76 protein-coding genes, 1 tRNA gene and 49 pseudogenes (2 of these 126 only partly in view) are annotated in these 115,017 nt (G+C 61.2%); 78 read left to right on the top strand and 48 right to left on the bottom strand.

Features of this window, described 5'->3' with window-relative positions:
• Together ACW4PC_RS01995 and alr are read left to right on the top strand one after the other, a co-directional pair.
• Nucleotides 1-1,406, top strand: the 3' portion of a protein-coding gene (locus ACW4PC_RS01995) for a replicative DNA helicase (RefSeq protein WP_074060728.1). Its footprint begins 91 nt before the window's first position; only the last 1,406 of its 1,497 coding nucleotides appear in the window; its start codon lies off the left edge, out of view; its stop codon occupies nucleotides 1,404-1,406.
• Nucleotides 1,407-1,512: 106 nt separating this feature from the next.
• Nucleotides 1,513-2,673, top strand: coding sequence for an alanine racemase (alr, locus tag ACW4PC_RS01990; RefSeq protein ID WP_455872676.1), 1,161 nt, complete (start codon nucleotides 1,513-1,515; stop codon nucleotides 2,671-2,673).
• 8 nt (nucleotides 2,674-2,681) lie between these two features.
• Here alr and ACW4PC_RS01985 read toward each other — a convergent pair whose 3' ends face one another.
• Nucleotides 2,682-3,311 (bottom strand): LysE family translocator, encoded by a 630-nt coding sequence (locus tag ACW4PC_RS01985; RefSeq protein ID WP_455872675.1) that lies wholly within the window; start codon nucleotides 3,309-3,311, stop codon nucleotides 2,682-2,684.
• A gap of 142 nt (nucleotides 3,312-3,453) precedes the next feature.
• On the opposite strand from ACW4PC_RS01985, the pseudogene radA reads away from it, so the two are divergent.
• The 4 pseudogenes from radA (at nucleotide 3,454) to ACW4PC_RS01965 (ending at nucleotide 8,101) form a co-directional block, all read left to right on the top strand.
• Nucleotides 3,454-4,877: pseudogene (radA, locus tag ACW4PC_RS01980) on the top strand (DNA repair protein RadA).
• Between the two features lie 80 nt (nucleotides 4,878-4,957).
• Nucleotides 4,958-5,597, top strand: a pseudogene (locus ACW4PC_RS01975) (CvpA family protein).
• A 173-nt stretch (nucleotides 5,598-5,770) separates the two neighbouring features.
• A pseudogene (gene purF, locus ACW4PC_RS01970) lies at nucleotides 5,771-7,265 on the top strand (amidophosphoribosyltransferase).
• Between the two features lie 93 nt (nucleotides 7,266-7,358).
• Nucleotides 7,359-8,101 (top strand): annotated as a pseudogene (locus ACW4PC_RS01965) (SDR family NAD(P)-dependent oxidoreductase).
• Between the two features lie 19 nt (nucleotides 8,102-8,120).
• On the opposite strand, the gene ACW4PC_RS01960 reads toward ACW4PC_RS01965, so the two are convergent.
• Entirely contained in the window at nucleotides 8,121-8,855 is a 735-nt protein-coding gene (locus tag ACW4PC_RS01960) for a glycoside hydrolase family 25 protein (protein WP_455872674.1), read from the bottom strand.
• A 2-nt stretch (nucleotides 8,856-8,857) separates the two neighbouring features.
• Here ACW4PC_RS01960 and ACW4PC_RS01955 point away from each other — a divergent pair.
• The 8 genes and pseudogenes from ACW4PC_RS01955 to cimA all read left to right on the top strand — a co-directional run.
• Nucleotides 8,858-9,289: pseudogene (locus ACW4PC_RS01955) on the top strand (hypothetical protein); the annotation flags it as partial.
• A gap of 116 nt (nucleotides 9,290-9,405) precedes the next feature.
• Nucleotides 9,406-9,585 (top strand): annotated as a pseudogene (locus tag ACW4PC_RS01950) (cysteine--tRNA ligase); the annotation flags it as partial.
• A 92-nt stretch (nucleotides 9,586-9,677) separates the two neighbouring features.
• A complete protein-coding gene (locus ACW4PC_RS01945; protein ID WP_455872935.1) occupies nucleotides 9,678-10,577 on the top strand; it encodes a hypothetical protein in 900 nt (299 codons plus the stop codon).
• A 205-nt stretch (nucleotides 10,578-10,782) separates the two neighbouring features.
• Nucleotides 10,783-11,243, top strand: a pseudogene (locus ACW4PC_RS01940) (GFA family protein); the annotation flags it as partial.
• A gap of 12 nt (nucleotides 11,244-11,255) precedes the next feature.
• A pseudogene (locus ACW4PC_RS01935) lies at nucleotides 11,256-11,748 on the top strand (GFA family protein).
• On the top strand, nucleotides 11,745-12,221 hold the full coding sequence (locus ACW4PC_RS01930; protein ID WP_455872673.1) for a GFA family protein: 477 nt from the start codon (nucleotides 11,745-11,747) through the stop codon (nucleotides 12,219-12,221). Before ACW4PC_RS01935 ends, ACW4PC_RS01930 begins: the two are co-directional and overlap by 4 nt.
• Nucleotides 12,218-13,177: pseudogene (gene pip, locus ACW4PC_RS01925) on the top strand (prolyl aminopeptidase). The gene ACW4PC_RS01930 and the pseudogene pip overlap by 4 nt, the downstream one beginning before the upstream one ends.
• A gap of 221 nt (nucleotides 13,178-13,398) precedes the next feature.
• Nucleotides 13,399-15,017: pseudogene (cimA, locus tag ACW4PC_RS01920) on the top strand (citramalate synthase).
• Nucleotides 15,018-15,522: 505 nt separating this feature from the next.
• On the opposite strand, the pseudogene ACW4PC_RS01915 reads toward cimA, so the two are convergent.
• Nucleotides 15,523-15,888 (bottom strand): annotated as a pseudogene (locus ACW4PC_RS01915) (protein-L-isoaspartate carboxylmethyltransferase); the annotation flags it as partial.
• 111 nt (nucleotides 15,889-15,999) lie between these two features.
• On the opposite strand from ACW4PC_RS01915, the pseudogene rarD reads away from it, so the two are divergent.
• A pseudogene (gene rarD / locus ACW4PC_RS01910) lies at nucleotides 16,000-16,916 on the top strand (EamA family transporter RarD).
• A 9-nt stretch (nucleotides 16,917-16,925) separates the two neighbouring features.
• Here the strand turns inward: rarD and ACW4PC_RS01905 are convergent.
• Both ACW4PC_RS01905 and ACW4PC_RS01900 read right to left on the bottom strand, forming a co-directional pair.
• Entirely contained in the window at nucleotides 16,926-17,552 is a 627-nt protein-coding gene (locus ACW4PC_RS01905; RefSeq protein ID WP_455872672.1) for an LOG family protein, read from the bottom strand.
• Nucleotides 17,553-17,916: 364 nt separating this feature from the next.
• A complete protein-coding gene (locus ACW4PC_RS01900; protein WP_455872671.1) occupies nucleotides 17,917-18,294 on the bottom strand; it encodes a hypothetical protein in 378 nt (125 codons plus the stop codon).
• Between the two features lie 23 nt (nucleotides 18,295-18,317).
• Here ACW4PC_RS01900 and ACW4PC_RS01895 point away from each other — a divergent pair, with 23 nt between their 5' ends.
• The 8 genes and pseudogenes from ACW4PC_RS01895 (at nucleotide 18,318) to ACW4PC_RS01860 (ending at nucleotide 23,904) form a co-directional block, all read left to right on the top strand.
• Nucleotides 18,318-18,911 (top strand): hypothetical protein, encoded by a 594-nt coding sequence (locus tag ACW4PC_RS01895; protein ID WP_455872670.1) that lies wholly within the window; start codon nucleotides 18,318-18,320, stop codon nucleotides 18,909-18,911.
• On the top strand, nucleotides 18,893-19,162 hold the full coding sequence (locus tag ACW4PC_RS01890; protein WP_455872669.1) for a hypothetical protein: 270 nt from the start codon (nucleotides 18,893-18,895) through the stop codon (nucleotides 19,160-19,162). Before ACW4PC_RS01895 ends, ACW4PC_RS01890 begins: the two co-directional genes overlap by 19 nt.
• A gap of 6 nt (nucleotides 19,163-19,168) precedes the next feature.
• Nucleotides 19,169-19,345, top strand: a complete 177-nt coding sequence (locus ACW4PC_RS01885) for a hypothetical protein (RefSeq protein ID WP_455872668.1) — start codon at nucleotides 19,169-19,171, stop codon at nucleotides 19,343-19,345.
• A 265-nt stretch (nucleotides 19,346-19,610) separates the two neighbouring features.
• Nucleotides 19,611-19,772, top strand: coding sequence for a hypothetical protein (locus ACW4PC_RS01880; RefSeq protein ID WP_455872667.1), 162 nt, complete (start codon nucleotides 19,611-19,613; stop codon nucleotides 19,770-19,772).
• A gap of 215 nt (nucleotides 19,773-19,987) precedes the next feature.
• A pseudogene (locus tag ACW4PC_RS01875) lies at nucleotides 19,988-21,855 on the top strand (ABCB family ABC transporter ATP-binding protein/permease); the annotation flags it as partial.
• A 174-nt stretch (nucleotides 21,856-22,029) separates the two neighbouring features.
• Nucleotides 22,030-22,729: pseudogene (locus ACW4PC_RS01870) on the top strand (phosphatidylserine decarboxylase).
• A 17-nt stretch (nucleotides 22,730-22,746) separates the two neighbouring features.
• Complete coding sequence (gene pssA / locus ACW4PC_RS01865; protein WP_022714661.1) at nucleotides 22,747-23,592, top strand: CDP-diacylglycerol--serine O-phosphatidyltransferase; 846 nt, start codon at nucleotides 22,747-22,749, stop codon at nucleotides 23,590-23,592.
• A gap of 168 nt (nucleotides 23,593-23,760) precedes the next feature.
• Nucleotides 23,761-23,904, top strand: a complete 144-nt coding sequence (locus ACW4PC_RS01860; RefSeq protein WP_455872666.1) for a hypothetical protein — start codon at nucleotides 23,761-23,763, stop codon at nucleotides 23,902-23,904.
• Here the strand turns inward: ACW4PC_RS01860 and ACW4PC_RS01855 are convergent.
• From ACW4PC_RS01855 to ACW4PC_RS01845, 3 genes and pseudogenes are all read right to left on the bottom strand, one after another.
• Nucleotides 23,901-24,065: pseudogene (locus ACW4PC_RS01855) on the bottom strand (amino acid transporter); the annotation flags it as partial. The gene ACW4PC_RS01860 and the pseudogene ACW4PC_RS01855 sit on opposite strands and share 4 nt — an antisense overlap.
• An 89-nt stretch (nucleotides 24,066-24,154) precedes the next feature.
• The gene (locus ACW4PC_RS01850) at nucleotides 24,155-24,916 is read right to left on the bottom strand and encodes an SOS response-associated peptidase (RefSeq protein WP_455872665.1); all 762 of its coding nucleotides are present in this window, start codon (nucleotides 24,914-24,916) and stop codon (nucleotides 24,155-24,157) included.
• 43 nt (nucleotides 24,917-24,959) lie between these two features.
• Nucleotides 24,960-25,281: pseudogene (locus ACW4PC_RS01845) on the bottom strand (YnfA family protein).
• A gap of 83 nt (nucleotides 25,282-25,364) precedes the next feature.
• On the opposite strand from ACW4PC_RS01845, the pseudogene ACW4PC_RS01840 reads away from it, so the two are divergent.
• From ACW4PC_RS01840 to ACW4PC_RS01800, 9 genes and pseudogenes are all read left to right on the top strand, one after another.
• A pseudogene (locus tag ACW4PC_RS01840) lies at nucleotides 25,365-25,782 on the top strand (NUDIX hydrolase).
• Nucleotides 25,783-25,842: 60 nt separating this feature from the next.
• The gene (locus ACW4PC_RS01835; protein ID WP_455872664.1) at nucleotides 25,843-26,274 is read left to right on the top strand and encodes a TIGR02301 family protein; all 432 of its coding nucleotides are present in this window, start codon (nucleotides 25,843-25,845) and stop codon (nucleotides 26,272-26,274) included.
• A 100-nt stretch (nucleotides 26,275-26,374) separates the two neighbouring features.
• Complete coding sequence (locus ACW4PC_RS01830; RefSeq protein ID WP_027507415.1) at nucleotides 26,375-26,632, top strand: hypothetical protein; 258 nt, start codon at nucleotides 26,375-26,377, stop codon at nucleotides 26,630-26,632.
• A gap of 11 nt (nucleotides 26,633-26,643) precedes the next feature.
• A pseudogene (locus ACW4PC_RS01825) lies at nucleotides 26,644-27,394 on the top strand (hypothetical protein).
• Between the two features lie 79 nt (nucleotides 27,395-27,473).
• Entirely contained in the window at nucleotides 27,474-28,313 is an 840-nt protein-coding gene (gene ygfZ, locus ACW4PC_RS01820) for a CAF17-like 4Fe-4S cluster assembly/insertion protein YgfZ (RefSeq protein ID WP_455872663.1), read from the top strand.
• 26 nt (nucleotides 28,314-28,339) lie between these two features.
• The gene (locus ACW4PC_RS01815; RefSeq protein ID WP_455872934.1) at nucleotides 28,340-28,915 is read left to right on the top strand and encodes a YfbR-like 5'-deoxynucleotidase; all 576 of its coding nucleotides are present in this window, start codon (nucleotides 28,340-28,342) and stop codon (nucleotides 28,913-28,915) included.
• Nucleotides 28,912-29,442, top strand: coding sequence for a tyrosine phosphatase family protein (locus ACW4PC_RS01810; RefSeq protein WP_194729323.1), 531 nt, complete (start codon nucleotides 28,912-28,914; stop codon nucleotides 29,440-29,442). The genes ACW4PC_RS01815 and ACW4PC_RS01810 overlap by 4 nt, the downstream gene beginning before the upstream one ends.
• 32 nt (nucleotides 29,443-29,474) lie before the next feature.
• Complete coding sequence (locus ACW4PC_RS01805) at nucleotides 29,475-30,377, top strand: mechanosensitive ion channel family protein (protein ID WP_455872933.1); 903 nt, start codon at nucleotides 29,475-29,477, stop codon at nucleotides 30,375-30,377.
• A gap of 66 nt (nucleotides 30,378-30,443) precedes the next feature.
• Nucleotides 30,444-31,019, top strand: coding sequence for a hypothetical protein (locus ACW4PC_RS01800; protein WP_455872662.1), 576 nt, complete (start codon nucleotides 30,444-30,446; stop codon nucleotides 31,017-31,019).
• A gap of 26 nt (nucleotides 31,020-31,045) precedes the next feature.
• Here the strand turns inward: ACW4PC_RS01800 and ACW4PC_RS01795 are convergent, their stop codons facing one another.
• Both ACW4PC_RS01795 and ACW4PC_RS01790 read right to left on the bottom strand, forming a co-directional pair.
• Entirely contained in the window at nucleotides 31,046-31,510 is a 465-nt protein-coding gene (locus ACW4PC_RS01795) for a superoxide dismutase family protein (protein WP_455872661.1), read from the bottom strand.
• Between the two features lie 181 nt (nucleotides 31,511-31,691).
• Nucleotides 31,692-32,021: a hypothetical protein gene (locus ACW4PC_RS01790; RefSeq protein WP_455872660.1), complete on the bottom strand. Its 330-nt coding sequence runs from the start codon at nucleotides 32,019-32,021 to the stop codon at nucleotides 31,692-31,694.
• Nucleotides 32,022-32,453: 432 nt separating this feature from the next.
• Here ACW4PC_RS01790 and ACW4PC_RS01785 point away from each other — a divergent pair.
• The 6 genes and pseudogenes from ACW4PC_RS01785 to ACW4PC_RS01760 form a co-directional block, all read left to right on the top strand.
• A pseudogene (locus ACW4PC_RS01785) lies at nucleotides 32,454-32,685 on the top strand (diguanylate cyclase); the annotation flags it as partial.
• 227 nt (nucleotides 32,686-32,912) lie between these two features.
• Complete coding sequence (locus ACW4PC_RS01780; RefSeq protein WP_455872932.1) at nucleotides 32,913-33,503, top strand: diguanylate cyclase domain-containing protein; 591 nt, start codon at nucleotides 32,913-32,915, stop codon at nucleotides 33,501-33,503.
• Nucleotides 33,504-33,647: 144 nt separating this feature from the next.
• Nucleotides 33,648-33,905: a hypothetical protein gene (locus ACW4PC_RS01775; protein ID WP_455872659.1), complete on the top strand. Its 258-nt coding sequence runs from the start codon at nucleotides 33,648-33,650 to the stop codon at nucleotides 33,903-33,905.
• Nucleotides 33,906-34,076: 171 nt separating this feature from the next.
• Nucleotides 34,077-34,280: a hypothetical protein gene (locus tag ACW4PC_RS01770; RefSeq protein WP_455872953.1), complete on the top strand. Its 204-nt coding sequence runs from the start codon at nucleotides 34,077-34,079 to the stop codon at nucleotides 34,278-34,280.
• A gap of 158 nt (nucleotides 34,281-34,438) precedes the next feature.
• A pseudogene (locus tag ACW4PC_RS01765) lies at nucleotides 34,439-35,099 on the top strand (HD domain-containing protein).
• A 9-nt stretch (nucleotides 35,100-35,108) separates the two neighbouring features.
• Nucleotides 35,109-35,980: pseudogene (locus ACW4PC_RS01760) on the top strand (MOSC domain-containing protein).
• Here ACW4PC_RS01760 and ACW4PC_RS01755 read toward each other — a convergent pair.
• From ACW4PC_RS01755 to rpoZ, 12 genes and pseudogenes are all read right to left on the bottom strand, one after another.
• Nucleotides 35,977-36,974: pseudogene (locus ACW4PC_RS01755) on the bottom strand (aldo/keto reductase). The pseudogenes ACW4PC_RS01760 and ACW4PC_RS01755 overlap by 4 nt on opposite strands.
• Nucleotides 36,975-37,072: 98 nt before the next feature.
• Nucleotides 37,073-37,519: a DNA repair protein RecO gene (recO, locus tag ACW4PC_RS01750; RefSeq protein WP_455872658.1), complete on the bottom strand. Its 447-nt coding sequence runs from the start codon at nucleotides 37,517-37,519 to the stop codon at nucleotides 37,073-37,075.
• On the bottom strand, nucleotides 37,467-37,892 hold the full coding sequence (gene recO / locus ACW4PC_RS01745) for a DNA repair protein RecO (RefSeq protein ID WP_455872657.1): 426 nt from the start codon (nucleotides 37,890-37,892) through the stop codon (nucleotides 37,467-37,469). Before recO (ACW4PC_RS01745) ends, recO (ACW4PC_RS01750) begins: the two co-directional genes overlap by 53 nt.
• Before the next feature lie 78 nt (nucleotides 37,893-37,970).
• Nucleotides 37,971-38,406 (bottom strand): annotated as a pseudogene (locus ACW4PC_RS01740) (response regulator).
• A gap of 253 nt (nucleotides 38,407-38,659) precedes the next feature.
• Nucleotides 38,660-39,604: pseudogene (era, locus tag ACW4PC_RS01735) on the bottom strand (GTPase Era).
• A gap of 7 nt (nucleotides 39,605-39,611) precedes the next feature.
• Nucleotides 39,612-40,332, bottom strand: a pseudogene (rnc, locus tag ACW4PC_RS01730) (ribonuclease III).
• Entirely contained in the window at nucleotides 40,329-41,072 is a 744-nt protein-coding gene (gene lepB / locus ACW4PC_RS01725) for a signal peptidase I (RefSeq protein ID WP_455872656.1), read from the bottom strand. The pseudogene rnc and the gene lepB overlap by 4 nt, the downstream one beginning before the upstream one ends.
• A 114-nt stretch (nucleotides 41,073-41,186) precedes the next feature.
• Nucleotides 41,187-41,592: pseudogene (gene acpS, locus ACW4PC_RS01720) on the bottom strand (holo-ACP synthase).
• A 24-nt stretch (nucleotides 41,593-41,616) separates the two neighbouring features.
• On the bottom strand, nucleotides 41,617-42,207 hold the full coding sequence (locus ACW4PC_RS01715) for a DUF2062 domain-containing protein (protein ID WP_455872655.1): 591 nt from the start codon (nucleotides 42,205-42,207) through the stop codon (nucleotides 41,617-41,619).
• A 147-nt stretch (nucleotides 42,208-42,354) separates the two neighbouring features.
• Nucleotides 42,355-42,505: pseudogene (locus ACW4PC_RS01710) on the bottom strand (DUF3563 family protein).
• A 164-nt stretch (nucleotides 42,506-42,669) separates the two neighbouring features.
• Nucleotides 42,670-44,883: a RelA/SpoT family protein gene (locus ACW4PC_RS01705; protein WP_455872654.1), complete on the bottom strand. Its 2,214-nt coding sequence runs from the start codon at nucleotides 44,881-44,883 to the stop codon at nucleotides 42,670-42,672.
• A 120-nt stretch (nucleotides 44,884-45,003) separates the two neighbouring features.
• On the bottom strand, nucleotides 45,004-45,408 hold the full coding sequence (gene rpoZ, locus ACW4PC_RS01700) for a DNA-directed RNA polymerase subunit omega (RefSeq protein WP_455872653.1): 405 nt from the start codon (nucleotides 45,406-45,408) through the stop codon (nucleotides 45,004-45,006).
• Between the two features lie 295 nt (nucleotides 45,409-45,703).
• Here rpoZ and ACW4PC_RS01695 point away from each other — a divergent pair, with 295 nt between their 5' ends.
• Nucleotides 45,704-46,285, top strand: coding sequence for a LabA-like NYN domain-containing protein (locus ACW4PC_RS01695; RefSeq protein WP_039844410.1), 582 nt, complete (start codon nucleotides 45,704-45,706; stop codon nucleotides 46,283-46,285).
• A 3-nt stretch (nucleotides 46,286-46,288) separates the two neighbouring features.
• On the opposite strand, the gene ACW4PC_RS01690 is transcribed toward ACW4PC_RS01695, so the two are convergent.
• The 3 genes and pseudogenes from ACW4PC_RS01690 to dapA form a co-directional block, all read right to left on the bottom strand.
• Complete coding sequence (locus ACW4PC_RS01690) at nucleotides 46,289-46,705, bottom strand: DUF3830 family protein (protein WP_039844409.1); 417 nt, start codon at nucleotides 46,703-46,705, stop codon at nucleotides 46,289-46,291.
• A 3-nt stretch (nucleotides 46,706-46,708) separates the two neighbouring features.
• Nucleotides 46,709-47,189, bottom strand: a pseudogene (gene smpB / locus ACW4PC_RS01685) (SsrA-binding protein SmpB).
• Between the two features lie 113 nt (nucleotides 47,190-47,302).
• On the bottom strand, nucleotides 47,303-48,187 hold the full coding sequence (dapA, locus tag ACW4PC_RS01680; RefSeq protein WP_455872652.1) for a 4-hydroxy-tetrahydrodipicolinate synthase: 885 nt from the start codon (nucleotides 48,185-48,187) through the stop codon (nucleotides 47,303-47,305).
• A 215-nt stretch (nucleotides 48,188-48,402) separates the two neighbouring features.
• Between dapA and ACW4PC_RS01675 the strand changes: the two are divergent.
• Both ACW4PC_RS01675 and ACW4PC_RS01670 read left to right on the top strand, forming a co-directional pair.
• Nucleotides 48,403-50,466, top strand: a pseudogene (locus ACW4PC_RS01675) (lytic transglycosylase domain-containing protein); the annotation flags it as partial.
• Nucleotides 50,467-50,539: 73 nt separating this feature from the next.
• Nucleotides 50,540-51,436, top strand: a pseudogene (locus ACW4PC_RS01670) (alpha/beta fold hydrolase).
• 184 nt (nucleotides 51,437-51,620) lie between these two features.
• On the opposite strand, the pseudogene ACW4PC_RS01665 reads toward ACW4PC_RS01670, so the two are convergent.
• The 4 genes and pseudogenes from ACW4PC_RS01665 to ACW4PC_RS01650 all read right to left on the bottom strand — a co-directional run bounded on the left by ACW4PC_RS01665 (nucleotide 51,621) and on the right by ACW4PC_RS01650 (nucleotide 54,024).
• Nucleotides 51,621-52,242: pseudogene (locus tag ACW4PC_RS01665) on the bottom strand (porin).
• Nucleotides 52,239-52,430, bottom strand: a complete 192-nt coding sequence (locus ACW4PC_RS01660) for a porin (protein WP_455872931.1) — start codon at nucleotides 52,428-52,430, stop codon at nucleotides 52,239-52,241. Before ACW4PC_RS01660 ends, ACW4PC_RS01665 begins: the two are co-directional and overlap by 4 nt.
• Nucleotides 52,390-52,617: a porin gene (locus ACW4PC_RS01655; protein ID WP_455872651.1), complete on the bottom strand. Its 228-nt coding sequence runs from the start codon at nucleotides 52,615-52,617 to the stop codon at nucleotides 52,390-52,392. Before ACW4PC_RS01655 ends, ACW4PC_RS01660 begins: the two co-directional genes overlap by 41 nt.
• Before the next feature lie 1,314 nt (nucleotides 52,618-53,931).
• Nucleotides 53,932-54,024 (bottom strand) — tRNA-Arg (locus tag ACW4PC_RS01650).
• Between the two features lie 605 nt (nucleotides 54,025-54,629).
• Here ACW4PC_RS01650 and ACW4PC_RS01645 point away from each other — a divergent pair.
• A complete protein-coding gene (locus ACW4PC_RS01645; RefSeq protein WP_455872650.1) occupies nucleotides 54,630-54,959 on the top strand; it encodes an ATP dependent DNA ligase in 330 nt (109 codons plus the stop codon).
• Between the two features lie 174 nt (nucleotides 54,960-55,133).
• Here the strand turns inward: ACW4PC_RS01645 and ACW4PC_RS01640 are convergent, their stop codons facing one another.
• The 4 genes and pseudogenes from ACW4PC_RS01640 to ACW4PC_RS01625 form a co-directional block, all read right to left on the bottom strand.
• Entirely contained in the window at nucleotides 55,134-55,535 is a 402-nt protein-coding gene (locus ACW4PC_RS01640) for a hypothetical protein (protein ID WP_455872649.1), read from the bottom strand.
• A 442-nt stretch (nucleotides 55,536-55,977) separates the two neighbouring features.
• A complete protein-coding gene (locus ACW4PC_RS01635) occupies nucleotides 55,978-56,256 on the bottom strand; it encodes a hypothetical protein (RefSeq protein WP_455872648.1) in 279 nt (92 codons plus the stop codon).
• A gap of 75 nt (nucleotides 56,257-56,331) precedes the next feature.
• A pseudogene (locus tag ACW4PC_RS01630) lies at nucleotides 56,332-57,550 on the bottom strand (NAD(P)/FAD-dependent oxidoreductase).
• A gap of 85 nt (nucleotides 57,551-57,635) precedes the next feature.
• Complete coding sequence (locus ACW4PC_RS01625; RefSeq protein WP_455872647.1) at nucleotides 57,636-58,751, bottom strand: Gfo/Idh/MocA family protein; 1,116 nt, start codon at nucleotides 58,749-58,751, stop codon at nucleotides 57,636-57,638.
• Nucleotides 58,752-58,961: 210 nt separating this feature from the next.
• Between ACW4PC_RS01625 and ACW4PC_RS01620 the strand changes: the two are divergent.
• The 8 genes and pseudogenes from ACW4PC_RS01620 (at nucleotide 58,962) to ACW4PC_RS01585 (ending at nucleotide 66,964) form a co-directional block, all read left to right on the top strand.
• A pseudogene (locus ACW4PC_RS01620) lies at nucleotides 58,962-59,835 on the top strand (MurR/RpiR family transcriptional regulator).
• A 94-nt stretch (nucleotides 59,836-59,929) separates the two neighbouring features.
• Nucleotides 59,930-61,866: pseudogene (locus ACW4PC_RS01615) on the top strand (bifunctional 5-dehydro-2-deoxygluconokinase/5-dehydro-2-deoxyphosphogluconate aldolase).
• 24 nt (nucleotides 61,867-61,890) lie between these two features.
• A complete protein-coding gene (gene iolD, locus ACW4PC_RS01610; RefSeq protein ID WP_455872646.1) occupies nucleotides 61,891-63,735 on the top strand; it encodes a 3D-(3,5/4)-trihydroxycyclohexane-1,2-dione acylhydrolase (decyclizing) in 1,845 nt (614 codons plus the stop codon).
• Nucleotides 63,736-63,756: 21 nt separating this feature from the next.
• Nucleotides 63,757-64,656, top strand: a complete 900-nt coding sequence (gene iolE, locus ACW4PC_RS01605) for a myo-inosose-2 dehydratase (RefSeq protein WP_455872930.1) — start codon at nucleotides 63,757-63,759, stop codon at nucleotides 64,654-64,656.
• Between the two features lie 49 nt (nucleotides 64,657-64,705).
• Nucleotides 64,706-65,503, top strand: coding sequence for a 5-deoxy-glucuronate isomerase (iolB, locus tag ACW4PC_RS01600; RefSeq protein ID WP_455872645.1), 798 nt, complete (start codon nucleotides 64,706-64,708; stop codon nucleotides 65,501-65,503).
• A gap of 91 nt (nucleotides 65,504-65,594) precedes the next feature.
• On the top strand, nucleotides 65,595-65,807 hold the full coding sequence (locus ACW4PC_RS01595) for a DUF1127 domain-containing protein (RefSeq protein WP_455872644.1): 213 nt from the start codon (nucleotides 65,595-65,597) through the stop codon (nucleotides 65,805-65,807).
• A 62-nt stretch (nucleotides 65,808-65,869) separates the two neighbouring features.
• Nucleotides 65,870-66,700, top strand: coding sequence for a helix-turn-helix transcriptional regulator (locus ACW4PC_RS01590; RefSeq protein ID WP_455872643.1), 831 nt, complete (start codon nucleotides 65,870-65,872; stop codon nucleotides 66,698-66,700).
• Between the two features lie 102 nt (nucleotides 66,701-66,802).
• Complete coding sequence (locus tag ACW4PC_RS01585; RefSeq protein WP_455872642.1) at nucleotides 66,803-66,964, top strand: hypothetical protein; 162 nt, start codon at nucleotides 66,803-66,805, stop codon at nucleotides 66,962-66,964.
• Nucleotides 66,965-66,984: 20 nt separating this feature from the next.
• Here ACW4PC_RS01585 and ACW4PC_RS01580 read toward each other — a convergent pair whose 3' ends face one another.
• The gene (locus ACW4PC_RS01580) at nucleotides 66,985-67,419 is read right to left on the bottom strand and encodes a glyoxalase superfamily protein (RefSeq protein ID WP_455872641.1); all 435 of its coding nucleotides are present in this window, start codon (nucleotides 67,417-67,419) and stop codon (nucleotides 66,985-66,987) included.
• A gap of 338 nt (nucleotides 67,420-67,757) precedes the next feature.
• Here ACW4PC_RS01580 and ACW4PC_RS01575 point away from each other — a divergent pair, with 338 nt between their 5' ends.
• Complete coding sequence (locus ACW4PC_RS01575; RefSeq protein WP_074067133.1) at nucleotides 67,758-68,108, top strand: hypothetical protein; 351 nt, start codon at nucleotides 67,758-67,760, stop codon at nucleotides 68,106-68,108.
• 276 nt (nucleotides 68,109-68,384) lie between these two features.
• Nucleotides 68,385-69,251 carry a LysR family transcriptional regulator gene (locus tag ACW4PC_RS01570; protein ID WP_455872640.1) on the top strand — a complete coding sequence of 289 codons (867 nt, stop codon included), beginning with the start codon at nucleotides 68,385-68,387 and terminating at the stop codon, nucleotides 69,249-69,251.
• A 360-nt stretch (nucleotides 69,252-69,611) separates the two neighbouring features.
• Here ACW4PC_RS01570 and ACW4PC_RS01565 read toward each other — a convergent pair whose 3' ends face one another.
• Nucleotides 69,612-70,058 carry a baeRF12 domain-containing protein gene (locus ACW4PC_RS01565; RefSeq protein WP_022714615.1) on the bottom strand — a complete coding sequence of 149 codons (447 nt, stop codon included), beginning with the start codon at nucleotides 70,056-70,058 and terminating at the stop codon, nucleotides 69,612-69,614.
• Between the two features lie 270 nt (nucleotides 70,059-70,328).
• Between ACW4PC_RS01565 and ACW4PC_RS01560 the strand changes: the two genes are divergently transcribed.
• Both ACW4PC_RS01560 and ACW4PC_RS01555 read left to right on the top strand, forming a co-directional pair.
• Entirely contained in the window at nucleotides 70,329-70,736 is a 408-nt protein-coding gene (locus ACW4PC_RS01560) for a PilZ domain-containing protein (RefSeq protein WP_455872639.1), read from the top strand.
• Between the two features lie 93 nt (nucleotides 70,737-70,829).
• Nucleotides 70,830-71,942 carry a pyridoxal phosphate-dependent aminotransferase gene (locus ACW4PC_RS01555; protein WP_455872638.1) on the top strand — a complete coding sequence of 371 codons (1,113 nt, stop codon included), beginning with the start codon at nucleotides 70,830-70,832 and terminating at the stop codon, nucleotides 71,940-71,942.
• Nucleotides 71,943-72,081: 139 nt separating this feature from the next.
• Here the strand turns inward: ACW4PC_RS01555 and ACW4PC_RS01550 are convergent, their stop codons facing one another.
• Complete coding sequence (locus ACW4PC_RS01550) at nucleotides 72,082-72,348, bottom strand: sel1 repeat family protein (RefSeq protein WP_022714612.1); 267 nt, start codon at nucleotides 72,346-72,348, stop codon at nucleotides 72,082-72,084.
• 441 nt (nucleotides 72,349-72,789) lie between these two features.
• Between ACW4PC_RS01550 and ACW4PC_RS01545 the strand changes: the two are divergent.
• A pseudogene (locus ACW4PC_RS01545) lies at nucleotides 72,790-73,129 on the top strand (DUF2147 domain-containing protein).
• Between the two features lie 295 nt (nucleotides 73,130-73,424).
• On the opposite strand, the gene ACW4PC_RS01540 reads toward ACW4PC_RS01545, so the two are convergent.
• The gene (locus ACW4PC_RS01540) at nucleotides 73,425-74,126 is read right to left on the bottom strand and encodes a glutathione S-transferase family protein (RefSeq protein ID WP_455872637.1); all 702 of its coding nucleotides are present in this window, start codon (nucleotides 74,124-74,126) and stop codon (nucleotides 73,425-73,427) included.
• A 157-nt stretch (nucleotides 74,127-74,283) separates the two neighbouring features.
• On the opposite strand from ACW4PC_RS01540, the gene ACW4PC_RS01535 reads away from it, so the two are divergent.
• Together ACW4PC_RS01535 and ACW4PC_RS01530 are read left to right on the top strand one after the other, a co-directional pair.
• Nucleotides 74,284-74,460: a hypothetical protein gene (locus tag ACW4PC_RS01535; protein WP_022714609.1), complete on the top strand. Its 177-nt coding sequence runs from the start codon at nucleotides 74,284-74,286 to the stop codon at nucleotides 74,458-74,460.
• A gap of 65 nt (nucleotides 74,461-74,525) precedes the next feature.
• A complete protein-coding gene (locus ACW4PC_RS01530; protein WP_039844391.1) occupies nucleotides 74,526-76,031 on the top strand; it encodes an AMP nucleosidase in 1,506 nt (501 codons plus the stop codon).
• Between the two features lie 6 nt (nucleotides 76,032-76,037).
• Here the strand turns inward: ACW4PC_RS01530 and ACW4PC_RS01525 are convergent, their stop codons facing one another.
• Nucleotides 76,038-76,256, bottom strand: coding sequence for a hypothetical protein (locus ACW4PC_RS01525; protein WP_455872636.1), 219 nt, complete (start codon nucleotides 76,254-76,256; stop codon nucleotides 76,038-76,040).
• A 155-nt stretch (nucleotides 76,257-76,411) separates the two neighbouring features.
• On the opposite strand from ACW4PC_RS01525, the gene ACW4PC_RS01520 reads away from it, so the two are divergent.
• The 4 genes and pseudogenes from ACW4PC_RS01520 to ACW4PC_RS01505 all read left to right on the top strand — a co-directional run bounded on the left by ACW4PC_RS01520 (nucleotide 76,412) and on the right by ACW4PC_RS01505 (nucleotide 78,746).
• Nucleotides 76,412-76,762: a YciI family protein gene (locus ACW4PC_RS01520; RefSeq protein ID WP_455872635.1), complete on the top strand. Its 351-nt coding sequence runs from the start codon at nucleotides 76,412-76,414 to the stop codon at nucleotides 76,760-76,762.
• A gap of 11 nt (nucleotides 76,763-76,773) precedes the next feature.
• Nucleotides 76,774-77,133, top strand: a complete 360-nt coding sequence (locus ACW4PC_RS01515) for a YciI family protein (protein ID WP_455872634.1) — start codon at nucleotides 76,774-76,776, stop codon at nucleotides 77,131-77,133.
• Nucleotides 77,134-77,137: 4 nt separating this feature from the next.
• Entirely contained in the window at nucleotides 77,138-77,497 is a 360-nt protein-coding gene (locus ACW4PC_RS01510) for a YciI family protein (RefSeq protein WP_455872633.1), read from the top strand.
• 3 nt (nucleotides 77,498-77,500) lie between these two features.
• Nucleotides 77,501-78,746: pseudogene (locus ACW4PC_RS01505) on the top strand (RNA polymerase sigma factor).
• On the opposite strand, the pseudogene ACW4PC_RS01500 reads toward ACW4PC_RS01505, so the two are convergent.
• Nucleotides 78,714-79,679: pseudogene (locus ACW4PC_RS01500) on the bottom strand (lysylphosphatidylglycerol synthase domain-containing protein). The pseudogenes ACW4PC_RS01505 and ACW4PC_RS01500 overlap by 33 nt on opposite strands.
• 74 nt (nucleotides 79,680-79,753) lie before the next feature.
• Between ACW4PC_RS01500 and ACW4PC_RS01495 the strand changes: the two are divergent.
• Nucleotides 79,754-80,767 carry a glycosyltransferase family 2 protein gene (locus ACW4PC_RS01495; RefSeq protein WP_455872632.1) on the top strand — a complete coding sequence of 338 codons (1,014 nt, stop codon included), beginning with the start codon at nucleotides 79,754-79,756 and terminating at the stop codon, nucleotides 80,765-80,767.
• Nucleotides 80,768-80,905: 138 nt separating this feature from the next.
• Nucleotides 80,906-82,403: pseudogene (locus ACW4PC_RS01490) on the top strand (glycosyltransferase family 39 protein).
• Here the strand turns inward: ACW4PC_RS01490 and ACW4PC_RS01485 are convergent.
• A complete protein-coding gene (locus ACW4PC_RS01485) occupies nucleotides 82,400-83,767 on the bottom strand; it encodes an aspartate aminotransferase family protein (RefSeq protein WP_455872631.1) in 1,368 nt (455 codons plus the stop codon). The pseudogene ACW4PC_RS01490 and the gene ACW4PC_RS01485 overlap by 4 nt on opposite strands.
• Nucleotides 83,768-83,850: 83 nt before the next feature.
• On the opposite strand from ACW4PC_RS01485, the gene ACW4PC_RS01480 reads away from it, so the two are divergent.
• Entirely contained in the window at nucleotides 83,851-85,206 is a 1,356-nt protein-coding gene (locus ACW4PC_RS01480; protein ID WP_455872929.1) for a glutamine synthetase family protein, read from the top strand.
• Nucleotides 85,207-85,300: 94 nt separating this feature from the next.
• Nucleotides 85,301-86,138 (top strand): annotated as a pseudogene (locus tag ACW4PC_RS01475) (nickel-binding protein).
• On the opposite strand, the pseudogene ACW4PC_RS01470 reads toward ACW4PC_RS01475, so the two are convergent.
• A pseudogene (locus tag ACW4PC_RS01470) lies at nucleotides 86,138-87,079 on the bottom strand (diacylglycerol/lipid kinase family protein); the annotation flags it as partial. The pseudogenes ACW4PC_RS01475 and ACW4PC_RS01470 sit on opposite strands and share 1 nt — an antisense overlap.
• Nucleotides 87,080-87,393: 314 nt before the next feature.
• On the opposite strand from ACW4PC_RS01470, the gene ACW4PC_RS01465 reads away from it, so the two are divergent.
• On the top strand, nucleotides 87,394-88,611 hold the full coding sequence (locus ACW4PC_RS01465; RefSeq protein ID WP_455872630.1) for an MFS transporter: 1,218 nt from the start codon (nucleotides 87,394-87,396) through the stop codon (nucleotides 88,609-88,611).
• On the opposite strand, the gene ACW4PC_RS01460 is transcribed toward ACW4PC_RS01465, so the two are convergent.
• The gene (locus ACW4PC_RS01460) at nucleotides 88,582-88,974 is read right to left on the bottom strand and encodes a winged helix-turn-helix transcriptional regulator (protein WP_074067117.1); all 393 of its coding nucleotides are present in this window, start codon (nucleotides 88,972-88,974) and stop codon (nucleotides 88,582-88,584) included. The genes ACW4PC_RS01465 and ACW4PC_RS01460 overlap by 30 nt on opposite strands.
• 104 nt (nucleotides 88,975-89,078) lie before the next feature.
• Between ACW4PC_RS01460 and ACW4PC_RS01455 the strand changes: the two genes are divergently transcribed.
• Nucleotides 89,079-90,092: a zinc-binding alcohol dehydrogenase family protein gene (locus tag ACW4PC_RS01455; protein WP_455872629.1), complete on the top strand. Its 1,014-nt coding sequence runs from the start codon at nucleotides 89,079-89,081 to the stop codon at nucleotides 90,090-90,092.
• Nucleotides 90,093-90,372: 280 nt separating this feature from the next.
• On the top strand, nucleotides 90,373-91,740 hold the full coding sequence (gene mgtE / locus ACW4PC_RS01450; protein ID WP_455872928.1) for a magnesium transporter: 1,368 nt from the start codon (nucleotides 90,373-90,375) through the stop codon (nucleotides 91,738-91,740).
• Between the two features lie 322 nt (nucleotides 91,741-92,062).
• Here mgtE and ACW4PC_RS01445 read toward each other — a convergent pair.
• Nucleotides 92,063-92,537 (bottom strand): annotated as a pseudogene (locus ACW4PC_RS01445) (Lrp/AsnC family transcriptional regulator).
• 145 nt (nucleotides 92,538-92,682) lie between these two features.
• Here ACW4PC_RS01445 and ACW4PC_RS01440 point away from each other — a divergent pair.
• Nucleotides 92,683-93,588, top strand: a complete 906-nt coding sequence (locus tag ACW4PC_RS01440) for a DMT family transporter (protein ID WP_455872628.1) — start codon at nucleotides 92,683-92,685, stop codon at nucleotides 93,586-93,588.
• Between the two features lie 70 nt (nucleotides 93,589-93,658).
• Here ACW4PC_RS01440 and ACW4PC_RS01435 read toward each other — a convergent pair.
• Nucleotides 93,659-95,364, bottom strand: a pseudogene (locus ACW4PC_RS01435) (4Fe-4S dicluster domain-containing protein).
• Between the two features lie 245 nt (nucleotides 95,365-95,609).
• Here ACW4PC_RS01435 and ACW4PC_RS01430 point away from each other — a divergent pair.
• The 6 genes and pseudogenes from ACW4PC_RS01430 to ACW4PC_RS01405 all read left to right on the top strand — a co-directional run bounded on the left by ACW4PC_RS01430 (nucleotide 95,610) and on the right by ACW4PC_RS01405 (nucleotide 103,828).
• Nucleotides 95,610-96,398, top strand: a complete 789-nt coding sequence (locus tag ACW4PC_RS01430; protein WP_455872627.1) for an SDR family oxidoreductase — start codon at nucleotides 95,610-95,612, stop codon at nucleotides 96,396-96,398.
• Between the two features lie 161 nt (nucleotides 96,399-96,559).
• Nucleotides 96,560-97,823 (top strand): annotated as a pseudogene (locus ACW4PC_RS01425) (efflux RND transporter periplasmic adaptor subunit); the annotation flags it as partial.
• Between the two features lie 3 nt (nucleotides 97,824-97,826).
• Nucleotides 97,827-100,947, top strand: a pseudogene (locus ACW4PC_RS01420) (efflux RND transporter permease subunit).
• A gap of 319 nt (nucleotides 100,948-101,266) precedes the next feature.
• The gene (locus tag ACW4PC_RS01415) at nucleotides 101,267-102,562 is read left to right on the top strand and encodes an Hsp70 family protein (protein WP_455872626.1); all 1,296 of its coding nucleotides are present in this window, start codon (nucleotides 101,267-101,269) and stop codon (nucleotides 102,560-102,562) included.
• 59 nt (nucleotides 102,563-102,621) lie between these two features.
• Nucleotides 102,622-103,501, top strand: a pseudogene (locus ACW4PC_RS01410) (uracil-DNA glycosylase).
• 134 nt (nucleotides 103,502-103,635) lie between these two features.
• Nucleotides 103,636-103,828, top strand: a pseudogene (locus tag ACW4PC_RS01405) (hypothetical protein).
• 126 nt (nucleotides 103,829-103,954) lie between these two features.
• On the opposite strand, the gene ACW4PC_RS01400 reads toward ACW4PC_RS01405, so the two are convergent.
• The 3 genes and pseudogenes from ACW4PC_RS01400 to ACW4PC_RS01390 all read right to left on the bottom strand — a co-directional run bounded on the left by ACW4PC_RS01400 (nucleotide 103,955) and on the right by ACW4PC_RS01390 (nucleotide 106,463).
• On the bottom strand, nucleotides 103,955-104,908 hold the full coding sequence (locus ACW4PC_RS01400) for a hypothetical protein (RefSeq protein ID WP_455872625.1): 954 nt from the start codon (nucleotides 104,906-104,908) through the stop codon (nucleotides 103,955-103,957).
• A gap of 210 nt (nucleotides 104,909-105,118) precedes the next feature.
• Nucleotides 105,119-105,988, bottom strand: a pseudogene (locus ACW4PC_RS01395) (DMT family transporter).
• A gap of 271 nt (nucleotides 105,989-106,259) precedes the next feature.
• Nucleotides 106,260-106,463: a hypothetical protein gene (locus ACW4PC_RS01390; protein ID WP_455872952.1), complete on the bottom strand. Its 204-nt coding sequence runs from the start codon at nucleotides 106,461-106,463 to the stop codon at nucleotides 106,260-106,262.
• On the opposite strand from ACW4PC_RS01390, the pseudogene ACW4PC_RS01385 reads away from it, so the two are divergent.
• The 3 genes and pseudogenes from ACW4PC_RS01385 (at nucleotide 106,422) to ACW4PC_RS01375 (ending at nucleotide 112,822) form a co-directional block, all read left to right on the top strand.
• Nucleotides 106,422-107,473, top strand: a pseudogene (locus ACW4PC_RS01385) (methyl-accepting chemotaxis protein). The gene ACW4PC_RS01390 and the pseudogene ACW4PC_RS01385 sit on opposite strands and share 42 nt — an antisense overlap.
• A 177-nt stretch (nucleotides 107,474-107,650) precedes the next feature.
• A pseudogene (pepN, locus tag ACW4PC_RS01380) lies at nucleotides 107,651-110,322 on the top strand (aminopeptidase N).
• Between the two features lie 181 nt (nucleotides 110,323-110,503).
• Nucleotides 110,504-112,822 carry a PAS domain-containing sensor histidine kinase gene (locus ACW4PC_RS01375; RefSeq protein ID WP_455872927.1) on the top strand — a complete coding sequence of 773 codons (2,319 nt, stop codon included), beginning with the start codon at nucleotides 110,504-110,506 and terminating at the stop codon, nucleotides 112,820-112,822.
• Here the strand turns inward: ACW4PC_RS01375 and ACW4PC_RS01370 are convergent.
• On the bottom strand, nucleotides 112,819-115,017 hold the 3' portion of the coding sequence (locus ACW4PC_RS01370) for a bifunctional [glutamine synthetase] adenylyltransferase/[glutamine synthetase]-adenylyl-L-tyrosine phosphorylase (RefSeq protein WP_455872624.1). 756 nt of this gene lie beyond the right edge of the window; only the last 2,199 of its 2,955 coding nucleotides appear in the window; its start codon lies beyond the right edge, outside the window — the gene reads right to left on this strand; the stop codon is at nucleotides 112,819-112,821. The two genes, ACW4PC_RS01375 and ACW4PC_RS01370, sit on opposite strands and share 4 nt — an antisense overlap.

The raw sequence follows: 115,017 nt of genomic DNA, 5'->3' as shown, positions 1-115,017 counted from the left end.
TTCTGGGTGCCATCCTAATGAACAACGACGCCTATTACCGGGTGTCCGACTTCCTGAAGCCGATCCATCTTTATGAACCGCTCCACCGCAAGATTTTCGAGGTCGCGGGCGACATCATCCGTATGGGCAAGATCGCCAATCCAGTGACGATCAAGACCTTCCTGAAGGCCGACGAGAAGGTCGGCGACATGACGGTCTCCGAATATCTCGCGCGCCTTGCCCGCGAAGCCGTGACAATCATCAACGCCGAGGACTACGGGCGGGCGATCTACGATCTGGCGCTGCGCCGGGCGCTGATTACTATTGGCGAGGACATGGTCAACATCGCCTATGACGCGCCGCTCGACATGCCGCCTCAGACGCAGATCGAAGATACCGAACGCCGCCTCTTCGAGCTTGCCGAAAACGGCCGCTATGACGGCGGCTTCCAGGCCTTCAACGACGCCGTGGCGCTGGCGATCGACATGGCGGCAGTCGCCAAGGAGCGCGACGGCGGCCTCTCGGGCATTTCGACCGGCATCCATTCGCTCGATTCGAAGATGGGCGGACTGCAGCGCTCCGACTTGATTATCCTTGCCGGACGCCCGGGCATGGGCAAGACCTCGCTTGCAACCAATATCGCCTACAATATCGCCGCCGCCTATGAGGGCGAAGTCCAATCCGACGGCAGCATGAAGGCGAAGAACGGTGGCGTCGTCGGCTTCTACTCGCTCGAAATGTCGTCGGAACAGCTCGCCACCCGCATCATCTCCGAGCAGACGGAAGTCTCCTCCTCGAAAATCCGCCGCGGCGACATCAACGACGCGGACTTCGAAAAACTCGTCGCCTGCTCGATGATGATGCAGAAGGTGCCGCTCTACATCGACCAGACCGGCGGCATCTCCATCGCCCAGCTTGCCGCCCGCGCCCGGCGGCTCAAGCGCCAGCGCGGCCTCGACGTGCTGGTCGTCGACTACGTGCAGCTGATGACCGGCTCGGGTAAGTCGAACGAGAACCGCGTCCAGGAAATCACCCAGATCACCACCGGCCTGAAAGCCCTCGGCAAGGAACTGAACGTTCCGATCATCGCGCTGTCACAGCTTTCGCGTCAGGTCGAAAGCCGCGACGACAAGCGCCCGCAGCTCTCCGACCTGCGTGAATCGGGCTCGATCGAGCAGGACGCCGACGTCGTGCTCTTCGTGTTCCGCGAGGAATATTACGTCAAGAACATGGAACCCCGCGATCCGGCCGATCCGAAATATGCGGAGTGGGAAGCGCTGTTCGACAAGGTGAAGGGTACGGCGGACGTCATCATCGCCAAGCAGCGTCACGGACCGACCGGCACAGTAAAGCTTGCCTTCCAGGCGGAGTTCACGCGCTTTGCCGACCTCGCCGACCCGTCCTTCATTCAGTACGAGGAACACTGAGCAGTTCCGATTTCTTGCTGCAGTGCGGCGGCGGACTTCCTATTGACCAAATTGACCTTTAGACTGGCCGGAGACTCAATCTCCGGCCATTTTTTTATGTGGATTCATGACTGAAATTTCCGCCGCCTCCGAAGTAGACAGGTTTGCTTGCGCCGGCATGCGGCTGACTGTCGACCTGACTGCGCTGACGGAAAACTGGCGGGACATGGCACGGCGCTCCAAAAGGGCGCGCGCATCCGCGGTCGTGAAGGCCGACGCCTATGGCATGGGCATCGAGGACGCTGGGGAAGCGCTCTACATCGCGGGTGCCCGCGACTTCTTCGTCGCAACGGTCGATGAAGGCGTGACGCTGCGCCTCTACGCGCCCGATGCGCGCATCTTCGTGCTCGCCGGCATCTGGCTAGGCACTGAACGACGCTTCTTTGAAAACGACCTCGTGCCGGTCATCTCCTCCGAGGAGCAGCTCGCCTTTTGGATGGCGGTGCTTTCGGAGTATGGCGATTACCCTTGCGCGCTGCATGTCGACACCGGCTTCAACCGGCTCGGCCTTCATATCGACGAAGCGCTTGCGCTGGCTAATGACGTCTCCCGCCCGGCCAGCTTCGCCCCGGTTCTGGTCATGAGCCATCTCGCCTGCGGCGACGATCCTTCATCGCAGATGAACAAGCAGCAGCTCGAATCATTCCGCAAGGTTAGCGCCGCATATGAAGGTATCGAATCAAGCCTCGCAGCATCCGGCGGCATCTTTCTCGGCGAGGATTATCATTTCGACCTGACGCGCCCCGGCATTGCCATCTACGGTGGCGAAGCGGTGAGCGGCGTGGCGAACCCCATGCGGCCGGTTGCGACCGCGGAGGCCCGCGTGATCCAGGTCCGCACCGTGCGCGCTGGCGAATCCGTGAGTTACGGCCGGGCGCTGAAGCTTGACCGCGATAGCCGCCTCGCCATCGTGTCCGCTGGTTATGCCGACGGCTACATGCGCAGCCAGTCGAGCGGCGGCGTCCCGCTTCGCCAAGTCGTGCCGCAGGGCGGCCAAGGCTTCTTTGAGGGCTACACCGTGCCGGTCGCCGGGCGCATCACCATGGACCTTTCCATCTTCGATGTGACCGACCTACCGGAAAACCTCATCCGTGCCGGCGATTACATCGAGCTCTTCGGCAGGAACATCCCCGTTGACGATGCGGCACGGGCGGCAGGCACGATCGGCTACGAGATGCTGGCAAGCGTCGGGTTGCGGTATGAGCGAAAATACGTCAGCGAAGAATGAGGTCCGGCTCAGCGGCTTGTCAGGGCCAGCCGCACGCCGAGGGCAACGAACAGCGCGCCAAGCCCGCGATCGAGCCAGAGGCCAATCCTCCTGTTGCGTTTGATCAGATCGGCAAGCCGCCCTCCGGCCAGGATCAGCGGCGGTTCTATGAAGGCGGCCACGACGATAATCAGTCCACCGTGCACGGAAAGCTGTAGCCAGGCAGGCCCGGCGCCTTCGACGACGAACTGCGGCAGGAAGGCGAGAAAGAAGATCGCAACCTTCGGGTTAAGCAGCGAAACGAGCACGCCCTGCCGGTAGATCCGTCCTGAGCCCAGCCTTTCCGCCTTGACGAAGCCGCCTTCGCCGCTCGACCGCAGGGCCTGGATGCCGAGCCAGACGAGATAGATCGCACCAATCCACTTCACTGCCGAGAAGGCAACGGCAGAGGCGGCAAGGACCGCCGAAAGGCCGAAGGCTGCGAGAAGCGCGTGCAGGCAGGCGCCGGTCCAGATGCCGAAGACAGCCGAAAAGCCGGCACGCGTGCCGCTCTTGATCGTATGGCCGAGGATAAAAGCCATATCCGGACCCGGCGACAGGTTCAGAAGCACGGCGGCGGTGAAGAAGGCGATCCAGTGGGCGAGCGAATAATCGAGCATTGGCGATCCGTCGGATGATCCTTCCATGCTGCCACTTGGGCGCCTGATGGGAAAATCATTAGTTTTGATCGGTCCCGCAGGCCATTATCTAGGGCAAATCTGAATTCGGGCGCGCCGGCGCTCATGGACGAAAGCACCATTGATGGCCAAGGCCAGGACACAATTCATCTGCCAGAGCTGCGGCACGATCCACAACCGCTGGGCGGGCAAATGTGAAAACTGCGGCGAGTGGAACACCATCGTCGAAGAAGATCCGATGGGCGGGATTGGCGGCGGACCGGCAAGGACGCCGAAGAAGGGCCGCCCGGTGACGCTGACGGCGCTTTCCGGCGAGATCGAAGAAGCGCCGCGCATCCATACCGGCATCTCGGAACTCGACCGGGCGCTCGGCGGCGGTTTCGTGCGCGGCTCGGCGGTGCTCGATCGGCGGCGATCCCGGCATTGGCAAGTCGACGCTGCTGATGCAGGCAGCGGCAGCGCTTTCGCGCCGCGGCCACAAGATCATCTACGTCTCGGGCGAAGAGGCCGTGGCGCAGGTGCGGCTGCGCGCCCAGCGCCTGCGCGCGGCCGATACCGACGTGATGCTTGCCGCAGAGACCAATGTCGAGGATATCCTCGCGACGCTCGCCGACGGCAAGCGGCCGGACCTCGTCATCATCGACTCGATCCAGACGCTCTGGAGCGAACTGGCGGAATCGGCGCCCGGAACGGTCACGCAGGTGCGCACCGGCGTGCAGTCGATGATCCGCTTCGCCAAGCAGACGGGAGCGGCCATGGTTCTCGTCGGCCACGTCACCAAGGACGGCCAGATCGCCGGTCCGCGGGTGGTGGAACACATGGTCGACGCCGTGCTCTACTTCGAAGGTGACCGCGGCCATCACTACCGCATCCTGCGCACCGTCAAGAACCGCTTCGGGCCGACCGACGAGATCGGCGTCTTCGAAATGTCCGACGGCGGCCTGCGTGAGGTCGGCAATCCATCTGAACTTTTTCTTGGCGAGCGCAATGAAAAGTCTCCGGGAGCGGCGGTCTTCGCCGGCATGGAAGGAACGCGCCCGATCCTCGTCGAAGTGCAGGCGCTGGTGGCGCCGACATCGCTCGGAACGCCGCGCCGCGCCGTGGTCGGCTGGGATTCCGCCAGACTTTCGATGATCCTTGCCGTGCTCGAGGCCCATTGCGGCGTTCGGCTCGGCCAGCATGACGTCTATTTGAATGTCGCCGGCGGCTATCGTATCAGCGAGCCGGCGGCTGATCTCGCCGTCGCATCCGCATTGGTTTCCTCGCTTGCCGGTATTGCTCTGCCGGCCGATTGCGTCTATTTCGGCGAAGTCAGCCTGTCGGGGGCCGTTCGTCCGGTTGCGCATACCGCCTCAGCGCCTCAAAGAAGCCGAGAAGCTGGGATTTTCCGCAGCGCTGCTTCCGTCAGCATCCGTCGAATTGCCGAAGGGTTCGGGCGGACGCTGGAGCGAGATCGACAGCCTGCCGGATCTGGTCGTGCGCATTGCCGGATCCGAAAGGTGCGCTACGACGTGTGGAAGACGAGGTTTGATCCTTTCATTGCCATAAACGGTGATGATATAGGATGCACACGAATGAGGCCCGACCGAACCGCATTACCCACGCGGCGGTCCTGGAGTTGAATTTATATGCCCATCACGATTTTCGACGGTATTGTCATCGGCGTCGTCCTATTCTCCGCCGTTCTGGCGATGGTCCGCGGCTTTTCGCGCGAGGTGCTGTCGATCGCAAGCTGGGGCGGCTCGGCTGCCGCTGCTTACTATCTCTATCCGTACCTCGCTGCCTTACGCGAAGAGGTACACCGATGATGACCGCATCGCGATCGTCGGCTCCGCCGCCGTCGTGTTCCTGATTGCGCTGATCGTCATCTCGTTCATCACCATGAAGATTGCCGATTTCATCATCGACAGCCGGATCGGCGCGCTCGACCGCACTTTCGGCTTCCTCTTCGGCGCGGCACGCGGCATACTGCTTCTCGTCGTGGCAGTGGCCTTCTGGAACTGGCTCGTCGATGCCGATCACCGGCCCGCTTGGGTGAACAACGCCAAGTCCAAGCCGTTCCTTGACTCGATGGTCGTAAAGCTGCAATCGGTCCTGCCTGAGGAATTCGCACAGATGGTGAAAGCCAGCGTGCTCGAGAAGGTTCAGCCGCCGGCCGAAGGCACGCAGGGCAGCAATGCACCGGCCGGCGAACAGGCCCCGGCGGATGATACAGCGCCTGCAGGTGGCGCAGCCCCGTCGGGCGGCGCGCAACCGCAGTCGAATTGACACAGTGTTCAACAGCTTGACCTGCCGCGTGGCAATTGCCATTTGAGCGGGACGTGACATAAGGGTCCGGCCGAGCATTTGCTCTGCCGGGCCCCCGCCGTTTAAAATGCCTGAATCCGGCATCATGCTATGGAAAAGCCGATCCATTCTTGTGAGAGCAAAGGCCCGCATCAATGAACCAGTCCCATTCCTTCCACGCTCAACGATGAACTCGATGGAGATACACTCCACGAGGAATGCGGCGTCTTCGGCATTCTTGGCCATCCCGATGCAGCAACGCTGACGGCTCTCGGGCTTCACGCCCTCCAGCACCGTGGACAGGAAGCGGCCGGTATCGTCACCTTCGACGGCCAGCCAGTTCCATACCGAAAAGCGCATGGGGCTCGTCGGCGACCACTACACCGATCCTGCAACGCTCGCGAAGCTGCCAGGCTTCATCTCCATCGGCCACACGCGCTATTCGACGACGGGCGAAGTGGCGCTCCGCAACGTCCAGCCGCTCTTTGCCGAACTGGAAGTCGGTGGCATCGCTGTCGCCCATAACGGCAACTTCACCAACGGCCTGACGCTTCGCCGTCAACTGATTGCCGACGGCGCCATCTGTCAGTCGACCTCTGATACCGAAGTCGTCCTCCACCTGATCGCCCGCTCCAAGCAGGCCTCCTCCTCCGACCGCTTCATCGATGCGATCCGCCAGATGGAAGGCGGTTATTCGATGCTGGCCATGACCCGCACGAAGCTGATCGCCGCGCGCGACCCGATCGGCATCCGTCCACTCGTCATGGGCGAGCTCGACGGCAAGCCGATCTTCTGTTCGGAGACCTGTGCGCTCGACATCATCGGCGCCAAATACATCCGCGACGTCGAGAACGGCGAAGTCGTCATCTGCGAAATCCAGCCGGACGGCTCGATCACCATCGACGCGCGCAAGCCCGAAGCGCCGAAGCCGGAGCGTCTCTGCCTCTTCGAATTTGTTTACTTCGCTCGCCCTGACTCCGTCGTCGGCGGCCGCAGCATCTATGTCGCCCGCAAGAACATGGGCATCAATCTCGCCAAGGAAGCCCCGGTCGATGCCGATGTCGTCGTGCCGGTTCCGGACGGCGGTACGCCGGCAGCGCTCGGTTACGCTCAGCAAAGCGGCATTCCTTTCGAATACGGCATCATCCGCAACCACTATGTCGGCCGTACCTTCATCGAGCCGACGCAGCAGATCCGCGCCTTCGGCGTCAAACTGAAGCATTCGGCCAACCGGGCGATGATTCGAAGGCAAGCGCGTCGTCCTCGTCGACGATTCGATCGTGCGCGGCACCACCTCGCTGAAGATCGTCCAGATGATCCGCGACGCAGGCGCGAAGGAAGTCCATATCCGCGTCGCAAGCCCGATGATCTATTTCCCGGACTTCTATGGCATCGATACGCCGGACGCCGACAAGCTGCTTGCCAACCAGTACAACAGCCTGAAGGCTATGTGCGAATTACATCGGCGCGGATTCTCTCGAATTCCTCTCGATCGACGGGCTTTATCGTGCGGTCGGCGGGGAAGATCGCAACAACGAGAATCCGCAGTTCACCGACCACTATTTCACCGGCGACTACCCGACGCGCCTGCTCGACAAGGAAAGCACGAGCAACGTGCGCAAGCTCGCCGTGATGGCCAGCAACGGCTAAGGGACTTCATAAACCTGAATGAACGCCGGCGCCCCCTCTTCCCCTCATTAGGGTGGGATGCGTTTGCGCGCAACCGACACGGACGACACGATCATGACCATCGACCTCAAAGACCGCATCGCACTCGTCACCGGTGCATCGCGGGGCATCGGCTATTTCACGGCGCTGGAACTGGCAAAGGCCGGAGCCCACGTGATCGCCTGCGCCCGCACGGTCGGCGGGCTCGAGGAGCTTGACGACGCGATCAAGGCTGTCGGGCGGCAGCGGCCACACTCGTGCCTTTCGATCTTGCGGATATGAACGCCATCGACGCGCTCGGCGCCTCGATCTTCGAGCGCTGGGGCAAGCTCGACATCCTCGTTGCCAATGCCGGCGTGCTCGGCGTCATCTCGCCGATCGGCCATATCGAGGCAAAGACCTTCGAGAAAGTGATGAACATCAACGTCACGGCCACCTGGCGGCTGATCCGCTCCGTCGATCCGCTGCTGGCGCGCTCGCACGCCGGCCGCGCCGTGATCATTTCTTCTGCTGCCGCTCACAAATGCCGGCCTTTCTGGGGCCCCTACTCCGCGTCGAAAGCCGCGGTCGAAGCGCTCGCCCGCACCTGGGCCGGCGAAAGCCGGTCGACGGCTCTTCGCATCACCAGTGTCGATCCCGGCGCCACCCGCACCGCCATGCGCGCCCAGGCCGTGCCCGGCGAAGATCCCGCGACGCTGCCGCATCCTTCCGAAGTCGCCAAGGCGATCCTGCCGCTCGTCGGCCCGGATGTAACCGAAACAGGCAAGCTCTTCATCGTCCGCGAGAACAGGCTTGTAGATTACCGGCTGCCGGAATAAGGGCTACCGGCCGGCTGTTTCAGCGAAACAGCGCCGCAAGGCCCGTTTCCGTAGGGCACAGCGCGTTGAGGTCAACCGGCCCCTCGATGCCATCGACCTTGCCGTTGTCGGCAAACTGCCATATCGACCAGCGGCCGCATTTTTCCTGCTCTGGTTCTTTGAATACGCTGCGCAGCCAAAGATAATGATCCGGGAAGCTGGATTCGTTGCCTTTCAGGTATTGGTCGAAGAATTCCTGCGTGACGTAGAATATCGGCTTTTCCGGATATGTGCTCTTGATCTCGGCCAGGAAGGCGTTGACCTCGGCGGTCAGCTGCTCGACCGTCGGAACTTTGTCGCAGTTGCCGACAAATTCGAGATCGATCGCAATGGGCAGCGTGCCCTGCTCTTTGGGAACTGTCGCCAACACGTTCTGCGCCTGCTCACGGCCCGGACGGCAAAAGGTGAAGAAGTGATATGCCCCGCGCACGATGCCGGCCTCTTTTGCAGCCTGCCAGTTCCGGGCAAATCGCCTGTCCTTATGATCCCCGCCCTCTGTCGCCTTCATGATGGCGAAGCGGACATTCAGTTGAGCGGCGAGCTTCTTCCAGTCGATGTCGCCCTGATGGTGGCTAACGTCGATGCCCTGGATCGGATAGTCCTTGATGGATGGATGATTGAAGCGGACCATGCCGAAATCGTAAGCCAAATAGGAAGCGGATGCGACCGCTAGAATCGCCGCGCCGATGACGGCTCGTTGAACTGCTTTCTTCACTGATGCTCTCTCGCTCCACCGTTTCCGCCTTTGGCCAGGAAAGGCTTGCGCCGGAAAGATGGCGAATTATTCGCCATGCCAGCCCTGCATTTGCGTTCGCGACGCTCGTCTCTTACGCACCACTTGACCAAACATCGTTCCCACGCCATAAAACCCGCCATGAAAACGGTTACCTGCATTATCTGCCGGAAGATTATTCGCTAGCGCGCTCGCTGGCCTGGCCGTTTTCGTCTCCCAAATACCCAAAGATGAGAAACGCCCCGGCCCGCCGGCGGCGGCATTTTTCGGATCATTGCATTTTGGGAGAAATAGACATGGCCGGCCAGCCGGAACTGAAGAAGCCGGAAATCAAGCTATACAATACGCTGACGCGCGAGGAGACGGTCTTCAAGCCCATCGATCCGCTCAACGTCCGCATGTACGTCTGCGGCCCGACGGTTTATGACTACGCCCATATCGGCAATGCGCGGCCCGGCCATCATTTTCGACGTGCTGTTCCGGCTGCTGCAGGCACGTCTATGGCGCCGAGCACGTCACCTATGCGCGCAATATCACCGACGTCGACGACAAGATCAACGCTGCGGGCTCTGCGCGACCACCCCGGCTCTGCCGCTCAACGAGGCGATCCGCGCTGGTCACCGAAAAGACCGAGACGCAGTATCTCGAAGATGCCACGGCTCTCGGCTGCCTTGATCCGACCATCCAGCCGCGCGCGACCGAAAACATCGCGCAGATGATCGAGATCATCGAAAAGCTGATTGCCAAGGGCCATGCCTATCAGGCGGAGCGGCGAAGTGCTGTTCGACACGAAATCCATGGCGGATTACGGCGCAGCTTTCGAAGCGCAATCTCGACGAGCAACAGGCCGGCGCGCGCGTCGCCGTCGATGCGCACAAGAAGAACCCCGGCGACTTCGTGCTCTGGAAGCTTTCGAGCCATAACGAACCCGGCTGGGAAAGCCCCTGGGGTCGCGGCCGTCCGGGCTGGCATATCGAATGCTCGGCGATGAGCCAGCGCTATCTCGGCGAGGTCTTCGATATTCACGGCGGCGGGTTGGACCTGATCTTCCCGCACCACGAAAACGAGATCGCCCAATCGCGTTGCGCCCACGGCACGGATGTGATGTCGAATGTCTGGATGCACAACGGCTTCCTGCAGGTCGAGGGCCGCAAGATGTCGAAATCCGAGGGCAACTTCGTCACCATCTACGAGCTGCTGCACACCGAAAAATTCGGCGGCCGGAAGTGGCCGGGCGAAGTTTTGCGGCTTGCGATGCTGATGACACATTACCGCGAGCCGATCGATTTTTCGATCAAGCGGCTAGAAGAGGCCGAACGCCTGCTGGCGAAGTGGCCAGTGGCGGAGGCCGGCGATGCGTGGCCGGACGAGGCAGTACTGAACGCGCTTGCCGACGACCTGAACACCGTCGCCGCCGTTCAGGCGCTTCATGCTCTGGCGCAGTGCCGCGAATACGCCCGTGCCGCCTTCGCGGCGAGCGCTGCCCTTCTCGGCGTGGAGCCGAAGGAAACGGAAGTGGATGAGGCGGTCGCTCGGCGAGATCGACAGCGCGGGTGCGCGCCGCGCCTTGAACTCTTGAAGGCAAAAAACTTCACTGAGGCCGACAAGATCCGCGAGACGCTGCTTGCCGAGGGCATCCAGCTCAAGGACGCCAAAGATGCGGTCACCGGCGAGCGCGTGACGACCTGGGAGGTGAAGCGGTGAGGTCAGTCCTATCGAAAAATGCCTCTCCCCAACCCCTCCCCAGACATGGGAGGGGCTACTGCGCCATGCCGCTTCGCAACAACACCGCTGTCGAGCATGCAGCATCCGCCGAGATTGGCGCTGAGAATGCCCGCGGCGGCGCGAACCAGACCTCCGCCTTGTGGGGAGGGGGCTTTTCACCCATGCCAAACAGGAGGAAGTGTCGATGACTGTCTACACCGGCGGCTGCCAGTGCGGTGCGATCCGATTCCGGGTGGAAGGCGAGCTTTCGCATTCGTCGATCTGCCATTGCCGCATGTGCCAGAAGGCGTTCGGCGGCTATTATGCGCCGCTTGTTTCCGTGCGCGGGGCTGATTTCGAGTGGACGCGCGGCGAGCGGAAGACATTCCGTTCCTCCAATTTCGCCGAGCGCGGCTTCTGCGGCGATTGCGGCACACCGCTGACCTATGAGGCGCCGGATGGGATGGCGATTGCAGCGGGCGCATTCGATGATCCGGCTCTTCTGCCGCCGACGATCCAGTATGGCATCGAAGGCAGGCTGCCGTTCACGGACAAACTCTGATGAACTTCCCGGCACACGGACGGAGGACGACGTCGAGATGGCCGCATTCATGCAGTGAGATCGTCTCCTATCAGCATCCAGATCACGACACGACAGGATGGCCAAGAGGAGCGCAAGTGACGGCGGGAACAAGCCATAGCGGCGGATGCCAGTGCGGCGCAGTGCGCTATCGCGCCGGCGGGCGAACTCGGCTATCCGCATATCTGCCATTGCCGCATGTGCCAGAAGGCGGCGGGCAACTATTTCCTGCCGCTCGGAGCGTTCATGCGCAACGGATTTTGCGTTGACGCGCGGAAAACCGAAGTGGTTTCAGCTCTTCTGATCTCGTGCGCCGCGGCTTCTGCGGCGATTGCGGCACGCCACTCTTCTACGACATACCTCGTGCCGAGTCCGTCAACATTACGCTCGGCTCGCTGGACGATCCCGATGCGGTCAGGCCGGTGATGCAATCGAATACCGGTCGCAAGATGAGCTGGTTTCACGCGCTGGACACCCTGCCGGTAGAGCCCGCCGCCGGGACGCTCCGAGCGCGAAGACGCGATCGCAGCCAGCAATCATCAGCATCCCGATCACGATACGAACCACTGGCCATCCGGAGCACAGACATGAGCGAACCTATCAGAACAGGCGGGTGCCAATGCGGCGCCATTCGCTTTCGAATCAGCGGCAAGCTGGGGCGTCCGTCTATCTGCCATTGCCGCATGTGCCAGAAGCAGTTCGGCGGCTTCTTTTCGGCGCTCATTACCGCGCCCGAAGAGGCCGTGGAGTGGACCCGCGGCGAGCCGAGCTATTTCCAGTCCTCGATCAATATCGACCGCGGTTTCTGCAGCAGTTGCGGCACGCCGATGACCTACCGGCATCCCGGCGGGCTGGAGCTTGCGATCGGCACCTTCGACGACCGCAGCGATCTCGCGCCGCAGATCCAAGTGAATTACGATACGCGTCTGCCCTGGGTCGAAACGATCTTCGACACACCGGTTCACGGGGATCCGGATTACTATGCCCGGCAGGAGCAGATCATCTCCTTCCAGCATCCCGACCACGATACCGACGTATGGCCCGCGAAAGGCTTGAAGATATGACCGAAGTGCTGCGTACCCTCTATCCTGAAATCGAACCCTATGCTTCGGGCCATCTCGATGTCGGCGACGGCCATGTGATCTACTGGGAACGCTGCGGAACGCCGGGCGCCAAACCCGCCGTTTTCCTGCACGGCGGCCCTGGCGGCGGAATTTCGCCCGTGCATCGCCGCCTCTTCGACCCGGCGCTCTACGACGTGACGCTGTTCGACCAGCGCGGCTGCGGTAAATCCACGCCGCATGCGGATCTGAACGCCAACACGACGTGGCATCTCGTTGCCGACATCGAGCGCCTGCGCGATATGTCTGGGGCCGAGAAATGGCAGATCTTCGGCGGCTCCTGGGGATCGACGCTGGCGCTTGCCTATGCCGAAAAGCATCCCGAGCGGGTCTCCGAACTCATCGTGCGCGGCATTTATACGCTCACGAAAGCGGAACTCGACTGGTACTATCAGTTCGGCGTTTCGGAAATGTTCCCGGACAAGTGGGAACGCTTCATTGCTCCCATTCCGCCGGAAGAGCGGCACGAGATGATGCAGGCCTATCACCGCCGCCTGACGAGCGGACGACAAGGCAATCGCGCTCAAAGCCGCGCATGCCTGGAGCATCTGGGAAGGCGAGACGATCACGCTGCTGCCCGAGCCGTCGACCAGCGGCAAGTTCGAGGAGGCCGAATTCGCCTATGCCTTCGCCCGCATCGAGAACCATTTCTTCGTCAATGCCGGCTGGCTGGAGGAGGGCCAACTGATCCGCGAGGCCGCACAAGCTCAAGGATATTGCGGGCGTCATCGTGCACGGTCGCTACGACATGCCCTGCCCCGCCCGCTATCGCCTGGGCGCTGCACAAGGCCTGGCCGAAGGCGGAATTCCACCTGATCGAAGGTGCGGGCCATGCATTTTCCGAACCCGGCATCCTGGATCAGCTGATCCGGGCGACGGACAAGTTTGCGGGGAAATAAGGGCAGATGATGCGCGTCGTGGATACCCCCCTCTGCCGTGGCGGGCATCTCCCTCACAAGAGGGGAGATCGGCTGTCCGCACCCACTCGTGCAACCATCGATGCAGTGGGCGAGAGCCGCCTCATATTCCCAATCTTCCGCCTTGTGGGGGAGATGTCGGCTCTGCCGGCGAAGGTGGGTGAGGCGCACGGCATAACATCAAATGCTTCGGAGGCACCTCGGTGACCAGAGAAAAAATCTACCTCTTCGACACGACGCTCCGCGACGGGCAGCAGACGCCTGGGATCGACTTCTCGGTCGAGGACAAGATTGCGATTGCGACCATGCTGGACGAGTTCGGCCTCGATTATATCGAGGGCGGATATCCGGGCGCGAACCCGACGGACACCGCCTTCTTCGCAGAGAGGCGCACCAGCCAGGCAGCATTCGTCGCCTTCGGCATGACGAAGCGGCCGGGCGTTTCAGCCTCCAACGATCCGGGCCTCGCAGCGCTGTTGCAGGCAAAGAGCGACGCGATCTGTTTCGTCGCCAAGAGCTGGGACTATCACGTCAAGGTCGCGCTCGCATGCACCAACGAGGAAAACCTCTCATGCATCGCCGAGAGCGTGAAGGCAGCCGTCGCCGCCGGCAAGGAGGCGATCGTCGATTGCGAGCATTTCTTCGATGGATACAAGGCCAATCCCGCCTATGCGCTCGCCTGCGCTAAGACCGCGCATGAAGCGGGTGCCCGCTGGGTCGTGCTCTGCGACACCAATGGCGGTGCGCAGCCGCCCGAGATCCACGCCATCGTCGAGGCGGTGATTGCCGCAGGCGTTCCCGGTCGCTGTCTCGGCATTCATGCGCATAATGATACGGGCCAGGCAGTCGCCAATTCGCTTGCGGCCGTCGAGGCCGGCGTGCGCCAGGTCCAAGGGCACGCTCAACGGAATCGGCGAGCGTTGCGGCAATGCCAACCTGGTGACGCTGATCCCGACGCTGGCCCTGAAGGACACCTACAGCACCCGCTTCGAAACCACCATCGATGCGGAGCGGCTGGTGAACCTCACCCGCCTTTCCCATGCCTTCGACGAGCTTCTGAACCGCTCGCCCGATCATCAACTGCCCTATGTCGGCGCTTCGGCCTTCGCCACCAAGGCGGGCATCCATGCCTCCGCTCTGCTCAAGGATCCGCGTACCTACGAGCACGTGCCGCCGGAAAGCGTCGGCAATTACCGCAAGGTCATGGTCTCCGACCAGGGCGGCAAGGCGAACTTCATCAATGCTCTAAAACGCCGGGGCATCGAGGTCGCCAAGGACGATCCGAAGCTCGACCGGCTGATTTCCATCGTCAAGGAGCGCGAAGCTTCCGGCTACGCCTATGAGGGGGCGGATGCGAGCTTCGAGCTGCTGGCCCGCCGCACGCTTGGCACCATCCCGGAATTCTTCTCGATCGAAGGCTTCCGCGTGATGGTCGAGCGCCGCTTCGACTCGCACGGGCGGGTGAAGATCGTCTCGGAAGCCGTGGTGAAGATGGTGATCGACGGCCACACGATCATGTCGGTGGCCGAAGGCGACGGCCCGGTCAACGCACTCGACCTGGCGCTACGCAAGGATTTCGGCAAGTATCAGCACGAAATCGACGACCTGGTTCTCGCCGACTTCAAGGTGCGTATCCTCAATGGCGGCACCGAAGCCATCACCCGCGTGCTGATCGAATCCACCGACAGCGACGGCCTGCGCTGGTGGACGGTGGGCGTGTCGGAAAACATCATCGACGCCTCGTTCCAGGCGCTGATGGATTCCGTGCATCTACAAGCTGATGAAGAACCGTCAGCTGGCGGGCAAGATCGCGGCGGAGTGAAGATCACGGCTCCTCGAAAGAAAGCCCCCAGTCCTCCTCGCCGTAGCACTCTTCGCCTTGGACCGCAGTCCGCCAGCGGAAACTGCGAACCTGGAACAGCCGGCGGCTGCGGAAGGCTTCCGCCAGCCCCTCGTGGCGACCGGCCGGCGGCGGTTCTTGACCCTCCGCCCAGACGAAGGAGACCGGCTGAATGAAGCGGGCGCCAAAACCTCTGGCGCGCCGGTCTATAAGCAGGAAGCCTGCCGAACGGGTGAAGCCGGTCGCCCTGCCATTTTCGACCGCCGGGATCCCGAGCGGAAACAACAGCCGCCCACTGACGCCCAGGTTTTCGATCCAGGCGGCCGGCGGATGGTCGAGAGCGAAATTGGCGTAAATGACGTCGGCGTCTTCCTTCGGCCAATCGGCCGCATCGCCTTGCACTACCTCGACATTGGGATAACCGGAAAGGTTTTCCCGCGCCTTCAGCCAGCGCTTCGTCGTATTCGACGGCGACGACCTTGCCGGAGCCGACGAGTCCAGCGATGATCGCCGTGTAATAGCCGGTCCCGGCACCCAGATGGGCAACCGTCTCGCCCTCCCGAATTCCCAGCGTATTCAGGGCGGACGCGTGAAGGGAGGGCATGCCGTTGTTGACCCCACGCCTGGTATTAAGACCGATCAACAAGTCCTGATAAAGTACGACCGGATCGGTGGAAGCCATTTCCCGATAATGGCGGAAGTCGTTGTAGACCCAGGGCGGCGGACCGACGAATTTTTCACGCGGCACTTTGGCAAGGGCTGCAAGCAGCCTGTCGTTCTTCGCAACACCTGCCTTCGCCAGTATCTGGCGGGCATAAATCTGCCGGTATGGCGGCTCATCCTCGAAAGCCATGCAAGTCCTCCGCCTCAAATCCGCTGACAATCCATTCACCGAAATGAATTGGTCTATTCACGGCACTTAAGCTAATCGAGATCAGAAGAAGAACAAAGCTGGAAACACCTGATGTCTGCCGAAGCGAGCCCTCCTGCCATCAAAAACGAAGATAGTCCGCGCGGCTTCGCCTTCGCGCTGACCGCTTATCTTCTGTGGGGATTCCTGCCGATCTACATGAAGGCGCTGGCGCATATTTCGCCGGCCGAGGTGATTGCGCATCGCGTTCTCTGGTCTCTTCCGATTGCCGGCCTCGTGCTGCTCGCGCTCGGACGTACGCAGGAAATCCGCGACGCGCTGCGTTCGCCGCGCATGCTCGCAATGGCTGCGCTGACGGCGGCACTCATCACCGTCAACTGGGGTACCTATGTCTGGGCGATCGGCGCTGGACATTCGCTCGATGCCGCCATGGGCTATTTCATCAACCCGCTGATCAGCATCTTCATGGGTTCGGTGCTACTCAAGGAGAAGCTGCGCCCGGCTCAGATCGTCGCAATCGGCCTGGCGGCCATTGCCGTTGTCGTTCTCGCCCTCGACGGCGGCGGGCTTCCGTGGGTGGCGCTGACCCTCGCCTTCAGCTGGGCCTTCTATGCCTTCTTCCGCAAGACATTGCCGCTCGGCCCCAACCAGGGCTTCCTGCTCGAGGTCCTGATTCTTAGCGTTCCGGCCGTCCTCTACATCGTCTATCTGGAGTTCTTCAGTGGCGAAGGCCACTTCGTTCAGACCGGCTTCAGCGATACAGCACTGCTCTTCGGCTGCGGTATCGTCACCGCCGCACCGCTGATGATCTACGCCAACGGTGCAAAGCTTCTGAAGCTCTCGACGATCGGCATCATGCAGTACATCGCGCCGACGATGATCTTCCTGATCGCGATCTTCGTCTTCCACGAACCGCTGGATACAGCGCGCATGATCGCCTTCCCGCTCGATCCTGGGCAGGCCTCGTGCTCTACACGTGGTCGATGCTGAACGCAACGCGCCGGCGCTGAGCGCCCGCCTCACATCTTCGAAATCACGGCATCCTCGCCCTCACGGTCGGCAGCGAGTTCCGCTGCCTGCGCCATGATGGCTGGAATGATGCCGGAGACGTCGTCGATGACGAGCGGCTGCACCCGATGGGCGGTGTGCACGAAACCCTCATCCGTCATGTGCTTCATCAGTTCCATCATCGGGTCCCAGAAGCCCTTGATGTTGGCGAAGACCATCGGCTTTTCGTGACGGCCAAGCTGCGCCCAGGTCATGATCTCGACGATCTCCTCCAGCGTGCCGATCCCGCCCGGCAGCGCCACGAAGGCGTCGGAACGCTCGAACATCAGGTGTTTGCGCGCATGCATGTCCGGCGTTACAATGAGCTCGTTGAGCTGGCCGAGGGAATGGCGCGTCGCCTCCATGTCGATCAGGAATTCGGGGATGATGCCGGTCACCTGCCCGCCATTGGAAAGCACGCCGCTCGCAACAGCACCCATGATGCCTTTGGTGCCGCCGCCATAGACGAGCCGCAGGCCGTATTCGGCGATTTCTTTGCCGAGCGCGCGCCCGGCCGCCATGTGGGCCGGATCCCGTCCGGGCCTCGACCCGCAGTAGACGCAGATGGACTCGAATTGAATGCAGATTGATCGCGTCATGATGGGAAAACAACTATTCCATGCCTGCGCAGTCAAGAAAAATGACAGAAAAGCTGCGCGTTGAGCCTGCGTCATTGCTTTGAATGCTTGTGGAAAGCAACGGGAATCGCTAGCAATTTTTAATACTACGGCACATTTGCCGTCTTGGGAGAGTGAATGATGAAGAAATCGTGCCGGCTTGCTGGCTCTTCGCAGTGCTCGCAGTTGCGATCCTTCTGATGGTCTTCGTCGGTCATGCCCCGGATCGGCGGAGATGCACGTCGAAGATCGGCGACGCCATCAATCAGGCGAGGCACCGAGGTCAAGAACACGGTTGAACGAGGCCGGCAAGAGCGCGCGGAACGCCGTGCGGCCGACGCGGCGGCTATCGACCGAGAAACTCGGGCCGTCTTTCGGCCGATGCCAGCGTCAGTCGCTCACGCGAACTCAAGGCGCTCTTTGCCGACGGCAAGGGTCCGACGAGCGAAGCATTCGACTGCCGCCAAGACGCAAGGCGGTCGAGCTCGCTGAAGGCGCTCGCCGACTTCGCAATCCCCGAAGGCACCGATCCGGCGACCGCGGCCCTTGCCGCCACGAATGCCAAGGACGGTGCGCGCAAAGGCGCTGCGCAATCGTCGAGGTCGCTGCCGGAGAACATCGCCGACGCGCTTGCCGCCTTCGCCAAGGCCGAGGCCGAGCTGTCCGGCGCGACCGGAAGCCAGCCTGCGTCGACCCCACCGGCGACCGATGCGAACATCGGCATCGAAGCTCCCGGCTTTCGACGTTTTGCGTGTAGAGCCCGACGGGTCCACCGTCATCGCCGGTTCGGCCACGCCCAACAGCAAGCTCGAAGTCATCGGACGGCGACAAGGTCGTCACTACGGACGAATGTCGGCGCCGACCGGCGATTTTGCCGCCGTCCTCGACAACCCGCTGCCGCCCGGGCGACCACCAGCTCGTGCTCAAGTTCGACCGGCAAGGACGGCAAGAGCACTGACTTTCCGAAGAAGTCGCGACCGTTTCCGTGCCGAAGGACGGCAGCGGTTCCGAGCTGCTCGCCATGGTTTCCAAGCCAGGCGCGGCGAGCCGCATCATCACCGCGCCGACGGCCGGCACCGCCGGCTGCTCGAGCCCACAGCAGACGAACAGGCTGCCGCTGCAGCCCGGCCTGCCAACCGGCGACTCGCGCGCAGATCGCCAATACCGCACCGGACACCGCTCCCGGTGCACCGCAGGCAGGCCCAGGCCGCCGCAGCCTCGGCGAACGTGCCGAGCGTGATGGTCAATGCCGTCGAGATCGAAGGCAACGAAGATCTTCGTCGCTGGCACCGCGCACGCCGAACGCCAACGGTGATCGCGCTATGCGGACGACAGCCCTGATCGGCAAGGCAACAGCAGGCGCCGACGGCCATTTCGTCATCGACGGCGTGATGGACCTTTCGGTCGGCGACCACAAGATCCGCGTCGATATCGTCGACGGCAGCGGCAAGGTGCTCGTGCGCGCCTCCGTCAACTTCGACCCGCCCGGCAGGCGACCAGGTCACCGTCGCCGCCCAGCCCGGCAACCCGCCACGCAAACGACGCTGGTGCCGCGATGGTGCCCCTCGACGAAGGCGAGCTCGGCAAGCTGAGAGCCGATGTCGGGCAAGGCCTTCGGGCTGCTGAAGGGCCTTTTTGCCGACGGCAAGCTTCCCGGCGCCGAGCAGCTTGCAGCAGCGCGTTCGGCAACCGAATTCGCGCTTCGCTCGATCGCCGAATTCCGTCCGGCAGCAGAAGCAACGCCTGCCTTCAAGCAGACGGCAGGCGCAGCCTAGCAGTCGGCCTCAAGCGCGCTCGCCATGCTCCAGGCACTGCCGAAGGATGCAAAATCCGTAGGCGACGCTCTCGGCAAGCTTGGGACGGCGATTGATGGTCTACAGTCACGCGCCGCGCCAAAGGCAGCCGGCGCGACCGGCTGCAAACGAATCAGCGGCTGACCCAGCCAGCCGAAGACGATCGAGCAGGCGCCGCTGACGGCGAACAACACCGCCGTCATCATCCGCCGCGGCGACACGCTGTGGCAGATTTCGCGCCGCGTCTATGGCCTCGGCGTCCGCTACACGACGATCTACATGGCCAACGAGGACCCAGATCAACAATCCCGACCGCATCCTGCCCGGCCAGATTTTCGGCGTGCCGAAGGAAGCCCTGCCGAACGCCGAAGAGCTTCACCGCAAGCGCCTTTCCGGCGAGCACTTCTAAGCTCGAACCAGGTGATGGAAAGGCCGGGCCGATATAGCGCCCGGCCTTTCGTTCCTTACCCAGCTTCACATGTTGCATTCGGTGTCGCGCACCCTATCTGGCGGAGACGGCGATCCTGTCTGCGGAGGCTCAATCGGGCATCTCCGCTTTTTCGTCACTTTTGCCGTATCGAAACGCCGCATCCGCGGCCGAGCCCGACCGGGCTGGAGATAGGCATGGCAAACGGCAAGACGGTTTCGGAATCCAACCTCCTGCAGACGCTCTTCAATCTCTGGCCCTACATGTGGCCGGCCGGACGGACGGACCTGAAGATGCGCGTCGTCTGGGCAACGGTCTTCCTGCTCGTCTCCAAGTTTGTGCTGCTGCTCGTTCCCTATTTCTTCAAATGGTCGACCGATGCGCTGAACGGCCAGCGTGGATCTCGCCGGACTCGGTGCCGCCGCTCCTGCGTCGGCGCCGATCGCGCTGGTCATCGCCTATAACCTCACCCGGCTGATCCAGCTCGGCCTCAACCAGCTGCGCGACGCCCTCTTTGCGAGCGTCGGCCAACATGCGGTGCGCCAGCTCGCCTACCGGACCTTCGTGCACATGCACGAGCTCTCGCTGCGCTTCCATCTGGAGCGCAAGACCGGCGGGCTTATCGCGGATCATCGAGCGCGGCACCAAGGGCATCGAGACGATCGTGCGCTTCACGATCCTCAACTCGGTTCCGACCGTCATCGAATTCCTGCTGACGGCGGTGATCTTCTGGTGGGGCTACGGTTTTTCCTATCTCGCCGTGACCGCCTTCACCGTCTGGGCCTATATCTGGTTCACGATCCGCGCGTCGCGACTGGCGCATCGCCATCCGCCGGACGATGAATGACAGCGATACCGACGCCAACACCAAGGCGATCGATTCCCTCCTCAATTTCGAGACGGTCAAATATTTCGGCAATGAGGAGATGGAGGCGCAGACGTTTCGACAGGTCGATGGAACGCTACGAGAAGGCGGCGACCGATGTCTGGACCTCGCTCGGCTGGCTGAACTTCGGCCAGGGCGTCATCTTCGGCATCGGCACGACGGTCATGCTGGTGCTGTCGGCGCTTTGCCGTGCAGCGCGGCGAGCAGACCATCGGCGATTTCGTCTTCGTCAATTCGCATGCTGCTGCAGCTTTCCGTGCCGCTCAACTTCATCGGCTTCGTCTATCGCGAAATCCGCCAGGGGCTGACCGATATCGAGCAGATGTTCGACCTGCTTGAGGTGACAGCCCGAGGTAACCGACGCGCCGGATGCCGACCCGCTCGAGATCGGCCAGGGCGCGATCTCCTTCAAGGACGTGCACTTCGCCTACGATCCGGTGCGGCCGATCCTGAGGGGCATTTCCTTCGAGGTCCCGGCCGGCAAGACCGTCGCGGTCGTCGGCCCGTCCGGTGCCGGCAAATCGACGCTTTCGCGCCTGCTCTATCGTTTCTACGACATCCAGAGCGGCGCGATCACCGTCGACGGCCAGGATATCCGCCACGTCGACGCAGAAGAGCCTGCGCTCGGCGATCGGCATGGTGCCGCAAGATACCGTGCTCTTCAACGACACGCGTCGCCTACAACATCCGCTACGGCCGCCCGTCGGCCAGCGACGCCGAAGTGAAGGCGGCTGCGGAAATGGCCCAGATCGCGCATTTCATCGAGACGCTGCCGGAGGGCTTCGAAACCAAGGTCGGCGAGCGCGGACTGAAGCTTTCGGGCGGCGAGAAGCAGCGCGTCGCCATCGCCCGCACGATCCTCAAGGCGCCGCCGATCCTGATCCTCGACGAGGCGACCTCGGCGCTCGACACGACGACGGAGCGGGAAATCCAGGCGGCGCTCGACGTCGTTTCGAAGAACCGCACGACGCTCGTCATCGCCCACCGGCCTGTCGACCGTCATCGGCGCGGATGAGATCATCGTGCTTGAAAAGCGGCGAGATCGCCGAGCGCGGAACGCATGCGGCGCTGCTCGAGAAGAACGGCCTCTATGCCTCGATGTGGAACCGCCAGCGCGAGGCGACGCAGGCGGAGGAACATCTGAAGCAAGTGCGCGAAAGCGACGACCTGGGCGTTGTTGCCGCGGCTGGCGCCGGCAAGCTGAGCGTTGGAACCGAAAGGGCCGGCTCTGTCGTTTTGCTGTTCAGAACCATGGCCGTAAGAGCCGGGCGCAAGCGGCACGGCATTGCTCCCGCAGAGACGGTTTTTCGCATAACCAGCGGAAACGAAAAAGCGCGAGGAGACCAGCAGTCGATGAGCTTGCTCAACACCGTTCGCAACACCATCGTTCCGGTGCACAAGGAAGGCTATGTCTTCGTCGCCGCCTTCTTCGTCGCTTCGCTGGTCCTTGGCTGGATCTTCGAGCCGCTCTTCTGGGTCGGCCTCGTCCTGACCGCTCTGGTGCGCCTACTTCTTCCGCGATCCCGAGCGCGTGACGCCGCAGGATGACGACCTGGTGATCTCGCCGGCCGACGGCAAGGTCTCTTCGATCCAGATGGTGACGCCGCCCGCCGAGCTGAACCTCGGCAACGAGCCGATGCTGCGCATCTCCGTCTTCATGAACGTCTTCAACTGCCATGTGAACCGCGCGCCGATGCGCGGCCGCGTCGTGAGCATCAACTACCGGTCCGGCAGCTTCGTCAATGCCGAGCTCGACAAGGCCAGCGAAGACAACGAGCGCAACGGGCTGGTGATCGAGACCGTCCACGGCCAGATCGGCGTCGTGCAGATCGCCGGCCTCGTCGCACGCCGCATCCTCTGCTGGGCCAATACCAACGAGCCGCTGGATGCCGGCGAGCGTTTCGGCCTCATCCGTTTCGGCTCGCGGCTCGACGTCTTCCTGCCCGCCGGCGCGGCAGCACGTGTTTCGCTCGGCCAGACGGCGATTGCCGGCGAAACGGTACTTGCTGAATTCGGCTCCCCCAAGGGACCCGTCATCAGCCGCCGCAGCTAGAACGAATGGAGCGTGCTATGGAGACGCCTTTTCCGCCCTTCGAACCGAACGGCCCGAACGATTCGGCGCGCGGTCCGCGGCTCCGCGAAATTCCGCTGCGCCTCGTCGTACCCAATCTCATCACAATTCTGGCGATCTGCGCGGGCCTCACCGGCATCCGCCTGGCTTTCGAGAGCCGCTACGAGCTGGCGGTGATAATGGTGCTGCTGGCCGCCTTTCTCGACGGCATCGACGGGCGCATCGCCCGCCTGATGAAAGCAACCTCCAAGTTCGGCGCGCAGATGGATTCGCTCGCCGACATCGTCAATTTCGGTGTCGCGCCCGCTCTCGTCGTCTATGTCTTCGCGCTGGACAGCGCGCGCTCCATTGGCTGGATCGCCGCGCTGATCTATGCGATCGCCGCAGGCCTCCGCCTCGCCCGCTTCAACGTCATGGCGGAACGGGAAAACCGTGCGCCCTGGCAATCCGAATATTTCGTCGGCGTGCCTGCGCCTGCCGGTGCCATGCTAGTGCTGCTGCCTGTCTATCTCGGCTTCCTCGGCCTCACCGAAGACCGCACCTTCGCCTATATCTCTTCGGCCTATACGGTTCTGATCGCTTTCCTGCTCATCAGCCGCCTGCCCGTCTGGTCCGGCAAGTCCGAAGGCAGCCGCTTGCGGCGCGATCTGGTACTGCCGCTGATGCTCGGCGTCGTGCTCTATGTCGCTCTCCTGATGAGCTTTACCTGGGAAGTCATGGTGTTCACCGTCATCGTCTATCTGCTGTCGCTGCCCTTCGGAGCACGTAAGTGGCGATTGAAGTACGGCACGCTCACGATCGAAGAACCGGGCGACGGCGACGACGATATCGGCCGCCACATCTGATTTCGTACACGCCCGGTAAAGCCCCGACGAGCGCGAGGCTTCGCATCAAGCCTCGCGCAATGTGCATTGCGTACACAATTCCTGATAAACCATGCCTCTATTTTGTCGTTTTCGGCGATAAAAGAGCAGACCAATAAAAAGTCTAGGGAAGCGTGTAAGGAGAGTATCGTGACCTCGAAGAAAACAGACCAGGCGGAACAAGTGGCAAAGCCGGATCTGAGCACACATTACCGCCCGCTCGGCCTCAAGGCCGTTCTGGCCGCCGCGCTGATGCTGAAGAGCAAGCCTGCCCTCGTCAAGAAGATCGCCTAAGCCGGACGGAAGAAGCGAACGAGCAGGCTGATCGCCAGCAAGCTCATGGCGATACCGATGATGACATCGAGAACCCGCCACGCGGCGGGTTTTGCCAATACCGGCTGCAGCAGGCGCGCCATGTTCCAAGCCAAAAAATCAGACGACGCGACGCCGGCCCCCGTAGGCGATCCTGTCCAAGCCCCAAACTCGAAAGGGCAGCCTCGATCGAAACTTTGGGTTTCAGGAAAATCCTGAATGACATGGGGTTTTAAAAGAAGCTGAGCTGGCCGTCGCCAGCTTTCTTGCCGGGCGGTTTCGGCGGCCTCTCGATCACCAAGGGCGTCTGCAGGTCGGCTCCCATGTTGGCGACCTTGTTGACCTTGTCTGCGACGGGGATCGCTTCGAAGAAATCCTCGTCCGTCGGCTGCATCAGACTGACGACGTCGCGCGGTTCCTGCGTCTTGCAGTCGAGCCAGCGGGCGAAATCCTCCGGCTTGATGACGACCGGCATGCGGTCATGGATCGTTGCGATGGAAGCGTTGGCGGCCGTGGTCAGGATCGCGCCCGTATCGACTTCCGAGCCGTCGGCCGACGACCAGGTCTCCATCAGGCCGGCGAAGGCAACCACGCCGCCGCGGCGGGGCCTGATCCAATAAGCCTGCGGTTTCTCGCCGCTTTCTTTCGAGGGACGGTGCCATTCGTAAAAGCCGGAAGCCGGGACGAGCACCCGGCGATGGCGCATCGCGGCGCGGAAGGATGCCTTGCCGATTGCGGTTTCGGCCCGCGCATTGATGAGCAGTGGAAATTCCTTCGGATCCTTGACCCAGGACGGCGTGAGACCCCAGCGCACCAGCACGGCGCGGCGATCCGGAAGATTGCTGCCGCGCTCGTGCGCTTCGCCGGAAACGACGACGAGGATCGGCTGCGTCGGCGCGATATTGTAGCGCGCGGGAAAGTCCCCGAGCTCCAGCAGCCCAAATATCTCCTTCAACTCCTCCGGGGTCAGCGTCAAGGCATAGCGTCCGCACATGAATTTGTCTTTGCACCCTGTTTCGCAACCGTCAAGGCACAGCCTAACTGCGCGGCCCGAAGAGAATGATCGCCGTTGCCGGCAAGGCAGACGGCCGCCCCGCCGATATCCCAACGGTCCGGAACACGGTTTTCCGCAAGCCACAGCCAGACAAGCGATGCAACGATATAAATGCCCCCATAGGCCGCGAAGGTGCGCCCGGCCGCCTCGCTCGGCACCAGCGTTAGAAGCCAGGCGAAGAGGGCAAGCGAGACCACGCCCGGCGCGAGCCAGCCAATCGGCTTGCCCAGCCTCAACCAGGCCCAGAAGGCAAAGCAGCCCGCGATTTCGAAGAGTGCGGCAAAAGCGTAGATGATATAGGTCAGCGTGCCCCTTCCCTTCGAATCGGCGATCGAATATTCAAAACGAGAATACGCAAATCCCCGGCTGAGTGTAGAGACGGCAGGTCATGACTTCAAAACCAAGAGCAGCGTCTTCAGCCGATCCTCGAGCGCGACGGCCGCTTTCTCCTCGTGCTCCGCCGCAACCCGCCGTCTGCGGATATGTATGCCTTTCCCGGCGGCCGGGCGGAGGATGGCGAGACGCCTGATCAAACGGCGCTGCGCGAATTTGAGGAGGAGACCGGCATCCGCGCCTATAGTCCACAGCTCTTTGCGACCTACGACCTGACGGCCCATGCCGCCGACGGCAGCGTCAGCAGCCACTTTCTCCTTTCGGTCTTCACCGTGGAGGCTGACGGGGACGCAGTGGCGGTGGCGTCGGACGACGCAGCGGCTCTCGGCTGGTACGCCGTCGAGGAAATCCGCCGCTTGCCGGTGCCGCAGTCGGTGCTTGAATGTGCCGAACGGCTCTCCGTGCAACAATAACGGCGTGGATAGTCATCACCCTGCCTTGTTCCGGTCACGGCGCAGGTATCATCTATCAATATGATTCCCGTTCGACGCGTTTTTCTGCCTCTCGTTGTCTGCGCCGGTTCGGCAATAGCGGCTGCGGCATGGGCGCAGGACAAGGCTCCGCCGGCGGTTCCCGAAGCCGTGCCGGCAGCGCCCGTAGTCGTGCCTTATGACGACAAGCTCTCGCGGCTGGCGGAGGTGATCGGCTCGGTCCACTACCTGCGCACGCTCTGCAAGGCGCCTGGCGGCAGCGAATGGCGAGGCGACATGCAAAAGTTGCTGGATTCGGAGACGAAAGACGAACCTCAGCGGAAGGAAAGGCTGACGGCGGCGTTCAACCGCGGCTACCGCGCTTTTGCTTCGGTCTACAACGATTGCACTCCATCAGCCATCGTGGCAGAAGAGCGCTACCGTAACGAAGGTGCAACACTCGCCACAGAAATTACCTCGCGCTTCGGAAATTAGGGATAAATTAACCTGTTTTCACTCGCGCACGTGTCGTTTTGGGAAAAGGCTGATAGAGTTGTTAACCAGGCAGTAAGGCATGCAATTTGAGGAAGAGATGATGGAACCAAGCCTCAATGACATCGACGACATGATCGTCCACGAAAAGATGCAGGCGGCTCTGGAGTACCACAACGAAGCCTGGGCCGACGGTATGGCTGACGGTATCGAGCCAGAGATTATTGCCGACACGGCAATCGTTCAAGCGCTGCGCGAAACGATCCGCCGCCATGGCGAAAAGGGTGCAGAGGCGCTGCTGGATTCGCTGCGCGAACGTATGCTGGGTGGCGAATTTTCTCCGAACCGCACCCTGCAATAATAGAGAGTCCCATGCGTACCGGTAAGGACACCGAACCGCGGCTTTCGATCGCGCCGCTCCTGCTCGCTGTTTGTCTCAGCGCCGGCATTCTTGGCGGCTCCTTCGGCAAATGCTCTTTCTGAACTCCAGAAGATTCCCGGCCAAGCCGATCCGCAGGCGGCCGATCAGAAAAATTCCGGACAGTCCCAGACACCGTCTTCAACGTCTCCGGGCTTGCCGATGCCAGATCCCATCGTCAGCAAGGACAGCAGCCAAGGAAGCGACACGACGCCCGGCGCGAGTGACGATGCGAAGCCTGCCGAAGTAATCTACGACATCAGCAAGGTGCCGGAGCCGGTGCGCCGCATGCGCGAGCAGATCGTAGAAGCCGCAGCATCCGGCGACCTGGAGCGCCTGCGGCCGCTCTTCGGCAGCGGTGCCGAACAGACGCAAGTGTCAGTGGGCGAACCGACGGACGACCCGATCGGCACGCTGAAAGACCTATCGGGCGACCCGGACGGCGACGAGATCCTTGCAATCATGCTCGACGTGATCTCGACCGGTTTTGTGCATGTCGGCGCAGGCACGCCGGACGAGATGTATGTCTGGCCTTATTTCGCCGAGAAGGATTTGAAGGCTCTGACCCCGCCGGAACGCGTGGAACTGTTGCGCATCGTCACTGCGGGCGACCTTTCCGACATGCAGGAATTCGGCGGCTACAATTTCTACCGTCTCGGCATTACGCCCGCCGGCAAATGGAAGTTCTTCACGGCCGGCGACTGAGCTTGGCCTTTCAATCCCGCTTGCAGCCAGCGCACGGAAGACTTACTTCTGAGCGATAACGAACGCGACAGGTTCCGCCATGCCAGCCGTCTTTCTGAAGGATCGCGCGCTTATCCGCGTCAGCGGGGCCGACGCCGAAGCCTTTCTGCACAATCTCATTACGACCGACATCGTCTCACTTTCCGCAAGCGAAGCCCGGCCGGGCGCGCTGCTGACACCGCAGGGCAAGATCCTGTTCGACTTCATGATCTGGCGCGGCGGTGCCGATTTCATCATCGAGACCGACGCCGGCCAGCGGGATGCACTCTTGAAGCGGCTGGCCATGTACAAACTGCACGCCGCCGTGACACTTGAACCGGTCGAAGAGCAAGGCGTTACCGTGTCCTGGGACGAAGAGGCCGCCGAAGGCGTGGCCGACAGCCGCTTTGCGAGGGCCGGGGAGGTGCTTCTGCGCTGCCGCGGCAATCATGGCACGGCGGATGCCATGCTTTATGATACCCTGCGCGCCGCGCACGGCGTAGCGATTTCCGGTGCGGATTTCACCCTCCAGGACGCGTTTCCGCATGACGTGCTGCTGGATCTGAACGGTGGTCTTTCCTTCAAAAAGGGATGCTATGTCGGTCAGGAGGTGGTTTCCCGCATGCAGCATCGCGGCACCGCGCGCCGGCGTGTCGTATCAGTCAGCGCCGATGCCGATCTGCCCGCCACAGGGACCGAGATCACCGCTGCCGGAAAGCCGGTCGGCGCGTTGGGCACCGTTGTCGGCAAAAATGGGCTTGCGATCGTCCGCATCGATCGCGTCGGCGAAGCCATCGCAAGCGGCATTCCACTGCTGGCGGGAGAGACGACCGTATCGCTAAGACTGCCGCGCTGGTCCGGCCTCACCTTCCCTGCGAGCGCCGACGAGGCGAGCGCGTGAGCAAGGAGCCGCGCGCATGGCAGCGCATGCTGTCTGGACGACGCCTGGATCTGCTCGACCCCTCGCCGCTCGATGTCGAGCTCAGCGATATCGCCCACGGGCTGGCGCGTGTCGCGCGTTGGAACGGCCAGACCTGCGGGAACCATGCCTTCTCCGTCGCCCAGCACTGCCTCGTCGTCGAGGACATTTTCCGGCGGTTCAACCATGCGACGCCGGACGATTGCATGATGGCGCTGCTGCACGATGCCCCGGAATATGTGATCGGCGACATGATCTCGCCGTTCAAGGCAGTCGTCGGCGGCGGCTATAAGGCCGTGGAGAAGCGTCTCGAGGCGGCGGTTCACCTGCGCTTCGGCCTGCCGCCGCACCCGTCACGGGAACTCAAGGATAAGATCAAGAAGGCCGATACGATCGCGGCCTATTTCGAGGCGACCTGCCTGGCCGGTTTCACGCCTGTCGAAGCCCGGAAATTCTTCGGCCAGCCGCGCGGCATCAGCAAGGACATGCTGTTGATCGAGCCGCTTCCGGCGCTGGAGGCACAGCGGCTCTTCTGCGAGCGCTTCGAGGCAATCGAGACGATGCGGAGGAGTGCGAAACCATGACGAGGATCGTCGTCTCGCCGCTTTTCCGGATCGCCGAAATGGCGGTGCGCCACGGCGCGCGGGAAATGATCAGCCTGATGGCAAAGGAACAGGCCTTCCACCGGCCCGGCGTGATTGCCGCCGACCGCCACCTGCTCCTGTACATGAATGATATCGCCTTCAAGGGAACAGGAAATCTCGTCGCACCTGAGGAGGCGCATGTGCGCCAGCTGATCGATTTTGCCGCCGCCTGGGATCAGCGCTCGCCTCTGCTAATCCATTGCTGGATGGGAGTTTCCCGCTCCCCCGCCGCCGCCCTGATCGCCGCGCTTTCCCTTGCGCCGGACCAGGACGAGATGGCGCTGGCAAAGCGCCTGCGCAGCGCCTCGCCCTATGCGACGCCCAATGCCCGCATCGTCGAAATCGGCGATGTGCTGCTCCAAAGAAAGGGCCGTCTGGTGGATGCCGTCCGCGCCATCGGACGCGGTGCTGATGCCGATGGCAATGCGCCTTTCGTGTTCTCGGTGACGACAGAATTTGACGGTTGACGCTTCTGCCGCCTGCCCCATCTAGCCTTGGCATGGAGCAGGCAACGGACGTCATCGCGGCAACCCGCACCGCGCTCAACGAGGCAAGCGCACTTGCCGTGCAATACTCGTTCTCGATCCTCGGAGCGATTATCCTTCTGATCGCCGGCTGGGTCATGGCGAGCTTCGTGAGCCGTTGGGCCTATGAAGGCATGTCGCGGGTGCGTGGCATCGACGAAACGCTGGCGCGTTTCTTCACGAATGTCTTGCGCTATGCTCTGCTGATCCTCGTTTTTGTCACGGTTCTTGCCCAGTTCGGCGTTCAGACTGCGTCGATCATCGCTGCTCTTGGCGCTGCGGGCCTGGCGATCGGCCTGGCGCTGCAGGGAACACTGCAGAATATCGCGGCGGGGATCATGCTGCTCATCCTGCGCCCCTTCCGGGTCGGGGAATATATCGAGACGAGCAGCGTCTCGGGCACCGTTCGCGAGATCGGTCTCTTCGCCACGGAGTTCAAGACATTTGACGGGCTCTATCGGCTCGCTCCGAATTCGATCCTCTGGAACACGCCGATCACCAACTACAGCCGGGAACCAACGCGCCAGAACGAGTTGAAGATAAGCCTCGCCTATGAGGACGATGCCGATGCCGCCATGGAGCGATTGCTCGGCTTTGCCAAGGCCGACCCGCGCATCCTGAAAACGCCAGCCCCTGCCGTCTTCATCGACAGCATGAGCGGCGCAACGATCGGTCTCACGCTGCGCTATTGGGCCAAGACCGGGGACTGGTGGGGCGTGAGCCGCGACATGATCAAGCGTGCCAAGCTCGCCTTCGATCAGGCCGGGCATCTCATTCCCCTATACGGCGGCGAAGCGCAGTCCGGGCCGACGGCGGTCGCCGATGCCGAAATGATAGCCGGAGAGCCTGTGATGCCGGAACGAAAAAGCCGCCGGTAGGCAACCGGCACTCCGGCACGGAACGTTTTGACTCTCCATCGGTTAACCTCCCAAGGAGATCGACCGATGCCGCTGCCGAACTACCGTGATACGTTTCTGCAGTGCCTGCAGACCCTGAAGGACCTTATGGGGCCGTCGGAGGAATATGTCCGGTTTCGCTGGCAGGCGATCTATCTGACGCGCGGGCGCTTCTCCTATTTCTTCCGAGGCGCGCTCGACGGTCAGGTCAGCGGCTTTTCTGGTCAGCAGATCGATCTGACGAACGGCGAAATCACCATCATTCCCGCCCGCTCCGCCGCTCTTTACGGGGCGACCTTTGGGCTTAACGAGGCGATTACCGCCTATAATGGTCCTGCGAAGTCGGTCATCGACGTCGCGCATGCCTTCAACGAGGCAAGCGAGATGAGCTACCATCCGGAATTCTTCTATGTCCGGATGGACCTGCTTCACAGCGCCAATGACAGCCGGATGGGCTTTACGCTCGACCCGCGCCTCAGGGAAAATACCAATCTCATCTTTGTCGGCGTAGAAGATCAGGTGACGGCGGATTTGCTGGAGGAAAGCGATATCGCCCGCTGGGTTGCGCAGGAAAAGCCGATGGCTTCGACGGACTGGTACGCCGAGCGGTTCTACTACAGTTGAGAAGACGGCGCGCCTCGACCAACCTTTCATTCGATAACGCCGCAAGCGAGCCTTGCGCCTGCATCGCCCGCCGGTTGACTGCGATAGTCATCCGAATTTGCGTGGATCATCAGCGCACGGCCGCGAACGCCGTCCTCCTTGCCGTCAAGCGTCGCCATGCTGTTGAAGACCTGGGCGCGCAGCACGCCGTGTTGGTCGACAAATTGATTCGGCATATCGCCGGCATGCGGACCCTTGGCTGTCAGGATGCCATGCTCGGCCTCCGTCGGATTGAAATGCTTGCCTGCCGATTCATGATGGGTGGCCGGGTCGCATTTGCCGACTTCGTGGACATGGAACCCCACCCATCGGTTTGACGGAAGGCCGGAGACCTCGAGTTCGATTAGTACGCCGCCGCTGGCCGCAGCCGTCAGCGTCGCACGGCCGTTCTCCTTGCCGTCCTCGCCGACAAAATTTGCAACCGCTGTCTGCTTATCCTGCGCAAATGCCATCGAAGCCGTTGCGGCAATGGCGAATGCCGCGATTGTGCACTATCCTTGCCATCCGGATTCCTTCCATTTTTGAGAGCTTATTGTTCCCAACGCCTCATGGAGGAAGGTGTTCCTGCTGCAGATCAGGCAAACAAAAAGCCGGCCATTCGAGGCCGGCTTCATCGATTGCTGCAGGTCAACCTCAGGACGCGATGTCGAGGTCGTACTGGCCGTATGTATTGCGGTAGAGTTCGGAGGCGTGATCGCTCTCGCCTGCCGCATCCTGAGAATTCGATGCAACGCTCCCGGCGCCGCTATCGCCAAGCTCGATCATCAGCGCGAGAACATTGTCGCCAGCTGTGGAGCGCGGCTGGTCTCCTGCATCGTCTTCACTGAACCGCTTGAAAATGCCGGGCTTTTCATCAGCTGCACGCTCCCCGCGGCTCAATACGCCGTCACCATTCGCGTCCAGCCGCGATAGGGTCGCCAAATAGGCATAAGACGTTTCTGAAACAGATGAAACATGAGTCATACAAACCTCCGTTCACCGCCTTTTTTCCGGTGATGTCTGTACGCAATACGATGGGGGAAAATCAAAACTGACTCGGTGGATAAACTGATTTGCGAGTCGGGTCAATAAGTTGTTAACTTCTCATTAATCAAGGTTGACAAAGCTTTTACACGAAGCTTGCCGCCTTGCATCCTACGCGTGCACGTGGCATAGGTGAAATATACGTATACTTCGCAGGCAACCGATTGTTAATTCGGCCCACAGATAATGATTGCAACGGGTTGCCGCAGCAGAACCGGTCGTTTCCGGTATTGTTTAAATCGAATATTTTAAAGATTTTCAGAAAGGCCTTTGCATGCCCGGTGCGAAGCGCGGCGTTTCCTGCTCGGATTTGAGCTATGGGGATCAGCGGTAATTCGCAGCGGCCTGCATGTAGGATAATTGCCCTCATGGATGCTGATAGCGCTCTTTTGGCAGCAATGCACCCAAGCCGTAAACAACGACGGTTCAGTCGATGCGAAGCGCCTGATGGCGCTGGTCATCGAAACCTATCGGAGCTATGGCCGCAAGCATGCCCTTTTTTCCCTCGTGCTCGATAACCTGCCGCTCGGTCTCAGCGTCTTCGATGTCGGCACAGCGCCTGATCGCTCTGCAACGATCCGGTTCCGCCAGCTCTTCGGTTTCTGCCGCAAGATCAGGCAGTCCCTGGAGTTTCTGTGCGGGCTCTACAGTCACCAGGATCCCACGGAAAAGAGAGGAAGCTGGTTCGATCCGCTTACCAAGCTCCAAAGACGGCGTACTGGGCGACATGCCGCCGCGGCCAAGAGTAAAATCCGCCGGCGCGAATGGCTGATGGACGACGGCCGCATTATCTTCAGTGCATTGTGACCGTCCTTACCGGATGGCAGCAATATCGCGATCCATTCAGACATCACCGAAGAGCGGAAGGCCGCCGAGCGGATCGCCCACCTCGCGCATCACGATCCGCTGACCGGCCTGCCGAACCGCATCCGTTTTCGCGAGCAGGTCGATGCCGCCCTTTCCGAGCGCGCGCCAAACGAGCAGATCGCGCTCGTGCACCTGAACCTCGACCGCTTCAAATCCATCAACGATACGATGGGCGTTTCGACCGGCGACACCATCCTTCGCCAGGTTGCAGAACGCATCCGTGCATCGGCTAGCAGCGAGAATACGCTGGCCCGCCTCGGCTCCGATGAATTCGCGATTCTTCAACGTGGAAGGCAGCAGCCGTGGAATGTCACGGCGCTTGCCGACCAGATCCGCCGCGAGCTTTCCGAGCCCTTCTTCTCGCGGCGACAAGCAGATCGAGCTCAGCGTCTCCGATGGGAATCGCACTCGCGCCCGAAGATGGTGCCGAGACCGACGCATTGCTCCGCAACGCCGGTGTCGCGCTCTCGCAGGCCAAGGCGGACGGACGCAAACGCGAGCGATTCTTCACGAGCGAGATGGCATCGCCGTATCCAGGCCGCGCCACGCGCTTGAAGCCGACCTTCGAAGCTGGCATTGCACAGCGACGAATTCGAACTGCATTACCAGCCGCTCTACGACCTCGCGTCAGCAGCGCATTTGCGGTTTCGAAGCCCTTGATACGCTGGAACCATCCGAACGCGCGGCCGCGTGCCGCCGATGGAGTTCATCCCACTTGCCGAAGAGGTCGGCCTCATCGTCGATATCGGGCGCTGGGTCCTGACAACAGGCGTGCCGCGAGGCCGCATGCTGGCCAGAAGACATCAAGATCGCCGTCAACGTCTCGGCGATCCAGTTCACCAGCAGCAATCTGACTGTCGCGATGTCGATAAGGCGATTGCGGACGCTGCGATATCGCCGGCGCGGCTGGAACTGGAGATCACCGAAAGCGTGCTGATGGAAAATCTCGAGCGATAGCGCTGCCGATCCTTCATGCCTTAAAGGAGCGCGGCATCCGGATTTCCATGGATGATTTCGGCACCGGCTATTCGTCGCTGAGCTACCTGAGCAGCTTCCCCTTCGACAAGATCAAGATCGACAAATCGTTCGTCTGCGAAATCGTCCGAGAACAAGGAAGCCTATGCCATCATGCACGCGATCATCCTGCTCGGCGACGCGCTCGGCATGCGCGTCACCGTCGAAGGCGTCGAGACGGCCGAACAGAAGAGCGCTGCTCGAAAGCGAGGAATGCGACGAGATTCAAGGCTACTACATCAGCCCGCCGACACCTGCGCGCTGACGTCGCGCGGCTGCTCTCCCGCATCGACGCTCGGCGGCATCCATGGTTTCTGAAGGCGAGCGCTGAGATCGCTCTCGATTGCACTCGCACGGCAAGCCGCTACAAAATCGGCTGCATTCCGGAATTTCGTTGTCGCGTCCTTTTATGTCGCATCCACGTCCGAGCCGATGCTCCATCGGCGAAAACGATCTTCCGCGTGACAGGTGGCGCAATGTTCGAAGCCAAGGCCTTTTCTCCTTTTGAAACGTCTGCCGCGGCCAAACTCACTGCGCCTACGCCACAGAGGGCGATGACGGGTCGCACGACCTTGCCCATATCCTGCGCGTCTTCCGCAATGCGATGCGGATACACGCAACAGAGGGCGGCAACGAGTCGGATCCTAGCCGCCGCCGTTCTGCTCCATGACTGCGTCGCGGTCGAAAAGAGCTCACCGTTGCGCTCCAAAGCTTCGGCACTCGCCGCAGAGAAGGCATCCGGCGATCCTGAAGAAACTGGGCTGGAGCGGCAGATGAGATCGCGGCCGTTGCGCATGCGATCACCACCCACAGCTTTTCTGCCAACATCATGCCGGAAACCCTGGAAGCGCGAAGATCCTGCAAGACGCCGACCGCCTCGACGCAATCGGCATGGTGGGCGTCGGCGCGCTGCTTCTATATCGGCGGCCGCACTGGCCTCGGGCCTTTATGATCCATTCGATCCGGCTGCCGCAGACGTCGCCCCCTCGACGACCGGCGCTATGCCATTGACCATTTCCAGACAAAGCTGTTCAAACTTGCCGACGGATTTCAGACGGTGGCGGGTCGCAGCCCTTGCCGCCGAACGCGACAAGCGTCTTGCGCGACTTCCTCACGGCATTCATGGACGAGATTTAGGAGAACGAAATGCGCGTTAGCGATCTTTTTATCTATCCGCTCAAGAGCGCCCGCGCCATCGCGCATGCCTTTCTCGGCGGATAGACGCCTATCGGCCTTCCCGGCGACCGGCGCGCGATGGTGACGGATCCTGACGGTCATTTCATCACGCAACGCGAATTGCCCGGCACTCGCCACGGATCGAAGTCCAGCCCGAGCCGGAGTGCTTTCCGGCTGCTGATGACGGGGAAGCCGGACATATCGCCGTCGCGCCGCCGCAGCCTGGACCGCCGCATGGGTGTCGATCGTCTGGAAATCCCTGCGTGAATGCCGCAGTTGCCGATCGACGAAAGCAACGCTCGGCTTTCCGAATGGCTCGGACGGGACGTGAAGCCTGGTCTTCTTCGATAGCCGGGCGCAACGCATCGCCGAATCCCGAATGGGCAGGCGGTGACACTCCCATGACATTTGCGGACGGCTATCAGATCCTGGTGACGACGACCGGCTCGCTGAAAGCGCTGAACGCCAACCTCGCCTCGCATGCAGAGGGTAGCGTCGGCATGGAGCGCTTCCGGCCGAACATCGTTATCGATACGGACGAAGCCTGGCCGGAGGACCGCTGGGCGGCAATCGAGATCGGCGGCATCCGTTTCGATCTCGTGAAACCCTGCGCGCGCTGCATCATGACGACGCAGGACCAAATGACGGGCTCGCGCGAGGTGCCAAACCCGATGCCCGCCATGGGCCGCATCCGCATGTCGGCAGATCGCCGCGTGCGCGGCGCGATTTTCGGCTGGAATGCCGTACCGCGCGGCACCGGCCGGGTCGCCATCGGCGATGCCGTCACCATCATCGAGGAACGGCCGGAAGGCTGGGCTTTCAAGGTGCGCGCGGCGGGTTAACGGCCGGCTAGCGCCGCATCGATCCGTGCCATAACATCCCGTGGCAGCGGTCCCTTTTCCAAAGCACCGGCGTTTTCCTCAACCTGGGCGACTGTGCGAAAACCGGGAATGGGCAGCGTGCGCGGCGAGCGTGCCCATAACCACGCAAGAGCGCCTTGTGTCAGCGTGCGGCCGCCGGTGGTCAGCAGGTCGCGAACGGCTTCCAGGCGGGCTGCGAATTCCGGCGCGATGCGCCCATCCTTGAAATAAACCATCCAGTCGAGGCTCGTGGCGCGGACATCCTTGGCGCCGACTGTCTTCTCCGGCGGTGAACTTGCCGCTCAAAAGCCCCATCGCCAGCGGACCGCGGTTGATCGACAGCAGGCCGTTCTTCTCGACTACATCGACCATGGCCGGCACCGGCTCGAAGACATTCATCGTGTGCTGTATGGATACGAAGCCCTTGCAACCTGCGTGGCGGGCGGCGCGATCCGGGAAGTCCGTGCTCCAACCGAAGGCGTCGATCTTACCCTGTGCCTTGAGTGCCTCGAGGGCATCGAAAACTTCGTCCGACGCTTCCAGCGGGAAATCGTTCAGGTGGAACTGCAGGAGATCGAGCCGCTCGCGCTTCAGCCGGCGCAGCGACGTTTCCGCCGATTGGCGGATGAAGGCCGGATCGGCAAAGGCGCCCGTTGCCTGCTTCGTTTTCTCGTCGGTGGCAAAACCGAATTTCGTGGCAATAACGATATCGTCGCGATTGCCGATCGCGCGGCCGAACGACTTCTTCCGAATGCCCGGCGCCATAGTTCGAAGCCGTGTCGAAAAAGCGGATGCCGAGATCGACGGCGCGATGAATGGCCTCGATCGACTCGTCATCGTCGACCTCCCCCCAGCCGAGTGGCACGTCGCCTGCGAAGAACGGCCCTCCGATCGCCCAGCAGCCCATGCCGAGCCTCGGGATTTCGCGGCCATTCCAGAGGGTGATCGTTGTCGCATTATCTGTCTTCGTCAGCATGAAAGTCCTCCAAAGCAATATGAGCAGACATAGGCCGGACGCCGGAACGGATAAACCTCCAATTCCGCAGCATGTTTTTCAGCAGTGAAAAACCACCCTCAGGCCGAGAGCTCGTCCGGCGCTGCAGGAACGGCCCCGAGAGACGCATTGAGTGCCTTAAGGGCTGCCTGAATGAAGCCGTCGCGGGCTGCCAGTCGGCTTCGATGCCCGCGCGGCTCGTAGACGTGGCGATGGAGGAAAAAGCCCGTCAGGCGAAAGGCCGCGCTCAGACTGTCGAAGTCGGCGGCATCATTGCCGTCGGCGCGGAGAAAGCGCCGGCAGCACGCAGCATCTTGTCCGCCCAGGGGGCACCGGCTGACGCGGCTGACCGCCCGGCCGGATTTCGGCGAGACATAGGCAAGATCGGACCGCGCGCCCGTTGCGGCGCATTCGGCAAGGTCAAGGCCGAAGCCGAGGTCGTTGAGCACGGCGAGCTCGAAGCGCACGAAGAGTTCACCGGCATCGCGCCGGATTGTGGAGATTGTCGAGGATGACTTCGAGCGCATCGTAAAGATGCGGATGCGGGTCGCGCTCCGGCAAAAGCCGTAAAAGAGCGCCCATCGCCTGCACCCCATAGACGGCGGTCGCCGTTTCCATGAGCCGTGCTGCGCGCAAGCGCAGCGGCTCGACGCGGAATTCGCCGAGATGCTCGTCGAGGCGCGCGCGCCAGATGACATCCACCTCGTTGCCGGGCTGCAGTACCGGCTGCATCGCGCGCGAACGGCCGGAGCGCACCAGCCCGAGATGCCGGCCCCGAGCACGCGTCATCACCTCGGCAATGACGCTGGTCTCGCCGTGGCGTTTGACGCCAAGAATGATTGCACTGATCCTGCCACTGCATGGCGAACGAACCTCAAGCTTGCGGAATTGATCCTGCATAAGTCAACGCGTTACAGCGTCCTATGCGCGTCTGAAGACGCGCTGCAATGCAAGGCCTGGCGTCCGTCAGGAACCGCGTCATGCGGCAGTCGGAAAGAGCTTCTCGCAGGAATTCGCGCATCGCACCTTCGTCGAAGGGCTTTACGAGAAGCGGCACATCCTGGAGGTCCGGGTGGGAAGTCGTCGCGTGTCGGAATAGCCGCTGACGAAGCCGAAAGGGATGCCCGATGTCGATTCAAGATGCCGGGCAAAGCCGAAGCTCATTGCCCTCGCCGAGATTGACGTCGAGCAGCGCGAAATCATATGCTTTCCGACTTCAACGGCATCCATCGCCTGATCGAGGCCGCTTGACGATATCGATGACTCTCCACGCCGACCGGCGCGGAGCATATCTTCCGCTTCCATCGCAATGATGAGACTGTCTTCAAGGACCAGAACACGGCTTGCGTTCATGATCTCCGCGCCCTTCGTCTGAACGCCTGTTTACGGCGCACACCGTCTGCTTAACCCGCATCTTTACCCTCTGGTACCCCCTTATGGCCCGGTTAGCGGGCTATAGGCCATGCTACCTGAGTGAGCCGCTTTTCCGATCTGGTCGATAAGAAGCAAAATCGGAGGAAAAGTGGCATCACCGACCTTATTTTCTGCTTGACGCTAATTTGCATTCAAAAAAGACATAACCAGGCTGGTTGGCCAAAGGGCCGCAGGAATTTTATGGGCGGCCGCCTGGTATCGCCAAGCCATTCGAGCCGGTCTTTCTCAATCGGTCAACGCGGAAAGTCGAGCCCCATTTCCCGGAACCGCTCCGGGTCATCGCCCCAGTTCTCGCGCACCTTGACGAAGAGGAACAGGTGCACCGGCTGCTCGAGGATTTCGGCGAGTTCCTTTCGGGATGCCGAGGAGATCGCCTTGATCGTCTCGCCACCCTTGCCAAGCGTGATCTTCTTCTGGCTGTCGCGCTCGACATAGATCACCTGCTCGATACGGACCGAGCCATCCTTGCGCTCTTCCCATTTTTCCGTTTCGACGTGGGAGGCGTAGGGAAGCTCCTGGTGCAGGCGCAGGAAGAGCTTTTCGCGGGTGATCTCGGCGGCGAGCTGGCGCATCGGCAGATCGGAAATCTGATCTTCCGGATAGTACCACGGGCCTTCGGGCAGGGTCTTGGCCAGATAATCCATGACGTCGTCGCAGCCGGAGCCGTTCTCCGCCGAGATCATGAAGGTGCTGCTCGAAGGCGATCTTCTCGTTGGCGGCAGCGGCCAGCGCCAGCAAGTCTTCGCGCTTGACGCGGTCGATCTTGTTGAGCAGGAGGATCTTCGGCTGTCGCACCTCCTTGAGCCCTTCCAGGATCGCCTCCGCGTCGCCGCGCAGGCCGCGCTCGCTGTCAATCAGCAGCATGATGAGATCGGCATCCTCGGCCCCGCCCCAGGCCGACGTGACCATGGCGCGGTCCAGTCTGCGGCGCGGCTTGAAGATGCCGGGCGTATCCATGAAGACGATCTGCGCATTGCCATGGATCGCGATGCCGCGGACAATGGCGCGCGTCGTCTGCACCTTGTGGCTGACGATCGAGACCTTGGCACCGACGAGGCGGTTTACCAAGCGTCGATTTTCCGGCATTGGTCGGGCCGATCAGGGCGACGAAGCCGGAATGCGTTTCGCCATTGGTTTCAGCGGCGACTTCATGCGCCATATCGTTCTTCTTCCGTCATTGTCCCGTCAATTTCCGGCAGAGGCTTTCTGCCAAATGCCTTCGCGTTCCAGCATCTTTGCTGCGGCGACCTGTTCGGCCGCACGCTTCGAGCGCTCGACTCCCGTTTCCGGTTTCACGCCGACCACTTCCACCGTCACCGTGAAGCGCGGATCATGATCCGGCCCGGTGCGTTCTTCAACCCGATATTGCGGCGTGACGCCGAATTTCGCGTGCGCCCATTCCTGCAGTTCGGTCTTGGCGTCCCGCTTTGCGCCGTCGGCGCGGGTCGCCCGCTTTTCCCAGTATTTCAGGATGAAGCGGCGGGCGACCTCAAGACCGCCGTCGAGATAGAGTGCCGCGATCAGGCTTTCGACTACATCGGCGCGCACGTTCATCATGCGCTTGCCGGTGAGCTTCTTGACGTCGGCGCCTGTGCGGACAAATAGGTGCAGACCCAGTTCGTCGGCCACTTCCGCGCAGGTCTCGGCGCTGACCAGCTGGTTCAGGCGCACCGACAGCTCGCCCTCCCCGGCCGTCCCGAAGGTGCGGAAAAGCAGTTCGGCGATGCAGAGGCCCAGCACACGGTCGCCCAGGAACTCCAGACGTTCGTAATTGGCGCCCTTCTCGCGTGCGGGCGCTCGCATGCGTCAAAGCCCGGTCCAGGCGCTCCTTCCCGGCGAACTCGTGGCCGATCAAGGCTTCAAGCCTCGTCCGGTCCGCCGCCGAAAGCGTCTGCACTTTACTCATTCAACAACCTTGAAGAGGCGGTCCCACCGCATGTTGGCCGGCCATTTCCAGATTTCGCGGAACGACGTGTCGTTGCCGAGCGAGAAGAAGATGACGCTGGCGCGGCCGACGAGGTTTTCCGCCGGAACGAAGCCGACGTCGAAACGGCTGTCGAGAGAATTGTCGCGGTTGTCGCCCATCATGAAGTAATGGCCTTCCGGCACGACGAAATCCTGGGTGTTGTCGCCGCGCGAAACGGGCGACTGGTCCAGCGTGTCGTAGGTCTTGCCATCGTCGAGCGTTTCGCGGAACACCGGCACGTCTTCGCCCGGATCGAGCTTGTAATCCGAGGTAAAGGCGCCGTCGGCCACCTTCGGAACCGGCTTGCCATTGATATGGAGCACGCCATCCGTCACCTGGATATGGTCGCCCGGCAGCCCGACGACGCGCTTGATGTAGTCGATGTCCGGGTTCGGCGGGAAGCGGAAGACGACGATATCGCCGCGATTCGGCTCGGAGCCGAAGACGCGGCCGCTGAAAAGGTTCGGCGAGAAAGGCAGCGAGTATTTCGAATAGCCGTAAGCGAATTTGTTGACGAAGATGTAGTCGCCGACGAGCAGGGTAGGCATCATCGAGCCGGATGGTATCGTGAACGGCTGGAAGAAGACCGTCCGGATCACCATCGCCAGCAACAATGCCTGAATAATGACTTTAATATTTTCCCAAAGGGCGTTCGGCTTAGTATCGGCTTTTTCGGACACGCAGTCTTGTTCCTTAAAGGCGCCGCAGCGGCGCATTCTCTGTTTGCTTCTCTCTAGCGGCTTCGGCGGGTGGCGGCAATGCCGCGAACATTAAAAGCGACCACACGCCGCTCCTCACGCGCTTTCCGGCAGGGCTTCAATGATCACGAATGCCTGAGCAAGCGGATAATCATCGGTTATCGTCAAATGCACCATCGCCCTGTGTCCGGCAGGCAGCATGGACTGAAGCACGACAGCGGCGCCGCCCGTCAGCTGCATCGTCGGCTTGCCGCTCGGCAGATTGACGACACCCAGATCCTTCCAGAAAACGCCCTGCGCCATGCCCGGTGCCGAGCGCCTTCGAACAGGCTTCCTTGGCGGCGAAACGCTTCGCATAGGATTCGGCGCGGTTGGCGCGGCGGTCGGAGCGCGCCCGCTCGATCTCGGTGAAGCAACGGTGGGTGAAGCGCTCGCCGAAGCGCTCGAGCGACTTTTCGACACGGCGGATGTCGATGAGATCGCTGCCAATGCCGATGATCATGCAATGCCTCTCGTCGAAACGAAATCATACAGTCGGAATATCCTGCGTGGGATGGGCAAGGTGAAGGCGCGCCCGCTCCATCAGCCTCTCGCGGCGGCGGACCTGAAAACCCTTAACGGTGTAGAACGTCAGGATATAAAGCACAACGGAGCTGATGGCGGCCGGAGGAATGGCGCCGATCAGCATGGGCTCGAGCACCGGCTTCCACAGCTCGGTGAAACGGAGCTTGTGAAAAAGCTCCATCAGATCGACGGACTGCCCGGTCATCGCATCTTCGCGCATGAGCAGCAGATGACCGATTTCCCAGGTCGCCGCCCAGATGAAGGGATATGTGAGGGGATTGCCGAAGGCCGCCGTGCCGAGCGCTGCCGCAACCATGTTTCCGGAGAGGAAGTAGGCAAGCACGAAGGCCATGATGAAATGCACGCCGATGAACGGCGTCCAGGATACGAAGACGCCGGCTGCAACGCCCATTGCCACGGCGTGCGGCGAAGCCGTCAGGCGCAGGATGCGCATCTTCAAATAGCGCAGCGGACGCAGAAAGCCCTTGCGGGGCCAGAACAGCTCTCGCGTCCTTTCACGAAATCCTGCAGGTTTTCTACGGCGAAACAGCATGGCGGCTATTTAGGGCCGCGCAGGTCGCCATGACAAGAGCAGTCAAGAGTCTCGGGGCTCGCCTCAGCCGCCGCCGAGAGCTCTTCACCAAAGGGCGCGCGTCATGCGTGGCGCCCTTTTGCATCCTTGGAGGTCTAGAACCCGCAATCAACGGCTACGGAACAGACCCCGGTCAACCTGACGCTGACGGTATTCAAGATCAATTCGGTCGATACGAACCGTTGAGGTATGCCATTTCACGTTCCTGTACGCTGGGAACGCGAAGAGCGCGGGCGATTTTCTTGATCGGAGTAAACATGGCGTTGGCTCTTTCTTTCGTTCATTCTCTGATGACCGGAAGATAGGTGCTGCAGTGCACAATTACCAACGCTCTAATATAGGCACAGCCATGCAACACGTGCATGTCTTGCCTTTTTGGTACGCGAATTCTGCAACAAAGCGATCATAAAATGTGCAGACGCCTCAGTCGTAGAGGCGCCGCACCGTCGCAATGCAATCCAGATCCTTCAGCTGCGCGAGCAGCTGGTTGAGCTGGCGGAGATCCCATACTTCGACATCGACCGCCATTTCGGTGAAGTCGGCGGCGACGCGCACCGTGTTTAAGGAACGGATATTCACATCAAGGCCTGCAACGGATTGCGCCACCTTGGCCAGCGTGCCCGGCTCGTTCAATGCGTTGATGAGCACGCGCGCCATGAAGCGCGACTTGTTGGCCTCGTCCAGGTCCCAGCGCACATCGATCCAGCGATCGGGCTGGTCATCGAAACGTTGCAGCGCGGACGACTGGATCGGGTAGATGGTGATGCCCTTCCCCTTCTCCATGATGCCTACGATACGATCGCCGGGCACGGCGCCTGCGGGTGCGAACTGCACGGCGATATTGCCGGAAATGCCGCGGATCGGGCCCATATCGGCATCCGTCTCCGCCTCCGTCTTGGCCTTGTCTGGAACCTTGAAGATCATGCCAGCGGCGCTGCGGACATTGAACCAGCCGTCATCGCCGCTCGGCTTGACGGTCACACGCTCATCCTGATGGTCAGGATAGACAGCGCGCAGGACATCGAGCGACGACATCTCGCCCCGGCCAACGGCGGCGATCGCGTCCTCGACATCCTTCTGGCCGAGGCGGTGCAGCGCCGGCTTCATCGCGTCCCGGGAAAATATCTTCCCCGCCCGCTCGAAGGTGCGCTCCAGAATGCGGTGGCCGAGGCCGGCATATTGCTTGCGGATCGCCAGGCGCGTGGCACGGCGGATTGCGGCACGCGCCTTGCCGGTCACGACGATCTCCTCCCACGCAGCTGGCGGCACCTGCACGCCGGAGCGGATGATCTCGACCTCGTCGCCGTTCGCAAGTCTTGTCACCAGCGGCATGATGCGGCCGTTGATCTTGGCGCCAACCGTCGTGTCGCCGATATTGGTGTGAACGGCATAAGCAAAGTCGATCGGCGTTGCGCCGCGCGGCAAGGCGATCAGTTTGCCCTTCGGCGTGAAGCAGAAGACCTGGTCCTGGAACAGCTCAAGCTTGGTGTGTTCGAGGAATTCCTCGGGGCTATCGCCTTCGGCCAGCGCCTCGATCGTGTGGCGGAGCCATGAATAGGCATTGGATTTGCGCGAGAGAATATCTCCCTCGCTATTGGTCGCGCCGTCCTTGTAAAGGGCGTGCGCGGCGATGCCGTATTCGGCGATCTCATGCATGCGCTTGGTGCGGATCTGCAGTTCGATGCGCTGGCTTGAGGGGCCGACGATCGTCGTGTGCAGCGAACGGTAGTCGTTCTGCTTTGGCGTTGAGATGTAGTCCTTGAAGCGGCCAGGCACGACGCGCCAGCGCATATGAACGATGCCGAGCGCGCGATAGCAGGCTGGGACGTCCTCGACGAGGATGCGGAAGCCATAGACATCCGAAAGCTGCTCGAAGGAAAGCGACTTCGATTGCATCTTGCGGAAAACCGAGTAGGGCTTCTTCTGACGCCCCTTGACCTTAGCCGTCGTCAAGCCGTTGGCCACCAGCAGATCGCGCAGTTCCGTTTCGATCTTCTTGACCAGGCCTTCGTTGCGCTGCGAGAGTTCCTGCAGACGCTTCGTGACGGTTTCGTAAGCCTCCGGGTTGATATGGCGGAAGGAAAGCTCCTCCAGCTCATCGCGCATGTCCTGCATACCCATGCGACCCGCAAGCGGCGCATAGATCTCCATCGTCTCCTCGGAGATACGGGCACGCTTGTCAGCCGACATATGGTCGAGCGTGCGCATATTGTGCAGGCGGTCGGCCAGCTTGACGAGCAGCACGCGGACATCGTCGGAGATCGCCAGCAGCAGCTTGCGCAGGTTTTCCGCCTGCTTGGCCTTTTTGGTGACGAGATCGAGCTTCTTGATCTTCGTCAAGCCTTCGACCAGCCGGCCGATATCTTCGCCGAAGAGCTCGTCGATTTCGGCGCGTGTCGCCGTCGTATCCTCGATCGTATCATGCAGCAGAGCGACGGCGATGGTCGACTTGTCGAGATGCATGTCCGTCAGAATCGCGGCGACTTCGAGCGGATGGGAGATATAGGGATCACCACTGGCACGCTTCTGCTGTCCATGCTTCTGCATGGCATAGACATAGGCCTTGTTCAGCAGAGCTTCATTGGCGTCGGGCTTGTATTTCTGCACCCGCTCCACGAGCTCGTACTGCCGCATCATCCCGGAACTACTCCAATAAAAACAAAAGCGCGCCAATCACCGATTGGCGCACGCGCTGGTAATAATATGCCTTAGCAATAAAGGCGCAAGATTGACGATTGGTAATCGTCTGGCGACGTATCAGTAGTCGTCGCTCTTTTCCGGAGGCACGAGACCTTCGATACCGGCCAGAAGCTCTTCTTCCGACATCTGGTCGAAAGTGATCGTCTCGGGCTGATCGTCCTGCTCCTCGCCTTCCGCAGCCGCAACGCCACCAGCGACAATGAGGCTTGCCGGGTCGGGCTCGGGCTCGTCGACTTCGACGTGCTTCTGCAGCGAGTGGATGAGGTCTTCCTTCAGATCGTCGGGAGACAGCGTTTCATCGGCGATTTCGCGCAGCGCCACGACGGGGTTCTTGTCGTTGTCGCGATCGATGGTGATCGAGGCACCCTGGGAAATCAGCCGGGCGCGGTGGCTGGCAAGCAGAACCAGCTCGAAGCGGTTCTCAACTTTGTCGATGCAATCTTCAACTGTGACACGGGCCATTGCCTGTCCTTTACGGTCGTGATTTCGGGATTAGAACGCCCGATACAATTAAAAGCCGACGAATTCAAGTTTTTCATGCACCGCCCCACCGTTTATGGGTCGCCTTGCTAAAATTTTCGAGTGAATGTGACAATTCCACCGTTAGTTGCTTGGAATATGCCGAATTGTGCCCTAAATCTCCTTTATATGAATAATTCATAAATTAAGAATTATTCTTTCTTCGTTAACTAAGCCATTGTTTTTATGGAATTTTGACCGAAGAAGATTTGGATTACTCTAATTGGATTGGCATGCGATGTTCGACCCACGCGAAAAAATTGCACTCTTCATAGACGGCGCCAACCTCTACGCTGCATCCAAGAGCCTCGGCTTTGATATCGATTATCGCAAGCTGTTGAAAGCGTTCCAGAAACGCGGTTACCTGCTGCGCGCCTACTATTACACAGCGCTGATCGAGGATCAGGAATATTCCTCCATCCGCCCGCTGATCGACTGGCTCGATTACAACGGATACAAGGTCGTCACCAAGCCTGCCAAGGAATTCACCGACTCCATGGGCCGCCGGAAGATCAAGGGCAACATGGATATCGAACTGGCGATCGACGCCATGGAGCAATCCGAAACCGTCGACCACCTTGTCATCTTTTCCGGCGACGGCGATTTTACCACCCTGGTGGAAGCCCTTCAGCGCAGGGGCCGCAAGGTGTCGATCATCTCCACGATGGCGACGCAGCCGCCCATGATCGCCGACGACCTGCGCCGCCAAGCGGATCACTTCATCGATCTGCTGTCGCTGAAAAGCGAGATCGGCCGCGACCCGTCCGAACGCCCGCAGAAGCCCGTCGAGATCGCCCCGGCGAGCGACTTCGAGGAGTAATTCTCAATCCAAAGCCTCAAACAAGATCGGCTGGGCGCCTTTCCAGAGGACCAGTTTGCCCATGTCATCGAGTTGTTCGCATCCTTCGACGATCGTCAGGAAATGATTGCCGGCAAGAGCGCCCATCTTGCTCGCAAATGACGAGCTGCCATAGGCAAAGAGCAGCTCTGTCTCGCTGTGCCCGCCCGGATAAAGCAGGATATCGCCACGCGACGGATGGCAGGTGTGATTTTCGAAATCCACGCCGAACTGATAATCGCCGAGCGGCACCCAGATCGCCTCCCCGCTCCATCGCGAATGGATAGTCTGATTTCGAAACGGCAGCAGCGACGTGAACGCCGTGCAGGTTTTCGGCGCCTTTTCGACCTCCAGCTTCGCCACGAAGACTTGCGACGCCACCGAAATCTTCAGCCTTCGCATCGCTTAGCCATTGTCCTTCAGCAGGCGGCTCTTCTGCCTGTTCCAATCGCGCTCCTTCTCGGACTCGCGCTTGTCGTGCAGCTTCTTGCCCTTGGCGAGCGCCAGTTCCATCTTCGCCCGGCCGCGGTCATTGAAATAGATTTTCAACGGGATCAGCGTCATGCCTTCGCGGTTGATGCCGGCACGCAATCTGTTGATCTCGCGGCTCGAAAGCAGCAGCTTGCGGCGGCGGCGCGGCTCGTGGTTGAAGCGGTTGGCCTGCAGATATTCCGGGAGGTAGGAATTAATCAGCCAGATCTCGCCGCCTTCATCCGAAGCGTAGGATTTAGCGATATTGGCCTTGCCTTCGCGCAAGGACTTGACTTCGGTGCCCATCAGAACGAGCCCGGCCTCGATATGTATCGATGATTTCGTAGTTGAAGCGGGCCTTGCGGTTTTCGGCCACCACCTTCTTCACGATACGCTGGCTGCCTTTGGGGGCCATGACTTAATCCAATCCTTGCGGACGCGCAAAACCGCGCGCCCTCATTTCCTGCCCTTATGTAGGAGAACAGCCGAAACTTGTGAAGACGGACGCAACCCGCCTTCCAGCTTCGCTCAGTTCAGCAGACCGGCGTGACGCATCGCTGCATCGATTGCCGCTTCTGTCGCCGGTTCCAGCGTGGAGATCAGCGGCGAGCGCACGTTGCGGCTCATGCGTTCGAGCCTGGAGAGGCCGTATTTCGCGCCGCAGAGGCCCGGCTCCAGGAAGATCGCCCTGTGCAGCGGCATCAGGCGGTCCTGATATTCGAGCGCCTTATTGTAATCGCCGGCAAGCGTTGCCGCCTGGAATTCTGCACAGAGACGCGGCGCGACATTCGCCGTTACCGAAATGCAGCCAACACCGCCATGGGCGTTGAAGCCGAGTGCCGTCGCATCCTCGCCCGAGAGCTGGCGGAAATCCTTGCCGCAAGTAATGCGCTGTTCGGAAACGCGCTCGATCTTGCCGGTGGCATCCTTGACGCCGACGATGTTCGAATGCGCCTTGGCAAGCGCGCCCATCGTTTCCGGCGTCATGTCGACCACCGAGCGGCCGGGGATGTTGTAGATATAGATCGGCAGCCTGACGGCCTCGGCGATGGCCGAGAAGTGCGCGATCAGGCCCTTCTGGGTCGGCTTGTTGTAATAAGGCGTGACGACGAGCACGGCATCGGCGCCGGCCTTTTCGGCATGCTGGGCAAGCTCGATCGCCTCGCGCGTATTGTTCGAGCCGGCGCCCGCCATGACCGGCACGCGCCTGGCCGCCGCTTCGATGCAGATTTCCACGACCCGTTTGTGCTCGCCATGCGACAGCGTCGGAGACTCGCCGGTCGTGCCGACCGGAACGAGACCGCTGCTGCCTTCCCTGATCTGCCAATCGACATGGGAAGCGAAGGAGGCTTCATCCACCAGTCCGGCATCAGTAAAGGGGGTGACGAGGGCGGGAATGGATCCCTTAAACATGCGCAACTCCTCACGGCCGATATCCACGCTTCAGCCGCATTCCTTGAATATAGGTTGCGCACCATAAAGCGGCGAAATCGCCGCGACAAGCGCGCATGGATCGGTTTAGGGCAAATTCCGACATCAAATGTGAACGAATTTTACCGGTTTCGGTAAGGTTTCATTAAGAGGCCTGTTGCGAAACTCGAGGCATATTTTCCTGACGAGTATCCCGGATGAAAAAAGCTGTGTTGATCCTCTCCACCGTCGGCCTTGCGGCCGCCGCGTGGAGCAGCGCCGCCTCGCCGCTGCCTGACACGGGCGCTCCGGTACCCGAGGTAAGGCCGATCGGCTTTGTGCCGCAAACCTCGGTACCTCAATCGATCATGACCGGCGCCATCCCGCGCAGCACGACCGTCGCTCCCGTGAGCGAAAACCTGAAGGCCGGATTAGACGCGCTTTCCGGCAAGAATGCGCAGCAGGCCATCTCGATCCGCAACGGCATGGCCAAGGGCACGCTCGACCGGCATATCCTGACATGGGCGATTGCCGTTTCCGGCATCAAGGGCGTGCCTTCTTATGAAATCGCAGGCGCGGCACAGGAACTCAAAGGCTGGCCGGGACTTACCAAGCTGCGCGCTTATTCCGAGCGCGCACTCTACGACGAAAATCCGGACCCGGCTGCAATCCTTGCAGCTTTCGGCAACACCGCGCCGGAAACGACCCCAGGCGCGATGATCCTCTCGCGAGCGCTGGTCTCTGCCGGCAGACAAACACAGGCCGCGAAACATATCCGCAAGGTCTGGCGCAGCGAAGCACTCGACAAGGAGACCGAAGACAAGATCCTGGCGGAATTCTCAGCACTGCTCGGCGCCGCCGACCACAAGGCGCGCATGGAATATCTGATGTATCGCGGCCGGACGGCGCAGGCCAAGCGCTTCGGCGACATGGGCCAGGCGCAGTCCCTCTACGAGGCATGGTCGGCGGTCGCGAGCAAGGCAGCCAATGCCGGCGCGCTCCTTTATGCCGTCGATGGCAAATGGTCGAATGACCCAGGCTATCTGTTTGCCCGCATCGAATATCTGCGCAAGCAGGACAAATATGCCGAAGCCGCCAAGCTTCTGGCGCAAATGCCTTCGGCGCGCGATGAACTGGTGAATTCCGGCGAATGGTGGAACGAGCAGCGTATCGTCAGCCGCGGCCTGGTCGACCAAGGCCAGTTCAAGGCCGCCTACCGCGTCGTCGCCAACCACGTCGCGACGAACCCGGCAGATATTGTCGAAGCCGAATTCCACGCCGGCTGGTACGCGTTGCGCGGACTGCAGGATCCGGCGACGGCCGAGACGCATTTCCGCAAGATTCTTCAGGTTTCGAACGGTCCGATTTCCGTTTCGCGGGCCTGGTATTGGCTGGGCCGTGCCGCAGAAGCCGGCGGGGCGGGCAAATCCAGCGAATTCTATGCAAAAGCAGCAAACTTCCCGAGCACTTTCTACGGTCAGCTCGCAGCTGAGCGGCTGGGGCGCAAGACACTCAACGTCTCCTATCCGTCGCCCACAAGGGAAGACCGGCAGCACCTCCAATCCCGCGAAGCCGTTCAGGCGATTTCGCGCCTTGAGGCCGCAGGCCATGGCTGGCGTGCGGCAAGCCTTTACCTGGCGCTCGCCGAGCAGCTTCAAAGTGCCGGCGAACTTGCCATCCTGGCGGCGCAGGCGGAAGGCTCCGGCAACCATCACCTGTCGCTGCAGGTCGGCAAGATCGCCTATGCGCGCGGGATCGATGTCGCGGCGCTGGCCTTCCCTGTCGGCGTCATTCCCTCGAACGCGAATATCTCAGGCTCGGGCAAGGCGCTCGCCTATGCCATCGCAAGGCAGGAAAGCGCTTTCAACCCCGCCGCCGTCTCGCCCGCCAACGCCCGTGGCCTTCTGCAACTTTTGCCCGGGACCGCCAAGGCAGTCGCCAAGCGCCACAACATCACCTACTCAGCCGACAAGCTGACAGCGGACGCCGGCTACAACGCCACGCTCGGCGCGCATTATCTCGGCGAACAGATCGACGCCTTCGGCGGCTCCTACATCTTGACCTTTATCGCTTATAATGCCGGGCCGAAGCGCGTGCCCGAATGGATCAGCCGCTACGGCGACCCGCGCGGCAAATCCATCAATGAAATCGTCGACTGGATTGAGCGCATCCCCTTTCCGGAAACGCGCAACTATGTCCAGCGCGTGATGGAGAATTACGAGGTCTATAAGGCGCGGCTCGGGCAGACGCCGGATATCGAGCGCGACCTGATCGGCGGGCGCGTCTTCATCCTGATCGATTTGCTTCGACGCCGAAGCAGGCTAGATTTCCTGAGCGCAATCTCGGGAAATCGCAATGTTTTCAAACACCGCCGAAGGCTTCGAGGAGAAGAGATACGCGTCAGTCGACGGGCTCAAGCTCTACGCCCGCGACTATGGAGCCGGGAATCCGTCGGCATCCGTCTCCCCGCCAGTAATCTGCCTTCCCGGCCTGACACGCAATTCCCGCGATTTTCATCAGCTTGCGCTGATCCTCTCCGAAGGACCCGCGAGCGTCCCAGACGCGTGATCGCGCTCGACTATCGGGGACGCGGCCGCTCGGCGTGGGACGATAACAAGCAGAATTACAATCTCGGCGTGGAAGCAACCGACGTTCTGACCGCCTGCGCCGCCTTCGGCATCACCCAAGCCGCCTTCATCGGAACGTCACGTGGCGGGCTGATCCTGCATCTCATCGCCGAGATGAAGCCGGAACTGCTGGCATCCGTGGTGCTCAACGATGTCGGCCCGGTGCTCGAACTGGAAGGGCTTCGGCATATTCAAGCTTATCTCGCAAACCCACGAAGGCCCCGTGACTGGGACGATGCGGCCGGATTGCTTCGCGAAACTGCACGAGGCGGAATTTCCCGCTCTTTCCGCCGGCGATTGGCGCGGCATGGCCTACGCAATCTATCGCGAATCCGATGATGGATTGGTCACGGATATCGATCCGGCCATCCCCGAAGCAGTGATCGCTGCCGATTTCAGCAAGCCGCTGCCGGATCTTTGGACGCCGTTCGACGCAATGGCGGCGGTACCGCTGCTGGTTATCCGCGGCGAGACTTCAAAACTGCTGTCAAAGGCAACGGTCGAAGAGATGCTGCGGCGGCATCCGGCAGCACGGCAGTTCACAGCAAGAAGTCAGGGACATGCGCCGCTGCTGCATCTCGATGATGTGGCGGAGGAAATCCGTCGCTTTCTCCGCGACCTCTAATAGGCATCCGTCTCAGGGCCGTCGGAAGCAGACACCCGCAAAGCAAAAAGCCCGGCTCGAAAGCCGGGCTTCCCGATTTGACCGAAGTCAGATCAGATTAGATTAGAACGAACGCTGCAGGCGGAAGAAGCCCGTTACGCCGTCTTCGTCTTCATCGCCATCGTCGTGGTCCTGGCTGATGTAGTTAACCGTAACCTTCGTCGTCAGGTTCTCGACGATTTCGTAGTCGAGCGTAACGCCGGCGCAGCCATTCGCTGCCACCGTCGAAATCTTCGTCTGCGTCGATGTCGATGTTGTCGGTGTACTGAACAGCCGGGGTGATGGTGAACTTGTCAGTTGCCTTGACAGCGTACTGAGCAGCAATAGCCCATTCGCCGTTGTCATAGTAGTCGCTCGGGCCGCTGGCATATACACCGGCGAGACCGAAGGTGCCCGGGCCGATGTCTGCCGTACGCATGATGCCACGGACAGCACCATCGGCGCGGTCGAGGTCGTAGCCGCCGTAGAAGTTCTCCAGCTGATGGCGCCGAACTTGCCGCCGACAGCAGCGTCGATACCGATGTTGTTGCCACCGTTGTCGAGGTCGTCTGGAAACACCACCGGTACGGGTCAGCTCTTCAACAGCGATACCGGCGTAGAAGTCGCCAGATTCGTACTGGTAGCGGATCGCGTTGAAGTCGGTGTTCGTTGTTGATAACTTCGGTTTCACCGGAGAAGTCATCATCCCACCAGTTGACGAACTTACCAACGCGGAAGCCGGCGAGATCGATGTAGGCTTCATGCGATGACCGTGTCGTTCTGATCATCCTGGCTCGTTGGCAATGTCACCGTTCGGGCGGAAGTTTGCCTGATAGACGATAACGCCGGTGAGCGGACCGTATTCAGTGTCGCTCTTCGCCGTGAAGGCAACCTGACCGCGGGTACGGGCCGACCAGTCTTCGCCGCCGCCGTTATCAGCGAGGTCGCCGAACGTGAAGTCGGTCTGGAAGCGGATGTAACCGTTCGATCTTCAGGCAGGTTTCCGTGCCCGGGATGTAGAAGTAGCCGGTGCCGTAAGCGTCGCAGACGCGAACGTATTCAACCGGTTCCGGCTCAGCAGCGACGATAGCGTCAGCGGCCTGAGCACCGGAAACTACTGCGAGAGCAGCAGCGGAGCCGAGAAGAAGGCTCTTGATGTTCATAGATGACCTCCAATTCAAAGTTTCGATCGGGTCTGGGATTTTTCGCCTTGAGCAGCGTTCCCTGCCCCATCCCCATGTTTCAAGAAGTCGGACGATCAACCGCCCTCGCTTCCGAGGTTGAAAATACAAGACCGCGCCTGTCACGCAATCACCAACTTACTCCGATGGGGGGTTTGCAGCGAGCCTTACCGCCGCCCTGTTGCTGAAAGGCCACAAGTCGGGCAGGCGCCGCCTCATTTCTTTATGGTTTGTTAAGAAACTGCCGGTTTTGCAGGGGTTTAGCATCGCCTCACATGTATGGCACGACGCATCCTGTGCCGCATTGATACCAATTTCCAGCCCGATCTGGGCGGTCTTGTATGACAGCCCCTGCAATGCGACCGTGCGTGAGGGGGCATCCGAATCTGACGACGCTTCACCGCAGGAATCGCTTCCGGGTGAGAATTGATTCTTCAGGCGATTTTGGCGCGGAAGGATCTTCTATCAAACCGATTTTGTGATTTCCCCCCAGCTGCGAGATAGGTGATTGCTCGGAGGAGCGGTGGTCGGCCTTGATACCGGAACGCGATTGTCGGCGATGGTCAGGCAGCAGCTGGCACGCCAAACACATCCCTGACGGCAGGCTCGATCTTGACGCGGTGTTTTCCACCGGAAGGCGCAGGGAGAGCGTCTGCAAGACACCGGTGACGATCCCTCCCCGGCTTCTGACCTTCCTGCGCTACTGACGCGAGGTGAGAGCATGGAGATCGACAGGCGAAGCCCGACGCTGCACGTCATCAACCACTACGGCGCCAAAGTGATTAAACCGCACAAAGCTTTTCGCGCGGTTCGTGCCCGAGCAAAGCTGGGGGATAAACACCGACGCCACATGTGTTCCGGCATACGCGTTGAACATGGCTGGCGAATGCAGGGGCTGGGGTTCGAGAAGCATCGGCTTCGCTCGGAATTGCGACCGACGAATTTGAGCGGACGCACCTGCACAACGATCTCGGAGTTTTCAGCGGAAAGCCGCAAACGCCGGCCCAAACTGTGCGCAATCTGCGCGGATGCCACCGCACTTCTCACGTCATTGGGGCCCGACCCGAGAGACAGGTAACTGTCCCGACAAGAGAAATAGGTGACATTGCCCCGGCAGCCATTCGCTGAACCGCGGCCAGCTTAAACTCGCGACTGAACCGCCGCCCAGGATCGTCCGTGCTCATCAGTTCTCCTAACGGAAGAACCGCTGACCGGTTTTCCGTGCGCAAAATCGGGGTGCACTACAGTTAGGTAAGATCGTTGCCTAACGGTGTGCGGGCTGGACAAAACGTTTCGTGGCGGAGAGGAAGGGATTTCGAACCCTCGATACGCTTTTGACGTATACTCACCTTCGCAGGCGAGCGCCTTCGACCACTCGGCCACCTCTCCGGTGCGGCCTCAAGCACGTCGATGGGCTTAGGATTGCAAGGGATTTTTGAGGCGGGCCGCAGAGAATTGTGAAAATCGTGCTGTCGACTCGAAAACACGAAGCAGACGCGAACAACCATCAGTTTCCGGACCGTTCCCGCAAAGTTTCCGCAGAAGCTCCGATCCTGCTCTCGTTCTCGGTATCGAAGCTCGAAGCTGACGTTTCTCGGCCAAGTTTTCCGATCCAGGGATTGGCCAGTTTTCATGTAGCGCTCCCACTCGTCCGATTCCCGAACCGCCTTCCGCCTTCAGCCTGACGACATCCTTAGTCTGGCTGTAGAACCACGTCGCCCATGAATGCCGCGCGACGTGGGGCGTATATATAGAGACATCGAAATCCATCTCGGTGACCGCGCGCGTCCAGAAGAGAGAACTTGTAGCCCCTGCCTCTCTCTCTTCATAGGGGCGACCATCGTAGCGCAGGAAGAGAGGTCCTTTCCTGCCGAGGTTGGGAAGTGTCGAGAGGGCCGCCACGACCCGCGGGCAGAGGTTCACCATGCGCTCCTTGCCGTTCTTCGTATCGCGCAGCACCGCCATTTTTGCGGACGTCAAGGTGCCGGAGGGAATTGAAGATCAAATGCATCCAGAGCGACGGCTTCGCGATCGTCGGCTACGAGCATTCCTTTGTCGCGCGTGCAGGCATAGCATCACTGCTGCTCGGTGCGCGCCATGGCCGAAAGCTGATCTATGTCGGATCGGTCGGGACTGGCTTCAGCGAGCGCACCGCGCGGGAACTGCGCGAAGCTCTCGACAAGCTTAAGGCAAAGAAACCGCCGGTGGAGTATTCCGGCCGGCGCAAATATATCGTTTGGGTGAAGCCGACGCTGATTGCGGAGGTCGAGTATCGCGGCTGGACACACGACTGGCAAGCTGCGGCATCTCCTATAAAGGGCTGAGGGAGCCGGAGGAGAATGCGGAGATTTACCAGATCCCGAGCACTTCTTGACTCATCGAGCGATCTGCACCGAATGCATTGCTCAAGATTTCGACGAGGTCCAAGATCGGATCATTCGATCGACCGGTGCGGCGGTCGGAAAGGCGTTTTAGCAGGTCATTGCCAGACAAGGTCCTCACTGTTCGCCAATGAGATCTTTGATTTCCGCCAACTTCTTCATGCAGCCCTGCTCATCACCGGCCTGCGCCATTTTGCGGGCTTCCCCCAGGATCTGGCTTGGCTTGTCGGCACTTTCGGCAGTCCGTTTTCCGGTTACCTGTTCCTGATGGGGCGAAATCGCTTCCGTCTGGGTACCGGTTGATCCTGTTGTTTCAGTTCCAACGCCCTGCTTCTGTTTGCCGGGCATAACCTCTTCCTGGTGCTTCGTAACGGGAACACCGGACTTGCTGCCGCTTGCACCCGTTTCCGCGGAAACTACAGCTTGCTCGAGTTTTGCGAGTTCTTGACTGCAGTCCGCGAATGCCGGGACAGTCAGCAGAAGGGGGACGGCGGTAGCGGCTATGAGACGTATCAACATTTTGCTCCTCACTCGCTGTCTAGGGATGCAACGCATCCGATACACGTGTGGAGCAAACGAAGCTCTAGGCGAAGAGTTCCGTGTGCAAATCGCTGAGTTTCTTTTAAATTCAGCTCGCGCTTAATTTCGAATAACTACGCGTCCGATGACACCCAAATACATCTTGTCGATCGAGGTCCTGTCGACCCGGTCACTTCCCTGTCTGTCATCGCGTGGAACCTTGATCCGTGAGAACAGATCCTTCCGAGCGGACCGTTTGCGGACCGTTTCACTGGACAGAACCGGAACAGACAGAGATCGTCGATATCAGTCTGCCCCGGAGTTCCGGGGTTTTCGCGAAGCATTCTCCGTTCGGGACGGGGGCTTCCCATTCTAGCGCCTGCTCACTCGAAGCGGAAATCTTGCCCCGATCGTTTGAGGTCTTTCCACCGCCAGCCATCCGTCATTTCGTTCCGTGATGGTCCAACAGCGCCCGATCGACTGGACTTACCAAGAAGGCACGCGCCGCACGGATCTGGTGCTCACGGGACTGTCCCTGAAGATTGGGGAAAAATCGGTCCGCTTCAATCGCAAAGAAGGTTCCCATTTTTGATGGATAAACGGCAGCAAACCACGCAATGAACGCTCCCACGACAATTGGGGATCGACCAGACGCGATGCAGTAGTCGATGTAGGCGGTGAGGATTATGCCATCGCAGTCCTCTGCGGAGAGGTCCTCCATTACGTCATGTGGATCTCGATCCGCATGTTTTGCGAAGTTGCGAGGACCGTTGAAGAGGAAAACAATGCTGTGATCTTAAGCCAGCAACTGCTTGAGATCGGCGGCCGCGTCTGCCAGCACGGCCTTGTCGGGATTGATTCTTGTTTCCAGCAGCTTCTTGCCCGTCACATAGGCCTTTGCGTCGTTGATCGCGTCGACGGCGATGAACTGGCCGTTCCTGAAGTACCAGACGGAATGCGCGCCTTCGCGGGCGCCGGGGCGCAAAAGGGTTTCGTCGTAGCCGAGGTTGAAGCCGGCGATCTGCAGCTTCACGTCATACTGATCGGACCAGAACCACGGCTTCGGGTCATAGGGCGCGTCACCGCCGGCGATGACCGCAGCGGCGGCTTCAGCCTGGTCGACGGCATTCTGCACCGATTCGAGTCTTATCCGCCCATCCTGCCAGGGCTGCACGGCGCAATCGCCGGCGGCAAAGATCGACGTGTCCGAGGTGCGGGCGAACTCGTTGACGAGGATGCCGTTCGCAACGTCAAGACCGGCTTCCTTGGCCAGTTGGTCGTTCGGCACGACGCCGATGCCGACGATGGCGAAATCGATCTCGATCACCGATCCGTCAGAAAGCTCAGCGCCGCAAACATGCCCATCCCTGCCGACGAGACGCTTAAGCCCGGTCTTTTCGCGGATCACGACATCATGGCTCTCGTGGATCGCGCGGATGATATCGGCCGTTTCCTCGGCGGCAACGCGCTGGAGAATGCGGTCGGCCATTTCGATGACGGTCACTTCGAGGCCGCGATAGCGCGCAACGGCTGCCGCTTCGAGACCGATATAACCGCCGCCGTATAATAAGGACGCGCCGGCCGGGCTGCATCTCGTCGGCGAGAAGGTCCGCATCGCGCTTGTCGCGGGCGACATAGACGCCGTCGAGGTCGCCGCCGACGGCTGCCGGCAGCCTGCGCGGCGCCGAACCCGTGGTCAGCGCCAGCGTGCCGTAGTCAAGGATCGAGCCGTCCTGCAGCGCGACCTGTTTCTTGTCGCGGTCGATCTGCTCGACCCACGTCGCGAGGCGGATTTCGACATTATTGTCCGGATACCAGTGCTCGGGGCGGAACAGCAGGCGGTCGAAGGTCATCTCGCCGAGCAGGTATTTCTTCGAAAGCGGCGGCCGCTGGTAGGGCAGAACGTCCTCGGCGCCGATAATGGTGATTGGGCGAGTGTCGTGCAGCGCGCGCAGCTTTGCGGCCATCGCGAAGCCCGCCTGCCCCGCACCGATGATTACCAGTCTGTCCGTCACGATCCCACTCCCAGAAGCAGCGTTATTATTGAGGCGAGACGTAGACCCCGCCCTTGGCGCCGTCAACAGGAAGCGATCTTGCCCGTCAGCCGATCTCGATCCAGCGGCGCTCGTGGAAGGACTGTGCCATGGCATGCACCGACCTCTCTATCCTGAGACCGTCTTCGAACGTGACCAAGGACGACGGCTGACCGGAAATGGCGCGGATGAGCTCTCGGCATTCGATGATCTTCAGGTCGTTGAAGCCGAGGCCATGGCCAGGCGCGGGAATGAAGCGGTCGTAAGGCTGGTGGGCGGGCGCTGCGAGGATCTTGCGGAAGCCCTGCTCGGTGCTGCGGCCCTCGGCCTGATAGAGCTCGAATTCGTTCATGCGTTCCTGATCGTAGGCGATCGCTCCTTTCGATCCAAAAATCTGCAGTGCGATGCGGCCCTTGCGGCCCCAGGCGGCACGGTTTGCCATCAGTACGGCGGAGATGCCGCCGCCAAGACGCATCAGGACGTTTGCGCCATCGTGATTCTCGACCGCACGGCGACCGCCTTCCATGAGCGGACGGTCGGCATAAGGTTTCACCATGTCGGTAATGACCGCTTCGACGTGGCCGAAGAGATACCAGAGCAGCGAGAGCGGATGCACGGCGAAATCGTCAAGCGCTCCTAAACCGGAAGACAGTTCACTCTTCCAATAAAAGAGGCCCTCCGGATCCGCCATGAAATCCTCGTCCATCTCGACGCGGATGTGGTTGACAGCGCCGATCGCGGCCTCACCGATCAGCGTCTTGATGTGCCGCATGACCGGGTTCTGGATATAATTGTATCCAAGAACGGCTACCTTGCCGGAAACCCTCGCCGCTTTCAGCATGTGCTCCGCATCGGCATAGGCGGGAGCCATCGGCTTTTCGCACCACACATGTTTTCCGGCCACGAGCGCCGCAATTGCCATTTCGGCATGGAACTGGTTCGGCGTGGTAACGGAGACGACATCGACTTCCGGATCGGCAATCAGCGCCTTCCAGTCGGCCGTCGCCTTTTCGAAGCCGAATTCGGCGGCGCGCGATTTGGCGAGGTCTGCGTTGGTTTCGGCGAGATGGACGAGCCTTGGACGCTCGACATCACCGAAGACAGCCTTTACCGCATTCCAGGCGAGCGCGTGGCACTTGCCCATATAACCGGTGCCGATCAAACCGATGCCGAGTGGTTTCATTTTCCGTAGTCTCCTCCATGTCCGCGGTGATTTTTCGGAATATTTGGACCGTTTTGACAAGGCTGCACGGCTGCGTCATTTGCATCAGCCGATGCCGAATATTGTTCAAAATCCTTGATTTCGAGGGGATCAAAAACAGTTAGGATCGAAAAGCGAAATCATTTATGCTTTTCAATATGGAATATTTGTTTCATCCTATGGACCGCCTGCATGGATAACGACACCAAGAGATTTGTGCGCGTGCCTCGCGATTTCGAAAGCCTGCGCAGCACGATCATCGAGCGCAAGGCAAGCATGCCGAAGCGGTTGGCCCAGGTCGCCGCCTTTGCGCTCGGCAATCCGGACGAGATTGCCTTCGGCACGACGGCGAGCATTGCGGCGGCTTCGGACGTCCAGCCGTCGACGCTGGTGCGGCTCGCCCATCACCTCGGCTATGAGGGCTTCTCCGATCTCCAGAGTATTTTCCGCGAGCGGCTGCGCGACCGGACGCTGAGCTACGAGGAGCGCCTCGCCACGCTGGAGCAATCCGAAGGTGACGAAGATGCCAATCTGCTTTCAGGGTTCATCGCCGCGGCCACCCAATCCATCAACCGCATGGCGGCGACCGTCGAGACGGAGACCTTCACCAGGGCCGTCGATATCCTGGCGGCGGCGGACACCATATATCTTATAGCGAAACGCCGCTCCTATCCGCTCACGGCGCATATGACATATGCCCTTTCGAAACTTGGCATCCGCCACCAGATCGTCGCTTCGCCGAATGGGGTGGATCCGGAGATGGTGCAGTTCGCAACGCCGAACGATGCGGCGATCGCCGCCAGCTTCTCGCCCTACGCTGCCGACAGCCTCAGCCAGGCCGAAGGGTTGGCCGATCGCGGCGTGCCGGTCGTCGCGATAACCGATTTCGGCTTTCTCGCCGCTTGCGGCCCGCGCCGCCTGCTGGATCGAGGTTGCCGAAGCTGATTTTGCCGGCTTCCGCTCGCTTTCCGCCTCCATGGCGCTGGTGATGGCGCTGCCGGTGGCGATCGCCGAGCGCCGGCGCAAACTTCACCATCCCAAAACCGCAAAAGAGAAAATGGAATAAACATTCCGAATTGACAAAAACTCGGAACCAATGTTTCATTATTCAAAATCTGCAGGCGGCAAGGTCCTGCAGGAATCGTAGCGGGAGTGACATCATGGCACAATCGAATCCGGGCCTGCAGCCCGAGCCGTCTCTTGATGTAATCACCATCGGCCGCTCTTCCGTCGATCTCTATGGCCAGCAGATCGGTTCGCGGCTGGAGGACATCGGCTCGTTTGCCAAATCCGTCGGCGGCTGCCCGGCCAATATTGCTATCGGCACGGCGCGCCTCGGCCTCAAGTCCGGCCTGATCACCCGCGTCGGCAACGAACAGATGGGCCGCTTCATCATCGAGCAGTCGGCGCGCGAAGGTGTGGAAACTAAGGGTATCCGGACAGACAACGAACGGCTGACAGCACTCGTGCTGCTTGCGGTGGAAGCAGAAGGCGTTTCGCCGATGATCTTCTATCGCTCGGACTGCGCCGACATGGCGCTCGACGAGGGCGATATCGACGAGGACTTCATCCGGTCGTCACGCGCGGTTCTCGTGTCCGGCACACATTTCTCGCGACCAAACACTCAGGCTGCGCAGCGAAAGGCGATCCGGATCGCCAAGGCGAATGGCCGCAAGGTGATCTTCGACATCGACTATCGGCCGAATTCTCTCGGGGGCTTGCCGGCCATGCCGAAGGCTTCGAGCGCTATGTGAAGTCCGACCGGGTATCTTCGAAGATGAAGGAGACGCTGCCGGATTGCGACCTCATCGTCGGCACCGAGGAGGAAATCCTGATCGCCTCCGGCGCGGATGACGTGCTCGGTGCGCTCAAGGAAATCCGCCGCCTCTCGCCGGCAACGATCGTGCTGAAGCGCGGCGCGATGGGCTGCATCGTCTACGACGGACCGATTGCCGACGATCTGGAAGCAGGCATCATCGGCCAGGGCTTTCCGATCGAGGTCTTCAACGTGCTCGGCGCCGGCGACGCCTTCATGTCCGGCTTCCTGCGCGGCTGGCTGAAGGACGAGCCACTGAAGACCTGCGCCACCTGGGCCAATGCATGCGGCGCCTTTGCCGTCTCCCGCCTGCTCTGCTCGCCGGAATATCCGACCTGGGCGGAGCTCGATTTCTTCCTGAAGAACGGCAGCGAGCACCGCGCGCTACGCAAGGACGAGGCGATCAACCACATTCACTGGGCTTCGACGCGCAAGGGCGATATTCCGCTTTTGATGGCGCTCGCCATCGACCATCGGTCGCAACTCACCAGCGTTTGCGACGAGTTGGGCGTCGAGTACACGAAGATCGTCGCCTTCAAGCGGCTGGCCGTCGAAGCGGCAGCGCGCGTTGCCGGCGGACGCGACGGCTACGGCATGCTGATCGACGAGCGGTTCGGCCGTGACGCCTTCTTCGATGCCGCGAGCAAGAATTTCTCTTGGATCGGACGGCCGGTCGAATTGCCGGGTTCAAAGCCACTGCGCTTCGAGTTCAGCCAGGATATCGGTTCGCAGCTTGTCGAATGGCCGCTCGACCACTGCATCAAGTGCCTGTGCTTCTATCATCCAGATGATCCGACCGATCTAAAGAGCAAGCAGCAGGAGAAGCTGCGCACACTCTTTGAGGCCGCGCGCAAGATCGGCCGCGAATTGCTGGTGGAAATCATCGCCAGCAAGAACGGCCCGCTGACCGAAGACACGATCTCGACGGCGATGGAAGAGCTTTACGCGCTCGGTATCAAGCCGGACTGGTGGAAGCTGGAGCCGCAGGCCTCGACGGCTGCCTGGAGGAAGATCGACGCCGTGATCGCCAAGAACGATCCGTGGTGCCGCGGTATCGTGCTGCTCGGGCTGGAGGCGCCGGCCGAAGAGCTCGTGAAGGGCTTCGAGGCAACCCTTGCCGCCCCTTCGGTAAAAGGCTTTGCCGTCGGCCGCACCATTTTTGCCGATGCGGCGCGCGCCTGGCTCTCCGGCAAGATGAATGACGAGGAAGCAATCGCCGACATGGCCGGACGCTTCCGCCGACTGACCGAGGCCTGGTTGAAAACCCGCGGCCTGCATTAATTAAGAGAATTTGGGAGGTGCCCGATGGGCAAGACGATCCGATTGACGATGGCGCAGGCTGTTGCGCATTTCCTGAAGAAGCAGATGACTGTCGTCGACGGCAAGAAGGTGCCGATCTTCGGTGGCGTCTGGGCGATCTTCGGCCACGGCAATGTCGCCGGCATGGGCGAAGCGCTCTATCAGGTGCGCGGCGAGCTGCCGACCTATCGCGCACATAACGAACAAGGCATGGCGCATGCGGCGATCGCCTATGCAAAGGCAAGCTTCCGCCAGCGGTTCATGGCCTGCACGACCTCGATCGGCCCCGGCGCATTGAATATGGTGACGGCGGCCGGCGTCGCTCATGTCAACCGCATCCCGGTGCTCTTCCTGCCGGGCGATGTCTTCGCCAATCGCGCGCCCGATCCGGTGCTGCAGCAGATCGAGGACTGGGGCGACGGCACGGTTTCGGCCAACGACGCCTTTCGCGCGGTCTCGCGCTACTTCGACCGCATTTCCCGCCCCGAGCAGATCATCACGGCGCTGAAGCGCGCCATGCAGGTCTTGACCGATCCGCTGGACTGCGGCCCGGTGACGCTTTCCCTCTGCCAGGACGTCCAGGCGGAAGCCTTCGACTATCCGGAGAGCCTCTTCGAAGAAAAGGTCTGGACGATCCGCCGTCCGCAGCCGGACGCCGATGAACTGGCCTCTGCGATCACGCTGATCAAATCCGCCGAAAAGCCGGTGATCATATCCGGCGGCGGCGTGCTCTATTCACAGGCGACGCAGGAACTTAAAGCCTTCGTCGAGGCCCACGGCATTCCCGTCGTCGTCAGCCAGGCCGGCAAATCCTCGATTGACGAGCGCCACCCCCTGGCGCTCGGCTCCGTCGGCGTCACCGGCACTTCGGCTGCCAACGCCATTGCCGAGGAAACCGATCTCATCATCGCCGTCGGCACCCGCTGCCAGGACTTCACGACCGGCTCCTGGGCGCTGTTCAAGAACGACAAGCTGAAGATCCTCGGCCTCAACATCGCCGCCTACGATGCCTACAAGCATGACGGTCAGCCGCTGATCGCCGACGCCCGCGAAGGCCTGAAGGCGCTGTCGAAAGGGCTTGGCGGCTGGAGGGCACCGGCGGCACTCACGGAAAGGGCGACGAAGGAAAAGAACGTCTGGATGGATGCTGCCAACAAGGCGATGGCTTCCACCAATGCCGCCCTGCCCTCGGATGCGCAGGTGATCGGCGCGGTGACGCGCTCGATCGAACTGGAAAAGGCGATCGGCCTTTGTGCCGCAGGCGGCCTGCCGGGCGAGATGCACAAGCTGTGGCCAGCAACAGCCCCCGGCAGCTACCACATGGAATACGGCTTCTCCTGCATGGGTTACGAGGTCGCCGGCGGCCTCGGCACCAAGATGGCCAACCCCGATAAGGAGGTTTTCGTTCTCGTCGGTGACGGCTCCTATATGATGCTGAACTCCGAGCTCGCAACCTCGGTGATGATGGGCATCAAGGTGAACGTCGTCCTGCTCGACAACCGCGGCTACGGCTGCATCAACCGCCTGCAAATGGAAACGGGCGGTGCGAACTTCAACAACCTGCTGAAGGACTCCTACCACCAGGTGATGCCGGAAATCGACTTCCGGGCGCATGCCGAGAGCATGGGCGCCATCGCGGTCAAGGTTTCTTCGATTGCCGAACTGGAGAATGCGATTGCCGATTCGAAGAAGAACGACCGTACCTCGGTCTTCGTCATCGATACCGACCCGCTGATCACGACAGAAGCCGGCGGTCACTGGTGGGATGTCGCCGTTCCTGAGGTCAGCCCGCGCGAACAGGTCAACAAGGCGCGCAAGAACTATGTCGAAGCGCGCAAGCATCAACGCTAAATCACATATCCGGAGACAATGATGATCCGCTACGGGACCAACCCCATCGCCTGGAGCAATGACGACGACCGCACGATCGGCGCGCATTTGACGCTCGAGGACTGCCTCAGCGATTGCGAGAAGATCGGCTTCGACGGCATCGAGAAGGGCCACAAGATGCCGTCCGACGGCCACGAACTGAAGAAAGTGCTCGCCGCGCACAAGCTCGTCTTCGTATCCGGTTGGCACTCGCTGAACCTGCTCGACCACAGTGTCGAGGACGAGAAACAAGCGATCCAGCCGCATCTCGACATGCTCAAGGCCAATGATTGCAAGGTGTGCATCGTCTGCGAAACGTCGAACGCCATCCACGGCAATGACAGCAAAGCCCTCGCCGACAAGCCGGCTCTCGCCGACGATCAGTGGAAGAAGTTCGGCGCCGATATCGAGGCGATCGCGCAATATTGCGCCGATCAGGGGATCGATCTCGTCTATCATCACCATATGGGCACGGTCGTGCAGACAGGCGCCGAGATCGACAAGCTGATGGAGAATACCGGCCCGGCAACGAAGCTGCTGCTCGACACGGGACATGCCTGGTTCGGCGGCAGCGATCCCGTGGACGTCGCGAAGAAGTACATGCACCGCGTGCGCCATATCCACGCGAAGAACGTCCGCCCAAAAATACGCAATCAGGTCGAGGGTGACAGGCTCTCCTTCCTCGAAGGCGTGCGCCGCGGCGTCTTTACGGTCCCTGGCGACAAGGAGGGCGGCGTCGATTTCCTGTCGGTCCTTAGGGTCGCCGCCGAACACAGTTACGAGGGCTGGCTGGTTATCGAAGCCGAGCAGGACCCGCTCAAGCGCAATCCGTTCGAGTATCAGACGATGGGGCTGAAGGCGCTGAAGGGTTTTGCGAAGGAAGCTGGATTGGACAAGACCTGAGTTGACCGCCGGAGCCAGGCCCCCCAAGAGCTTACAAGGAGAAACCACCATGCCCAATCTCAAGGTCAAGCCGAACGGCACGAACGGCCGCGTCACCCATGTCACGCCGGAGAATGCCGGCTGGACCTATGTGGGCTTCGACCTCCACCGGCTGAAGCCGGGCGAAACTGCGTCCGGCGAGACCGGCGACCGCGAGGTCTGCCTCGTCTGGGTGAGCGGCAAGGGCAAGGCGAAGGCCGGTACCAAGGATTTCGGTACGCTCGGCGAGCGCATGAGCCCCTTTGAGGGCAGCCCGCATGCGCTTTATATCCCGATGGAATCGACCTGGTCGGTGACGGCCGAGACCGATCTGGAACTCGCCGTCTGCTCGGCACCGGGCGGCGGCACCTACGAGGCCAAGGCGATCCCGCCGGGCACGCATCCGGCACTCACGCGCGGCAAGGGCACGAATGTCCGCTACGTCAACAACATCATGCCGGAGGACGACAGCTCGGCGCATTCGTTGCTGGTCGTCGAAGTCATCACGCCGGGCGGCCATACGTCTTCCTATCCGCCGCACAAGCACGACCAGGACAACCTGCCGAACGAAAGCTTCCTCGAAGAGACCTATTACCACCGCCTGAACCCGCCCCAGGGCTTCGGCTTCCAGCGCGTCTACACCGACGACCGCTCGCTGGACGAGGTGATGGTGCTGGAAGACGGCGACGTGACGCTGGTGCCGAAGGGCTACCACCCCTGTGCTGCCTGCCACGGCTACGACCTTTACTATCTCAACGTCATGGCCGGTCCGAAGCGCATCTGGAAGTTCCACAATGCGCCCGAGCACGAATGGCTGCTGAAGGCGTAGCGCCGCCTTCGATCGCTAAATAATCTGACAGCGCGAAAGCCGCGCAGGTGGTTCACTGCCTTCATCCAATCAGAAAGGATGGAGGATCATCATGCGCGGCTCAATCTTTATCCCGTCCCGGCGGTTCCGTTCCTCGCCTGCGATGCAGCCATGGCTGCTTGCAATCCTCATCGCGGCAGAGCGCTGGATGGCCGAACGGCGCAATCGCAACGCCCTGCTCGAGCTTTCAGACGACCAGCTCAAGGATATCGGTCTTTCGCGCGGCCAGACCGAAAGCGACGTCCATGTCTATTCACGCTACTGAGGTGTGATAACGTGCAAATAGGCCGGCCCCCGTATCGCCGCCTATCGGACCTGGAAGACTCGATGCCGCAGATATCAACCGCCCTGCTCTTGAAGACGAAGACCGTGACGATTCGTGACATCGTCTGCCGTGGGGAGTGCCGTCACAAGAGCGGCCAGGAATGCGCCCACAGGACAAGCCTCGTCTATCCCTATCGCGGCGTCTTCATGCGCCATGTCGGCCGCAACGATGCGGTGGCCGAAGCCAACCAGATGCTGTTCTTCAATGCCGGCCAGGGTTACCGGATCAGCCATCCGGTCGAAGGCGGCGATGCCTGCATCGATCTGGCGATCGACGAATCCGTCCTTGCAGAGCTTGCGCCGAAGGAGCAGGTGCAGGCAGGCGAACTCCTCTCCTTCGGCCGCCAGCGCCGCCGGATCGATCCGCGCGCTCAGGCGCTGGTTGCGCTGCTGCGCCATGGCCTGCACCGGAAAGCAGCCGAGCCGCTTGAGGCCGAGACACTGGCGCTGACACTCGTGCGCCGCTCGCTCGGCGAGCGCACCTCGCATGCAGCGGGCGCCAGCGCCGGACGGCAGAAGCTCGTCGACCGGGCAAAGCTCGTGCTCTCTTCAGATCTCGCGCGCCGCTGGACCCTGGCCGAGATCGCCAAGGAAGTCGGCGTCTCGCCCGTCTATCTCACCCAGGTTTTCCAGCAGGTGGAAGCGACGCCGCTCTATCGCTATCAGCTGCGGCTGCGCCTTGCCCGCGCCCTTGATCTTCTTGGAAAATACGAGGATCTGACCGCGCTCGGCCTCGATCTGGGTTTCTCGAGCCACAGCCACTTCAGTGCCTCCTTCAAGCAGGCCTTCGGCCAGACGCCCGCCGAATTTCAACGCCTGGCGCGACTGAGGTGAAGCGCAGGGGCGATCGCTAAAGATTTCGACAGCGCCGATGCCCCTCCTGATGATCTTATGATCCTGTCCCGGTCGCGGGACGATCAACCGGAGGATCATCAGATGAAGAATACCACATGCGCTGCCTGCGACTGCGAACTCGGTCCCGAGGCTATCAGCGTTAAACTCGGCGGCAAGACCGTCGAGGTCTGCTGCGAAGAATGCGCCGCAGCGCTGAAGGAGGCCGACGCCGCTGCAACCGCAGCGACGACCGGCAAGAACTAAGGTCAGGACCTCTCCCGCGGCTAGATAACGAGTACCAGATGCGGCTGGCCGTTCGATGTCTTCCGCGGCGAGACGCCGTTCGTGTCAATCTGCGCGTTGATGCGCTGCCGGAACGCGGAGAAGCTCTCGAAGGTCACGACATCCACCGGTTCATCGAAATGGATGGTGATCTTGTGAAGCCCACCGCCGGTCTCTGCGAGTGCCAGAACCTTGCCGGTAAACGGCTGGTTCAGGTAGCGGCCGCGCACGTGCGGGCCGACGGAGAGCGCGGCGATGGGATCGGCGTTCGGCTTTGTTGCGAGAGCCGAAAGCGTATTCCAATCGCGCACGCCGTGTTGCTGGGCAACGAGTTCGAGCGCGGCACTGTGCGAAATCGCAGTACCGCGTGGTTCCATCGCCTGGCGGAGCCGCTTTGCCTGCGCCTTCAATTCATCGATGGTAAGATAGGTCGTCATGTGCTGAGCCTTTCGGAAGGCATGCCATTTTGACTGCAAAGGGGAGCTCGCATTGCCGTCAGTCAGCATGCACCAATTGGCTGCGACGTGAACTTCGAGGACTTCACCATGGACTTTCATCCGCGAGCGGCCGGCGCCTCGAACCGGCGCTTGATATGGGCGAAGCGGCCCACTCTGTCAAGAATTGCCCCAGAATGCACCGCCCGGCTCTTCCGCCATTGCCGAAATCAAGGGTTTTTTCGTCCAGCTACGCATAAGGCTCAAATTCTATTGATCCGGTTCAGTACCTGTCAGCATTCATGCGTTACCTTTCAATCGTACAACGAGCGGAGGCTGAAATGGCCTTTCAGACGCACCTCAACGACGACAGTAACGAGCGGGAGAAATCCTACCGGGATTTCTCGCTCGACCGGCCCGGCAAGATCATTTTCGTCGGCCATCACCTCAGCACCGGCACGCAGGTCCGCTGCCTGATCCGCACCATCAATCTCGCCGGCGCCGTCCTCGAAGTGAGCCCAACGCTCGAGGTTCCGAACCATTTCTTCCTGGAAATCCTCGGCATCCGCGATGAGATTGGTTCGACGGTCGTCAAACGCGAAGGCGAGCTCGTGACGATCAGCTTCAACATGCTGATCAATGCCGAATTCCTGCACCATGTGCTGCGCCTGAGCTTCGAAGCGGACGTCTGACGCGCCTTGCTGCCCGGTGGGGCGGGCGGGCACTGTGGCGCGCGGCAAACCACACGATCAACGGCAGGAGCCACCGCAGGCCGTCCCATTCTGGCCCGTCGAGCGGGTCTGCCAGGGGATCGCGGCGGCGGCTTCTGTTTCTTGTCTCCAGCTCGTTCCAGAGAACAGCCCAGTTGAGAAGCATTGTCAGGTTCTCCATCTATCTGTTGGAGCACTTCAACTAGGCCTTCGCCGCAGCCGAATGTAGAGCCTGCGGAAGAAAGGGGGTTTTCAAAAATGAAAGACGCGAACTGGGACGATCTTCAACTCTTCTTCCATGTTGCGACCGCCGGAGGACTGTCGGCGGCCGCGTCAAAGACCGGCCTGAGCGCGCCGACGATCGGCCGGCGCATGCTGGCGCTCGAGCGCGCTACGGGCCGCGCGCTCTTCACACGTGGGCCAACCGGCTATCTGCTGGCAAAGGACGGCACGGCGCTTCTGGAGCGCGTACGCCTGATGCAGGAGGCCGCGCAGTCGATCTCCGACTGGCGCGGCGAAGTGCTGACCCTGCCTATCGTTTCGACGGCTGCCGACAGCTGGACGTCGCGTTTCATCGCCGACCACTTGGCAAGAATCTGGACGCCGAAAGACCGGTTCCGCATGTGCTACAAGACCTGCGACGCGGGCGTCGATTTCACCTATCGCGAAGCGCATATCGCCATCCGGCACAGCCGTCCGGAAAACGGCAATATCGCGATCCGGCGTTCGGTAACGGTAGCGCACGCCGCCTACCAGGCGGCAAGCTTCGACGATGACAACCGCAACTGGATTTCGCTGGGCACCGACATCGCGATCACACCGGCGGACAAATGGACCTTCGAGCAGCCGGACTATTGGATCACCGGCTGGACGAACACGCCACATATGCTCTTCCACCTGATCCGCGGCGGCGCCGGCCGCGGCGTGCTGCCATGCTTCATAGGCGATGCTGAGCCCGGCCTGACGCGCGCCGGACCGATCATCGAGCCGCTCACCTATGACATGTGGATCACAGCGCATGACGACGAGCGCCAGCGTCCGGAGGTGCGCACGGTCATCGACAGACTTGCGGCGCTTTTCGGCGAGAACGAGGATTTGTTTGCAGGGCGAAAGAGCGGTGGTTAACATCTTCCCCGCTTGAAAGCGGGGGATTTGCCAAGGGGCGCGTATCTCCGCCGATCGTTATTGAGAGCCGCTCCCCTTCCTCCACGATCATAGACGCCGTGTTCCGACGACTTCTGCGCGAGAGCCGCCGGGAAATCACCGGGCGCTACCACAAGGGCGTTTTGTAGTTGCCGTCCTCCTTTGCGGGAAAGCTGTGGCAGCGCACCGCTCTCGGTGAACGCCGAATATGTCAGATCCCAGCGGGAAACGGCAAAAGGCCGCTCTCGCGTTCCTCCCCGGCCTGGACGCCGGGGTATCCCGCGAGGTTCACGATGAAAAAAGCGCGAGCCTTTTGCCCGCGCTCTTCTTCCGGTGATACGATCAGGCAGCCAGGCGGCGCTCGATCTCGTCAACCGGCATGTTGGTATAATCTTTGGGGACTTCCGCAGAGATGGCCGCCTGTGCTTCGGCGCTCAGGTTCGGTCTCAAAGTACCGAGCGCCTTGGGCGGCGCAACCAGGATGATGCGGCTACCGTTCCTTTCACGGACCAGCTTATCCAACTTCGCGGCGATCCGCCTCAGAAAATCGGCTTCCGCCTGCTCCTGCCAGTCTGTTTGCTCCATGGCGCTGCCGCTCGTGCCGTCCGGAGCATGGGCCCGTCCTGGCTTATCGGTGCCGAGTTCGCGGGTGGGCTCGCTGGGTTGGCTCAGCGTTTCATGCACCTGCAGGTTCATGAGAAGCGCATTGCCTGCATTGCGCATGATCAAAGCCTTCGCACCATCACAGACCACGACCCATGATTCCCACGGCACTTTGATGTCAGCCATTTTCGTTTCCTCTTAAATGATAATTCGAAGCGAAATGCTTCATCGACAGAGGCAAAACGTACAGTAATTGAAAGAGTTCGGAGGGTCCATGCATAAATCGATTCGCAGAGGTGATCCGATGCCTGAACGGACGAAATCAGGCCTGTGCACTTAAAACAAAATTAGCTTTCATTAAAATTATCTCGATCCGTTTGACGAATGCGAAAAACATTCATGTGACGCTATGCGACAACAGGGCCAGGATGAGCTTGGCCCAGGGAGAGCCGCGTCATGTCCATGCTCCGAGCAACCCACCTTGCTACGGTCAGATCGGAAGTTTACGACGTACGCTGGGAACAGTTCAACGTGCGGCGCCCGGCCCGCATCGTCGCAGTGCGCCCGTGCCTGACCGGCATCTCGCTTCGAAGCGCGGAGATCCTGGATATTTCCCGCGGCGGCGCCACCTTCGTCGTCTCGTCGGCGGCCGGGCTGCCGAAACACTACTATCTCAATATTCTCGGCCTTGCCTATCGCATCGGCTGCGCGGAGGTCCACCGCAACAACGAGCGCATCGGTGTCCGCTTCATCAACACGCTGGACCCCGAAGTGCTTCGGCGCGTCGTGCGCGCCGACTTCATGGCCGGCAATCTCGAAGCGCTCGAAGCGTATCGCGCACCGCGTATCGAAAGCAGACCGTAAGCTACGCGCGCGATAGAATAATCTTCCTTGCCTTGAGGATGGCAGTGCCTATTGTTGGCGCGATTTTTCATCATCCCGGGAACCTGCATTTCGATGTCCGCCTTCTCGCGCTTCACGCCGCTGGTCAGCGTCCTTCCTTCCACCGTTCCCTTTGTCGGCCCCGAGGCCATCGAGCGCCAGCGCGGCCTCAAGGTCGAGGCCCGCATCGGCGCCAATGAAAACGGCTTCGGCCCCGCGCCCTCCGTGCTTGCCGCAATGCGCGAGCAGGCCGGCGATATCTGGAAATACAACGATCCGGAGAACTTCGATCTCCGCGAGGCGCTGGCGACCCATCTCGGCGTGACGGCTGCCAATATCGCGATCGGCGGCGGCATCGACGAACTCCTCGGCCAGATCGTCCGCATGGTGATCGAACCGGGAATGCCGGTCGTCACGTCGCTCGGCGGCTATCCGACCTTCAATTTCCACGTCGCAGGCTTCGGCGGACGGCTGGTGACGGTGCCCTACGTCAACGACCGCGAGGATCTCTCCGGCCTGCTCGATGCGGTGAAACGCGAAAGCGCTCCGCTCGTTTACTTCGCCAATCCGGACAATCCGATGGGAAGCTGGTGGGATGCCGACAGGATCGTCGCCTTCGCCCGCGCCCTTCCGCAAACCTGCCTGCTGGTGCTCGACGAGGCCTATAGCGAAACCGGCCCTGCCGGCTCACTTCCCTCGATCGAGGCGCTGATCGGCCTGCCGAACGTCGTGCGCACCCGTACCTTCTCGAAGGCCTATGGTCTCGCCGGGGCACGCGTCGGCTATGCCATCTCGACGCCCGGCACGGCGCTGGCCTTCGACAAGATCAGGAACCACTTCGGCATGAACCGGCTGGCGACGGCGGCGGCACTTGCCGCGCTCAAGGATCAGGCCTATCTCGCCGAGGTCGTCGGCAATATCCATGCCGCGCGCGAACGCATCGCCTCGATCGCCCGCGCCAACCAGCTTTCGCCGCTGCCGTCGGCCACGAACTTCGTCGCAATCGACGCCGGACGCGACGGTCCCTATGCCCGCTCAATCGTCGACGGGCTGATGCAGCACGGCGTCTTCATCCGCATGCCCGGTGTCGCGCCGCTCAACCGCTGCGTCCGCGTCAGCGTCGGGCCGGAGCGGGATATGGCCCGCTTCGAGGAAGCCCTGCCCCAGGTTCTCCGCTTGCTCGACTAAATGAAAAGACCGCGCCGGCCTTGTTCCTGCCGGTCGCGGTTTCCGTTCTCCCGGCCCCGGCCCCTTCCAAGGCGCCCCGCCAGTCCCCTCTTTTGAGGTTGTTATTTCTCTCAATTGTTCCTTCGCGCCGGAGACGGTCTCAGTGGACCGTCATCCACTCACGGGCGGCGCGGAGTGCCGCGGCGAGCTGCATCTTGTCCATCGTGGCGGCGACATCGGCGCGAAGTTCGGCAGCGCGGTCGTTGCCCTTGATCGCGGCGATGTTCAACCACTTGTGCGCGGCGACGAGATCAACGTCGCAGCCGCGGCCTGTTGCATACATCAGGCCCATTTCGCAGAAGATATCGGCGTTGTTGTCGCCACCCATGGTGGCCATTTCAGCATTGTGCATTTCAAAGCGTGCCATCGGTTTAATCCCTGTTTAGTCTGTTGTCGACTTGCCCTGTTTTACCTTCCGGGCCCTGCCGTCTATCGCAGCTTTCGGTCCCTTCGGTCCGGCGGGTTTGCCCCGCTCGTTTGATGGCTCCACTATGCCGGGACGCTTTCAAAAAACGCCTAAAATGCATGATTAATTTGAGACAAACAAAGTGCAAACGCTTGGTAAAATTGGGTTTTCGTTAAACATCGGAGTCCCTGTGCATTAAGGACTTTCCGGACAATTTTACGAAAGATTCACATTTGAAAATCAACCTTTCGTTCACCACGAAATCAGTCCGCAAAAAGCAAAGCTGGAAACATTCGGCGAAAAGCACCTTGGAAAATCAGCAAAATTTCAAGGTTGCGGCCTGTTTACCTTTACGTTCGCGTCAGTTATTTTCGCCGCGCTCAGGACATCAGGGAGAAAAGGATGATCCGTACTCTTATTGTCGCCGGCGCCATGGCGCTTTCAGCCAGCCTTGCTTGCGCAGGAGGAGCCGATCGTCGGCAACTGGAAGACGGCCTCGGGCGAAACCGCCCAAATCGCTTCTTGCGGCGGCAGCTACTGCGTGACGCTGAAAACCGGCAAATTCGCGGGCAAGAAGATCGGGACCCTTGCCGGCACCGGCGGCGCCTATAACGGCGAGATCACCGACCCTAAAAACGACAAGACCTACAGCGGCTCGGGAAGCCTCTCCGGCAATTCGCTGAAGATGAAGGGCTGCGTGCTTAAGGTACTGTGCAAGTCGCAGACCTGGACGCGGCTTTAGAACCAAAAGCGGCCGCAATAACGGCACGGGATCGGTTTCCAAGGAGGTGCTATCGGGCCAACGCTCGTGAAGTCTCGCGAGCCTGGTCGTCAGGCCGAAGAAATCCCGGACGGACGCCAGCGTGCCCGCATGCAGCCTTCTGACTTTTGCAACATTGCCAAGCGACCTTCAGCAACAATCGAAATCCGCGAACTCACGGCTGGGAGATCTTGAACAAGGAAGGCCGCCCTAACAACGTGGTTAAAGCGACCTCGCCTTTCATCCGACATTCAAGCCATACCCTTGGGTGCCGCCTTCAGCGGGCACGCTGGCCAAAGAGAATCTTCTGCGCTTGCTTGTCCTCGGCGAGATTCGCCTGGCGTTCGCGCTCTTCCTTGCCGACTTCGATACCCCTCAAGACCGCCGGGCGCTGATGCATGCGCTCGAACCAGGCCTTGAGGTTCGGGAAATCATTGAGGTTCTGTCCCTGTCGCTCGTAGGGGATCACCCATCCGATGCAGGCCATGTCGGCGATCGAATAGTCGCCGGCGAAGTAGCCGCGGCCTTCCAGCCGCCTGTTCATCACGCCGTAGAGGCGGTTCACTTCGTTCGTGTAGCGGTTGATGCCGTATTCGATCTTTTCCGGCGCATAGCTGCGGAAGTGGTGCGCCTGGCCGGCCATCGGGCCGAGGCCGCCGACCTGCCAGAAGAGCCATTCTTCCACCTGCACGCGCGTGCGCTCGTCCTGTGGATAGAACTTGCCGTATTTGCGGCCGAGATATTGGAGAATGGCGCCGGATTCGAAGACGGAGATCGGCGCCCCGCCGGGACCGTCCGGATCGATGATCGCCGGCATGCGGTTGTTCGGCGCGATTTTCAGGAAGTCGGGCGCGAACTGCTCGCCCTTGCCGATGTTGATGTACTTCACCTCGTAGGGAACACCGAGTTCCTCGAGCATGATGCTGATCTTAAAGCCGTTCGGGGTCGGCCAGTAATAAAGTTCGATCGGTGCGGTCATGAAATCTCCTTTGCGGGACTAGACACATAAGTTGCGAAGCGCCGCCTTCAAGTCGTCGACCATTGTGAACGCCAAATGAACCGGAACCTCAGCACCCGTTCAGCCGGCGTGTGGCAAGTCTTATCTCAACGATAAGACGCATCTCGGCCCGAGGAACATGGACGTGCTTATTCTCGCAAGACGCTTCACCGTCATCACGCTGTTCGCGGCGGTTTTCGCGATCACATTTTCGGCAGCGGTCGTGCGCGGCGGCGGGGGCGGAGCACAATCGCATTTCGGTGCGAACTACACCTGCCTTAACGTGACCAGCCCCTTTTGCACCGGCGTCCGCTGAACAATTCTCCCGCCGGCCGAAGGCCGCGTCGCTTGCTTGTTAAAAAGGGCAATCTATAATGCGCCATGAGCAAACGAATCTCTCCATTACCTCTTGATATTTCCTCGCCACCTGCTTTTGAACCGCAAAGCTTCGACGATCCAGCGCAGGCCGTCGATGCGCTGACAGCGCTCTACGAACGCAATACCACCTTCCTGATCGACAGTTTTTCGGAGCTTGCCAAGGGCGCGCCGATTACCTCGCGCTACCGCGCCTTCTACCCTCAGGTCAGCATCGAGACGACCAGCTTCGGACATGTCGACTCCCGCCTCTCCTACGGGCATGTGACGGCGCCGGGCGTCTATACGACGACCGTCACCCGGCCGAAGCTTTTCCGTCACTACCTGAAGGAACAGCTGGCGCTCTTGATGAGGAGCCATAACGTTCCGATCGTCGTGTCCGAGTCCTCGACGCCGATCCCGCTGCATTTCGCCTTCGGCGAGGGCGCGCATGTCGAAGCGTCCGCCTCGACCTTCATCGACATCCCGATGCGCGACCTTTTCGACACGCCGGACCTCAATACGACCGACGACGAGATCGCCAACGGAGAATATATCCCGCCGCCGGGCGAGCCCTCGCCGCTTGCCGCTTTCACGGCGCAGCGCACCGATTATTCGCTCGCCCGCCTTGCCCACTACACAGCAACGAGCGCGCAGCACTTCCAGAACTTCGTGCTTTTCACGAATTACCAGTTCTATATGGACGAGTTCTGCGCCTGGGCGCGCGCGACGATAGCCAAGGGCGGCGGCGAAGACGGCTATACGGCCTTCGTCGAGCCGGGCAACATCATCACCCACGCCGGATCGTGCCAGCCGGAAACCGATGCCACGGCCCCGCGCTTGCCGCAGATGCCTGCTTATCACCTGAAGAAAAAGGGCCATGCCGGGATCACCATGATCAATATCGGCGTCGGTCCCTCCAACGCCAAGACGATCACCGACCACGTGGCCGTTCTGCGCCCACATGCATGGCTGATGCTTGGCCACTGCGCCGGGTTGCGCAACAGCCAGCGGCTCGGCGACTATGTCCTGGCGCACGCCTATATGCGCGAGGATCATGTTCTCGACGACGACCTGCCGGTCTGGGTGCCGATCCCCGCGCTTGCCGAAGTGCAGGTGGCGCTGGAAGCAGCCGTCGCCGAAATCACCGGCTACGAAGGCTTCGAGCTGAAGCGCATCATGCGCACCGGCACCGTCGGTACGATCGACAACCGCAACTGGGAACTACGCGACCAGCGCGGCCCTGTGAAGCGGCTCTCCCAGGCGCGTGCCATCGCGCTCGACATGGAATCGGCAACGATCGCGGCCAACGGCTTCCGCTTCCGTGTGCCCTACGGCACGCTTCTTTGCGTTTCCGACAAGCCGCTGCATGGCGAGCTGAAACTGCCGGGCATGGCGACCGCCTTCTATCGAACACAGGTCAACCAGCACCTGCAGATCGGCATCCGCGCCATCCAGAAGCTTGCGGCAATGCCGCCGGAGGCACTGCATTCCCGCAAGCTTCGCAGCTTCTTCGAGACGGCCTTCCAGTAGGCCGTTTCAATCCGCTTCTGCCACCGTGCGATCCGCAACCATTTGCGGGTCGTCATGGCGTGCGGCCGCAATCTGCAGTCCTGTGATGACCGCTGCAAACACCGCAAGGGCAACCACCATCCGCCCGAGAAACTGGCCAATATCTGTCGCGTAAAGCTCATCGCGAGGCTGCTCCGTGCGGCGCGCCCAGATGAGGCTTGCGATGGCGACTTCCAGAACTCCCATGTCCTTCACTCCTTCAATGTTATCGATGGAGCTTTGTCGAATGCGCGCCGCTGATTTCGACAGTTGGGGCGAACAAAGATTTTTTTCTTTGCTGTCGAATTCAGCCTAGTCTCTTCGTCAACATGCTGTGAGAGGCAGCCTGGAGGAGGCAAGCGATGAAATATCTGTGTCAGGTGTGGTTCGAGCCATCCGTGCTCGAGCGTATGGGGAACGAGGAGAAGAAGAAGCTCGACAGGGATTCGCTTGGTTATGATGAGGACCTCGTCGCAAGCGGCCACATGATCCACGCCGAGGCTCTACAATCGCCGAAGAGTGCAGTAACCATCCGTGTCCGCAATGGCGAGGTGTCGGTGACAGATGGCCCCTATGCCGAGACGAAGGAACAACTCGGCGGCTTCATCCTGATCGAGGCCAACGATCTGAATGATGCGATCCGTGTCGCAGCCGGTATTCCACTGGCAAAGCTCGGCAGCATTGAAGTTCGTCCTGTCTACACGTTCGGCTGAGGAAGCACGCCATGAAGTTTCTTTGCCAGGTCTGGTTCGATACCGAAAAAAGCAAGCTGGTCCCGCAGGAAGAATGGGAGGCGCTGACGCAGGAATGCATCGTCAGTGACGATCTCTGGCGCGAGCGCGGTTTCCTTCAGGTTGCGCTTGCGCTGCGCGAGCCCGCGTCAGCCGTCACTCTGCGCATCCGCAAGGGCACGACGGTTGCCACGGATGGTCCCTTCGCAGAAATCAAGGAGCACCTCGGCGGCTTCGTATTGCTCGAAGCTAGGGACATGGAAGAAGCGAAATCGATCGTTTCGACCTTCCCGATCCTGAAATATGCCTCTGTCGAGATCCGCCCTGCCTATTCCATCAAAGACGGAGAGTAGATCGATGCGTTATGTTTGCCTGATCTACAATTCCGCAGACGTTGACGGCACGCTGACGCCGAAGGAGACTGGCGAACTCGTCAGAGCGCATTTCAGCTTCGACGAAGGGCTGCGCCGCAACGGCATCATGATCCACTCCGATGCGCTGGAAATGCCGGAGAAAGCAACCGTGCTGCGGGTCCGCAACAACGCACTGCAGGCGACCGATGGGCCTTATGTGGAAACCAAGGAGCATCTTGCGGGTTTCTGCGTGATCCAAGCACCGGACGATGCAGCGGCGAAGGAGATTGCCGCACGCATCCCCTCCGCACGCGTCGGCGCCGTGGAACTGCGGCCGGTGCGGATACTCACTTTACCGGAGTAGCATTTGGAGAAACTGATCGAGGACATCTACCGGTCGCAATCGCAGACGGGTGCCGGCAACTCTCATCCGCCTGCTCGGCGATTTCGATCGGGCGGAGGAGGCCCTGCACGACGCTTTTGCGGCGGCCGCGCGCGCTTGGCCGCGCGATGGCGTTCCCGGCAATCCTTTTTCATGGCTCGTTTCCACCGGCCGCCACAAGGCAATCGACCATATCCGGAGGCGCTCGCGCTTCGATGCATCGCTGAAGGACATCGAGGATAGCCTGTACGGCGAGGCCGACGCGACCGAGATCGGCGACATGGAGCTTATCGGCGACGACATGCTGCGGCTGATCTTCACCTGCTGCCATCCGGCCATTCCATCCGACGCGCAGATGGCAATGGCGCTGCGCGAAGTCTGCGGCCTGACGACCGAGGAAATCGCCCATGCATTCCTCGTTCCGGCCCCGACCGTCGCACAGCGGATCGTGCGGGCAAAGATCGAGATACGTTCCGACCGCATCCCTTACGAAGTTCCGGACCTCGACGAACTGCCGGAGCGCCTCGACCGCGTGCTACACGTCATCTACCTCGTCTTCAACGAGGGCTATTCGGCTTCTTGGGGCACAGAAGTGGTACGGACGGACCTGACGGCCGAGGCGATCCGGCTGGCGCGGCTGGTGGCGGACTTGCTGCCGCACCCCGATGTCGAGGGCCTGCTGGCGCTGATGCTGCTGCAGGACTCTCGCGGGCTGGCGCGGTGCGCTGAGGACCGCAGCCTGATCCTGCTTGCAGAGCAGGATCGATCGACCTGGGATCGCAGGAAGATAGAAGAAGGCCTGGACCTGTTGCGGCGGGCGATGGAACCTAGCGAAGTTGGCCTCTACACTGTCCAGGCCGCTATCGCCGCCGAACATGCCAAGGCCGATACGCCGGAGGCAACGGATTGGCCGCGCATCGCTGCCTATTACGATCTGCTGATTACCGCGCAGCCCTCGCCGATCGTCGAACTCAACCGCGCAGTGGCGATCGCAATGTCGGAAGGACCGCAGAGAGGGCTTGAGATCATCGACGGCATCCTGGCATCCGGAAAGCTCGGCACCTATCACCTTGCCCATGCCGCACGCGCCGATTTCCTGCGCCAGCTCGGCCGACCGGCGGAGGCGATCACCGCCTATGAACGCGCGCTGTCCCTTTGTCAGCAAGGGCCTGAGCTGGCTTTCCTGCGCAAGAGGATATCAGAGCTGACGGCGGCGCCCGAGGGGCAGTGAGATTGCTGTTCCCGTCAAGGCGGAGACGATGATCAACAGATGTGCGTTGATGCTTGCCTGCGCCAGGGCTGCAAGCGCCGCCTTTCCGCCCGGTGCCCCCAAGGCTACGGCGCCTGCGGTAATGCCCGCGGGATAGGTGCCAACGCCGCCCGGCGCATGGACCGGCAGAACCGATGAAAGCTCGCCGCCGAGCGCGCCGCCGAAGCTTGCCGTGAGCGGCGAAACGCCCGATGAGGCTAAGCGCCCAGGCGAGCACGACGACCTTCACCAGCCAGTTCACCGCCGTCATGGCCCAGGCCCGCGCGAAGGCTGAGGCATTTGCGGGCAGGCCGTTTTCGATCTCCGACAAGAAGCCTTGCGCCTTGGCGGGAAAGAGCCGGAAGCCGAAGCGAAGCAATGGCATGCGGATCAGGAAAGCGGTGATCGGCAAGAACAGGAATGCGGCCCACAAAAGCCAGGCCAGAACGGCATTCGGGGCAGCTGCCGCAAATCCGATGCCGGCTGCGGCAAGCAGCGCGTGCAGATCGAGGAGACGCATGACAAGCAGGGCAGAGGTTGCCCGCGTCAGCGGAATGCCGAATTCCGCGCGCATGAGAACCGGAAAGCTCGTCTCCCCGGTGCGGAACGGCATCATGATATTGAGCAGGTTATGAACCTGCGTCACCCGAAAAAGCGTGCGGAATCTGCCCGCCGTCTCCCGCGGGAAGTAATCGAGAATGCGCCAGGTCCGCAGGAAATAGGTACTGGTCAATAATGCAAGAGCCACAAGGATCGGCATCACGCCGACGGCGGCCCATTGGGCGATGATGGCCGACCATCCCCAGAACCACTCGATGAACGATGCATAGGCTGCGACGATTACGACCGTCAGCAGTGTGGCATGCGATTGCGCCCGAACCAGGATTGTCGGCTGGCGCCAACCGGAGAGTTCATGTACTAGGCTTCCTGACTTCAGCGGCCAAAACGCCGCTCGACTGGCCGTCACGGCCTTTTAGGAGCAATAACAGTTGCAGACAACGTCAGAGTCGCTGCAAAGCGCAAATGATCTAACGCAGTCGCTCGAACTTTCGCTTGTGGTGCCAGTCTTCAACGAGCAAGAAAGCGTCGGCCCGCTTGTCGAACGCATCTGCGATGCGATGGTCGCCTATCCTTACCGGTGGGAGCTTATCCTGATCGATGACGGCAGCACGGATGCCACGCTCGTCAATGCCCGCAAATATCTTGGGCGTGAAGGGCTGGCGCTCAGGATCGTGGAGTTGCAGCGCAACTTCGGTCAGACCGCTGCGATGCAGGCCGGCATCGACACGGCGCAAGGCCGGCTGATTGCAACGATGGACGGCGACCTGCAGAATGATCCGAAAGACATTCCTTCGATGATTTCCGAACTCGAGCGCCGTGAACTCGATCTTCTGGTCGGCTGGCGCAAGAACCGCAAGGACGGCCTGCTGCTGCGCAAGATTCCCTCATGGTGCGCCAACTATCTGATCGGCCGCATCACCGGCGTGAAACTGCACGACTATGGCTGCAGTCTGAAGATCTACCGCGCCTCCATCATCAAGCAGGTGAAGCTGATGGGCGAAATGCACCGCTTCATCCCCGCCTGGGTCGCCGGTGTCGTCCCGAGCTCGCGCATCGGCGAAATGGCAGTCACGCACCATGCTCGCCAGCACGGCCAGTCGAAATACGGCATCTCGCGAACCTTCCGCGTAATCCTCGATCTGCTGTCGGTGATGTTCTTCATGCGCTACAAGGCGCGGCCCGGCCATTTCTTCGGCTCGCTCGGCCTTGGCCTCGGAGCACTCGCAACACTGATCCTGCTTTACCTGTTCTTCGACAAGTTCATTCTCGGCAACGATATCGGTACCCGCCCGATGCTCATGGTCGGCGTCGTGCTGCTGCTTTCGTCCGTGCAGTTGATCACGACTGGCATTTTGGCCGAGATGATTGCCCGCACCTACTATCGCGACGACGCTTCGCCTAATTACATCGTGCGGCAGATTTTCGATGGAAGCGACGTTTGAGAGGCGGCGGGGCAGCTCGCTGCGGCATCGAGCCGGACGCGATCGGCTCGCTGGCGCTCCCGTACCACTTCTGCAAGAGCGGCAACACCTTTGCGCTTGGCTATGTCTTGTTTGAACGGAAATGAAATGAACGAGGACGTGGACAAGGCCCGCAACGTCGACATGCGGTGGTTTTTCGCTGTGCTTGCCGCATATTTTCTCATACAGATCGCCGTTCGCGTGGCGATGCCGCCGACACTCGGGCTCGACGAAGCCGAGCAGGCCTTCCGCTCGCAATGGCTTGCCGCCGGTTATGGCCCGCAGCCGCCTTTCTATAACTGGCTGCAATATGCCGCCTTTTCGATCAGTGGTGTCTCGCTGCTTTCGCTTGCCGTCGTCAAGAATGCGCTGCTCTTCACATCCTACGTGATTTACGGCCTGACGGCGCGGATGATCCTGAAGAACAGCATGCTTGCGGTGGTCGCAACGCTCGGGCTCCTGACGCTTCCGCAGGTCGCATTCGAAATGCAGCGCGACCTGACGCATACGGTCGCGGTGTTCTTCTCCGGCTGCGTCTTCCTCTACGGATTTATCCGATCGCTCAAGAAGCCGGATCTGTTCTCATATCTCGTGACCGGCATCGGCATCGGCATCGGCCTGCTGTCCAAATATAATTTCGCCCTTCTGCCCGCTTCGGCGCTCTTGGCGGCACTGCTCGATCCGCAGATGCGCAAGCGCGTCTTCGACTGGCGCATGGCCTTGACCGCAATCAGCGCTCTCGTCATCGCACTGCCGCATCTCTTCTGGCTGAAGGACAATCTCGGTTTCGCAACGGCCCGGACACTGAAAAAGCTGACCGACGGCGGCAATGCGAGCTACGTCGTGCAGGTCGCCATGGGTTCAGGGTTGCTCGTTCTGGCAGTGATTGGCTTTTGTGCGGTCACGTTGCTTGTCTTCGCGATCGCGTTCGGCAAGCCATTTCTCTCGGCCTTCTCCGGCAGGTCGGAGTGGACGCAGCTCCTTCGAGCGCATTATGCTTTTTTCCATCCTTGGCATCCTGCTTCTCGTCATTTTCGGCGGAGCGGCCCATGTCAAGGATCGCTGGCTGGTGCCGCTCTTCTTCATCTTCCCGCTTTATCTTTGCCTGAAGATCGAGGCATCGAATGTTGCGGTTCTAAATCCCTTGCGCCGCCTCGTACCGGTCATCGCGATAATCATGATCGCCGTTCCAAGTATTCTCTTCGGACGCATTGCAGCTGCCACTTTGAACGGCGATTACGAGCGTTTGAACGTTCCCTACGCGCAGCTCGCCGCAGCGCTCCGGCAACAGGGCGAGCCTGCCGCTATTCTCGCGGAAGGCAGCCTGCTTGCGGGGAATTTGCGGAAGGACCTTCTTCCGGCGACCGTGATTTCAACGGACTATCCAGGGTTCAAGCCTACGGTCTCGATCTCGAAGGAGCGCCCGCTGCTCGTGGTCTGGCCGCTAAACACTGCACAAGGCAATGCCCTGCCCGCCAAAGCGGCCGAGTGGCTAAAATCGGTGCCGGAGCTCGGCAGCATCGCGCCCGAGGTTTCGACGATCGAGGTTCCGTATTACTACGCCCGCAACGGCGATTCCTATCGTTTCGGCTACGCGTGGGTCGCGCCCGCGGATTAGATTTTCAGTTCCTTCCACGCCGCATCCAGCGCGATCCTTGCGATCCGCGCCATTTCGTCCACCTCATCACGAGTGATGACAAGTGGCGGGGACGCCAGCATGCGGTCGCCGGTGGCCCGCAGCACGAGGCCGTTCGCGAGTGCATGGTTGCGGACGAGCGCTCCGACCGCGTCGGGCTTTTCGAATCGGGTGCGCGTCTTCTTATCGGCAGTGAGCTGCAGGCCGCCCATCAGGCCGATGCTCACCGCTTCGCCAACGAGGTCATGGTCGCCGAGAGCGCCCCAAGCTTTGGCAAAGTAAGGACCGATGTCGCCGCGGACGCGCTCGACCAGCTTTTCGTCCTCGATGATGCGCAAGTTCTCCAGCGCCGCGGCGGCGCAGACCGGATGGCCGGAATAGGTGAAGCCGTGGTTGAAGTCTCCGACCTCGTTGATCAGCACATCGGCGATGCGACCGCTGACCAACACGCCGCCGATCGGCAGGTAGCCCGATGAGAGACCCTTGGCGATCGGCGCCAGATCTGGCTCGACGCCGAAATGCTGATGGCCGAACCATTCGCCGAGACGGCCGAAGCCGCAGATGACTTCGTCGGCAACGAGCAGGATGTTGCGCGCCTTGCAGATGCGGTCGATCTCCGGCCAATAGGTCTCGGGCGGGACGACGACGCCCGCCGCACCCTGCACCGGCTCTGCGACGAAAGCGGCGACATTCTCCTCGCCGAGCTCATCGATCTTCGCCTCCAGTTCGCGGGCCACCTTAAGGCCGAATTCGGCGACCGAGAGGTCGCCGCCCTCGCTGTACCAATAGGGCTGGCCGATATGGACGATGCCGGGGATCGGCAGGTCGCCCTGCTCATGCATATATTTCATGCCGCCGAGGCTGGCACCGGCAACCGTCGAGCCGTGGTAGCCGTTCTTGCGGGCGATCACGATCCTCTTCGAAGGCTTGCCGACCGCACTCCAATAGACGCGCGCCATGCGGAACCAGGTATCGTTGGCCTCTGAGCCGGAGCCGGTGAAGAAGACATGGTTGAAGCGCGGGCCGGCATGCGCGGTTACCTTTTCCGCAAGCAGCGTCGTCGGCGTGCTCGTGGTGCCGAAGAAGGTGTTGTAGTAAGGTAGCTCGTTCATCTGCCGCGCGACGGCATCGGTGATTTCCTTGCGGGCGTAGCCGATATTGACGCACCAGAGCCCGGCAAAACCATCCAGATACTTCTTGCCGTGGTTATCCCAGATGTAGACGCCCTCGCCGCGCTGGATGATGCGCGTGCCGTCGGCATTCAGCTTCTTCATGTCGGAAAAGGGATGCAGATGATGGGCGGCATCGATGGCGGCGAGATTTGAGCGCTGGTAAGTATCGGACATGATTTGCAAAACACCTGCGGAGATTGAAAGGGCCGTCTCAATGAGCTACGACCTTGGCCTTGTCCGAAGGGATTTTCAAGATCATGACGGCCGACATCATGCATGGCAAAGCGGCAACAGGCGAACCGAGGATCGAAATCCTGCTGGTCGGCATGAACGGGGATTTGCGCGGCAAGCAGATCCCGCTTTATGCCCAGAAGAAAATCTGGGAAGGCGAGGTGCGTCTCCCCTCCTCGACGCAGTCGCTCGATATCTGGGGCGACGATAATGACGACATCACCGGCCTGTCGCTGACGATCGGCGATCCGGACGGCAATTGCATCGCCGATGAGCGCAGCCTTGCGCCGATGCCCTGGGCGGCGCCAGAAGGCTCCATGCAGGTGCTGGCAACCATGCACGAATTCGACGGCAGCCCGAGCTTCATGGATCCGCGAGCGATCCTGGCAGCGGTGCTGAAGCGCTACGAAGAGCGCGGCCTCACGCCGGTCGTCGCGACGGAACTCGAATTCTATGTGATGGAGCAGGACTGGCGCGATACTGGCCGTCCCTCGCCGCCGAAAAGCCTGACCTATCGCGGCGAGCCGAACGGTTTCCAGCTCTACGACATGAGCGCCGTCGATGCGCTCGACGATTACCTGCAGACGGTGCGCGCCTATGCCAAGGCGCAGAACCTGCCTGCGGAGGCGACGACGGCCGAGTTCGGGCCCGGGCAATTCGAAATCAACCTGCTGCACCGGCCCGATGCCTTGGCCGCCGCCGACGACTGCATTTACCTGAAGCGCATCGCCGAACAGGCCGCCCGCAAGCACGGCCTCAAATCGACTTGCATGGCCAAGCCCTATTCCGAACATGCCGGCTCCGGCCTGCATGTGCATGCGAGCGTCATCGACAGGGAAGGCCGCAATATCCTCGATGCAAAGGGCTGCGAGCCGAAGCGGCTGAAATCCGCCTGCGCCGGAATGCTGAACACGATGCGCGAGGCGCAGCTGATCTTTGCGCCTTTCGCCAATTCCTACCGCCGCTTCCAGCCGGGCTCCTTTGCGCCCATCGACCTCACTTGGGGCACCGGCCATCGCGGCACGGCGATCCGCATCCCGGATACGTACGGGCCGGCAGCGCGCATCGAGCATCGGGTCGCCGGCGCAGATGCCAATCCTTACCTGCTGCTTTCCGCCATCCTCGGCGGCATGCTGCTTGGCCTCGACGACGATCTCGACCCCGGCAAGGAGACGACGCCGTCGCATGTGCCGGAAAACACGGTGCGGCTGACGCATGATTTCCTGACGGCGGTGGAAGCCTTTCGCGCATCGCCCTTCATCGCCAATATCTTCGGCGAGCGCTATCAGAAACTCTACGGCGACACCAAATACAAGGAAGCCATCACCTATCTGCGCACGGTCTCTGACTTCGACTACCGGACCTATCTGCCGCGCGTCTAAGGCCTGCCGGCAGCCATCTCAAAGGTGGACCGGGCGGTGTCCAAGTCGTAGAATGAAACGTCCTGGAAGCGGAGGTTTCCGAGAGGAGCGCGCAATGGCTATCTTCATGGACCGGCATGAACTCACGGGAACCACAGCCGCCGACGTTGCCGAGGCTCATCGCAGGGATCTCGAGATTCAGGACCGGTATGGCGTTAAGTTCCTCACGTACTGGTTCGACCAGCGGCGCGGGACCGCGTTTTGCCTGGTGGACGCGCCCGACGCGGAAACCGCTCAATGCGTGCACCGCGAAGCGCATGGCTTCGTCGCCGGCGAGGTTGTCGAGGTCGCGTTGTCGGCGGTCGAGGCGTTTCTCGGCCGAATTCACGACCCCGAGCCGGCGCCTGGACAGGCCTCAGGTGAGATGGATTCCGGCCACCGCGCCATCCTGTTCACCGACATCGTCGGCTCGACCGCGATGACATCGCGCCTTGGCGACCGCATGGCGACCGAACTGGTCAGGGCGCATGACTCGATCGTGCACAGATGCCTCAGCCACTCTTCAGGCCGCGAGGTGAAGCACACCGGCGACGGCATCATGGCGACATTCGCCTCGACAGCCGCAGCCGTCGATTGCGCCAGGACGATCCAGCAGGAATTCAAACGTTACAACCGCGGCAACCCCGAGCCGATCCATGTTCGCATCGGACTGGATTGCGGCGAGCCCGTCGAGGACAGCAACGACCTGTTCGGCTCCACTGTGCAACTTGCAGCTACGCTTGTGCGCGGCCGCCTCCGGCGACCATATCCTCGTGTCGGAGAATATTTTTCGGGAGTACGGCACCGCTGAACTTTTCACGCATGCGACGCGGCGGCGTTTGAAAGGATTTTCCAAGCCCGTGCTGGCATTCCGATGCGACTGGGCCGATGCTGGCGTGAAGAGGCAAACTTGAGCCGCAGGCTCCCGCCGCTCGGCCTCATTGACCTGCGCGGCAAGGCCCTGCTTGACCAGCACCTTCAGCTCTTCGGGATGCAGCTTGATGGAAATGTCGCGTTCGAGCGGCAAAAGCTCGCCGTCCATGACGCAATTGGCCTTTGCCCTCAGCCTCGGGAAATGCAGATGTACTTCGGCCGGATGCATGACCATCACATCGGCATTTTCGCGCACCTTGCCCCGCAGCATATCGACGGCAAGACGGGCGACGCCGATCGGCTTCAGCGGTTTTGCGGTGTAGAAGCCAAGCTCGCCGCTGCGCAGGTTATCGGCGTAAAGAAGCGCGTTCTCGCCGAAGGGATTGTTGGAGACCGAAACGGCCGATACGCGGCGCGTCTCGCGCACGCCGAGCGCCTGGAATTCGACTTCGAATTCTGGCGGGTTGAGCACTACGCCGAAGGCTGCGCGGACGCTGGCGCGCATCTTGCCGAAACGGGAGCGATAGGTGAAGGAGTTGCGGTATCGCACCATGCGCGCATGAAGCCCTGCCGAGAACTGATGGATAAAGGGCCGGCCGTTGGCGCTTGCAATGTCGACATGATCGACCTCGCCGGTGGCCAACACATCCAGCGCCTGCCAGATATCGAGCGGCACTTTCAGCGAGCGGGCGAAGAGGTTCATGGTTCCGGCCGGGACGACACCGAGGGCGACGCCGTTCTTCCAGGCAATCGAGGCCGCTGCCGAAATCGTGCCGTCACCGCCGCCCGCGACGATGCCGTCGATATCGTCGCGCCGGGCGGCCCGCTCCATCGCGGGAACGATCTCCTTGCCGGAAAAGACGATGGCCTCGAAGTCATGTCCGGCTTCCCGGAAGGTCGCCTCTGCCCGCTTTTCGTAGGCCTCCATATCGGTGGTGCGGAAGGTACCACCGTCTTTATTGAAAAAACCTACAAGCTTCATCAGGCGTGCCGTTCCTCGCGTCGTGGCGTCTCAGTCAGTGCCCCTTAAGATGGTTGGACCCTCTTCGTTTTCAAGCGCGGCATGCCTGTGATCGACGTATCTGCAAGGCGTCCAAGCGCAAATATTGCAATGCACGTATGCACATAGCAGGACGCTGCACTGCGAAAAACGCACTCGACGCTGACGGCGCGATCACCCATGATTTCAAAGATGGAGACTCTCTGATCTCCGTCTCCCGCCATAGAACGGCCGACATCCGCCTCAGCGCCCGCACTTCGGATGGTTTGCCCTGCAGACATGCCTCAGGAGCTCGCGTGAGCCAGATCGCCGTAGATGATTCCATCGATTCCAGTCCGGCTTGCGAAGCCCCCTCGCCGATGGCGATCGCCCTGGTGCAGCTGGCGCTCGCCTGCGGCGGCTTCGGGATCGGCACCGGCGAATTCGCCATCATGGGCCTGCTGCCGAATGTGGCGGACACGTTTTCGGTCACGACCCCGCAGGCGGGTTACGTCATCAGCGCCTATGCGCTCGGCGTCGTCATCGGCGCACCGGTGATCGCGGTCCTCGCCGCCAAGATGACACGTCGCTCACTGCTTCTGCTGCTGATGGGCATTTTCGCGGTCGGCAACATCTTGAGCGCACTGGCCCCAACCTTCCAGAGCTTCACCGTGATGCGCTTCATCACCGGCCTGCCGCACGGCGCCTATTTCGGCGTCGCCGCGATTGTCGCTGCTTCGATGGTGCCGGTGCACAAGCGAGCGCTAACCGTCGGCCGGGTGATGCTGGGTCTGACGATCGCAACCCTGCTCGGCACGCCACTCGCAACCTTCTTCGGCCAGTCGCTCGACTGGCGCGTCGCCTTCACCTCCGTCGGCGTCATCGGCCTCGTGACCGTGGCGCTCATCTGGTACTACGTGCCGCGCGACCAGGTCGCGGACGGTGCCAGCTTCCTGCGCGAGCTCGGCGCCTTCAAGCGTCCGCAGGTGCTCTTGACGCTCGGCATCGCAGCCGTCGGCTATGGCGGCATGTTCGCGATGTTCAGCTATATCGCCGGTACGACCATGAAGGTCGCGATGCTGCCGGAGAGCATGGTTGCCGTTATGATGGTCCTTTTCGGCATCGGCATGAATGCCGGCAACATCGTCGGCTCATGGCTCGCCGATAAATCGATCATGGGAACGATCGGCGGCTCGCTGGTCTTCAACATCGTCGTGCTGACGCTGTTTTCACTGACGGCATCAAGCCCCATTATGCTGGCGATCTGCGTGTTCCTGGTCGGCTGCGGCTTTGCGGCCGGTCCTGCGCTGCAGACGCGGCTGATGGACGTCGCCGCCGATGCGCAAACCCTTGCCGCCGCCTCAAACCACTCTGCCTTCAACATCGCCAATGCACTCGGCGCCTGGCTCGGCGGCCTTGTGATCGCCTGGGACTACGGCTTTGCGGCAACGGGTTATGTCGGCGCCGTGCTGTCCTTGTTCGGCCTCTTCGTCTACGCCGCGTCGCTACGCCTGGAGCGCAGCCGGGGCGCATGAAGGATCGCGCAGTTCGTGGCCTTCCGGGCGGCAGAAGACATATTCTTCGCCCCAGGCCGCCAGTGCGCGGATGACCGGCTTCAGCGTTTCGCCAAGCGGTGTCAGCGCATATTCCACACGCGGCGGCACGACTGGATAGACCGTGCGCGACACGAGGCCGGATTCTTCCAGTTCCCGCAGCTGCTTGGTCAGCATGCGCTGCGTCACCGCCGGCAGCTTCCGGCGCAATTCGTTGAAGCGCAACGTTCCGTCCATGAGGTGGAACAGGATGACGCCTTTCCATTTTCCATCAAGATAGCTCAGCGTCGCCTCGACCGGACAGCCGGGGAAATTCTTCGTCAGCTTGGCGCGGGGCAACGACATTTTTACAGTATCCTTTTTGGTACTACGTACAGAATTTGTGCGTTCTTGCACTCTTCGGACATAAGACGCATCTAGCTTCCGTGCAACGAACATAGGAGGTTTCCATGCGCGCCGTCGCCTATAAGATCCCGCAGCCGATCTCCGCCGAGACATCGCTGATCGATGTCGACCTGCCCGTTCCGGAGGCGACCGGGCACGACCTGCTCGTCGAGATCAAGGCCGTCTCCGTCAATCCGGTCGATGTGAAAGTGCGGGCACATTCGGCACCACCGGCAGATGAAGTGAAGGTTCTCGGCTGGGACGCAGCCGGCATCGTCAAGGCCGTGGGTCCGGATGTCACGCTCTTCAAGCCCGGAGACGAGGTGTACTATGCCGGTGCGATCAATCGGCCGGGCTCGAACGCAGAATTCCATCTCGTCGACGAGCGTATCGTTGGCCGCAAGCCGAAGAGCCTCGATTTCGCGGCCGCCGCCGCACTGCCGCTGACTTCGATCACCGCCTATGAAGCACTGTTCGACCGATTGAAGGTTCAGGACGCGGTACCGGGCGCTGCTCGCGCTCTCCTCGTCATCGGCGGTGCCGGCGGCGTCGGCTCGATCGCCATCCAGATCGCCCGGGCGCTGACCGATCTGACAGTCATTGCAACCGCCTCCCGTCCCGAAACAGAGGTCTGGGTGAAGGAACTTGGCGCGCACCACGTCGTCGATCACTCGAAGCCGATCGCGCCGCAGGTTGCAGCTCTCGGCATCGGGGCTCCAGGCTTCATCTTCTCGACAACCAACACCGACAGCCACCTCCCCGACATCGTCGAGGCGATCGCACCACAGGGCCGTTTCGCGCTGATCGACGATCCGAAGTTCCTCGACGTCGTGCCCTTCAAGCGCAAGGCCGTTTCGGTGCATTGGGAGCTGATGTTCACACGGCCGCTCTTTTCGACGCCCGATATGATCGAGCAGCATAACCTCCTCAACAAGGTGTCGGAGCTTGTCGATGCCGGCAATATCCGCACGACACTCAGCAAAACCGTCGGCGCGATCAATGCGGCCAATATGAAGAAGGCGCATTCGATGGTCGAGAGCGGCAGGATGATGGGCAAGGCAGTACTCGCCGGCTTCTGACCAGCATCGATAATCCACGCATATTGCCGCACCCCGGGTGCGGCAATATGCTCACAAACCAACGCCGCTTGACTTTTCTCGATCGGAGGAGCAGGTCTTACGGCACGCGGATGACAGCCCTTTTCCGCGCAAAATCAACGGAGCCATCAACCCGATGCCAAGCGACAGTAGCAGTCGATTGCCCTTGCCGTACGCGGCCGCCGTGCGCTGACCGACTCCTGTCGGGCTCGCCCGCCGGACGCTGCGGCGGATCGACGGAAAGGCGAGCCAGTGAACATCAATCGCTTTCCCCCTGCGGGCAGGCCATGCTGCCCGTTTCTTCACCCACGACAGCCTCGGAACGGTCACCACCGCAGAGCGCGTCGAGCGTCTCAACATACTCGACATCCCGGAGGCAGCGGCCATCCTCGCCACGCTTCCGCAGCACAAGGCCGTCCGCATTCTCGCCAGGCCGGAGCTGCACAACGCTGCCGCAATCCTCGCCAAGATGCCGGTCGAGCATGCCGCACGGCTGCTCAACGCCACCGCAAACGATCGTGTCGCCGATCTCTTCCATGAATTGGACGAAGGTTCCCGCGCGACCCTTTTTACGAAGCTCGACGGCACGACGGCGCTCGGCGTCAAGCACCTGATGGGCTATCCGCCGCGCACGGCCGGCAGCATCATGACGACCGAGTTCGTCAGCGTGCCGGACACCTGGACCGTTGCCGAGACGCTCGACCATGTTCGCCAGGTCGAGCGCTCGCGCGAGACGGTCTATGCGATCTACGTCCTCGACGCGGCAACGCAGCGGCTGACCAATGTCGTGACACTGCGTCGCCTCATCACCGGCGAACCGCAGGCATCGGTTTTCTCCGTCGCGCACAAGGGCGGCCTCGTTCGCTGCGATCCGCTGATGACGCAGGAGGACGTCGCCCGGCTGATCCGCAAGCACAATCTGCTGGCGCTGCCGGTCGTCAGCGACGACGGCCACATGCTCGGCATCGTCACCGTCGATGACGTTATCGACACGATGATCGCGGATACGACCGAGGACGCCCAGAAGTTCGGCGGTATGGAAGCCCTCGGCAAGCCTTACATGAAAATCGGTTTTTTCGGCATGATCCGCAAACGGGCCGGCTGGCTTTCGGCCCTTTTCCTCGGCGAGATGCTGACGGCAAGCGCCATGCAGTATTTCGAAGGGGAGTTGGAGAAGGCCATCGTGCTGACGCTCTTCGTCCCTCTCATCATGAGCTCCGGTGGCAATTCCGGATCGCAGGCGACGTCCCTCATCATCCGTGCCCTGGCGCTCGGCGAGCTCAAGCTTTCGGATTGGCGGCGCGTGCTCTTGCACGAATTGCCGACCGGTATCGTGCTTGGCACCATCCTCGGGCTCGTCGGCTTCGGCCGCATCGTCTTGTGGCAGAAAATCGGCCTCTACGACTACGGCGAGCATTGGCTGCTCGTCGGCCTCACCGTCTTCGCCGCGCTGATCGGCATCGTCACCTTCGGCTCGCTCTGCGGCTCGATGCTGCCATTCCTGCTGCAAAGGCTTCGCCTGGACCCCGCCAGCGCGTCGGCACCGTTCGTCGCGACGCTGGTCGACGTGACCGGCCTGGTGATCTACTTCTCCGTGGCCCTGCTCATCCTTAGCGGGACGTTGCTTTAGGCAGGCCATTTTCCTTCTTCTGGCGGAGAAGGGGGACTAGAAGGAGCGAGCAAGGAGACGAGCGGCATGCACAACGTTGCTGTGTTGTTGACCGCCTTCACCCTCCTCCCTCATCCCTTGCTTGCAGGGATCCAGCAGGGCCATGTCCATGTCGCGGAAGGCCTGTTCAGTGACATAAAAGGGTCACGGCGGAGGCCCCATGGCTGGATTCCTGTCACAAGGACAGGAATGACAAGATCCAGGGTGAGCTCTCGGCACCACCAAGGCTCGCTCACATCTTGCCTCCATCTGCTTCACCGGGCGACTTGGCGAGCGTGCAGATCTACCTCCCCTTGGGCAGCTTCAAAGGCCCGTTGGTCTTCATGCTGCGGATGGCGAAGTTCGAGCGGATGTCGCTGACGTTCGGCAGCGTCAGCAATGTATCGGTGAGAAGCCGCTCGTAAGCAGCAAGGTCCTCCACCACGACTTCTGCCAGAAAATCCGCGCTTCCAGAAATCAGGAAACAGGAAACGATCTCCGGGATCGCAAGGAGAGCCGCCTGCTGGGATTCCGAATTCTCGCGGCTGTGATGGGCCACTTTGAACTCGACTAAGACCGTCAGCCCCAGCCCCACTTCCTTTCGGTCGATATCGGCGCGGTAGCCGCGGATCACACCCGCTTTTTCTAAGGTTGCGGATCCGCCGCAGGCAGGGCGACGGCGAGAGGTTTACCTTTTCGGCGATTTCGACGTTGGTGGCGCGTGCATCCTCCTGCAGGCATTCAAGGATGGCCAGATCGAATTTATCAAGATTTGGCATATTTTCTAACTTTGTCCCTTATTGTTGGCAGATCATTGCTGTTAGCATGTTTGTGGCGCTACAGATAGCAAGGACATGCCCTGACCATCGGGCCTATCTTTTTCTCGGTCGGACAGCACACCGAATGACAAGAAAGGATAGACCGATGCCCAATTTCAGCATCGCCAACGAGAAATCCCCATCCCTCATCGCCGGTTACGCGGGTGCAACCGTCACGGTGCTCATCTGGGCGACGTGGCTTCTTGCGACCCGCCACAGCGCAGCAACGCCGCTCGGCTCGATCGATATCGGACTGATCCGCTACGGCATTCCCGCGCTTGCCCTTTCGCCCGTTTGGCTCAAGACCGGCCTGCTGCCGAAAGGCGTTCCGCTGCGTCTGCTGGCATTGATGGTGACCGGCGCAGGTGCGGTCTTCTTTCTCGTCACCACACTTGCCATCCATGCGACCCCGGCAGGTTCTTCGGGCATCCTGCTCGGCGGCTCCATGCCGCTTGCGACGGCACTCATCGGCATATTCATCTTCGGGGAGCGGCCGGATATTACCCGCAAGCTCGGCCTCGCCGCGATCGTCTGCGGCGTGCTGCTCCTGCTTGTGCAGAGCCTTTCGGATGCATCGCTGCCGTGGACGAGCTTCGTGCTTTTGCCCGCCGGCGCCGTTCTTTGGGCTAGCTATACGCACGCCTTCCGCCGCAGCGGGCTCACCGCCATCCAGGCGAGCGCACTGATCGCCATCTGGTCGTTCCTGATCATTGCAGGGCTTGCCACCGGCTTCGGCACCTCGCTGACCCGGGCAAGCACTGGAGATCTCGGACTGCAGGTCCTGAGCCAGGGCATCCTGTCCGGCCTTGTCGCCATGGTTGCCTACGGCACCGCCGTCAAGACGCTGGGCGGCACGCAGGCGGCAGCCTTTACGGCGATCACGCCGGTGTTGGCAACGCTTGGCGGGGGAACCCTGCTGGGCGAGGAAATCGGCCTGGCGGAAATCGCAGCCGCTGTCATCACAGGGATCGGCGTGGCATTGTCGACGGGCATCGCCGCCCGTCAGCGCTGAATGAAACCCGATACAAAGAAGCCCAGCGTTTGCCGGGCTCCTTGTGTTTGAAAATCAAGCCTGTTCGACCTCACATATTCGGATAGACCGGCCCCTCGCCGCCCTGGGGCGGGACCCAGTTGATGTTCTGGTTGGGGTCCTTGATGTCGCAGGTCTTGCAGTGAACGCAGTTCTGGGCGTTGATGACTGGAAGCGTCTCCTTGCCGTCCTTCTCGCACCACATTCGTAGACGCCGGCCGGGCAGTAGCGCGCCGACGGCCCGGCATAGACGTCGTACTCGGAGCGATTTCTGCAATCGGGCCATGTCCTTGACGCTTCAGGTGGCACCGGCTGGTCTTCCTCGTGGTTGGTGTTCGACAGGAACACCGAGGAGAGACTGATCGAAGGTCGAGCACGCCGTCCGGCTTCGGATAGTCGATCTTCTGTGTGCTCGGCGGCCGGCTCCAGTGACTGGCGCATCGGTCTTGCCGTGCTTCAGCGTGCACGAAGAAGGTAGAAGCCGAACAGCGTGGTCGACCCACATGTCGAGACCGCCGAGCGCCACGCCGATCGCCGTGCCGAACTTCGACCAGCAGCGGCTTGACGTTGCGGACCTGTCTTCAGGTCCTTGCCGATGCCAGCTCTTGCGCCAGGCGTTCTCGTATCTCGACGAGCTCATCGTTGGCGCGGCCCGCAAGCGATCGCGTCGGCGACGGCTTGTCGGCGGCCAGCATGCCGGACTTGCATCGGCGTTGTGGCTGCCCTTGATGCGCGGCACGTTGACGAAGCCCGCCGAACAGCCGATCAGCGCCCCGCCGGGGAAGGAAAGCTTCGGCACCGACTGGTAGCCGCCCTCGGTGATGGCGCGCGCGCCGTAGGAGATGCCGCTTGCCGCCCTCGAAGGTACCGCGGATCGCCGGATGGTGTCTTGAAGCGCTGGAACTCCTCGAACGGACGAGAGATAGGGGTTCTTGTAGTTCAGGTGCGACGACGAAGCCGACGGCCACGTAGGTTGTCTTCCAGATGATAGAGGAACGAGCCACCGCCGGTCTTGAAGTCCGAGCGGCCAGCCGAAGGAATGCTGCACCAGGCCTGGCTTGTGGTTGCTCCGGCTTGACCTGCCAGAGCTCCTTGAGGCCGATGCCGAACTTCTGCGGCTCGCGGCCGCTGTCGAAAGGTCGAACTTGGCGATCAGCTGCTTGGCGAGCGAGCCGCGCACGCCTTCGCCGATCAGCGTGTATTTGCCGATGCAGTTCCATGCCGCGGGCAAAGCTCGGGCCGGGCTCGCCGTTCTTCTCGATGCCCATGTCGCCGGTGGCGACCCCGATGACCGCACCGCTCGTCGTTGTAGAGCACCTCGGTTGCGGCAAAGCCCGGATAGATCTCGACGCCCAGTTCTTCGGCCTTGCTCGGCCAGCCAGCGACAGACGTTGCCCAAGCGAGACGATGTAATTGCCGTGATTGTTCATCAAGGGCGGCATCAGCACATTCGGCAAGCGGATCGAGCCGGCCGGACCGAGCACCAGGAAATGGTCGGCGGTCACCTCGGTCTTGAACGGATGATCGCTTTGGCTGCGCCAATCCGGCAGCAGCCGGTCGATGCCGATCGGATCGACGACGGCGCCCGACAGGATATGCGCGCCGACTTCCGGCTCCCTTTTCCAGCACGACGACGGAAAGCTCCGGATTGACCTGCTTCAGCCGGATCGCGGCAGACAGGCCGGCAGGTCCGGCACCGACGATCACAACGTCGAATTCCATGCTTTCACGTTCGGGAAGCTCAGTCGTCTCGGTCATTCATCCGTCTCCGCTCGGCCGCCCACGCGGCCATAATCCCCTTGTCGGGTCATTGTCTTGGCAAAACCGGAAAGCATTGTCGAGCCGGGAAGCGACAGCCGATCCTCCAATTCGCACAATCAATATCTCCTCCACCGCAAGATTATATAACGCTTACGTTAACGTCAATTGTTCTTCGGTAGCAGCACCCTTCCCTTTTCCGTCGGCTGCGCCTTATACAGAAGCCGAAGCATCTGGAGGACATCATGGATCTCGGAATCAACGGCAAACGTGCACTCGTTCTGGCTTCGTCGCGCGGGCTTGGCCATGGTATTGCGGTCGCACTCGCACGTGAAGGCGCAAACGTACTTCTGTGCGGCCGCAGCGGTGAGCAGTTGGAGGCCAACTGCAAGGCGATCAACGCCGAGGGCAAGGGCAAGGCGGACTGGATCTGGGCTGATCTGGCTGACGAGAAATTCGTCGAGACGGTGACTGCCGCCGTCCAGGAAAAGTTCGCCGGCCTGGATATTCTAGTGAACAATACCGGCGGCCCGACGCCCGGAACGACCGAGGACATGACGCCTGAGAAGCTTGAGACTTATTTCTTCTCGATGGTGCTGCGCGTCATTTCACTGACCAACGCCCTGCTTCCGGGCATGAAGGCGCAGGGTTGGGGCCGCATCCTCACGGTCGCGTCGTCCGGCGTCATAGAGCCCATCGCCAATTTGGCGCTTTCCAATACGCTGCGCCCTGCCCTTGCCGGCTGGTCGAAGACGCTCGCCTCGGAAGTCGCAAGCCGCGGCGTGACGGCCAATTTGCTCTTGCCGGGCAGCATCCTCACCGGACGACTCGACGAGCTCGACGGCGCGGCCGCCAAGCGCACCGGCAAAAGCATGGAAGACATCCGCAGCGACAAGGAAGCGCGCATTCCGGTTGGCCGCTATGGCAAGGTCGAGGAATTCGCAGCAACCGCCGCTTTCCTCTGCAGCCAACCGGCGAGTTACATCACCGGCTCACTGATCCGTTGCGACGGCGGTGCGGCGCGTTCGGTTTGACCGCAAGCGGGAGATGGGCGCCACGCCGATCATTACGAAAATTTAAGCCATTATAACCACTTAGTGATTGCGGCTGGCGGATTATGTCTTTTTCGCGCCGCAATATAGGCGGCTCAATCGGGACCGGAAACTTCGCGCAATCGTCAAGACCGGTCTCACGCATGAAGAAATTTTGGATCACCGTCAGCATTATTGCAGTGACTGCCGTCAGCGTTTGGCAATTCGGAAACAGGATTCCCTTCGTCGACCAGCTTCCCTACGTCTCGCAGTTGGTCAGGGCGCCTGCGCAACAAGGCGGCAAGGCCGCAAGCGGGCCAGCAAGGCGGCGGGCAGCATAACCGGCGGGGCGGCAGCGGCCCGACGCTCGTGAAAACGGTCGCCGCCGTGAAGACAGTGCTGCCGCGAGACGTCACGGCCTCGGGGTGGGCGGAAGCCGAAAACACCACCACGATCGCCGCGCAGGAACAGGGGCTTGTCACTTCGATCGTCGCGACCGACGGCGCCACGGTCAAGCAAGGCGACCTGATCGTCAAGCTCGACGACCGGCCGGCGCAAGCCGCCGTCGACAAGGACAAGGCGACGATCATCCGAGACACAGCGACGCTTTCGGAAGCCGAAACCGCTCTCACACGCGCAGCCGATCTTTTGGCGCAAAGGGCCGGCACGCAGCAGAGCTACGACCAGGCCAAGGCCGCTCGCGACACGGCTGCCGCCACCGTCGAGGCCGACAAGGCCTCGCTCGCCTCCGATCAGGTTCTGCTCGAACACACGCAAATCCGCGCGCCTTTCGACGGCCGCCTTGGCGACATCGCGGTCAGCCCTGGAGCTTTCGTCGGTGCCGGAACGGCGATTGTGACGATTGCCAAATATGATCCGATCTATGTGAAGTTCCATCTGCAGGAACGCGATCTGCGCCAGTTGAAGCAATCGCTCGCCAACCGGACCCGTCGAGGTCACGACCACACCGGATTCGACGAAGGGCAGCGTGCGCCGCGGCGCGATCAGCTTCTATGACAATACGGTCGATACTGCTTCCGGCACGATCCTCGCGAAGGCGCGCTTCGAAAACGCGACCGGCGCGCTCTGGCCCGGGCAATCCGTCAACCTCGTCGTTCACTTCAACAATAAAGAACAGCAGGTCGTCGTACCGACCGTCGCCATCAGCCCCGGTGCCGAACGGGTTCTTTGTCTTATGTCGTGAAGGATGAAAAGGTGCAGATGACGCCCGTCACCGTCGCCCGCGAGAACGGCGGTTTCACCGCCGTTTCCGCAGGACTCTCGGAAGGCGATCACGTCGTCATCGAGGGACAGGCGCAGCTTGCCGACCAGCAGCATGTCGACGAGCAATTCGATGACAAGGCGCTGAACGTCGCCTCCGCCGACCAGCCGGCCCACCAGACCGAAACCGCTGGCGGCGGAGGCAGAACAATGATCCCGAATATCTGCATCCGGCGGCCGGTTGCGACGACCCTTCTCGCCATCGGCGTGATCCTTGCAGGTCTTGCAGGTTACCGGCTCGTGCCAGTCGCTGCCTTGCCGCAGGTCGACTTCCCGACGATCAACGTCTCGGCCGCGCTGACCGGCGCCTCGCCGCAGACCATGGCGACTTCGGTCGCAACGCCGCTGATCAAGCAGTTCCAGACCATCCCCGGCATCAGCGAAATCAGCGCGACCAATTCGCTCGGCAATACCAGCATCATTTTGCAGTTTGACCTCAACCGCAACATCGATGCGGCCGCGGCCGACGTGCAGGCGGCAATCTCGTATGCGACCCGGCAGTTGCCGGACAACATGACCACGCCGCCGAGCTACCGCAAGACGAACCCGGCCGACGCGCCGGTGATGCTGCTTGCGGTGCAGAGCGATACGATGCCGCGCAGCAAGCTCGACGCCATCGCCGAAGACATCATCTCGCCGTCTCTCTCCACCCTGCCCGGCGTGGCCGAAGTGACCGTGTTCGGCGCACAGACTTATGCCGTCCGCGTCGAGGTCGATCCCAACAAGCTGCTTGCCCGCAACATCGGCATCGATACCGTCAACCAGGCCATCAGCGCCGCCAATAGCCAGGTGCCGGTCGGCACGCTGCAGAACGACGCGCAGAGCATGACGATCAACGCCGACACGCAGCGCACCAACGCAGCGGAATTCCGCTCGCTGGTGATCGCAAACCCGAACGGGGCGCCGATTCACCTCGGCGACATCGCCAAGGTGGAAGACAGCGTCGAGAACCAGAATACCGGCAGCTGGTACGACGGTAACCGCGGCATCATCCTCGCCATCCAGCGCCAGCCGGATGCGAACACGGTCGAGGTCGTCGATGCGATCAACGCCAAGCTGCCGACGCTGCATGCCGAGATCCCGTCGTCAGTCACCACCAAGGTCATGAACGATTCCGCCAAGCCGATCCGCGACGCGATTTCCGATGTAAAGTTCACGCTGCTTTTGACGATCGGCCTCGTTGTGCTGGTTATCTATCTCTTCACCGGCCATCTGACCGCAACGGTCATTCCGGGCCTTGCCGTTCCGCTCTCGCTGATCTCGACCTTCGGCATGATGTACGTCCTCGGCTATAGCGTCGATAACATCTCGCTGCTCGGATTGACGCTCGCGGTCGGCCTTGTGGTGGACGATGCGATCGTGATGCTGGAAAACATTCTTAGGCATGTCGAAGAGGGAATGCCGGTCCTCGATGCGGCGATCAAGGGCGCCGGCGAGGTCAGCTACACGATCATTTCGATGTCGGTGTCGCTGATTGCGGTCTTCATCCCGATCCTGTTGATGGGCGGGGTCGTCGGCCGCATCTTCAACGAATTCGGCATGGTCGTCGCAATGGCGATCGTCGCATCCGCCATCGTCTCGCTGACGGTAACGCCGATGCTCGGCTCGCGGCTTTCAAGCGGTAAGGGCACCCCGCCCCTCTTCGTCCGCTGGTTCGATGCGGGCTTCGAACGCACGCTCAGAGGCTACGATCGGGCGGTCGGCTGGTGCCTCGGCCACCGGCCTGCGATCCTTGGCCTGTTCCTCGCTTCGGTCGGCTTGAACGCCTATCTGTTCATGACGCTGCCCTCCAGCTTCTTCCCGGCCGAGGACATCGGCCGGCTGAACATCTCCACAAGGGCACGCCAGGACATCTCCTATCCGGCCATGGTAGCCTTGCAGAACCAGGCCGCAGCGATCGTGAAACAGAATCCGGCGGTCAATCACGTCATGTCGATCGTCGGCGGCAACGCGCGGAGCCCGCTCAACAATGGCACGATGTATGTCGAGCTGAAGGACAAGGAGCAGCGTCCGCCGCTTGACCAGACCTTGCGCGAATTGCGGGCCAGCATCGGCAAGGTGCCCGGCCTGCAAGCCTTCATCACGCCGCAACAGAGCCTGCGCTTCGGCGGCCGTCAGACCGCAAGCCAGTATCAGCTGGTCGTTCAGGCACTCAGCGCCGAGCAGACCAATCTCTGGGCCAATAATATCCAGCAGGCAATGCGCGGCGATCCGCGCTTCACCGACGTGACAACCGATGCGCAGAACAACGCGCTGCAGGCCAATATCGTCGTCGATTCCGAAAAGGCAGCCGCCTTCGGCATCGACAACAGCCAGCTGCGCACGACCCTGCAGGAATCGTTCAGCGGCTATACGGCAGCGCAAATCCAATCCACCGGCGACAGCTACGACGTTATCGTCGAATACGACACCAACAAGCCCTGGGACGATCAGAAGCTTCAAGATATCCGGGTCGCTCTCAACCAACGGCACGCTGGTCCCGTTGTCGAATTTCGCGCAGGGTCGAGCGCAACACCGGGCCGGTGACAATCAACCAGACAGGTCAGCTCGTCTCGACGACGGTTTCGTTCAACCTGCCTGCCGATGAGGCGCTGGGTGACGCAACAGCCGCGATCGACCAGATCAAGAAGGACATCAACATGCCGGCGGACGTCTTCACGTCCTATGGCGGTACGGCGCAGATCTTCGAGCAGTCGCAAGGCAGCACGCCGCTTCTGATCCTCGCCGCGGTGCTGACGATCTATGTGGTCCTCGGCGTTCTCTACGAGAGCTTCATCCACCCGCTCACCATTCTGTCCGGCCTTCCGGCGGCCGCTCTGGGCGCACTGCTGGCTCTGAAGGTGATGGGTTTCGACCTCTCGATCATCGCGCTCATCGGCCTCCTGATGCTGATCGGCATCGTCAAGAAGAACGCGATCATGATGATCGACGTGGCGCTGGAGAACCTGCGCTCGCACAGGCGAGTGTCGCCTATGGAGGCCATTCACGAGGCCTGCGTGCGGCGCTTCCGGCCGATCATGATGACGACCTTCTGCGCGCTTCTCGGCGCTCTTCCGATCGCACTCGGCACCGGTGCGAGCTCCGAGCTGCGCCAGCCGCTTGGGTGTCGCAGTCGTCGGCGGCCTCATTGTTTCCCAGGCTCTGACGCTCTTCATCACGCCCGTTATTCTTCATCGAGATGGGCCGGCTGAACAGCTGGCTTCAGAGGCTTTGGCAGCGAAAGGAAGCGGTGCCGGACGAAGAGGAGCCGACGGCGATCGCGGCGGAGTGATCTTTCGGTCGGGGTTTCGCGCATTGCCTCTCACCCTAACCCTCTCCCCGCCTGCAGGGAGAGGAGGACGCGCCTCACTCGACGTCGGAGAAGTGGGCAAGCGAGCGCGGCATACCCCCTTCGCTGCGTTTGCGGGAAGAAGGTGCCGGCAGGCGGACGAGGGGCCACCACCAGATGGGCACAACGCCCCTCGCCTTCCCTCTTGAATGTGTCGCCCCTCTATGGCATCACGCGCCCTCCTAAATTTTGGACGCGCGTGCGTCCTTCATGCGGAGCAAGGCTCCGGTCTCAATCATAATCGGCATGAAGAGGTGCGGGCATGGCTCAGGCGCTGGGTTTCGACTTCGGCACGACGAATACGGTTCTCGCCACGGCCAATGGCGGGACGACACATTCCATGGCGTTCACCAGCGCGGAAGGCACGGCCGACAGCATGCGCACGGCGCTTTCCTTCATGAAGGATCCGCAGCTCGGCACATCCGCCCTCAAGGTCGAGGCCGGGCATGCGGCAATCCGCCAGTTCATCGACAATCCCGGCGATTGCCGCTTCCTCCAGTCGATCAAGACCTTTGCGGCAAGCGCCCTCTTCCAGGGCACGCTGATCTTTGCCAAGCGCCACAGCTTCGAAGACCTGATGGAGGTCTTCATCCGGCGACTGCGCGCCTATGCGGGCGAAAACTGGTCGAGGGATGTGACGCGCATCGTCACAGGGCGGCCGGTGCACTTCGCCGGCGCCAATCCCGATCCGGCGCTTGCAACCGAACGCTACAACAAAGCGCTCTTGCGCTTCGGCTTTCCGGAAATCCACTACGTCTACGAACCGGTTGCCGCCGCCTTCTACTTCGCGCAGAACCTGAAGTCGGACGCCACGGTGCTCGTTGCCGATTTCGGTGGCGGCACGACGGACTATTCGCTGATCCGCTTCGAAACCGTTGCCGGCAAGCTGACGGCAACGCCGGTCGGCCATTCGGGCGTCGGCGTCGCGGGCGATCATTTCGACTACCGGATGATCGACAACATCGTCGCGCCGCAGATCGGCAAGGGGAGCCATTTCAAGAGCTTCGACAAGATCCTTGAGGTGCCGTCGAACTATTATTCGAGCTTCGGTCGCTGGAACCAGCTTTCGATCTTCAAGACCTCGCGCGAATTCGAGGATCTGAAGAAACTGGTCCGCACGGCGCTCGAGCCGGAGAAGCTCGAAACCTTCATCGATCTCGTCGATCACGACGAGGGCTATCCGCTCTATCAGGCGATCTCCGCCACCAAGATGGCACTGTCTTCGCGCAGACGAAGCACCATTCGATTTCGCGCCCGCTTGGCCGCGGCGGCCATCGCATCATTCGCAGGAAGCGACTTCGAAAGCTGGATCGCGGAGGATCTGGCTCGTATCGAAGGCACGCTGGACGACGTTCTGGAGAAGACAGAAACCAAGCCCGGCGACATCGACAAGGTCTTCCTGACCGGCGGCACATCCTTCGTGCCTGCCGTCCGCCGCATCTTCACCGAACGCTTCGACGCCGGCAAGATCGAGACCGGCGGCGAGCTGCTCTCCATCGCCCACGGGCTTGCCCTGATCGGCGAACGCGACGACATCGCGCAATGGACTGTGCAATGAGCGGCAGAGGCACGGCACCCGCCCTTTCATTGCTGCTGCCACTTCGCTAAGGTCGCCGTATGATCTCCGTCAACGAACTTTCTCCGGCCGAGCTTGCCGTGCTTCTGCATTTCCATGCGGAAGCCGGCGTCGAATGGCTGCTGGAGGAGGAGGCAGTCGACCGCTTCGCCGAGTTCGAGGCGATGAAGGCGGGCGCGGCGCAACGCCGCTGCTCCCCCGCAAAGCCCGACCCAGCCCCGAGCGGCCAGTCGGCGGCGCAACGTCAAGCTGCGGCGCCGGCTGAGCGCGCAGCCCCTCGGCCGCAGCCTGCCATTCCTGATGGCGAAGCCGTGCAGCACGCGCGCTTTGCGGCCGAGAGCTGCGCGATCGCTCGGCGAGCTCAAGACCGCGATCGAGGCCTTCAACGGCTGCAATCTCAAGCACAGTGCGCGTTCGACGATCTTTGCGACGGGCAACGCTGCAAGCGGCATTATGGTGATCGGGTCGGCACCTGGCGCCGACGACGACCGCGAGGGCACGCCTTTTGCCGGGCGCGGGGGAGAACTTCTCAACAGGATGCTGGCGGCCATTGGGCTTAATCGAGACGGCATTCTTTTGACGCAGGTCATTCCCTGGCGCCCGCCAGGCAACCGTGTCGCCTCTGTCGCCGAGATGGAAATCTGCCGCCCCTTCATCGAACGCCAGATCGCGCTTGCCGAACCGAAGGTAATCCTGCTGTTCGGCAATTTCGCCGCCCGCTTCTTCTTCGGCGAGAACGACACCATCCACGGCCTGCGCGGGCAGTGGAAAGAGATCGGTGCCGGGCCGCTGACGATACCGGCAATCGCGACGCTACACCCGCAGGATCTCCTGACCGCGCCGATCAACAAGCGGCTGGCTTGGAGTGATCTCCTGGCGTTTCAGGCACGGCTCAAGTCGCTCGACCTGATTAGAAAATAGACAAACATTAAGTTTTCATGAAACGACCCATGCATTTTCCGCATGGCTGTATCCTATTTTGGCGCATTGCAGAATCGATGCTGCACTGCAATATATAGTCCTGTCTTGGGAGGAATCTGACAGGAACCAAGGCAATGAACGCAAGTTTTCGTCCTATACACTGCGGGTTTGAAACCCTCCGCCTGGCAAGTGATACCGGCTCGCACCACGCAAGGCTACAGCCGCTTGGGCTTTGCGACCAACGAGCAGATGATCGCCCGCGGGACCGGCATCTGCGGCCGCACGACGCGGCCCTCCGCAATCTTCGTGGATTTCCAGGAATACTAGAGATGAGCGCGGCCCGGCCTCGGGCGCGCGATCGGAGTTTTTTATGTCTGCAGTACTCGTTTCGCTTCTGCGCAATATCGACACGATCGAGCAAATCCGCGCTGCCGTCTGCGCCGCGACGGAGTATCAGCGCGAGCTTTCCACCGCCGAGCCGGCTCCGCTGGTCAAAGAAATCGCGGCGATCGCGCTTCGAGCTTGCGCCAGCACTTTGGCCGGCACGCACTCCAGTTTTGCCCGGGCAACGCGAAAGGCGTTCTCGACATAGGCAAACTTGACAGCCTGCCAGCTGCAATATTCCCTGACGAAATCGCGCGACACCCATAACTGCGTCTTTTTGGGCTCGTCGTACCAGCCAAGGCAGCCTTGTTGCACCGCCTTTGCAAAGAGGCGCTGGAGATGCGTTCGCGACATCATGAAATCGCCGGCCAGATTGCGCGTTTCGACGCGGCCGACGTCGAACCTTTCCGTGTCGGCACCGTTAAGGTCAATTCGAGCCATGAGATGGTCCACGACCAGACCGCCCGCTTCCGTCCAAAGAAAGAGCGCAATTGGCTCCGGCGGCTCTCGCCAGGCCGTATCTTCGAGGCAGCTGCGGGCAACCAGCGGCTGGGCAATCCGAAGGAGCTCTGGATGCGCCTGCAGGCAGCCGGCGCGATCGCCGTGGTCCAACATGTCGAGGGCGGCGAGATTGGCGAGAAGCCAGCCGTACATTGCCTGATTGCTGACTTCGGCCGGTTCGAAATGACGCGGGCGGCGGCGCTCTTCGCCCGGCGCATGGGTGATGAAGCGATAGGTGAAGAGCTCTTCGATGAAGTTCAAAACCGTGTTGCGGCTCGCGACCTTGTGTCGTGTTATCAGCGTCGTCAGCGAAACTGCGGAAAGCCCCGAAGAGGGATCGCCGGGATCGTACTGCATGGCGAGCGCATAGGCGGTCTGGGTGAGGAGCCAGCGCTGGTGGGAGGTGAGCAGACGGGCAAGGCGCGGACCGGCTTGGAACATGCCGCGCAAAGTCCCGGCCAGATGACGGATGCTGAGCAGAAAATCAGGGTGCCGCGCCAGTTCTTCTGCCGTAAATTTCATGGGCGTCCCGCTCGCAAGCCAGCGTTCGCAGCAGCTCAGCACGGGGACCAGATCCGGCATCAGCGGCCAATCAGACATGCAAGGCTTTGAATAAATGAAGTTTCGTCATATTTAGAAACCACATTTGGGGGCCGATTGGTATCCTTAAATTTCGCCAGTGCATTCCGGCCGGGTTGGACAATCGGCAGGCGGATTTCTGCCTTGATCCGATCAAGGCTGCGGCGTACCGGCTTTCCGGGCTTTGCGGCGTCTCCAACCCGGAGTTGATGCTCGCGGTAGATGATGAATATGCCGGCTGCGACGACGATCGCCGTTCCGACCATCATATGGACGCCCGGGACATCGCCGAAACACGAAATAGGCGACAATGCCGCCAAGCAGGATCGAGGTGTATTCGAACGGCGCCACTGTCGACACATCAGCGTGACGGTAGCTCTCCGTCAGAAGGATTTGCCCGACGCCGCCGCAAAAGCCTGCGCAGACCAGCAGAAACTTCGTGTTGAGATCGAGCAAGGCCCAGCCGAACGGCAGCGTCGCGAGCGAAAAGAGCGATGCGATCATCGAGAAATAGAGAACGATCGTCGCCGTCCTTTCCTCTTCGACGAGCTTGCGGACCTGGATCATCGCCATGCCGGCAAGCACGGCGGATATCAGGACGCACAAAGCCCCGACCCCCTGCTCTGCCTCCATGCCGCCCTGCCTGAAAAGCGTAAGCTTGGGCCATGAGACGATGGCAACGCCAATGATACCGAAGAAAACCGCACTCCAACGGTATATTCGGACTGTCTCCCCGAGGAAGACTGCCGCGAAAATGACCGCGACCAGGGGTGTCGCATAGCCGAGCGCAATCGCCTCGGGCAACGGCAGATGCAGGAGGCCGTAAAACCCGAAGCCCATGGAAAGGATGCCGATCGTGCCCCGCTTTAGATGGCCAATCGGATTTGCCGTATGGCAGGCTGCCCGCAACTGTCCGCGATAAGCAAGATAACCCATGATCGGGAAGAGCGCGAAGAAGGAGCGATAGAAGGTCACCTGCCCCGGCGCGACATCGGAACCGGCGAGCTTGATGAAGGTCTGCATGCCGAGAAAGACCACCACCGATGAGACCTTCAGTCAGATTCCTCTCATGGGGTTTTCGAAAGCCGACTGCATGTCAGACTCGTGCGCCAGTTATTTGAAGCGGGGAAATACGTCAGACTCGACGCAACCTGACTGTGGCAGGCGCTGCGACTCGAAGAACAGGCCAAAAGTGAAAAAAGGCGCCGGCGCATTCAGTTCTCTCGCATTACGCGCACAGTTGCACAAAAATCAGCACAAAAGAGACTTGCCCAAAAATGTTTGCTTGAATATTTCAACCCTTAATCTTTTGAAAACCATAAACTCGCATTGATTTCAGCAGTATCGCAGCGATCACTTTCATAACCGCCACCTCAATTGTTGCCAGGATCACCTCCATGATGCCGCTTAAGAAGACGAAGCGATCAGACCACAGCAGACCGCAACGCCGCGTTCCATGCGCATTGTGACGGAAGGGATCGGTACCGATCTTGAGCATTTCAGTTTAGCCAACACCCATGTGGTGAAGCAGATCAAGCTGCTGGCGATCAACGCACTGATCGAGGCCGCTCGCGCGGGCGAGACCGGCAAGGGCTTTGCCGTCGTTGCCAACGAGGTGCAGCGTCTGGCGCAGGTTGCAAGCGATATCGCGGGAAGGTTCGAGAGCAACGTCCTTGGCCGCATCGGGCTGTCGCGGACGATGGCGGAATTCGCTGGTGAACGAGATGGAAGGCGTGAGGTTGACGGACCTTGCCCAAACCCTGGTGCCAGCTTATCGTGCGCAACCTCTTCGAACGGACGGCTGACGTGCGATGGTGGGCAACCGATACCGCATTGTGGCAGGCCCTGCAGGAGCCGGGCAGCGACAAGGCAAGCTTTGCGTCCGAGCGGCTCGGCGTGATAAACCGGTTCTACACGGTCTATCTGGACCTTGTGCTGACCGATCTTTCCGGGCGTATCGTCGCCTCGGCAAATCCCGAGTTCCAGCGCAAACTCACCAACCGTTCGCTTGCCGGCGACGCCTGGTTCCAGGCGGCGGCGCATTGCAAGCGCGGCGACGACTACATCGTCGACGAGGTCCGCCCCAGCCCGCTGCACGACGGCCGGACCGCGCTTGTCTATGCCACCGGCGTGCGCGAAGGCGGCAAAGTCGACGGGGCGATCGTCGGGACGCTCGGCGTCTATTTCGACTGGCAGAATCAGGGACAGGCGATCGTCGACAAAGAGGCCAACCTGCCGCCGCAGGTCGCGGAAAAGACGACCGTCATGCTACTCGATGGCGCAAGCAGGATCATCGCCGCAAGCAATCCGGCGCTTCTCTTCACCCACTTCGCACTGCAAAATCAGACAGGCCAATCCCGCGGCAGCTACTACGACAACAACGGATCGATCGTCGCATTTGCGAAGACCTTGGGATACGAAGATTATGACGGTCTCGGGTGGCACGGCGTCGTCGTCCAGCGGACAGAAGACGATGCTGCCATAAGGGCCGCGCTCAATCTTAGATAGTGCACGCTCGTCCGCGCGTCATCTAAGCATCTCCGCCAATTGCGGCCATCAAAACTTGCACCCGCTCCATTTCGCTTTAAGTTTAGTTCAGACTTTAATGTGATGATGCTGCAAAACCTATGGCAGAGCGTTCGCGTCTGTCCCAGCCCATATCGATAACGGTCTTCAGGGAACACTATGCGTACAGACACGGGCCAGGTCATCGATCTGGCAGACTACCGCCCCACCGATTTCGTTCTGGAACGCGTGGACCTGACCTTCGACCTTGATCCCACAGAAACAAAAGTCGAAGCGCGATTGATCTTCCATCGCCGCGAAGGTGCCGATCCGAAGGCGCCGCTTGTTCTCGACGGCGACGAGCTTGTCACCTTCCGGCCTGCTCTTCGACCAGATGGAAATGCCGCCGGAGCAATATACGGCGACAGCCGATAGCCTGGCCGTCTACAACCTTCCCGCAGCCGACCCCTTCGAACTGACGATCTCGACGATCATCAATCCGCAAGCCAATACCCAACTGATGGGCCTCTACCGCACCGGCGGTATCTACTGCACCCAATGCGAGGCCGAGGGCTTCCGCCGCATCACCTATTTCCCCGACCGTCCCGATGTGCTCGCGCCCTACACGGTGCAACATCATCGCCGACAAGGCCGCCAATCCGCTTCTGCTTTCGCAACGGCAACTTCCTCGGCGGCGCCGGCTATGGCGAAGGCAAGCATTTCGCGGCCGTGGTTCGATCCGCATCCGAAGCCGAGCTATCTCTTCGCGCTCGTCGCCGGCGATCTCGGCGTCAATCGAGGACACGCTTCACGACGATGTCCGGCCGCGAGGTCGCCCTCGAAGATCTACGTGCGAGCACGGCAAGGAGCCGCGCGCAGCCTATGCCATGGACGCGCTGAAGCGATCGCATGAAGTGGGACGAGGAGGTCTTCGGTCGCGAATACGATCTCGACATCTTCATGATCGTCGCCGTTTCCGACTTCAACATGGGGGCGATGGAGAACAAGGGCCTCAACATCTTCAACGACAAATACGTCCTCGCCGATCCGGAAACCGCAACCGATGCCGACTACGCCAATATCGAAGGCGATCATCGCGCATGAATATTTCCACAACTGGACCGGCAACCGCATTACCTGCCGCGACTGGTTCCAGCTCTGCCTCAAGGAAGGCCTGACTGTCTATCGCGACCATGAGTTCTCGTCCGATCATGCGCTCGCGCGCCGGTCAAGCGAATCGCCGAGGTCCGGCATCTGAAGTCGGAGCAGTTCCCGGAGGACGCGGGCCCGCTCGCCCACCCGGTTCGTCCGACGACAGCTATCGGGAAATCAATAACTTCTACACCGACGACGGTCTACGAGAAGGGCAGCCGAAGTCACCCGCATGATCGCGCACGCTGCTCGGCAAGGAGACGCTTCAACAAAGGGCATGGACCTCTATTTCGACCGCCATGACGGCCAGGCGGTCGACGATGCGAGGATTTCGTCAAGTGCTTCGAGGATGCGAGCGGCCGCGACCTCGCGCAGTTCTCGCTTTGGTACCACCAGGCCGGCACGCCGCTCGTCACCGCCTCCGGCAGCTACGATGCGACCGCCAAGACGCTTCAGCCTGTCTCTGGAGCAGATGGTTCCGGCGACGCCGGGCCAGACCGAGCAAGAAGCCGATGCATATCCCGCTCAGCCTCGCCCTCTTCAGCGAAAACGGCGGCAAGATCGAGCCCGCCTCCGTCGAAGGAGCCGAATATACCGGAGAGGTGCTGCATCTCATCGGCAAAACGCAGACTGCTGTTCTCCACGGCATCGGATCGCGGCCGGTCGTTTCGATCAACCGCAGCTTTTCGGCGCCGATCAACCTGCATTTCGACCAAAGCCCCGCCGACCTCGCGCTGCTCGCCCGTCACGAGACGGACCATTTCGCTCGCTGGCAGGCGCTGACCGATCTGGCATTGCCGAACCTGCTGAAGGCAGCGCGCGACGCGCGTGAAGGCAAAGCGATTGCCTGCGAACAGACCTCGATCGATGCACTGCTTCATGCCGCCGCCGACGAGAGCCTTGAGCCCGCCTTCCGCGCCCAGGCGCTCGCCCTGCCGAGCGAATCCGACATCTCCCGCGAACTCGGCAGCAACAACGATCCGGACGCGATCCATGCCGGGCGCCAGGCCGTCATGAAGCAGATTGCAGATCGTGGAATCGCAATCTTTACCGGTCTCTTCGAGAAAATGACAACGCCGGGCGACTTCAGCCCTGACGCAAAAAGTGCCGGCCGCCGGGCGCTACGCAATGCCGCGCTGACCTACCTTTCCTATGTGGAGAATGGCCCAGCACGCGCCAAGGCTGCGTTCGACGCCGCCAACAACATGACCGAGAGGCTGCACGCGCTGACGGTGCTGGCTCACCGCTTTCCCGAAAGCGGTGAAGCGATCGGTGCGCTTTCAACATTCCGGGACCACTTCGCGGAGAACGCCCTCGTCATCGACAAGTGGTTTTCCGTGCAGGCAACCATCCCTGGCCCCAGCGCGCTCGACCGGGTCCGCAAGCTGATGGAAAGTCCGCTTTTCAACCGCACCAATCCGAACCGCGTTCGCGCGCTTGTCGGCACGTTTGCCTTCACCAATCCCACCGGCTTCGGCCGGGCCGATGGCGAAGGCTATCGCTTCCTGGCGCGCGAGATCCTCGATATCGACCAGCGTAATCCGCAGCTTGCTGCCCGCATCCTGACATCCATGCGTTCATGGCGGTCGCTGGAGCCGGTGCGCGCCGGTTTGGCCCGCGCTGCCCTGACGGAGATCGAACACGCACCCGCCCTTTCGACGGACGTTCGCGACATCGTCGAGCGCACGCTGAAGGGGTGATTTGCTCGCCAGAGGCGCCGCGCGACCCTGCGCCGCTTCGAAACGTCTCGGCAAAAAGCAGCACTTATAGATAGTTAACAGATTTTTACCTTTCCCTCTGGACACGGCGAATCAGTAATGATTCATTGAGTGAGGTTCGAGCGAGCGGCGCTGCGAATCACACGAGGGATCAAGGCTAGTGATGATGAACGTGCGGCGGGCAACTGCGGCCGGAGGGCGGCTGCGTGTTGATTTTGAGGGGCTTCGTGCCTGGCACGGCAATGCCTCCAACCGCACCGCGGCGATCTCCAAGCCGATAGCAAACCGCCTTCCGCACACCGAAATCATCCTAAAGCGCGCCATCCCGGCACTGATCGTGGCATTCCTTGCCGTCGTCGCAGCCTCGCATCTTTTCGGGATGATGTCGGAATATACCCGAATGGGCGCAGCCGCCCGGCATGCGACCGCACTTTCGGCCGCGACCGCCGCGGCCGTATTTGCCGATTCTAGCGATCTCTTCGACAGCGGCAGAGCCGCCGAAGCCCAGGCGAAACTTGCGAAATTCCTGCCACAGGACCGTCTCGGCAGTGGCTCCTTCATCCTGCTCGTGCAGACGAGCGGCAAAGTCTTCGCCGCATCCACCGCGGGCCTTGCCTATGTCGGATCGAATGCCGGCGATTTCTTTCCCGAGGTTTCCGCTATCCGCCGCTTCGGGGATCGGGCCGGCGTCATTGAAACGACGATCAGCGGCAATCCGCATTACGCCGAAATCACCCTGGTCGGCAGCACCGGCGGCTATATCATCGCAGCAACCTCGCTGGACGAGATCGGCAGGCTCTGGCGCGAAGAGCTGACACTCAACGTGACGCTGTTTGCCGGCATTTCTTCGATCTTGCTGGTGATCCTTTACGCCTACTACATGCAGGTCAAGCGCGCCCGGGACGCCGACGAGATCTTCGTCGAATCGAACCAACGCGTCGAGACAGCACTTTCGCGCGGCCGCTGCGGGCTTTGGGATTTCGATTTCGACAGCCGCGAATTCTTCTGGTCGCGTTCGATGTACGGCATGCTCGGCCTGCCGGCTTCCGACAAATCGATCTCCTTCGGCGACGCGGCACGGCTGATGCATCCGGAAGACGGTGGGCTACACGAAATCGCGCGCTCGATCGCCAAGGGCAGTTCCGGCCAGGTCGACCAGATCTTCCGCATGCGCCATGCCGGCGGCCACTATGTGTGGATGCGCGCCCGCGCCCAGATGATCCGCAGCAATTCCGGCCGCGTCCACATGATCGGCATCGCCATGGACGTGACCGAGCAGCATCGCCTCGCGCAGCGCTACGCCGAGGCCGACCAGCGCCTTGCGGACGCGATCGAATGCACGTCGGAAGCCTTCGTTCTCTGGGACAAGAATGACCGCCTGGTGATGTGCAACGCCCACTTCCAGCAGGCCTACGGGCTCCCGGACAGCGTCCTCGTTCCAGGCACCGAGCGCAGCGTGGTCAACGCCGCAGCCGCCCGGCCGGTCATCGAGCGCCGCATGGCAAATGCCGATGGCGCCGGCCATTCGCGCACGACCGAGGTCCAGCTTGCCGACGAGCGCTGGCTGCAGATCAACGAACGCCGCACCCGCGATGGCGGCATGGTTTCGGTCGGCACCGACATTACGCTTCTAAAGCGCAACCAGGAGCGCCTGCGCGAATCCGAGCGGCGTCTCATCGCGACCATCGGCGACCTCAAGGCATCGCGTCAGACGCTCGAAAGTCAGAAGGCTGCTCTTTCGGTCGCAAACGCCAACTACCAGGCCGAGAAGGAACGCGCGGAAGCGGCAAACAAGGCGAAGTCGGAATTCCTTGCCAACATGTCGCATGAGCTGCGCACGCCGCTCAACGCCATCCTCGGCTTCTCCGAAATTCTGCAGAACCAGATGTTCGGCCCGCTCGGTTCGCTGAAATACGACGAATATGCCCGCGACATCCATGACAGCGGCAAGCACCTGCTCAACGTGATCAACGATATCCTGGATATGTCGAAGATCGAGGCAGGGCACATGAAACTGCACCGCGAGAAGATCGATCTTGCGCCGCTGATCGAGGAAAGCCTGCGCTTCACCGCCATTCCGGCCGCCCAGAAGAACATCGTCATCGAGCAGCGCGTTTGTGATGGCATGACGCTGACGGCAGACCGCCGCGCCATGAAGCAGATCCTCCTCAACCTTCTCTCCAATGCGGTGAAGTTCACCAACGACGGCGGCCGTATCGCACTCCGCACCCGCCGCGATGCGGCAGGCGTCATCGTCACGATCGCCGATACCGGGATCGGCATCCCGCACGAAGCGCTCACGAAGATTGGCCAACCTTTCGAGCAGGTTCAGAGCCAATATGCCAAGAGCAAGGGCGGTTCCGGTCTCGGCCTCGCCATCTCCCGCTCGCTGACGGCACTTCACGACGGCAAGATGCGCATCCGTTCGCGTGAGGCGATCGGCACCGTCGTCTCGTTCCGCATTCCGGACGGAGCGCGTTAGGAATTCACCGTCGTCTGGAATATCTTCCGGACAGCCTTCGAAAGCCGTTTGATCTCGCCTTCAAGCGTCTTGACGTCCGGGCAGTCGCCTGCCCTGCACACCAGCTCGGTCAGCCCGGACGGCGCCTCGGCGGGATTGAAAGGCCCGTCGATGCAAAGCCGGATCAGCTGCGACAGCTCCGTGTAGAGCGTGAACGCCTCCAGGCAGAGGTCGAGGTCGGCCGCCGGCAGGAGCTTCGCCCCGAGCGTCTTCAGCGCCTCGCCGGTATTCATCCCGCCGATCTTCGCCGATACGCTCCTCGCCGGCGCGATCAGCGCCAGATATTGCGCAATGAATTCGATATCGATTACGCCGCCCGGAATAAGTTTCAGGTCCCAGATACCGTCCGGCGCTTTCTCCTTGTCGATTAGTTCGCGCATCTCAGCGACGTCGCGGCTCACCCTTACGGCATCGCGTCTCTTCGAGAGAACATCGCGGATGATCTGTTCCGCCTCGCTCATCAGGCTCTGATCACCACAGATCAATCGGGCGCGGCTAAGCGCCATATGCTCCCATGTCCAAGCCTCGTCGCGCTGGTATTTCTCGAAAGACCTGATGCGCGTGGCGACCGGGCCCTTGTTTCCCGAGGGGCGAAGCCGCATGTCAACTTCGTAGAGAACGCCTTCGGCGGTCGGCGCCGAGAACGCCGCGATCAGCCGCTGCGTCATGCGGGTAAAGTAACGAACGGCATCCAATGGCTTCGCGCCGTCGGATTCAGAAGCGGCATCGTCATAGTCGTAGAGCAGGATGAGATCGATGTCGGAGCCCGCCGTCAGCTCGAAGCTGCCAAGCTTGCCCATGCCGGCAATGGCGACCTTGCCGCCGGGAAAATCGCCATGTGCCGCCCGCATTTCCTGCCTGACCGCATCGAGCGCGGCTTCGATCGCAAGGTCGGCCAGATGGGTGAAGGCGCGAGCTGCCATCAGCCCGTTGATCGCGCCGGTCAAGAGCCGGATGCCGATCAGGAAGCGCTGCTCGGCCGCAAAGATGCGCAGCCGGTCCAGCACCTCCTCATAGTGGCCCGCCTGCGCCAGCGATGCCTTCAAACGTTCGCCGAGATAGTCACGCGTCGGCAACTCCGCCATCAGTCCCGGATCGAGCATGCCGTCGAAGACGTGCGGCTTGGCGGCGATCACCTCGGCAAGCTTTGGCGCCGAGGACATGATGTTGACGATCAGCGAAAGCAGCGCCGGATTGCTGCCGAGCAAGGAGAAAAGCTGAATACCGGCCGGCAGGCCGGAAATGAAGCTGTCGAAGCGCAGCAGCGCCTCGTCAGCCCGCTTGCTTTCGCCGAAGACGCGAAGCAGCTCCGGCGCGAGCTCCGTCAGCCGCTCCCGCGCTTCGACGGATTGTGTCGCGCGATAGCGGCCGTAATGCCAAGTGCGGATAATGCGGGAAATGTCGGACGTACGCTTGAAGCCGAGCTTCTTCAGCGTCTCCAGCGTATCCGGATCGTCGGCCTGGCCCGTGAACACCAGATTTCCGGTATCGGTCGACAGCCTGGTCTCCTGCTCGAAGAGCCGCGCATAGCGCCGCTCCACGGTCCGTAGCACCTCCACCAACCGCTCAGCAAAACTCGACGTATCCGTAAAGCCCATCATGAAGGCGATGCGCTTCAGATCGGCCTCTGTTTCCGGCAGCAAATGCGTCTGCTCGTCGCGCACCATCTGGATGCGGTGTTCCACATCACGGAGAAACCAGTAGGCCTCCGTCAGTTCGTCGCGGGTTTCCGCATCGATCCATTTCGCCTTGGTCAGTTCGGCAAGCGTCTCCTCCGTGCCGCGGCTGCGCAGCGCCGGCATGCGCCCGCCGGCGATCAGCTGTTGCGTCTGCACGAAGAATTCGATCTCGCGGATGCCGCCGCGGCCGAGCTTGACATTGTGCCCCTTGACCGCAATTGCGCCGTGGCCCTTGTGCGCGTGGATCTGCCGCTTGATCGAATGAATGTCTGCGATCGCCGCATAGTCCAGATATTTGCGGAAGACGAAGGGCGCAAGCCCGCGCACGAACCCCTCTCCCGCCTTCATATCCCCGGCAACGGGCCGCGCCTTTATGAAGGCTGCCCTCTCCCAATTCTGGCCGCGCCCTTCATAGTAGATCATCGCGGCATCGACCGGGATCGCAAGCGGTGTCGAACCGGGATCGGGACGCAGGCG

Source organism: Rhizobium yanglingense, from assembly GCF_977109285.1.
The sequence above is the reverse complement of the archived record's forward strand: the minus strand, read 5'-3'. Positions and strand labels throughout refer to the sequence as shown.

Bases quoted from the DNA above. Each gene is read 5' to 3' on its own strand.
- alr (WP_455872676.1), top strand. From the start codon at position 1,513: ATGACTGAAATTTCCGCCGCCTCCGAAGTAGACAGGTTTGCTTGCGCC.
- ACW4PC_RS01985 (WP_455872675.1), bottom strand. From the start codon at position 3,311: ATGCTCGATTATTCGCTCGCCCACTGGATCGCCTTCTTCACCGCCGCC.
- ACW4PC_RS01930 (WP_455872673.1), top strand. From the start codon at position 11,745: ATGAGCGAACCTATCAGAACAGGCGGGTGCCAATGCGGCGCCATTCGC.
- ACW4PC_RS01905 (WP_455872672.1), bottom strand. From the start codon at position 17,552: ATGACGCGATCAATCTGCATTCAATTCGAGTCCATCTGCGTCTACTGC.
- ACW4PC_RS01900 (WP_455872671.1), bottom strand. From the start codon at position 18,294: ATGCCGATGTTCGCATCGGTCGCCGGTGGGGTCGACGCAGGCTGGCTT.
- ACW4PC_RS01890 (WP_455872669.1), top strand. From the start codon at position 18,893: ATGCGGACGACAGCCCTGATCGGCAAGGCAACAGCAGGCGCCGACGGC.
- ACW4PC_RS01885 (WP_455872668.1), top strand. From the start codon at position 19,169: ATGTCGGGCAAGGCCTTCGGGCTGCTGAAGGGCCTTTTTGCCGACGGC.
- ACW4PC_RS01880 (WP_455872667.1), top strand. From the start codon at position 19,611: ATGGCCTCGGCGTCCGCTACACGACGATCTACATGGCCAACGAGGACC.
- pssA (WP_022714661.1), top strand. From the start codon at position 22,747: ATGGAGACGCCTTTTCCGCCCTTCGAACCGAACGGCCCGAACGATTCG.
- ACW4PC_RS01850 (WP_455872665.1), bottom strand. From the start codon at position 24,916: ATGTGCGGACGCTATGCCTTGACGCTGACCCCGGAGGAGTTGAAGGAG.
- ACW4PC_RS01835 (WP_455872664.1), top strand. From the start codon at position 25,843: ATGATTCCCGTTCGACGCGTTTTTCTGCCTCTCGTTGTCTGCGCCGGT.
- ACW4PC_RS01830 (WP_027507415.1), top strand. From the start codon at position 26,375: ATGGAACCAAGCCTCAATGACATCGACGACATGATCGTCCACGAAAAG.
- ygfZ (WP_455872663.1), top strand. From the start codon at position 27,474: ATGCCAGCCGTCTTTCTGAAGGATCGCGCGCTTATCCGCGTCAGCGGG.
- ACW4PC_RS01815 (WP_455872934.1), top strand. From the start codon at position 28,340: ATGCTGTCTGGACGACGCCTGGATCTGCTCGACCCCTCGCCGCTCGAT.
- ACW4PC_RS01810 (WP_194729323.1), top strand. From the start codon at position 28,912: ATGACGAGGATCGTCGTCTCGCCGCTTTTCCGGATCGCCGAAATGGCG.
- ACW4PC_RS01805 (WP_455872933.1), top strand. From the start codon at position 29,475: ATGGAGCAGGCAACGGACGTCATCGCGGCAACCCGCACCGCGCTCAAC.
- ACW4PC_RS01800 (WP_455872662.1), top strand. From the start codon at position 30,444: ATGCCGCTGCCGAACTACCGTGATACGTTTCTGCAGTGCCTGCAGACC.
- ACW4PC_RS01795 (WP_455872661.1), bottom strand. From the start codon at position 31,510: ATGGCATTTGCGCAGGATAAGCAGACAGCGGTTGCAAATTTTGTCGGC.
- ACW4PC_RS01790 (WP_455872660.1), bottom strand. From the start codon at position 32,021: ATGACTCATGTTTCATCTGTTTCAGAAACGTCTTATGCCTATTTGGCG.
- ACW4PC_RS01775 (WP_455872659.1), top strand. From the start codon at position 33,648: ATGGAGTTCATCCCACTTGCCGAAGAGGTCGGCCTCATCGTCGATATC.
- ACW4PC_RS01770 (WP_455872953.1), top strand. From the start codon at position 34,077: ATGCACGCGATCATCCTGCTCGGCGACGCGCTCGGCATGCGCGTCACC.
- recO (WP_455872658.1), bottom strand. From the start codon at position 37,519: ATGCGCTCGAAGTCATCCTCGACAATCTCCACAATCCGGCGCGATGCC.
- recO (WP_455872657.1), bottom strand. From the start codon at position 37,892: ATGCAGGATCAATTCCGCAAGCTTGAGGTTCGTTCGCCATGCAGTGGC.
- ACW4PC_RS01715 (WP_455872655.1), bottom strand. From the start codon at position 42,207: ATGCTGTTTCGCCGTAGAAAACCTGCAGGATTTCGTGAAAGGACGCGA.
- ACW4PC_RS01705 (WP_455872654.1), bottom strand. From the start codon at position 44,883: ATGATGCGGCAGTACGAGCTCGTGGAGCGGGTGCAGAAATACAAGCCC.
- rpoZ (WP_455872653.1), bottom strand. From the start codon at position 45,408: ATGGCCCGTGTCACAGTTGAAGATTGCATCGACAAAGTTGAGAACCGC.
- ACW4PC_RS01695 (WP_039844410.1), top strand. From the start codon at position 45,704: ATGTTCGACCCACGCGAAAAAATTGCACTCTTCATAGACGGCGCCAAC.
- ACW4PC_RS01690 (WP_039844409.1), bottom strand. From the start codon at position 46,705: ATGCGAAGGCTGAAGATTTCGGTGGCGTCGCAAGTCTTCGTGGCGAAG.
- dapA (WP_455872652.1), bottom strand. From the start codon at position 48,187: ATGTTTAAGGGATCCATTCCCGCCCTCGTCACCCCCTTTACTGATGCC.
- ACW4PC_RS01655 (WP_455872651.1), bottom strand. From the start codon at position 52,617: ATGAACATCAAGAGCCTTCTTCTCGGCTCCGCTGCTGCTCTCGCAGTA.
- ACW4PC_RS01640 (WP_455872649.1), bottom strand. From the start codon at position 55,535: ATGTTGATACGTCTCATAGCCGCTACCGCCGTCCCCCTTCTGCTGACT.
- ACW4PC_RS01635 (WP_455872648.1), bottom strand. From the start codon at position 56,256: ATGGAGGACCTCTCCGCAGAGGACTGCGATGGCATAATCCTCACCGCC.
- ACW4PC_RS01625 (WP_455872647.1), bottom strand. From the start codon at position 58,751: ATGAAACCACTCGGCATCGGTTTGATCGGCACCGGTTATATGGGCAAG.
- iolD (WP_455872646.1), top strand. From the start codon at position 61,891: ATGGGCAAGACGATCCGATTGACGATGGCGCAGGCTGTTGCGCATTTC.
- iolE (WP_455872930.1), top strand. From the start codon at position 63,757: ATGATCCGCTACGGGACCAACCCCATCGCCTGGAGCAATGACGACGAC.
- iolB (WP_455872645.1), top strand. From the start codon at position 64,706: ATGCCCAATCTCAAGGTCAAGCCGAACGGCACGAACGGCCGCGTCACC.
- ACW4PC_RS01595 (WP_455872644.1), top strand. From the start codon at position 65,595: ATGCGCGGCTCAATCTTTATCCCGTCCCGGCGGTTCCGTTCCTCGCCT.
- ACW4PC_RS01590 (WP_455872643.1), top strand. From the start codon at position 65,870: ATGCCGCAGATATCAACCGCCCTGCTCTTGAAGACGAAGACCGTGACG.
- ACW4PC_RS01585 (WP_455872642.1), top strand. From the start codon at position 66,803: ATGAAGAATACCACATGCGCTGCCTGCGACTGCGAACTCGGTCCCGAG.
- ACW4PC_RS01580 (WP_455872641.1), bottom strand. From the start codon at position 67,419: ATGACGACCTATCTTACCATCGATGAATTGAAGGCGCAGGCAAAGCGG.
- ACW4PC_RS01575 (WP_074067133.1), top strand. From the start codon at position 67,758: ATGGCCTTTCAGACGCACCTCAACGACGACAGTAACGAGCGGGAGAAA.
- ACW4PC_RS01570 (WP_455872640.1), top strand. From the start codon at position 68,385: ATGAAAGACGCGAACTGGGACGATCTTCAACTCTTCTTCCATGTTGCG.
- ACW4PC_RS01565 (WP_022714615.1), bottom strand. From the start codon at position 70,058: ATGGCTGACATCAAAGTGCCGTGGGAATCATGGGTCGTGGTCTGTGAT.
- ACW4PC_RS01560 (WP_455872639.1), top strand. From the start codon at position 70,329: ATGTCCATGCTCCGAGCAACCCACCTTGCTACGGTCAGATCGGAAGTT.
- ACW4PC_RS01555 (WP_455872638.1), top strand. From the start codon at position 70,830: ATGTCCGCCTTCTCGCGCTTCACGCCGCTGGTCAGCGTCCTTCCTTCC.
- ACW4PC_RS01550 (WP_022714612.1), bottom strand. From the start codon at position 72,348: ATGGCACGCTTTGAAATGCACAATGCTGAAATGGCCACCATGGGTGGC.
- ACW4PC_RS01540 (WP_455872637.1), bottom strand. From the start codon at position 74,126: ATGACCGCACCGATCGAACTTTATTACTGGCCGACCCCGAACGGCTTT.
- ACW4PC_RS01535 (WP_022714609.1), top strand. From the start codon at position 74,284: ATGGACGTGCTTATTCTCGCAAGACGCTTCACCGTCATCACGCTGTTC.
- ACW4PC_RS01530 (WP_039844391.1), top strand. From the start codon at position 74,526: ATGAGCAAACGAATCTCTCCATTACCTCTTGATATTTCCTCGCCACCT.
- ACW4PC_RS01525 (WP_455872636.1), bottom strand. From the start codon at position 76,256: ATGGGAGTTCTGGAAGTCGCCATCGCAAGCCTCATCTGGGCGCGCCGC.
- ACW4PC_RS01520 (WP_455872635.1), top strand. From the start codon at position 76,412: ATGAAATATCTGTGTCAGGTGTGGTTCGAGCCATCCGTGCTCGAGCGT.
- ACW4PC_RS01515 (WP_455872634.1), top strand. From the start codon at position 76,774: ATGAAGTTTCTTTGCCAGGTCTGGTTCGATACCGAAAAAAGCAAGCTG.
- ACW4PC_RS01510 (WP_455872633.1), top strand. From the start codon at position 77,138: ATGCGTTATGTTTGCCTGATCTACAATTCCGCAGACGTTGACGGCACG.
- ACW4PC_RS01485 (WP_455872631.1), bottom strand. From the start codon at position 83,767: ATGTCCGATACTTACCAGCGCTCAAATCTCGCCGCCATCGATGCCGCC.
- ACW4PC_RS01480 (WP_455872929.1), top strand. From the start codon at position 83,851: ATGACGGCCGACATCATGCATGGCAAAGCGGCAACAGGCGAACCGAGG.
- ACW4PC_RS01460 (WP_074067117.1), bottom strand. From the start codon at position 88,974: ATGTCGTTGCCCCGCGCCAAGCTGACGAAGAATTTCCCCGGCTGTCCG.
- ACW4PC_RS01455 (WP_455872629.1), top strand. From the start codon at position 89,079: ATGCGCGCCGTCGCCTATAAGATCCCGCAGCCGATCTCCGCCGAGACA.
- ACW4PC_RS01440 (WP_455872628.1), top strand. From the start codon at position 92,683: ATGCCCAATTTCAGCATCGCCAACGAGAAATCCCCATCCCTCATCGCC.
- ACW4PC_RS01430 (WP_455872627.1), top strand. From the start codon at position 95,610: ATGGATCTCGGAATCAACGGCAAACGTGCACTCGTTCTGGCTTCGTCG.
- ACW4PC_RS01415 (WP_455872626.1), top strand. From the start codon at position 101,267: ATGGCTCAGGCGCTGGGTTTCGACTTCGGCACGACGAATACGGTTCTC.
- ACW4PC_RS01400 (WP_455872625.1), bottom strand. From the start codon at position 104,908: ATGAAATTTACGGCAGAAGAACTGGCGCGGCACCCTGATTTTCTGCTC.
- ACW4PC_RS01390 (WP_455872952.1), bottom strand. From the start codon at position 106,463: ATGCTCAAGATCGGTACCGATCCCTTCCGTCACAATGCGCATGGAACG.
- ACW4PC_RS01375 (WP_455872927.1), top strand. From the start codon at position 110,504: ATGATGAACGTGCGGCGGGCAACTGCGGCCGGAGGGCGGCTGCGTGTT.